The organism is Streptomyces xanthophaeus (genome assembly GCF_000725805.1).
GTDB classification, from domain to species: Bacteria; Actinomycetota; Actinomycetes; order Streptomycetales; family Streptomycetaceae; genus Streptomyces; species Streptomyces xanthophaeus.
In genome coordinates this window covers 1-106,976 of record NZ_JOFT01000030.1, presented here as the reverse complement: position 1 = coordinate 106,976, position 106,976 = coordinate 1, and the positions used below count along the sequence as shown (strand labels likewise).

Below are 106,976 nucleotides of genomic sequence, written 5' to 3'. Positions count from 1 at the left end.
GTGCATCGCAAGGCGGAGGGCCACGGCTCGTACTGGACGTACTTGCGTGGTCCGACAACGCGGGGAGGTGCCGTGCCGGGCGCCGCGACCCGGTGGACCCTTCCGGTCACAGCACTAGGCGCCGGCCAGCACCTGGCGGGCGGCGGCGCGGCCGGTGGCCACGCAGGCGGCCACGCCCACGCCCTCGTACGCCGCTCCGGCGAGGGCCAGTCCCGGCAGCTTCCCGGCGGCCTCGCGGATGCGGGCGACGCGCTCGCGGTGGCCGACCCCGTACTGCGGCAGGCCGCGGTCCCAGCGGGTGACGCGGGCCGCGAGGGGTTCGCCCATCGGGCCCACCGCCCGGTGGAGTTCGGTGATCGCCGAGCGGACCAGGTGCCGGTCGGGGCGGGCGAGGAGCTCGTCCTCGCCGATCCGGCCGACCGAGGCGCGCAGGACGAAGGTGTCGGGGGCCGCCGCCCGCAGCCACGGCCACTTGTTGGAGAGGAAGGAGGCGGCCTTCAGGGTGTGCCCGTCCACCGGCGGGACCAGGAAGCCGTTGCCCTCCGGCAGGAAGCCGGCCTGCGCCCGGGAGAAGGCCATGGTGATGACGGCCGTCGAGGCGTGCGCGATGCCGGCGAGCTCCGCCTCGGCGAGCGGGGAGTGCGGGCGCAGCAGTTCCGCGGCGGCGAAGGCCGGCAGGGCCAGGACCACCCCGTCCGCCTCCATGGTCAGCGGGCCGTCACCCGTCATGGCCTGGACGCGCCACCGGTCGCCCGGGATGCGGTGGAGGCTGCGGGCGGTGGTCCCGGTGAGGATGCGGGCCCCGCAGGCCTCGGCGACCGCCAGCGGGAAGCGTCCGGCGCCGCCGGCCACGCCTTGGACGGCCACGGCCGCGGAGCGGGGTGCGCCCGCCGCCCGCATCCGGCGCAGCGCGGGCAGCAGCGCCGTGCCCTGCTCCGCCAGGGCGGCGATGCGGGGCATGGCGGCGCGGAGCGAGAGCCGGTCGGCGCGGCCCGCGTACACACCGCCGAGCAGGGGTTCGACGAGCCGGTCGACGGCCTCCTGGCCGAAGCGGTCGCCCAGGTACTGGGCCACCGAGCAGTCCCCGGCCAGCGGGGTCGCGGGGAGGTCCTCCTCGGCGGCGACCCGGGCCACGCCCTCGGGCGTGAGCAGGCCGGTGCCGGTGAGCGCGGCGGGGTCGGTCGGGACGCCCATCACGTGTCCGGGCGGCAGGGCGCGCAGGGCGCCGTGGGTCCAGACGGTGGTCGGGGCCTTGGCCGGGTCGCACAGGGCGTCGCCGAGGCCGACCGCGGCGGCCAGCTCCACGGCCTCCGGCCGCAGGGCCATCAGGGATTCCGCGCCCTCGTCCACGGTGATTCCGGCGATGGTGCCGGTGCGGAGCTTGCCGCCGACCTTGGTGTGGCTCTCCAGCAAGGTGACGTCGGCCAGGCCGCGCAACTGCCACGCGGCGGCCAGGCCGCTGATGCCGCCACCGATGACGATCACTGAACGCATTGTCTCTCCCGCGGCCGATATGTACCCGTACGAAACATATGGGATGCCCGTGTGCTAGCGCGTCATGCTTTCGGTCAGAGCTCGCAGCTCCGCCTGGTACGCGAAGCTGCCCGGCTCGTAAGCGCAGTACGGGTCCGCCTCCAGCACGTCCCCGGTGAAGCCGTACGCCCGTGACCGCGACCCGCCGCACACCGCCTTGAACTCGCACGCCCCGCACTTCCCGCGCAGCAGCTCCGGGTCGCGCAGCGAGGTGAACAGCTCCGAGTCCCGGTAGATCCCGGTCAGGTCCTGCTCCTTCACGTTGCCCGCCGACACTGGCAGGAAGCCGCTCGGGTGGACCTCGCCGGTGTGCGAGACGAAGACGAACCCGCGGCCCGAGGAGACGTCCATCGGCGGCCGGCGCACCGCCCGCCGCTCCCCGTCGAAGAGCCCCAGCTCCGCGGCCCGCCGGCGCAGGCGCCCGTACAGCGGCCCGAGCCCGGGGGCCCGTTCGCCGCGCGCGTCCAGCACGGTGCGCTGGAGCGCCACCCGCCGGAAGTGGTGGCCCTCGGTGGTCTTGGTGGCCATCACCGCACCGCAGTCGTAGAGGAAGTGCAGGACGTCCTCGGTCTCGGCCGGGGTGAGGCCGTCCAGCTGCCCGCCGCGGCCCGTCGGGACCAGGAGGAAGCCCGACCAGAGCATGGCCCCCTCGCGCCGGACCAGCGCCGCGATGTCGGCCAGGTCCTCCAGGCTGTCGCGGGTGACCGTCGTGTTGATCTGCACCTTGAGGCCGAGCTCGCGGGCCGTCCGCCAGCCGTCCAGGGTCCAGTCGTAGACCCCGGGCACACCGCGGAAGGCGTCGTGCCGGGCGGCCGTCGAACCGTCCAGGGACAGGGACACGGCGACCGCGCCCGCGTCCCGCACCGCGGTCAGGTTCTCCCGGGTCAGCGTCGGCGTACCGGAGGGGGAGACGGCGACGCGCAGGCCGAGGGAGGTCCCGTAGGCGATCAGGCCGGTGAGGTCGGCGCGCTGGAAGGGGTCCCCGCCGGTGATCACGAACAGCGGGGCCGGACGCCCGAACGCGGCGGTCCGGTCCATCACGCGGCGGGCGTCGGCCCCGTCCAGCTCCCCGGGGTGCCGGGCGGTCTGCGCCTCGGCCCGGCAGTGCAGACAGGCCAGCGGGCAGGCCCGGGTGGCTTCCCAGATGACGATGAACGGGCGCTCGGAGACGGCGTGCCGGGGCCGGCGCACGACGGTGCGCGCGGGGCGGCCCGTCACGACACGCGCTCCCAGCCCCGCTTCTCCGGCCGGTTCGCCAGCTGCCCGGGATCGCGCCGCCGGTAGACCACGTAGGGGCGGAACAGGTACTTCAGCGGCGCCGAGAACATGTGCACCAGGCGGGAGTACGGGATCAGCGCGAAGAGGGTGAAACCGAAGAGGACGTGCAGCCGGAAGGCGAGCGGGGCCCCGGCCATCAGCCGGTAGTCCGGCTGGAAGGTGAACAGGCTGCGGAACCAGACCGAGATGCCCTCGCGGTAGTTGTACCCGTCCGTCATCCCCGTCGAGTTGAGGACGGTGGCCGTCAGACCGAGGACGATCGCGCCGAGCAGGACCGTGTACATCAGGTGGTCGCTCTTGTGCGTCGCCCTGCGCACGGCGGGGACGGTGAACCGCCGGTGGACCAGGACGGCGATCCCGGCGGCGGCCGCCACGCCCGCCACGGCTCCCGTGGAGACCGCCAGCAGGTGGTACGCGTGGTCGCTCAGGCCCAGCGCATCGGTCCAGCTCATCGGGATCAGCAGCCCCACCACGTGCCCCAGCACCACGAACAGCATGCCGAAGTGGAAGAGCGGCGAGCCGATCCGCAGCAGCCGCGACTCGTGCAGCTGCGAGGAACGGCTGGTCCAGCCGAAGGCGTCGAACCGGGCCCGCCAGGCGGTGCCCGCGATCAGCAGGGCGACCGAGACGTACGGGAGCACGCCCCACAGGAGGAGGTCCATCAGGCGGTCCGCCTTTCGGGTGCGGTGGGCCAGGGGAGGTCGGCCGGCATGTCGATGCCCGGGCCGAAGGGTTCGAGCGGCGAGCCCGCCCCGACCAGCTCCTGCGGGGGCCCGCTGCGCGCCAGGGCCTGCGCCTCGGCCCTGGTCTCGGGGGAGGGTCCGGGCAGGGTGGAGCACACGGCTTCCAGGACCCGGGCGTACGGGGACCCGGACTCGGCCAGGGCCAGGCGCAGCAGCTCCAGTCCGGCCCGGTGCTCCTGGAGCAGCTCGGTGCCGGCCTCCTCCTGCCGGGCGGCGAACTCCAGGGCCACCGGCAGGAAGTCGGGCAGTTCCTCGCCCGCGTACTCCAGCCCGAAGTCCCGGTAGATCCGCTTCAGCCGGACCAGGGACAGCCCGCGGCGGCGGGTGTCCCCGTCCGTCCACCAGGTCAGGTACAGGCAGCGCCGGTTGCGGGTGTCGAAGGTCGAGGTGTACTGGGCGCACAGCTCGACCGGGGACTGCGCCTCGGCCTCGTCGAGGAAGGAGCCGAGCAGTGCGGACGCCTCTGCGGGCGCCGAGGCGAGGGCCGCGCGCAGCCGGGGGAGTTCGTCGTGGAAGTGGTCGCCGGGGTACTGCAGGACACAGCACGCCACCAGTCGTACGTACGCGTCCGGGGTCACGAACGCCTCCTTGTCGGGCTGATGTTGAGCAGGACGGGCGGCTCGCCGACCGCATCCACGGGACAGGCGGCGGCGTCCAGCGGATGGGTGTCCGCGAGGGCCTCGGCCTCGGGGCGCGCGGCGGTCGGCACCACGAAGCGGTCCTCGGCCTTGGCGATCGCGAGGAGGCGGAACATGTCCTCCATCTCCGCACCGGTCAGGCCGACCGCGCGGGCGATCGACTCGTCCCGCTCCTCACCGAGGTTGATCTTCCGCATGTAGGCGCGCATGGCCGCCATCCGCCGCAGCACCGCCTCGACCGGGTAGGTGTCGCCCGCCGTGAGGATCGCGGCCAGGTACTCGACGGGGATGCGCAGCGCGTCGATGGCGCCGAAGAGGTTGCCCGCGTCCTCGCCGTCGCTGCCGGTGGCGGCGACCGCCTCGACGACCGGGGACAGCGGCGGGACGTACCAGACCATCGGCATGGTCCGGTACTCCGGGTGGAGGGGGAGGGCGACCTGGTAGGTGGCGATCAGGTCGTGGACGGGGGAGTCGCGCGCCGCCCGGAGCCACTCGTCGGTGATCCCGGAGCGCCGGGCGGCCTCGATCACGGCCGGGTCGTGGGGGTCGAGGAAGCATTCGACCTGGGAGGGGTAGAGGTCGTGCTCGTCCTCCACGGCTGCGGCTTCGGCGACCCTGTCGGCGTCGTAGAGCATCACGCCGAGGTAGCGCATGCGGCCCACGCAGGTCTCCGAGCACACGGTCGGCATGCCGACCTCGATGCGCGGGAAGCAGAAGGTGCACTTCTCGGCCTTGCCGGTCCGGTGGTTGAAGTAGACCTTCTTGTACGGGCAGCCGGTCACGCACATGCGCCAGCCGCGGCAGCGGTCCTGGTCGACGAGGACGATGCCGTCCTCCTCGCGCTTGTACATCGCGCCGGACGGGCAGGAGGAGACGCACGCCGGGTTCAGGCAGTGCTCGCAGATCCGGGGGAGGTAGAACATGAAGCTCTGCTCGAACTCGAAGCGGATCTTCTCGCCCACCTCGTCGCGGATCTTCTCCACGATCGGGTCCTTCGGGGCGTGGGCGGGGGCGCCGCCCAGGTTGTCGTCCCAGTTCGGGCCCCACTCGATCTTGTCGATGGGTTCGCCGGTGACCTGGGAGACGGGCCGGGCGGTCGGCATGTCGTCTCCGGCCGGGGCCTCGGTGAGGTTCTTGTACTCGTAGGTCCAGGGCTGGTAGTAGTCGTCGAGCTGCGGCAGGTGGGGGTTGGCGAAGAGGTTCCCGAGGTTCTTCAGCCGGCCGCCGGCCCGCAGGCGCAGCTTGCCGGAGCGGGTGCGCTCCCAGCCGCCCTTCCACTTCTCCTGGTCCTCCCAGCGGCGCGGGTATCCCTGGCCGGGGAGGGTCTCGACGTTGTTGAACCAGACGTACTCGGTGCCCTGGCGGTTGGTCCACGCCTGCTTGCAGGTGACCGAGCAGGTGTGGCAGCCGATGCACTTGTCGAGGTTCATGACCATCGCGATCTGTGCCATGACGCGCATGCGGATCAGAACTCCACCTTCTGCGAGCGGCGGCGGATGACCGTCACCTCGTCGCGCTGGTTGCCGGTCGGGCCGAGGTAGTTGAAGGCCCAGGTCAGCTGGGCGTAGCCGCCGATGAGGTGGGTGGGCTTGAGCATCACCCGGGTCAGGGAGTTGTGGATGCCGCCGCGGCGGCCCGTCTTCTCCGTCTTGGGGACGCCGACCGTGCGCTCCTGGGCGTGGTTCATGTAGACCGTGCCGGGCGGCATCTTGTGGGAGACGATCGCGCGGGCGGTGACCACGCCGTTGCGGTTGACCGCCTCGATCCAGTCGTTGTCCCGGGCGCCGATCGCCTCGGCGTCCTGCGGGGACATCCACACCGTCTGGCCGCCGCGGCCGAGGGTCATCATGTAGAGGTTGTCCTGGTACTGGCTGTGGATCGCCCACTTGTTGTGCGGGGTCAGGTACCGGACGGCGACGGTCTTCTCGTCGACGACCCCGAGCTCGGGCTCCCCGTACAGGGTGTGCATGTTCAGCGGCGGCTTGTAGACGGGCAGCGACTCCCCGACCTCGTGCAGCCAGTCGTGGTCGATGAAGAAGTGCTGGCGGCCGGTGAGCGTGTGCCAGGGCTTGAGGTGCTCGGTGTTGACGGTGAAGGCGGTGTACCGCCGCCCGCCCGCCTCCGAACCCGACCACTCGGGCGAGGTGATCACCGGGACCGGGCGGGCCTGGGTGTCGGCGAAGGTGATCCGCTTGCCCTCGGCCTCGGCGGCCAGGTGGGCCATGTGCGTGCCGACCTTCTTCTCCAGGGTCTCGAACCCCTGGGTGGCGAGGCGGCCGTTGCTCGTCCCGGACAGGGACAGGATCGCCTCGCAGGCGCGCTGCGCGGTGTCCAGCCGGGGACGTCCGTCGCCCGCCCCGCCGCGCACCAGGCCGTTCTTCTCACCGAGGTACGCGACCTCCTCGGCCACGTCGTAGGTGATCGCCTTGGTGGTCACGCCGAGGGTGTCGACCAGCGGGCCGAGCGCGGAGAACTTCTCGCCGACCGCCCCGTAGTCCCGCTCCACCACGGCCAGGTCGTACATGGTCCGGCCGGGTACGGGCTCGCACTCGCCCTTGGACCAGTCCAGGGCCACCCCGCCGGGCTGGGCCATCTCGCCGCCCGGGGTGTCGTGCTGGAGGGCGGTCGCGACCAGGTCCCTGCGGACGCCGAGGTGGGTCCGGGCGAGCTCGCCGAAGCGCTCGGCGAGGCCGCGGAAGGCGTCGTAGTCCGAGCGGGCCTGCCAGGGCGGGTCCACGGCCGGGGTGAAGGCGTGCAGGAAGGGGTGCATGTCCGTGGAGGACAGGTCGTGCTTCTCGTACCAGGTGGCCGCCGGGAAGACCACGTCCGACAGGAGCGTCGTGGACGTCATCCGGAAGTCCATGGTCGTGAGGAGGTCGAGCTTCCCCTCGACGTCCTCCTCGCGGTACGTGACGTCCCTGGGCGTGCAGCGGGGGCCGTCCTCGGGGAGGTTGGAGTGGGTGCCGAGGAGGTGCTTGAGGAAGTACTCGTTGCCCTTGGAGCTGGAGCCGAGGAGGTTGGCCCGCCACACGTTGAGCACGCGCGGCCAGTTGCGCGGTGCGTCGGGGTCCTCGCCCGCGAAGCCGAGGGTGCCGTCCTTCAGCTGCTGAATCGTTTCGGCGATGGGGTCCTCGGCCTCGCCCAGCTCCAGCGGGTTGCGGTCGAAGGTGGGGTAGGAGGGCATCCAGCCCATCCGGGCGCTCGCGGCCAGGCAGTCGGCGCCCGTCATGCCCTCGAAGGCGCCCGTGCCCAGCGGTGAGGCCAGCGCCTCGGCGGGCAGGGTGTCGTAGCGCCACTGGTCGGTGTGCAGGTAGAACCAGGCCGCGCCGATCATCTGGCGCGGCGGGCGCGACCAGTCCGAGGCCGCCGCGAGGGTGGCCCAGCCGGTGACCGGGCGGCACTTCTCCTGGCCGACGTAGTGCCCCCAGCCGCCGCCGTTGCGGCCCTGGCAGCCCGTGAGCGTCAGGAGGGCGAGGAAGGCTCGGTAGATGGTCTCGGAGTGGAACCAGTGGTTGGTGCCCGCGCCCATCAGGATCATGCAGCGGCCCTGCGACTCCTCGGCGGTGCGCGCGAACTCCCGTGCCACGCGGGCGGCCTGGGCCGCCGGGACGGAGGTCAGCGACTCCTGCCAGCCGGGCGTACCGGGCTGGCCCGCGTCCTCGTAGCCGGTGGGCCACTCGCCGGGCAGGCCCGCGCGGCCGACGCCGTACTGGGCGAGCATCAGGTCGAAGACGGTGGTGACCAGCCGGTCCCCGAGACGGCGCACGGGCACCCCGCGGCGCACCGTGGCGCCCCTGCCGTCCGTCCGCTCGTCGTCCTCGAAGCGGGGCAGGACGATCTCGGCGCTCTCGCCCTCCCCGATGAGGGAGAGGCGGGGCACGGTGTCACCGAGGTCGAGGTTCCACTCGGGCTGCTCGTTCGCACCCCAGCGGTGGCCGAGGGTGCCGTTCGGGACGACCGGCTCGCCGGTGACGTCGTCCACGAGGACGGTCTTCCAGCGGGCGTTCTCGATGTCCTGGCCGAGATCGGCGGCGGTGACGAACTTCCCCGGAACCAGACCCTGTTCCGTTTCCTTCAGCGAGACGAGGAAAGGCAGGTCGGTGTACTGGCGGACGTAGTCCGTGAAGAACGGCGTCTGCTTCTCGACGAAGAATTCCTTCAGGATCACATGGCCCATGGCGAGGGCCAGGGCGCCGTCCGTACCGGGATGCGGATGCATCCATTCGTCGGCGAATTTCGTGTTGTCCGCGAAATCCGGGGAGACGGTCACGACCTTCTGCCCGCGGTAGCGGGCCTCCGCCATCCAGTGCGCGTCGGGGGTACGGGTGACGGGGACGTTGGAGCCCCACATCATCAGATAGGCCGCGTCCCACCAGTCACCCGACTCGGGCACGTCGGTCTGGTCGCCGAACACCTGCGGAGAGGCCACCGGGAGGTCGGCGTACCAGTCGTAGAAGGACAGCATCGGCGCGCCGATGAGGGAGTGGAAGCGGGCGCCCGAGGCGTGCGAGGCCATCGACATCGCGGGGATCGGGGAGAAGCCCGCGACCCGGTCCGGCCCGTGCTCCTTGATGGTGTGCACGTGCGCCGCGGCGACGATCTCGGTCGCCTCCTCCCACGAGGCCCGCACCAGCCCGCCCTTGCCGCGGGCCCGCTGGTAGCGGCGGCGGCGCTCCGGATCGCCCTGGACGTCCGCCCAGGCCTCGACGGGGTCGCCGAGGCGGGCCTTGGCCTCGCGGTACATCTCCAGCAGGGCGCCGCGCACGTACGGGTAGCGCACCCGGGTCGGGGAGTAGGAGTACCAGGAGAAGGAGGCGCCGCGCGGGCAGCCGCGGGGCTCGTACTCGGGGCGGTCCGGGCCGACGGAGGGGTAGTCGGTGGCCTGGGTCTCCCAGGTGATGATCCCGTCCTTGACGTACACCTTCCACCGGCACGAGCCCGTGCAGTTCACCCCGTGGGTCGAGTACACGACCTTGTCGTGGCTCCACCGGTCCCGGTAGAAGGCCTCGGCGGCCCGCCCGCCCGTACGGTGGACCGTGCGCAGGTCCTCGGACACCTCGGCGCGGGTGAAGAACCCGCCCGCCCGCACGAGCGGGTCGACCCCGTCGTGACGGCCTCGAGGTCCCCGGGGTCCTTGACGCCCCTGACGTCCCTGACGCTCCTGCACAGCGATCCTCCAGGCCGAAAACAATGGTGCGTATCGACGCTACGCCCGCGCAAAAGGCGAATCCGGTGACAAAGGTCCCGTAGGGCGGTGACCTCCTTCCGCTCTTTTGCGGGCCGGTCGTCTGTCAGGCTGGAAGAACGCCAACTCCGCGGAGGCGGGGGGAAATAGCGCGACGGAATTCCTATGTGGGGAAAGGGGCTGCGGAGCCGTGGCCGACACCAGCAGACGCAAGGGCCGCACCTGGATACCGGACCAGCACGGAGCCTGGGCGATGCTCACGGTCCCCTTCCTCGTGGGCACCTTCCTCGGCCCCCGGCCGGGATGGACGCACGCGGCGCTGCTCGCCGCCTGGCTGCTCGGCTACGCCGCGGCCTTCCACGCCCAGCAGTGGCTGCGGCTGCACGCGCGCGGCCTGCGCTCGGCCCGGCGCCACGGCCGGCCCGCGGTGGTCTTCGCGGCCGCCTTCGCCGTGGCGGGCGTACCGCTGGCGGTGCTGCACCCCTGGCTGCTGCCCGCCTGCGCCGCGGCGGCGCCGTTCGTGGCCGTGAACACGTACTACGCGTGGCGCGGCCGGGAACGGGCCCTGGCCAACGGCCTGGCCGCGGTGGTCCCCGCCTGCGGGATGCTGCTGGTGGCCGCGCACCTCGGCGGCGCCGACCCGTCCGCCGCCTGGGCGCCGGCCACCGCCTGCCTGCTGTACTTCGGGGGCACGGTGCCGTACGTGAAGACGATGATCCGGGAACGGAACTCGCGCGCCTACTACCGCGGTTCGGTGTCCTTCCACGCGGCGGCCCTGGCCGTGGCCGCCGTCCTCTCGCCCTGGCTGGCGCTGCCCTTCACGGCCTACCTCGCCCGCGCCGCAGCCCTCCCCGGCCGCGGCCTGCGCGTCCCCCTGGTCGGCGCCGCCGAACTCGCGGCCTCGCTGGCCCTCCTGGTGACGCTGCTCCTGGCCTTCTAGATCGCTTAGATCGCTTCCTTGCGGGTCAGGAAGTTGAACGAGATCCACCCCGGCAGCACCGGCAGCCAGAACGTCATCAGGCGGAACAGCAGGACCGCCGAGATGGCGACCTCCTTCTCCAGCCCGGCCGCGACCAGGCCCAGCGTCAGCGTGGCCTCCACCGCGCCCATGCCGCCCGGCGTCGGCGCGGCCGACCCCAGCGCGTTGCCCGCCAGGAACACCACCGCGATGCTCGCGTAGCTGATGGCCTGGCCGCCCCCGAACGCCCGGATCGAGGCGTCGAGGCACATCACGAAGCAGCCGGTCAGCAGCAGCATCCCGCCGATGCCCGTCACCAGCTTCTGCGGCCGCTGGAGCACGTCCAGCATGCGCGGCACCACGCCCGCGAACAGCGCCCGGACCCGGGTCACCACGAACTTCCGCATGAACGGCACCGCCGTCACCACCAGCACCAGGACCGCCACCGTCAGCAGACCCGCGATGACCGTCCGGGACGGGGTCATCTCCGGGGTCTTCTCGGTCCCGGTCAGATAGCCGAAGGCGAGCAGCAGCAGGATGTGACTGGCCAGCCCGAAGAGCTGGGAGGCGCCCACGCTCGCCACCGCGAGCCCCGGCCGGATCCCCGCCCGCTGGAGGAACCGGGTGTTCAGCGCGACACCGCCGACAGCCGCGGGGGCGACCAGCTTCACGAAGGACCCGGCCACCTGGGCGACCACGGTCCGCAGGAACGACACCCGCTCGGGCACGAAGCCCAGCAGGCTCATCGCCGCCGCGACGTAGCTCAGCGCCGAGAAGGCGAGGGCCGCCCCGACCCAGCCCCACTGGGCCTCCCCGACGGTCTCCGCCAGGGGCACGTGGGCGAGCTGCGTGAGGAGGAAGTACGCGCCGAACGCGCCCGCGATGAAGGAGACCAGGGTGCGCGGCCGGATCCGCTCCAGCCGGGCCGGCTCCACCGGCGCCTGCGGGCGGATCAGCAGCACCTGCTGGCGGATCTGGCTGAGCAGGTCCTCCTCGCGGGCCCCGTCGAGCGCGTCGTCCAGGGCCTTCTTCTCGGCCTTCCTGTCGGAGACGGAAGCGGAGACGGAAGCAGAGGCGGGGACGGAGGCGGGGACGGCACCCGCCGCGGCGCCGTCTGCCGGATCCGGGGCATCGGCCTCCCGCGCCGCCTTCGCGGCCCGCGAGGACTCCAGTACGGCCTCCCGCTGCCGGTCCGCCCGCTCCCTGGCCAGCTTGCGCAGCGTGGCCCGCGTGGAACGGCTCAGCGCGATCGGCTGGAGCAGCGGCAGGCAGTCCGCCACCGCGTCCGGGCCGAGCACCGACAGCGCCGAGGCCACCGACCGCTGCGCGCCGACCCGCAGGCCGAGCGTGACCAGCAGCTGCGCGATGTCCATCCGCAGGACCAGGTCGCCCGCCGCGATCTCGCCGCCCCGCAGGTCGGTGAGGGTGACGCTGCCGGAACGATCCACCACCAGGGCGTCCCCGGTGAGCCGCCGGTGCGCGATCCGCCGCGACTGCAGGGCCCGTACCTGCTCCCACGCGTTGCGGCTCAGGTCGTCGGTGATCTCCTCGTCGGCGAGGGAGTCCAGGGTCCGGCCGCCCAGGTGCTCGTACACGAGCATCACGGCGTCCGGGCCGAGCTCGGAGGTGGCGATCAGCTTGGGCGCGTTGGCCCCGGCCGCGATGGCCGCGTACGCGAGGAGCGCCTCCTGCTCCAGCGCCTGGCGCAGGGACTGGAGGCTGCGCCGCGTGGTGATCCCGCGCAGGGTGAGGCGGCGCCAGACCCGGTAGAAGAAGCCCTGGGCCTGCTGTTCGCGGTCGACGACGGTGACGTCGAGCGGAGGGCCGTCCTCCAGGGTGACGTGGTAGCGCCGGCCGCGGTCGCTGACCTCGGTGGCCTCGGGGCCGTCGGGGGCCTCGGCGCGCATCGCGCTGACCGGGCGGAAACCGACCCGGCGCAGTCCGGCGAGCAGGGTCTGCCCGGTCGGGCGCACGTTCGGCGAGCCGACGGCGTAGAGGGTCCCGTAGGCGACGCTCCAGCCGATCAGCACGGTCAGGATGATCGAGAAGGGTGTGGTGTAGCCGCTGACCAGCATCGTGAACGCGTCGAGCAGCAGCACCACCCACAGGGCGACCCGCCAGCGCGGTCTGCGGGTCATCCCGACGGCGGTCATGTACGCGATCACGGGCGCGAGGTAGCCGTGCACCGGATCGGTGAGGGCCCCGCCGGTACCCGTCTGGCGGGTGAGGGCGTCCTGGATGGTGGCCGAGGCGGCCTGGGAGACCCACAGGTCGGTGGCGAGGGTGACCCCGTGCGCGAGGACCGCGGCGAGCACGCCGTCGGCGATGCGCAGGCCGTCGCGCTTGATCAGACGTTCGATGGCGAAGGCGACGGGGAGCAGCAGCACCGCGATGCTCGACACCAGCGCGGCGACCTTGATGAGCAGGTCCGGCGCCTGACCGGTGCCCTTGTTGATGTCCTCTTCCAGGCCGACGGTCGTGCCGTGGGCGAAGGCGGCGATCCCGAGGACGACGGCGATGCCGAGGACGCCGACGAGCAGGCGTACGAGGTCGGAGGGGCGGTGCACGCGGGCGGCGAGCAGTGGTTCGTCGACCTCGACCTGGTCGGCGGCCGTCGGAGCGTGGCCGTGCGGCCCCTCCGGATCGTCCGGGCCGTCCGGGCCGTCCGCGGCCGACCGGGGGAGCGGGTCCGGCCGGGATCCGGAGGCCGGGCCGGAAGGCAGGTCGGAGGGCAGGTCGGAGGGCAGGTCGGAGGGCAGGTCGGGGCGCGGGCCGGGGCGGTCTCCCGGGCCTGCGCCCTCGTCCCTCGCCGCACCGTCCGGAGGGCTCACACCCTGCTCCTTCGTCGTCACTTCCGTCTCTTCTTGATCACGTATCACCAGTCACCGCCCGGAAGATGGTGGCACGGACCGGCAGGCGATCGGGGCAGCAGGGTGCGCGCCGGTACGGAACCGAGGCCTCCACGTGACCCGGCCCACGGTGCTGCACCATGGGCCGGATGAGCGAGGAGCTGCCCGCGTACGCGGAACACGTGCTGGAGCTGGCCGAGCGGATTCCGCCCGGCCGGGTGATGACGTACGGAGACGTGGCCGAATGGCTCGGCGCCGGCGGACCGCGCCAAGTCGGGCGCGTGATGGCCCTGTACGGAGGAGCCGTGCCCTGGTGGCGGGTGGTCCGGGCCGACGGCCTGCCGCTCCCCGGCAGCGAACTGCGGGCCCTGGAGCACTACCGGGCCGAGGCCACGCCGCTGCGCCTGACCGCCGCCGGGGAGCCGCGGCTGGACATGCGCCGGGCGCGCTGGGACGGCCGTGGAGCGGAGGACGGGCGCGACGAGGCTCACACCTGACAGCTTCGGCCATGGGCGGCCCGGGCGGGCGGTCGAGCGCCCGTGCGAAGGCCCGTACGGGGGACGCGGGCGAACTGCGCGGGGCCGGCCGGTTGCCGTAGCGTTGCCTCTTCGGCTCCGGCCGCGGCGCGCGCCGCGGCCGACGCGCGGACGCCCGAAGACCCCGCAGGACCCGTAGCCCCCGCAGCACTCGTAGACCCACCAGGACCGGCAGCTCACGTGATCACCTCTTCTTCCGACCGCTCCGCGGCGCGGCGTACGCGGACCCCGGATGCGTACCGCCTCGTGCGCACCGGGCCGGAACGGGTGGATCCCCCTGTTCTGGACGCAGCGCAGCGCGCGGTGGTTGATCACACCGCCGGACCTCTCCTGGTCCTCGCCGGGCCCGGCACCGGGAAGACGACCACGCTGGTCGAGGCCGTGGCCGCCCGGGTGGAAGCGGGCACCGACCCCGCACGGATCCTCATCCTCACCTTCAGCCGCAAGGCGGCCGTGGAACTGCGCGACCGCGCCGCCCTGCGGCTGGGCGGAGCGCGGGCCCCGCAGGCCACCACGTTCCACTCCTTCTGCTACGGCCTGGTCCGCGCCCACCAGGACACCGACCTGTTCGCGGACCCGCTGCGGCTGCTGTCCGGCCCCGAGCAGGACGTGATGGTCCGCACCCTGCTGGAGGGCCAGCGCCGGATCCGCTCCATCCGCTGGCCGGACGACCTGCGCGCGGCGCTGACCACCCGCGGGTTCGCGGACGAGGTCCGGGCGGTGCTCGCCCGCGCCCGCGAGCTGGGTCTGGGTCCGGCGGCGCTCGACTCCTTCGCCACGCGCCTCGGGCGCCCGGACTGGAAGGCCGCGGCGGCCTTCCTCTCCGAGTACCTGGACGTCCTGGACATGCAGGGCACGCTGGACTACGCCGAACTCGTCCACCGTGCGGTCCTGCTGGCGGAGCGCACCCCGGAGCTGACCACCGCCTACGACGCGATCTTCGTGGACGAGTACCAGGACACCGACGCCTCCCAGCTGCGGCTGCTGCGCGCCCTGACCGGACAGGGAGGCACGCTGGTCGCCTTCGGAGACCCGGACCAGTCGATCTACGCCTTCCGCGGCGCCGACATAAACAACGTCCTGGACTTCGAGACCTCCTTCCCCGGCGCGCGGATCAAGGCGCTGACCGTGGGCCGCCGCTCGGGAGCGGAGCTGCTCGCCGCCACCCGCCTCCTGACGGCCCGCATGCCGGTGCCGCGGCTGCCGTCCGCCGCCGTACGGGCCCACCGGGCCCTGGAGGCCGTCCGCGAGGGCGGCCGCGTGGAGGTGTTCACGTACCCGACGGCCGGAGCCGAGCTCGACAACATCGCCGACGTGCTGCGGCGGGCGCACCTGGAGGACGGGGTGCCCTGGCAGGACATGGCCGTCCTGGTCCGCTCGGGCGGACGCACCCTGCCGGCGATGCGGCGCGCGCTCGTCGCGGCGGGCGTCCCGGCCGGAACGGACGGCACGGACACCCCCCTGCGCCACGAACCGGCCGTCGCCCCCCTCCTGACGGCCCTGCGCATCACAGCCCTGGCCGCCGCCGACCGGCCCGCGGCCCCCGCCGGGGCTGCCGCCACCGAGCCCGCGGCCGACTCCGTCCGGACCGGGGCGGCCCCCGCCGATCCCGCCGCAGGCGAGCCTGTCGCACCGGTCGCGGCAGCCGGTACCGGCCAGGCCGGCGACGCGGCCCCCGCGGAGGCCGCCCCGGAGCCCGCCGCAGGCGGCCCCGGCGCGTCCGCGGTCACCGGCCCGGCCGGGGACGTGGCTCCGGCCGGGGCCGGCGATGTGCCCGCCGCGGGCGGCCCCGGCGCGCTGGGAACCGGGCCCGCCGCGGGCGGCCCCGCAGAGCCTGCGGCCGACGCCGTCCAGGCCGGGGCGGACATCGCCGAGCCCGCCGCAGGCGAGTCGGTCGAGCCCGCCGCAGGCGACGGGTGGATCGGCGTCGACGCGTGTCTGGAGCTGCTCGCCTCGCCGCTCGGCGGGATGGACGCCGCCGACCTGCGCCGCCTCGGCCGGGCCCTGCGCGACGAGGAGCGCGCCGCAGGCGTCAAGGTGCCCGCGCCCTCCGACGTCCTGCTCGCCCGCGCCCTCGCCGAGCCGGAACGGCTCACCGCGCACGACCCCGCCTATGCCCGCGGGGCGCAGCGCCTCGGCCTGCTCCTGCGCAAGGCGCGGGAACTGCTCCAGGGCGGCGGCACCGCCGAAGAGGCCCTGTGGGCCCTGTGGGACGGCACCCCCTGGCCCCAGCGCCTGGAACGCGGCGCCCGCCGCGGCGGCGCGGCCGGCCGCAACGCCGACCGCGACCTCGACGCCGTCTGCGCCCTCTTCGACACCGCCGCCCGCGCGGAGGACCGTACCGGCGGCCGCGGCGCGCTCAACTTCCTGGAACAGCTGGACGCGGAGGACATCGCCGCCGACACCCTGACCGCCCGGGCCACCCGCCCCGACGCCGTCCGGCTCATGACCGCCCACCGCTCCAAGGGCCTGGAATGGTCCCTCGTCGTCGTCGCCGGGGTCCAGGAAGGGCTCTGGCCCGACCTGCGCCGCCGCGGGTCCCTCCTGGAGGCCGACCGCATCGGCCGCGACGGCCTCGCCGAACCCCTCACCCCCGGCGCGCTCCTCGCCGAGGAACGCCGCCTCTTCTACGTCGCGGCCACCCGCGCCCGCGACCGCCTCGTCGTCACCGCCGTCAAGGCCCCCGCCGAGGACGGCGACCAGCCCTCCCGCTTCCTCACCGAGCTCGGCGTCCCCCCGCGCGACGTCACCGGCCGCCCCCGCCGCCCCCTCGCCGTCCCGGCGCTCGTCGCCGAACTGCGCGCCACCACCGTCGACCCCGACGCCTCGCCCGCCCTGCGCGACGCCGCCGCCCGCCGCCTGGCCCGCCTCGCCGCGCTCACCGACGACGAGGACCGCCCCATGGTCCCCGCCGCGCACCCGCAGCGCTGGTGGGGCCTGTACGAGCCCACGCGCAGCAGCGTCCCGCTGCGCGACCGGGACCGGCCCGTGGCCCTGTCCGGCAGCGCCCTGGACCAGCTGGCCAACACCTGCTCCCTCCAGTGGTTCCTCGGCCGCGAGGTCAAGGCCGACGCCCCCTCCACCGCCGCCCAGGGCTTCGGCAACGTCGTGCACGTGCTCGCCGACGAGGTCGCCTCCGGACGCACCCCCGCCGACCTGGCCGTCCTCATGGAACGCCTCGACTCCGTGTGGGACGCCCTCGCCTTCGACGCGCCCTGGAAATCGGCCCAGGAGAAGGAGAACGCCCGCGCCGCCCTGGAACGCTTCCTGCGCTGGCACACCACCGACCGCGGCGGCCGGGAGGCCGTGGCCACGGAGCACGAGTTCGACGTCACCCTCGAAGCCGGTGACGTCGCCGTCCGCATCCGGGGCTCCATGGACCGGGTCGAGGCGGACCCGCAGGGGCGCGCGTACGTCGTCGACTTCAAGACCGGCAAGGGCGCGCCCACCAAGGACGAGGTCGCCCGCCACCCCCAGCTGGCCGTCTACCAGCTCGCCGTGCGCGAAGGCGCCGTGGACGAGGTCTTCGACGGCCTGCGCCCGCAGCCCGGCGGCGCCGAACTCGTCCAGCTCCGCCAGGGCGCCGCCCAGCGCGACGGCGGCGACACCGTCCCCAAGATCCAGGCCCAGCAGCCGCTCGACGGGGAGTGGGTCGGCGACCTGCTCGCCACCGCCGCCGGCCGCGTCCTGGACGAACGCTTCGCGCCCGCCGCGGGCAAGCACTGCGACCACTGCTCCTTCCGCAGCTCGTGCAGTGCCCGCCCCGAGGGCCGCCAGACCGTGGAATGAGACGCCGGCCGGGACTGTCGGTCGGTGCGGCTAGCCTCTTGAAGGTGTCCGCGCGTCCGTCCGTCCTCACCGACCCCGAGCAGCTCAAGGAGCTCCTCGGCATCCCCTTCACGCCCGAACAGACGGACTGCATCACGGCCCCGCCCGCCCCGCAGGTCATCGTCGCCGGTGCCGGCTCGGGCAAGACCACCGTCATGGCCGCCCGGGTGGTCTGGCTGGTGGGCACCGGCGTGGTCGCGCCCGAGCAGGTCCTCGGCCTGACCTTCACCAACAAGGCCGCCGGGGAGCTCGCCGAGCGCGTCCGCAAGGCCCTCGCGCGGGCCGGCATCACCGACCCGGACCCCTCCCCGGCCGAGGCCGACGCGGCCGGCGGCGAGCCGCGGATCTCCACCTACCACGCCTTCGCCGGACAGCTCCTGAAGGACCACGGCCTGCGCATCGGACTGGAGCCCAGCGCCCGCCTCCTCGCCGACGCCACCCGCTTCCAGCTCGCCGCGAAGGTGCTCCGCGAGGCCCCCGGCCCCTACCCGTCGCTCACCAGGTCCGTCCCCGACCTGGTCAGCGACCTGCTCGCGCTCGATGCGGAGCTCTCCGAGCACCTCGTCGAGCCGGCCGGCCTGCGCGCGTACGACACCGAGCTGCTGCACACCCTGTCCGGGACCAAGCTGACCAACGAGGACCTGCGCAAGGTCCCCGAGGCCGTGCGCGGCCGGCTCGAACTGCTGGAGCTCGTCGGCCGCTACCGCGCCGCCAAACGCTCCCGCGACCTCCTCGACTTCAGCGACCAGATAGCCCTCTCCGCGCAGCTCGCCACCACCCGGCCCGAGGTGGGGGCGCTGCTGCGCGAAGAGTTCAAGGTGGTCCTGCTCGACGAGTACCAGGACACCTCCGTCGCGCAGCGGCTGCTGCTGTCCGGCCTCTTCGGCGCGGGCAGCGGGCACGCCGTGACCGCCGTCGGCGACCCCTGCCAGGCCATCTACGGCTGGCGCGGGGCCTCCGTGGCCAACCTCGACGACTTCCCCGAGCACTTCCCGCACGCCGACGGCACCCCGGCCACGCGCCAGTCCCTCAGCGAGAACCGGCGCAGCGGCGGCCGCCTCCTGGACCTGGCCAACGGTCTCGCCGCCCCGCTGCGGTCCCTGCACGAAGGGGTCGAGGCGCTGCGCCCCGCCCCCGGGGCGGAGGGGGCCGGTTCCGTCCGGTGCGCCCTGCTGGAGACGCACGCCGAGGAGCTGGAGTGGCTCGCCGACTCCGTCGCCCACCTGGTCCGCACCGGGACGGAGCCGCGCGAGATCGCCGTCCTGTGCCGGTCCGCCGGGGACTTCGCGCGGATCCAGGCCGTGCTGGTGGCCCGGGACGTGCCGGTGGAGGTCGTCGGCCTGTCCGGGCTGCTCCACCTGCCCGAGGTCGCGGACCTCGTCGCCGTCTGCGAGGTCCTCCAGGACCCCGGGGCCAACGCCTCCCTGGTCCGGCTGCTCATCGGCCCGCGCTGGCGGATCGGCGCGCGCGACCTGGCGCTCCTGGGTCGCCGGGCCCGGCTGCTGGTCGGCCGTTCCGCGGGCGACGCCGCGGACGCCGACGAACGGCTCGCCGCAGCCGTCGAAGGCGTGGACCCGGCCGAGATCGTGTCCCTGGCCGACGCCCTGGAGACCTTCCTCGACGGCGGCGGCCAGGCCCCGGACGACCTGCCCTTCTCCTCGGAGGCCCGGGTCCGCTTCGCCCACCTCGCCCAGGAGCTGCGCGACCTGCGCCGTTCGCTGGCCGATCCGCTGATGGACGTCCTGCACCGGGTGCTGTCCGCCACCGGCCTGGAAGTGGAACTGTCCGCCTCCCCGCACGCACTGGCCGCCCGGCGCCGGGAGACCCTGTCGAACTTCATGGACGTGGCCGCCGGTTTCGCCGCGCTGGACGGCGAGGCCTCGCTGCTGGCGTTCCTGGCCTTCCTGCGCACGGCCGCCCAGTACGAGAAGGGGCTGGACCACGCCCTGCCCGGCGGGGAGAACACGGTCAAGGTCCTGACGGCCCACAAGTCCAAGGGCCTGGAGTGGGACGTGGTCGTCGTCCCCGACCTGTGCGCGGGCGCTTTCCCCAAGGAGAAGGCGCCCGAGGCCTGGACCTCGTACGCGAAGGTGCTCCCGTACGCCCTGCGCGGCGACGCGGCCACCCTGCCCGGGGATCCGGCCTGGACCTCGGCCGGCCTGAAGTCCTTCAAGGCATCCCTGAAGGAGCACAAGGCGACGGAGGAGCTCCGCCTCGGGTACGTGACGTTCACCCGGCCGCGGTCCCTGCTGCTGGCCTCCGGCCACTGGTGGGGCCCGACCCAGAAGAAGCGCCGCGGCCCGTCCGCCTTCCTGACCGAGCTGTACGGGCACTGCGCGGCCGGGGCGGGCGAGATCGAGGTCTGGGCCGAGGAACCCGCACCGGACGCGGAGAACCCGGCCCTGTCCGAGGACGCCGCCGCCGACCACTCCTGGCCGCTGCCCCTGGACCCGGGCTCGCTCGCCCTGCGCCGCACCGCCGCGGCCCTGGTGGAGTCCTACCTGGCGGCCCCGCCGCCCGCGGAGGAGTCCGCTGCCGGGGACTACCTGTGGCCCCCGGACTGCGAGGACCCGTCCTACGAGGACGAACCCTGGCCGGACGAGGAAGCCGGGCCGGACGCGTACGCCGGGCCGGACGAAGACCCCACCCCCGCCCCGGCCCCCGTCCCCGCTCCCCGCCCCGAGGCCGCAACCCCGCCCCGGAGCACCGCCGTGCCCGCGTCCGACGCCGACGCCGACGCCGACGCCGACCCGTGGGCGGGCGAGCCCTGGGCGCAGCCGGCCCGGCGGCCCGGGCTCCCGCACCAGGGCCGGGGCACCGTCGTGCCCGCGTCCGGCGGCGGCGCCGACCCCGACGCCGACCCGTGGGCGGCCGAGCCCTGGGCGCAGCCGGCTCCGCCGCGTGCCCGTGCCGCCGCCGGGCCGGACCCGCTCACCCCCGAGGAGGCGCGGGCGATCGCCTCCTGGGACCGGGACCTCGAAGCCCTGGAGGGCGAGCTGCGCCGGGCCCGCGCGGCCGTGCGCGACGTGGAGCTGCCCGCCGCCCTCTCCGCCAGCCAGCTGCTCCGGCTCGCCGCCGACGAGCAGGGCTTCGCCCGCGACCTCGCCCGCCCCATGCCCCGGCCCCCGCAGCCCGCGGCCCGCCAGGGCACGCGCTTCCACGCCTGGGTCGAGTCCCGCTTCGACGAGCTGCCCCTGCCGCTCCTCGACGTCCTGGACCCCGCCACCGAGCTCCCCGGCTCCGACCAGGAGATCGTCGACGAGGCCGACCTGGACTCCCTCAAGGCCGCCTTCGAGCGCAGCCCGTACGCCGAGCGGACCCCGTACCGGATGGAGGCCCCCGTCCAGCTGACCCTCGCCGGACGCGTCGTCCGCGGCCGGATCGACGCGGTGTACAAGAACCCGGACGGCTCGTACGAGATCGTCGACTGGAAGACCGGCCGCACCACCGAGGCCGACCCCCTCCAGCTCGCCGTGTACCGGCTGGCCTGGTCGGAGGCCACCGGCACCCCCCTGGAGCAGGTCGGGGCCGTCTTCCTGCACGTGCGCAGCGGCCGCGTCATCCGCCCCCGCGACCTGCCCGACCGCACCCGCCTTGAGCGGATCCTCCAAGGCAAATCGGGCACCGGCCGGGCCCCCCGGACGGAAGGCTAGGCTCGTGGGCATGAGCGACACCCCGCCGGACAGCGCCGTCCGCACGTACATCGACACCCACCGGGCCGCCTTCCTGGAGGACCTCGCCGAGTGGCTCCGCATCCCCTCCGTCTCGGCCCAGCCCGAGCACGCGGGTGACGTACGCCGCAGCGCCGAATGGCTCGCCGCGAAGCTCAAGGAGACCGGCTTCCCGGTCACCGAGGTCTGGGAGACCCCCGGCGCCCCCGCGGTCTTCGCGCACTGGCCGAGCGGCGACCCGGATGCCCCCACCGTCCTCGTGTACGGGCACCACGACGTGCAGCCCGCCGCGCTCGCCGACGGCTGGCACACCGAGCCGTTCGAGCCGGTCGTCAAGGACGGCCGGATGTACGCGCGCGGCGCAGCCGACGACAAGGGCCAGGTGTTCTTCCACACCCTCGGCGTGCGCGCCCACCTCGCCGCCACCGGCGCGGACGCCCCCGCCGTGAACCTCAAGCTGATCGTGGAGGGCGAGGAGGAGTCCGGTTCCCCGCACTTCCGCGCCCTCGTCGAGGACCGAGCGGCCGAGCTCGCCGCCGACGTCGTGATCGTCTCCGACACCGGCATGTGGTCCGAGACCACTCCCACCGTCTGCACCGGCATGCGCGGGGTCGCCGACTGCGAGATCGACTTCCACGGACCGGACCAGGACATCCACTCCGGCGCGTTCGGCGGGGCCGTGCCCAATCCGGCCACCGTCGCCGCCCGCCTGGTCGCGGCCCTGCACGACGAGGACGGCCGGGTCACCCTCCCGGGCTTCTACGACGGCATCGCCGAACTCACCGACGCCGAGCGCGCCCTCATCGCCGAGCTCCCCTTCGACGAGTCCGAGTGGCTCCGTACGGCCAAGTCCCACGCGGCCGCCGGCGAGGCCGGGTACTCCACCCTGGAGCGCGTCTGGGCCCGCCCGACCGCCGAGGTCAACGGCATCGGCGGCGGCTACCAGGGGCCCGGCGGCAAGACCATCGTGCCCGCCTCCGCCCACCTGAAGCTGTCGTTCCGCCTGGTGTCCGGGCAGGACCCGTACGAGGTCGAGGCCGTCGTCAAGGACTGGGTCGCGGCCCGCGTCCCGGCCGGGATCCGGCACACCATCACCTTCGGCGCACCCACCCGCCCGTGCCTGACCCCGCTGGACCACCCGGCCCTGCAGTCCGTCGTCCGGGCCATGGGCCGCGCCTTCGGCCAGAAGGTCCGCTTCACCCGCGAGGGCGGATCGGGACCCGCGGCGGACCTCCAGGACGTCCTCGGCGCGCCCGTCCTCTTCCTCGGCATCTCCGTCCCCTCCGACGGCTGGCACTCGCCGAACGAGAAGGTCGAGCTCGACCTCCTGCTCAAGGGCGTCGAGACGGCCGCCTACCTCTGGGGGGACCTCGCCGCCCACCGCCCCGCCACCACCTGACGCACCCGCCCTGCCCAGCCTGCCTGTCCCACCACCGGGGGAGTTGGAAGTACCTGTGAGCACCGAAACCGAGCGGCCCCTGTCGCTCGCCGCGCCCAGCGGAATCGACCGCGCCGCGCACCACCGCCTCGACGAGGCGTGGCTCGCCGCCGCCTGGAGCCACCCGACGACCCGCGTCTTCGTCGTCTCCGGCGGCCAGGTGCTGATCGACGACACCCCCGACGGCGGCACCGCCATCGTGATGACCCCGGCCTTCGAGGCCCCCGTCACCGAGACGCACCGCTACTTCCTGGGCACCGACGAGGACGGGGTCCGCTACTTCGCGCTCCAGAAGGACTCGCTGCCGGGCCGGATGGACCAGTCGGCCCGCCCGGCCGGCCTGCGCGAGGCCGGGCTGCTGCTGCCCCCGCGCGACGCCGGGCTGATGGTGCACGCCGTGGCGCTGGAGAACTGGCAGCGGATGCACCGCTTCTGCTCCCGCTGCGGCGAGCGCACCGTGGTCGCCGCCGCCGGGCACATCCGCCGCTGCCCGGGCTGCGGCGCCGAGCACTACCCGCGCACCGACCCGGCCGTGATCATGCTGGTCACCGACGAGCAGGACCGCGCGCTGCTGGGCCGCCAGGTGCACTGGCCCGAGGGCCGCTTCTCGACGCTGGCCGGGTTCGTCGAGCCCGGCGAGTCGATCGAGCAGTCCGTGATCCGCGAGGTCTGGGAGGAGGCCGGCGTCAAGGTCGGCGAGGTCGCGTACGTGGCCAGCCAGCCGTGGCCCTTCCCGTACAGCCTGATGCTGGGCTTCACCGCCCGCGCCACCAGCTCGGAGATCACGGTGGACGGCGAGGAGATCCAGGAGGCCCGCTGGTTCTCCCGCGACGACCTGCGCGCGGCGATCGAGTCGGGCGAGGTGCTCCCGCCCTCGGGCATCTCCATCGCGGCCCGCCTGGTCGAGCTCTGGTACGGCAAGCCGCTGCCGCGGCCGACGGCGTAATCCTCGTCACACCGGACCGGCACAGCAGAGGGCCCCCGCCGCGGCGGGGGCCCTCTGCTGTGCGCGGACGGACCGCGCGGGAGGCGCTCAGACCGCGAGGGCCTGCTTGACCTGGGCCAGGCTCGGGTTGGTCATGACCGACTCGCCGCCCGTGGGGGACACCACGAGGACGGTGGGAACCGTCTGGTTGCCGCCGTTGGCCTTCTCGACGAACGCCGCGGACTCGGGGTCCAGCTCGATGTTGATCTCGTTGTAGGCGATGCCTTCCCGGTCCAGCTGGGACTTCAGCCGGCGGCAGTAGCCGCACCAGGTCGTGCTGTACATCGTCACGGAACCCGTGTCCTGCATGCTGCGCTCTCCTCTGTGGGGTCTCGGTGGTCCGAGTACTCGAACGTACGGGACCGCGCCGCCATTCCCCCAGAAAGGGGAGGGAGACCGTCCACCGGCCCCGGTGTGACAAGTGCGACGGATCGCTCCGGCCTGTGGACGACTTTCCCGCCCGCCACCGCAGACCTGGCAGCATGGCGGGGTGACAGCAGCAACGCACTCCTCATCCTTCCCGGCCGCCCCCGACTCCGCCGACTCGGCCGACGCGGTGCTCCTGGGCCTGGACCCGGAGCAGCGTGAGGTCGCCACGACCCTGCGGGGCCCGGTGTGCGTGCTCGCCGGCGCCGGCACGGGCAAGACCCGTGCCATCACCCACCGCATCGCCTACGGGGTGCGTTCCGGCCAGCTGATGCCGGCCAGCGTGCTCGCCGTCACCTTCACCAACCGCGCCGCCGGAGAGATGCGCGGCCGCCTGCGCACCCTCGGCGCGGGCGGGGTCCAGGCCCGGACCTTCCACTCCGCGGCCCTGCGCCAGCTCCAGTACTTCTGGCCCAAGGCGGTCGGCGGGGACGTGCCCCGGCTGCTGGAACGCAAGATCCAGCTCGTCGCCGAGGCCGGAGCCCGCTGCCGCGTCCGCCTCGACCGCAACGAGCTGCGCGATGTCACCGGCGAGATCGAGTGGGCCAAGGTCACCCAGACCGTGCCCGCCGACTATCCGGTGGCGGCGCTGAAAACCGGCCGCGAAGCCCCCCGCGACATGGCCGAGATCGCCCAGATCTACGGCACGTACGAGCAGCTCAAGCGCGACCGCGGCATGATCGACTTCGAGGACGTGCTGCTCCTCACCGTCGGCATCCTCCAGGACCGCCACGACATCGCCGAGCAGATCCGCAGCCAGTACCAGCACTTCGTGGTCGACGAGTACCAGGACGTCAGCCCCCTCCAGCAGCGGCTGCTCGACCTGTGGCTCGGCGAGCGCGACAGCCTCTGCGTCGTCGGCGACGCCAGCCAGACCATCTACTCCTTCACCGGCGCCACCCCCGACCACCTGCTGAACTTCCGCACCCGCTACCCGCAGGCCACCGTGGTCAAGCTGGTCCGCGACTACCGCTCCACCCCCCAGGTGGTCCACCTGGCCAACGGCCTGCTGAATCAGGCCAAGGGCCGCGCCGCCGAGCACCGCCTGGAGCTGGTCTCCCAGCGCGAGACCGGCCCCGACCCCGTCTATGCCGAGTACCCCGACGAGCCCGCCGAGGCCGAGGGCGTCGCCGGCCGGATCCGGGACCTCATCGCGGCCGGGGTCCCGGCGGGCGAGATCGCCGTGCTCTACCGGATCAACGCCCAGTCCGAGGTGTACGAACAGGCCCTCGCCGATGCCGGGGTCCCCTACCAGCTGCGCGGAGCCGAGCGCTTCTTCGAACGCCAGGAGGTCCAGAAGGCCCTCCTCGCGCTGCGCGGAGCCTCCCGCTCCGGGGGCAACGACCCGCTGCTCGAAGATGTCGTCGAGCTCGGTTCCCAGGTCCGGGCCGTCCTGAGCTCCACCGGCTGGACCGCCGAGCCGCCCGCGGGCTCGGGCGCCGTGCGCGACCAGTGGGAATCGCTGGCCGCGCTGGTCCGCCTCGCCGAGGACTTCGCCCGGAGCCGGCCCGGAGTCACCCTGGCGGACCTGACGATCGAGCTGGAGGAGCGCAAGGCAGCCCAGCACGCCCCGACCGTCCAGGGCGTCACCCTCGCCTCCCTGCACGCGGCGAAGGGCCTGGAGTGGGATGCCGTCTTCCTCGTCGGCCTCACCGACGGCATGATGCCGATCACGTACGCGAAGACCGACGAGCAGGTCGAGGAGGAGCGCCGGCTGCTCTACGTCGGCGTCACCCGGGCAAGGCTGCACCTGACGCTGTCCTGGGCCCTCTCGCGCGCGCCGGGCGGCCGGGCCTCCCGGCGGCCCAGCCGCTTCCTGAACGGCCTGCGTCCGGGCTCCGTGGCCCCCGGCAGCCCCCCGGCGGCCGGGCGCGCGGCTCGGGGGCGCGGCCGCCGGGGGCCGGTGCTGTGCCGGGTCTGCGGCAAGACCCTGACCGAGGCCGGCGAGCTGAAGCTGATGCGCTGCGAGGACTGCCCGTCCGACATGGACGAAGGCCTCTACGAGCGGCTCCGGGACTGGCGCGCGGTCCAGTCGAAGGAGCAGGGGATGCCCGCGTACTGCGTCTTCACGGACAAGACGCTCATGGCGATCGCGGAGGCAGCCCCCGCCGAGGGCGGGGAGCTCTCGATGATCTCCGGCGTGGGTGCACGCAAGCTTGAGCGGTACGGAGCGGACGTGCTGGCCATCTGTGCAGGTCAAGAGCCTGCGGGCGCGGATGCTGACGACGCGTAGAAACTCGTCGGAAAAATAGTTTGCACATGCCCAGCGAATCCCCATAGGTTCTTAGCAACGGAAACGGTGGCTTCTCCGAAGCCCTGGATCCGTGCTGTACTTATCCGAATACGTATGGGACAGGCCTCCGGGCCGAGTCCCCGAGACGCCGAGAGGAGGCGAGACCAGTGGCCAGCTTCATGACCTTCACCAAAATGACCGATCGCTCGGTCGACGCTTCCTGCCTGCTCGGTTCCGTCTCCCTCCTGGGTACCGGTGTGTCCGCGATTTCCGCTGACCGCCCCGCCCTGCTGGCGACCCTTCCGGTCAGCGAGCGCAATGAGCGACCGACCCTGGCACCGGTGGCAGTACTGGCAGCAGAAGCGAAGGCGCATGGCGCCTATGTCTTCGCCGCCGCAGCCGGTGCCGGAGCCAAGACGAAGCAGACGAAGCAGCAGCACCACCTGATGTGGGCCTTCCGCGGGCTCGAACCCTGGAGTGATCCAGCCTGATCGCATGATCAGGCCGGCGCCTTCAGGGCCGCGGAACCCCACCCGGGATCCGCGGCCCTTCTGTTTGTCCCCGAACGGGGACGACGGAGCGAAGGGGCCTCGGGACTGGCAGAACCAGGTACCACCAGCCGCGACCGGCCGACCGGCCGGAACGACTAGCCGCACAAGACGAGGAAGAAACCACCGTGCAACTCGAAGCGCACGCCCCGTCCGTACCGCAGACCCAAACGATCTCCCCGCCCGCAGTCCCGGAGGACCACACCTTGACCCCGCTCACCGCGCTCACCGCGCTCGACGACGCCATCGAGAACCTCGGCGTACCGGTTCCCTGCCGTACCTTCGACCCCGAGGTCTTCTTCGCCGAGTCCCCGGCCGACGTCGAGTACGCCAAGTCCCTCTGCCGCACCTGCCCGCTGGTCGAGGCCTGCCTCGCCGGTGCCGTCGAGCGCCGCGAGCCCTGGGGCGTCTGGGGCGGCGAGCTCTTCGTCCAGGGTGTCGTCGTAGCCCGCAAGCGTCCGCGTGGCCGTCCGCGCAAGAACCCGGTCGCGGCATGAACGCCGCGGGAACCATCGACCGCCCCCTGACGCACGACCCCCTGAAGCAGGCCCTCATGACCACCGACACCACCACGAGCGAGCAGCCGCACGGCGCCGCCCACGCAGACTTCATCACCGCAGGCGCGATCACCTCGCGTCAGAACAGGACCCGCGAAATGCAACTCATCCCAGAAGCCCTGGCCCGTGCCCATATGGACGACCGCATGCGCGAGGTGGACGCCGAGCGTCACGCCATGCGCCTGGTCGCCGCGCGCCGCATGCAGCGGCGTGCCGAGCGCGTCTCGCTGCGCGCCCGGCGCGCGCTGGCCATGGCCGTCATGCAGTAAGAGCAGTAAGAGCTGAGAACAGCCACCCGGGGGGACCGGTCCGAACGGACCGGTCCCCCCGGTGCGTTGCGGACCACTGACACCCCCGGCGGGGATATCGTCTGGAGGTGGACCAGCCGACTCCCCACCCCGCCCAGCCGGGACCCGAGGCCCAGCCCGTCGTCTGCGCGCGCTGCGGCACACAGGCCCCCGACGGCGCCCCGCCCACCTGGACCTGTTCGGTGGAGAACGGGACCAGAGAGTACTTCTGCGTCGTCTGCGCGCGCGCCAACCTCCGGGCGATCGAGAGCCGTCTCGATTCGTCCTGGTGGTGAGGCGCGCCCGCCCTCACTCCTCGGGCAGGAACCCCGGCAGCCAGGACTCCAGTTCCTCCCGCAGCCGTACCGTCGCACCCAGCTGGCACAGCACCCCGATGGTGCTCAGCGTCACCCGGTGGATCAGCACGTACGAAGGCGGCAGGTTGATCTGGCGGCCCAACTGGTGTGCGGGGGAGCGGGGATCGGCGATCCGCGCCGCCTGGCCGCGCAGCCACGGCCGGGTGAAGGTGAACTCCTCGGCGGCGGCGGGCTCGATGATCGGCTCCAGGTAGTCCAGCACCGCGTCGGGGTCGAGCTCGATGGACTTCTTCACGAACCCCTCGGCGCACAGGTGCCCGTAGACCCCCTCGGCGTCACCGTCCAGCGTCATCCGCAGTGACCTGCCGATGGGCCGGGGCCAGCCGCCCGGCAGCCGGTCGACCGTGCCGAAGTCCAGCACACCCAGCCGCGTCCGGCCGTCAGCCCCCGAGACCAGCCGGAAGTTGCCCGGATGCGGGTCCGCGTGCAGCAGCCCGGTGCGCGCGGGACCGGAGAAGAGGAACCGGGCCAGCAACTGCCCGGCGCGGTCGCGCTCCTCCTGGGTGCCGTCGGCTATCACCTCCGACAGGGGGGTCCCCTCCAGCCATTCGGTCACCAGTACCTGGTCACCCTGGTGCACGACGTCCGGCACGACCACGTCCTCGTCGCCGTCGAAGGCGTCCGCATGCGACCGCTGGGCCTCGGCCTCCAGCTCGTAGTCGAGCTCCTCGGTGACCCGTTCGCGCAGCTCCGTGATCACCGGCTTGATGTCCATGCCGGGCATCAGCGGCCCCAGCAGCCCGGCGAACCTGCTCAGCTGCTTGAGGTCCGACAGCAGGGCCTCGCCGGCCCCCGGGTACTGGACCTTGACCGCGACCTGCCGCCCGTCGTGCCACACGGCCCGGTGCACCTGGCCGATCGAGGCCGCCGCGGCCGGCTTGTCCTCGAACTCCTCGAAGAGGTCGCGCCAGTCCTCTCCCAGCCGTTCGGCCAGCACCTTGTGGACGGTGGCGGCGGGCAGCGGCGGGGCCGCCTCCTGAAGCTTGGTCAGCGCCGCCCGGTACGGTCCGGCCAGTTCCTCGGGCAGGGCCGACTCGAAGACCGACAGGGCCTGGCCGAACTTCATGGCCCCGCCCTTCAACTCGCCCAGCGTGCGGAAGAGCTGATCGGCCGTGCGCTGCTGGAGCTCCCGCGCCACGATCTCCGCGGACTTGCCGCCGATCCGCTTGCCCAGCCCCCAAGTGGCCCGGCCCGCTATGCCGAGCGGCAGCGCGGCGAGCTTGACGGTACGCGTGACCGCCTTCCGGGGAAGATCAGACATACGCCCCTCCGTTTCCCAGACAGCTGTGCCGCAAGCGGCGGTTCGGGTGGCCCGTCGGACACAGGCATCCTGTCATGGCCCTTCTCCGGGGCCGGAGGCCGATCCTGCTCCCGCCCGCTCCGCCATCCGGCCGGCGGCCGCGCCGCAGGGACAGCCGGGATGGGGACCGACCGCCTGCCGCTCCCAGTGCAGGCCCGGGAGGGCCGCCTCCCAGCGGGATGCGGTGGAAGCGGGCAGCTCCCCGTCCAGGAAGGACAGGGCATGCGCTGCGGCCAGCCCGGCCACCGCGGTGGACAGCCCCAGGTCACAGGCGCCGGCCGCGCGGCGCCGGTGGGCCGACCGCCACTGCACCAGCATCCGGGGCCAGGCCGGGTCCCGGTCCACCCGGTCCCGCTCCATGCAGCCCGCGCAGGCCGTGGCCCCCGGCAGCACCAGCGGCCCCACCAGCCCTGTGCCCTCCAGCACCCCCGCGTACAGGTGCGGGGTGCCGGTGGCGACCCAGTCGGCCGCCGCGTCCGGATCCGGGGCCCACGCCTGCAGCCCGTCCCGGGGCGCGACCACCACCAGGGCCAGCCCCGGCTCCGGCCCCTCCTCCTCCCCGGCCCGCGGAGCACGCCCCGGGGCCGCTTCGCGGACCAGCCGCCCCGCTGCCCCGGCCCGCAGCCGGCCCACGCTCCCGGGCCCCAGCCCGCCCGGCGCCACGTCCGCCGCCTCCACCCGGCCCCCGTCCAGCACCTCGACCCGGCCCACCCCGGCTCCGGCCAGGACGGCGGCGACCAGCGCGCCGACCCGGCCGCTCCCGCGCACCTGGACCCGTATCGCCCGGCGGGCGGCGACGCCCCGCAAGTCCCCGCCCGGTTCACGGTTGACCAGGGAGAGGGAACCCAGATCGGGCCCCAGCCGCTCCAGGGCCTCCGGCCGTCGGCGCACCGCCTGGGCCCGCGGCCCGCCCGCGGTCGCGTCGTCGATCAGACCGGCCCCCGCCAGCCGACGGACCAGTGCATCGGCCTGACCCTCCGGCAGTCCCATCCCGGCGGCCTCGGACCTCAGCAGCTCCATCCCCCGGGTCCCGTCGATCCTGTCGATGAGCGAACCCGTCGCGGTGTCCACCGGGCCGAGCACCACCGCGTGGGCGGGAGTCACCCCGAACTGCACCGTCTCCCGGTCCCGCCAGGCCCGCGCCAGCGCGGGCTTCACCTTCGGATACATCGCCGTCCCCCGATTCGTCCGCGCGGTCTCCCGCGCGGCACGTCTGCTTTCTCTTCTTCCCGTTCCCGCAACATTGCCCGTCCGCCGGATTCGGTGCGGGAATTTGTCCACAGGCAAGGGGTATTAGGCATATGAGATGAAGAAAGTGGAATTCTTGGGCGCCGGGTGTGAATCGATCATGTTCGAAGACCGGAGGGGCGCGACTTCCGCCGCGGCTTGCGGGTACCGTCGTGGCGTGTCCGCCGACCCCCCGCAGCGCGCCGTCGAAGTCCGCCGGAGCGCGCGCCGCCGCAGGACCGTATCCGCCTATCGCGAGGGTGACCGTACGGTCGTCCTCATCCCTGCCCGCATGTCCGAGGCGGAGGAGCAGCGCTGGGTGGGCGTCATGCTCGACAAGCTGGCCGCCCAGGAGAGCAAACGCACCCTCGGGGACGCGGAACTCACCGAACGCGCCGAGCGTCTGTCCGAGCAGTACTTCGGCGGCCGCGCCCGCCCCCGGTCGGTCCGCTGGGTGACCAACCAGAACACCCGCTGGGGCTCCTGCACCCCCGCCGAGGGCAGCATCCGCCTCTCGCACCGCCTCCAGGGCATGCCCGAGTACGTCGTCGACTACGTGCTCCTGCACGAGCTCGCCCACCTGCTCGTACCCGGCCACGGACCCCGTTTCTGGGCGCTTCTGGAGTCCTACCCGCGGACCGAGCGGGCCCGCGGGTACCTCGAGGGAGTGGTCGCTGCCGAGCGTCTGCCCAAGGTGCCGACGGCCCAGGACGAATGACCGTGATGTCACGCTCCGTGATATGTACCGGGTCGGTACCGACTTGGCCGGATGTCGGCCGTTGCCGTTAGCCTGAGCGGCACGCATTCACATTCGGGATGGGGGACGGTCGTTACGTATGGCCAGGGAATTCCAACGCGGCCACAAGGCCAAGATCAGTGATCTGACGGCGGGTACCGATCTGTACGTGGGCGTACAGATCGCCGGGCCCGGACTCGCCTTCGACATCAGCTGCTTCGGTCTCGACGCGAACGAGCAGCTGTCCGACGACCGTTACTTCGTCTTCTTCAATCAGCCGAAGACGCCGGAGGAATCCGTCCAGCTGCTCGGTGCGCAGTCCGGGGACACCGAATCCTTCCGGGTGACGCTGGACCGCATTCCGGCGTCCATCCACAAGCTGTCCTTCACCGCCACCATCGACGGCGCCGGCCAGATGTCGCAGGTCGGACCGGGCTACATCCGGATCGTCGCGGGCGGCGAGGAGGTCGTGCGCTACGCCTTCACCGGCTCGGAGTTCACCACCGAGCGCGCGGTGATGCTCGGCGACTTCTACCTCAAGGACGTGTGGCGCTTCGCCGCCGTCGGCCAGGGCTTCGACGGCGGTCTCGACGCGCTGCTGAGGAACTTCGGCGGCGAGGTCGCCGAGGAGGCACAGCCGGAACAGCAGGTACCGGCCCAGTCCGGCGCCGCCCCCGGTTTCGCCCCGCCGCCGCAGGCCGCGGCCCCCGCGCCCTCCTTCGGCGCCCCCGCGGCCGCCCCCCAGGCCCCGGCGCCCGCGCCGTCCTTCGGCGCGCCCGCTCCGGCCCCGCAGCCGCAGGCGTACCAGCAGCCCGCGGCCCCCGCGCCCGCTCCGGTGCACGCGGCCCCCACCATGGCCGCCCCGCTCGCCCCGCCGGCGCCCGCGCCGTACGGCCAGCCGCCGCAGCAGCCCTCGTACGGAGGCCAGGCGCCGGGCCAGTACCCGGGCCAGGTGCCCCCGCCCGCCCCGGCCCCCTACGGCCAGCAGCCGGGCCAGCAGCCCGGCTACGGCCAGGTGCCCGGCCAGGTACCGGGCCAGTTCCCCGGCCAGCAGCCCGGGTACGCCCCCCAGGCGGCCCCCGCCGCGGCCGGCCTCGCGGCAGCGCTCCAGCCGTACAAGGAAGCCCCCACCGGCACCCGCTGGACCCCGCAGAACCAGCAGCTCATGCGGGTCGACCTCTCCATGGGAGGCCAGGGCGTCCTCGCCCGCCAGGGCAGCATGGTGCTGTACCAGGGCAAGGTCGACTTCAGTTACAAGGGCGCGGGCTTCGCCGGCCGCATCGTCGGCAACGCCACCGGCCAGGAGATGCAGCTCATGCGCTGCACCGGCCGCGGCCAGGTCTTCCTCGCGGAGACCGGCGCACACCTGCACGCCATCGAGCTCCAGGGCGACGCCATCTGCGTCTCCGCCGAGAACGTCCTCGCCTTCGACGAGTCCCTCCAGCACGAGGTCCGTCGCATCGAGGGCCACGGCATCCCCGGCGGCGCCCTGTTCACCATGCAGTTCCAGGGCTCCGGCACGGTGATCGTCAAGACGCACGGTGTCCCGGTCGTCCTGCCCGTCACCCCGACCACCTTCGCGGACAGCAACGCCATCGTCGCGTGGTCGGCCGCCTCGCAGGTGATCATCTCCAGCCAGGTCCGGCTCCGGCGCAACGCCTACCCCGGCCACAGCGGGGAGACCGTGAACCTCCAGTTCCGCGGTGCTCCCGGCAACTTCATCGTCGTCCAGCCGTACGAGGTCTGAGGGAGCCCGAAATGAACGCAATGAACCAGCAGCTCGCGGGCTACGCCCCGGCTCCCGTCACGGCCCGCATGGAGAACCACGGCCGGTCCATGCTCAGGGTCGCCATGCAGAGCGGCCAGGACCTCTTCGCCCGCACCGGCTCGATGGTCGCCTACGAGGGCTTCGTCCAGTACGAGCCCAACCCGCCGGCCGTCCGCCAGATGGCCTCGCAGTGGCTCACCGGCGAGGGCGCCCCGCTGATGAAGTGCACCGGCGACGGCCTGCTCTACCTCGCCGACTACGGCGCCGACGTCGTCGTCGTCAATCTCAACAACGACGCGCTCTCCGTCAACGGGACCAACCTGCTCGCCTTCGACGCCCACCTCCAGTGGGGCGTCGAGCGGGTCAAGGGCATGGCCAAGTTCGCCGGCCAGGGCCTGTTCAACGTGCAGGTCGCCGGCACCGGATGGGTCGCGATCACCTCCCGCGGCACGCCGATCGTGGTCGACTGCGGCCGCGGCGAGGACGAGACGTACGTCGACCCGGACGCGCTCGTCGCCTGGTCCCCGAACCTCAAGGTCAAGGGGAAGCGCAGCTTCAAGGCCTCGTCGATGATCGGCCGGGGCAGCGGGGAGGCCTACCAGATGGCCTTCTCCGGCCAGGGCATCGTCGTCGTACAGCCGAGCGAGGACAGCACCGACCGGCTCCGGGCCCGGGGCTGAGGGGGAGCGGACACATCATGCAGAGCGCACTTTTCGGCTACGCGGAAGCGCAGTCCCAGGACCGGTACACCGTCCAGAACCCCCAGCTGCTGCGGGTCACCCTGGCGGGCACCGACGACGTGCTCGCCCGCAAGGGCGCGATGGTCGCCTACCAGGGCATCATCGACTTCGACGGCGAGTACCAGAGCGCCAACCAGCGCGGCGCCCGCCGTCGCACCGGCGAGGGCCTCGACCTCATGCGCTGCTCCGGGCAGGGCACGGTCTACCTGGCCAACCTGGCCCAGTACGTGCACGTCGTGGACGTGGACCAGGACGGCCTCACGGTCGACAGCAGCTACGTGCTCGCCCTGGACTCCACCCTGCACACCGAGGTCATCGCGGTGGACAGCCAGTACGGGATCTCCGGCTCGGGCAAGTACCAGCTCAACATCAGCGGCCGCGGAAAGGTCGCCCTGATGACCTCCGGGCAGCCACTGATGATGCAGGTCACCCCGGACAAGTACGTCAACGCCGACGCGGACGCCATCGTGGCCTGGTCCACCTCGCTGCGCGTGCAGATGCAGGCCCAGACGCACTCCACCGGGGTCTGGCGGCGCCGCGGCAACACCGGTGAGGGCTGGGAGCTGAGCTTCCTCGGCACCGGCTACGCGCTGGTGCAGCCCAGCGAGGTGCTGCCGCCGCAGAACGCCCAGCTCGGACAGGGCGCCGCGGCGCAGTTCGGGATGGGCCAGCACGGCTCCCACGCACAGAACCAGAACAACGCCTGGAACTGATCGCGCCGGACCCGGCGTGATCGCGCCGGACACGACGTACGACGTAGGGGCGGTCCCGCCAGGGACCGCCCCTACGTCACTTCACGGCCACTTCACGGCCCTGAGTCGCGGCTCAGGCGCCGAGTCGCGCCAGGGTCGCCTCCAGCAGCCGCACCACCGAGGCGTCGGCCACCGCCGCCACCTCCGCGTACGGGTACCAGCGCAGGTCGACCGACTCCTCGCTGATCTCCGCCACCGCACCGGCAGGGGCCAGCACCGCGTACTGGACGTCCAGGTGCCAGTTGCAGGGCGCCGGGATCGGATGCCGGTCCAGGCGCACCGGGCCGCCGGGCACCAGGGCCAGGCCCGAGGTGATGCCCGACTCCTCGACGGCCTCCCGCAGCGCCGCACCGGCGAGCGTGTCGTCCTCGGGCTCGCAGTGCCCGCCCATCTGCAGCCACATGCCGAGCTTCTTGTGCAGGGTCAGCAGCACCCGCCCGTGCTCCGGGTCGATCACCAGGCCGCTGGCCGTGACGTGCCCGGCCGTACAGGGCTTGTACACCCCGTCCGGATGCGCGGCCAGGTGCTCCAGGTAGAGGTCGCGCAGCTCGCTCTGGTCCTCGTACCCCTTCAGGACGAGGACCGCGTCGTCGTGCAGGCTCACTTCTTGTCTTCGCCGTTCTCGTCGTTCGCGTCGTCCCGCTTGCGGGCGGCCTCGCCGAGCATCTTGTCGATCTCGGAGAAGTCCAGCTGCTCCCGGTGCACGAAGCCGTCCGGGTCGTCCAGGTCGGAGGCCGTCGGCAGCATGTCCGGGTGCTCCCACAGGCCGTCACGGCCGTCCACACCGCGCGCGTCGGTGAGCGAGGCCCACAGGCGCGAGGCGTCGCGCAGCCGGCGCGGGCGCAGCTCCAGGCCGATCAGCGTCGCGAAGGTCTGCTCCGCCGGACCGCCCGAGGCACGCCGCCTGCGCATGGTCTCGCGCATCGCGTCGGCCGAGGTCAGCCGGGGCTTGGCCGCGGCGTGCACCACCGCGTCGACCCAGCCCTCGACGAGCGCGAGCGCCGTCTCCAGGCGGGCCAGGGCGGCCTTCTGCTCGGGGGTGTCCTGGGGCTGGAACATGCCGCCCTGGAGCGCCTCCTGGAGCTGCTCCGGATTGGACGGGTCCAGCTGGCCGACGACGTCCTCCAGCTTCGAGGTGTCGACCTTGATGCCGCGGGCGTAGCCCTCGACCGCACCGAACAGGTGCGAGCGCAGCCACGGCACGTGTGCGAAGAGCCGGGCGTGGGCGGCCTCGCGCAGGGCCAGGTACAGCCGCACCTCGTCCGAGGGGACGCCCAGGTCCTTGCCGAAGCCCTCGATGTTCAGCGGCAGCAGCGCGGCCTTGCCGGCCGGGCCCAGCGGCAGGCCGATGTCGGTCGAGCCGACGACCTCGCCCGCGAGGACGCCCACGGCCTGGCCGATCTGCTGGCCGAACATGGCGCCGCCCATGGAGCGCATCATGCCGAGCAGCGGGCCCGCCATGGCCTGCATCTCCTCGGGCAGGACGCTGCCCATGGCCGCCCCGACGCGCTCGGCGACCGGGTCCACGAGCTCCTTCCACACCGGCAGGGTCGCCTCGACCCATTCGGCGCGGCTCCAGGCCACCGCCGTGGTGGCGCCGGACGGCAGCGAGGTCACGTCGTCCAGCCACAGGTCGGCGAGGCGCACGGCCTCCTCGACGGCCGACTTCTGGGCGATGCCGACGCTGGTGTCCTTCACGCCGTCCGAGGTGCCCTGCGCGACGGTCTGCCGGGCGATGTCCTTGGCCATGTCCCAGTTCACGGGACCGCCCTCGTAGCTGAGCATCTGGCCGAGCTGCTGGAAGGCCGCACCGAGATCGTTCGGGTTCATGGAACCGAACATCGCGGCGAACGGGTTGTCCGCGCCGCCCGGGCCTCCGGCGCCGCCCGGCAGGCCCATGCCCGGGAACCCGAACGGATTGGCGGGGCCGCCCTGACCGCCCTGATCGCCCTTCCTCTTGCCCTCGTCGCCGTTCTCCGGCTCCTCCGGCGGAAGGCCGAATCCGAATGGGGTGTCGCTCACGGGTTTCCTCGGCTCGTAGGGCCGCCGGCGGGTGCCGACGGGCAATGGTCCGACAACACCACCCAGCGTAGACACCAGACCCGCTTCCGGGCTCGGTGCTCCGCCGACTCCTGGGCTGCGGCAGGATGGACATCACCTGGTGGGTACGCGTCACGGCGCGTCCCTACTGAAGACAACCGCTGGAGACGCCTGGTGAGTTCCCCAGATCCGCAGTTTTCGGATAAGCACAGCCGCGCGCCGCACGACGCCGAAAACCGCCCAGATTACGGTGACAGCGCTCACGGCGTTCGCCAGCCGCGTAACCCGGACGGCTCCCGGCGGCACGCCCCCGTGATCGCCGTGACCGGCGCCGCGTCGGGCGTCGGCGCGGCCCTGGTGGCCTCTCTGGCGGCCTCCGACGAGGTCAAGCAGGTCGTGGCCATCGACGAGCGGCGCGGCGACTGTGCGGCCGCACAGTGGCACGTCCTGGACGTCCGGGACCCCGCGATCGCCGAGAAGCTGCGCGGCGCGGACGTCGTGGTCCACCTGGCACTGGACCTGGACCTGGAGACGGACCCGGCCGCCCGGACCGCGTACAACGTGCGCGGGACCCAGACCGTGCTGACGGCCGCCGCGGCGGCCGGGGTGCACCGCGTCGTGCTGTGCACCTCGGCGATGGTCTACGGAGCGCTGCCGGACAACGACATCCCGCTGTCGGAGGACTCCGAGCTGCGGGCCACCGCCGAGGCGACCGGCGTCGGCGACCTGCTGGAGATCGAGCGGCTGGGCCGCCGGGCCCCGCGGGCCCACCCGGGCCTGAACGTGACGGTGGTCCGCCCGGCGGTCCTCGTCGGCGGCACGGACACCGCGCTCACCCGGTACTTCGAGTCCCCGCGCCTGCTGGTGGTGGCCGGGTCCCGGCCGACCTGGCAGTTCTGCCACGTGGAGGACCTGGTCAGCGCTCTGGAGTACGCGGCCCTGGAGAAGGTCGAGGGCGAGCTCGCCGTGGGCTGCGAGGGCTGGCTGGAGCAGGAGGAGGTCGAGGAGCTGAGCGGCATCCGCCGCATGGAGCTCCCCTCCGCGGTCGCGCTGGGCGCGGCGGCGCGGCTGCACCGGATCGGCCTGACCCCGTCCCCGGCCGGTGACCTCGCCTACACGATGCACCCGTGGGTGGTCAGCGTCAGCGGGCTGCACGCGGCGGGCTGGCGCCCCCGCTGGACCAACGAGGAGGTGCTCGCCGAGCTCCTCCAGGAGGTCGCCGGACGCCACACGGTCGCCGGCCGCCGACTGGGCCGCAAGGACGCCGCCACGGCCGCCGGCGCCGCCGGTGCGACGGTGGCCCTGCTGGGCGCGGCCGCCGCGGTCCGCCGGGCGCGCCGCCGCCGCGGCATCTGAGCGGCGGCCCCGCCCGGCCCCGCCCGGGGCCGGGCCGGTCTTTTCCGGCCGCCGCGGGGGCGGCGGAACCCGCCACCACCAGCCGTTTGCTGTAGGAGGCTCCCAATGAGGGCGGCGCCGGCCGGGTGATCACGCTATTCCGCGGGACCGGCGGCTAGGGCACGATGGACGCTATGGCACCGCACTTCGACCACCCCGGCGAGCAGGCCGCTCCGGACCCGATCCGGCTGCTCGAGATCCGTGACACCCCGCTCTCGATCGACGAGGTCTTCCAGGCCGTCGGCGACGACGCGACCGGCGGTACGACGCTCTTCGTCGGCACGGTGCGCGACCACGACGGCGGGGCGGACGTCGAGTCCCTCGGCTACTCCTGCCACCCGACGGCCCAGGCGGAGATGCGCCGCGTGGCCGAGCGCGTCGTGGCGAAGTACCCCGTCCGTGCGCTGGCCGCCGTCCACCGCGTGGGCGACCTGGCCGTGGGCGACCTGGCCGTCGTCGTCGCCGTCTCCTGCCCGCACCGGGGCGAGGCCTTCGAGGCCTGCCGGATGCTGATCGACGACCTGAAGCACGAGGTCCCGATCTGGAAGCACCAGACCTTCGCGGACGGTACCGAGGAGTGGGTCGGCGCCTGCTGACCCGCTTCCGCGCCTGCTGAACCCCCGCGTGCGAGTCACCCCCCGGAAGGGGGTAACCTCGCACCCGTTCGGCCGCGCAACACGCCCTCGATTTGCGTAACCCCTTTCCGGGCACGAGCGTTGAAGCCACCAACGACACGTACTTTCGGGGCAGGGAGGCACGCCCATGGCGTCACTGGCGTGGTTGCTGATTCCGCTGTTCGCGGCGGTCGGAGCGGCGATATGGGGCAGCTGGGCGGCACGCGACCGCACCCAGGGGGACATATCCGAGCTCGCGGGCTACGCAAGGTTCCGCGAAGCGATGGACAGGGCCGATCAGGGCAGGGCGAAGGCAGAGGCCCACTCCGGTTCCGACGCCGTCTGAGGCGTCCCGTGAGACGTCCCCCGGAGCACCGGGGGCGATGAGCCCGCCGGGTACGGCCCCCGTACGGACCGGCCCCAGGGGCCGCCCCACAAGGCCGTCCCGTACTGTCGGATCCATGCCACGCCGCACTGCGACGATGCTCGCTTCCACCCTGATGCTGTTCGCGCTGCTCTGCGCAGGGGTGTTCCTGAAGGTCCCGTATTCCGAGATGAGCCCGGGTCCGACCGTGAACACGCTCGGCGACTCGCACGGCGAGCCGGTACTGAACATCGCGGGGCGCAAGACGTACCCGACCAGCGGTCACCTGAACATGACGACGGTCCGCGTCACGGGCGCGGACTACGACATGAACCTGCTGGAAGCGGTGTACGGGTGGCTGGCCGGCGACAACATCGTCGTGCCGCACGAGAACCTCTACCCGGACGGCAAGACGGAAGAGCAGTCGACCCAGGAGAACGCCGAGGAGTTCAGCCAGTCGCAGCAGAGCGCCAAGGTGGCGGCCCTGCGGCAGCTCGGCATCCCGGTCACCGCGCGCGTGATCGTCGCCTCGGTGGTCAAGGCGGGCCCGGCCGACGGCCGGCTGCACGCCGGTGACGTGGTCCTGGCCGTGGACGGCACCCCGGTCACCGGCCCCGGGGACGTGGCCAAGCTCGTCACCAAGCACCAGCCCGGCGAGCCGGTCGAGTTCACCGTCGTCCCCGCCGCGGAGGCGGCCGAGGCGGCGAAGGCCCAGCGGGAGCCCACCGGATCCACCAAGGTCGTCGTCACGGCGGGCAAGGCGGAGGACGACGGTCACGCCATCGTCGGCATCCGGGCGGGCAACGACCACACCTTCCCGTTCACGATCGACATCAAGCTCGCCGACGTCGGCGGCCCGAGCGCCGGCCTGATGTTCGCCCTCGGCATCGTCGACAAGCTCACCCCCGAGGACCTGACCGGCGGCAAGTTCGTCGCGGGGACCGGAACCATCGACGACAAGGGCAAGGTCGGCCCGATCGGCGGCATCCAGATGAAGACCATCGGCGCCCGCCAGGCCGGCGCCGAGTACTTCCTGACGCCCGCCGAGAACTGCGCCGCCGCGGCCGCCGACGTGCCCGACGGCCTGACCCTGGTGAAGGTCTCCACCATCGAGGACGCGACGAAGGCGCTCGAAAAGATCGGCAAGGGGGACAAGGCCGGGCTGCCGCAGTGCAGCAGCAAGTCCTGACCTGCCGCCCCGCCCGCCCGCGCCCTGCCCCCGTCCAGCCCTACGAGAAGGTCGCGGCCAGTGCCTCGGCCAGCCCGGGCACCAGGCCGCCGCCGGTGAGGACCTCGGTCGAGGAGTCCTTCTCCCGCAGCCGTACGGCCGACTCCCGCGACCCGTCGCGCAGCACGGCCACCGTGAGGCGGACCTCCTGGCGCTCGGGGTGTGCGGCGACCCACTTGGCCAGCTGCTTGTCGGACAGGCCCTCCGGTACGGAGGCCTCCGCGGACGGCGGCAGCATCAGCCGCTCCACCGTCAGCGCGCAGCCGACGACCGCGTCGGGCCAGGCGATGGTGCCGAGGAACTTGTCGAGGGGGGTCCCGGCCGGGACCTCGTCCTGCTCGATCGGGGTGAGGGAGGACTTGCCGGCGTCGTCCTGGTCGAGGCCGAGCTGGCCCGCCAGCCGCGGCTCCTGCTTCTTGAGCCGGGCGGTGTCGACGAGGGCGAACAGCCGGGCGGGCTTGTCCCAGCCGAGGCCGGCCGCGTACTCGTCGATCTCGAGACAGGCACGGGTCAGCGGGCTGGCCGCCATCGGCGTGCCGGGGGAAGGCGAAAGGTTGGACATGGACAACATCCTGCCTCCTTTCCGCCGGATACCGGGAACTGACTAAAGCCTCAGTAAGTTGCATGAGTGGGCTCTACGATCGGGGGCCCGTTCATTACCAGACAGCGACTTTCGAGGTGCGCACCTTGGCTTTCCAGATGCCGGACCGCGGCGGAGGCCCTTCCGGGCCACGGATGAGAGTCGGCCGCCCGTCCCGGCGTGCCCGCACTCTCCTCATGACCTTGGGCGTGCTGGCCGTCCTGGCCATGCTCTTCATCATGTTCGCGGGCTTCTGGACCGACTGGCTCTGGTTCCGTTCCGTGAAGTACTCCTCCGTCTTCACCACCACCCTGTGGACCAAGATCGGGCTCTTCTCCGTCTTCGGCCTGCTGATGGCCGGAGCGGTCGGGCTGAACATCTGGCTGGCGCACCGGCTGCGGCCGCCGCTCAGCGCGATGTCGATGGAGCAGCAGAGCCTCGACCGGTACCGGATGAGCATCGCCCCGTACAAGAAGTGGCTGCTGCTGGGCATCGCCGTGCTGGTCGGCCTGATCGCGGGCGCCTCGGCGGCCGGTCAGTGGAAGACCTGGCTGCTGTACGTGAACGGGGTGGCCTTCGGGCAGAAGGACCCCCAGTTCCACATGGACGTGTCCTTCTACACCTTCGACCTGCCCTGGTACCGCTTCCTGCTCGGCTTCGGCTTCGCCGCGGTCGTGCTGTCGGTGATCGCCGCGGCCGTCGTGCACTACCTGTACGGCGGACTGCGCGTGACCAGCCCGGGCGCCCGGGCCACCGCCGCGGCGACCGGACACCTGTCGGTCCTGCTCGGCCTCTTCGTCACGCTCAAGGCGGTCGCCTACTGGCTCGACCGCTACGGCCTCGCGGTGAAGTCCAGCGACTTCAAGGCGGCGGACAACTGGACCGGCCTGCGCTACGTGGACGCGAACGCGTACCTGCCGGCCAAGACGATCCTCGTCGCGATCGCCGCGATCTGCGCCGTGCTGTTCTTCGCGACGCTGTGGCGCCGCACCTGGCAGCTGCCGGTGATCGGCTTCGGCCTGATGGTGCTCTCGGCGATCCTGATCGGCGGGCTGTACCCGGCGATCGTGCAGAAGTTCCAGGTCCAGCCGAACGAGCAGGCCAAGGAGTCCCCGTACGTCGACAAGAACATCAAGGCGACGCGTGACGCCTACGGGATCGCGGACACCAAGGTCGACGACTACGCGGGCGCCGCACCGGCGAACGCGGACAAGAACAAGCTGCGGGCCGATGCCAACAGCACGGCGAGCATCCGCCTCCTCGACCCGAACATCGTCTCCCCGGCCTTCCAGCAGCTCCAGCAGAACAAGGGCTACTACGGCTTCCCGCCCACCCTGGCGGTGGACCGGTACAACGGTCAGGACACGGTCATCGGTCTGCGCGAGCTGAACCTCGCGGGCATCCCGAAGAACAACTGGATCAACGACCACTTCCGCTACACGCACGGTTACGGCGTGGTCGCGGCCAAGGGCACCGAGGTCACCAAGGCCGGCGACCCGGTCTTCATCGAGTCGGACCTGCCGTCGAAGGGCGAGCTCGGCAAGTTCGAGCAGCAGATCTACTACGGCGAGCAGACGAAGCAGTACTCGATCGTCGGCGGTCCGCAGAAGGAGCTCGACTACTCCGACGACAAGGGCGAGAAGGAGACGAGCTACCAGGGCGGCTCCGGCGTCAGCCTGGACAACCCGGTCAACCGGGCGGCCTACGCGCTCACCTTCAGCGAGCCGCAGATCCTCTACTCCGGCGCCATCGGCGAGGGCTCGCGGATCCTGTACAACCGCACGCCCAAGGAGCGCGTCGAGGCCGTCGCCCCGTGGCTGACCATCGACGGGGCCCCGTACCCGGCGGTCGTGGACGGCCGGATCCAGTGGATCGTCGATGCCTACACGACCACGAACGGCTACCCGTACGCCTCGCGCACCACGCTCGGTGACACCACCGCGGACTCGCTGACCAACAGCCAGCGCGCGGTCGTGGCGCAGGAGAACCAGGTCAACTACATCCGCAACTCGGTGAAGGCCACCGTCGACGCATACGACGGCACGGTCAAGCTGTACCAGTGGGACACCGAGGACCCGGTCCTGAAGACCTGGATGAAGGCGTTCCCGGGCACGGTGAAGCCCAAGAGCGACATCTCCAAGCCGCTCATGGACCACCTCCGCTACCCGCAGGACCTCTTCAAGGTCCAGCGCGAGCTGCTGACCCGGTACCACGTCACGGACGCGCAGACCTTCCTCAGCGGCAGCGAGGCGTGGTCCGTCCCGGACGACCCGACCACCAAGGCGGGCAACGCGGTTCCCCCGTACTACCTGTCGATGAAGATGCCGGACCAGAAGGAGAAGGACCAGGTCTTCTCCCTGACCACCACCTTCACTCCGAACGGCCGCGACAACCTGAGCGCCTTCATGGCGGTCAACGCGGACCCGGGCACGGCGGACTACGGGAAGATCCGCGTCCTGAAGCTGCCGACGAGCAATCCGGTCGACGGTCCCAAGCTGGTCCAGAGCAAGTTCAACTCCAAGCCGGAGATCGCCCAGGAGATCAACATCCTGAGCCGGGGCGATTCCCAGGTCGAGTACGGCAACCTGCTCACGATCCCCCTCGACGGCGGCATGCTCAACGTCGAGCCGGTGTACGTGCGCGGCGGCGGCGTGAAGTACCCGCTGCTGCGCAAGGTGCTGGTGACCTACGGCGGCCAGGTGGCCTTCGAGGACACCCTGGAGAAGGCGCTGGACGTGGTCTTCGGAGCCTCGGCCCCGAGCACCCCGCCGCCGACGACGACCCCGCCGGGCGAGGGCACCACCACGCCCCCGCCGTCCAGCACCGACCCGACGGTCAAGGCGGCCCTCGGTGACGCGCAGAAGGCCGTCGAGGAGGCCGAGAAGGCCCGGCAGGCCGGAGACTGGGCGGCCTTCGGCAAGGCTCAGGAGGACATCAAGGCGGCGCTGAAGCGGGCGATCGACGCGGAGGCGAAGCTGACGCCGACGCCCAGCCCGGGCGGCTAGCGGCCCGTCGGCACCATCGGTAAGGGCTCCCTCTCGCGTCGTGATACTGTGGTTTCACCGACGCGGGGTGGAGCAGCTCGGTAGCTCGCTGGGCTCATAACCCAGAGGTCGCAGGTTCAAATCCTGTCCCCGCTACTGAAGATGAAGGCCCGGATCCATGGGATCCGGGCCTTCGTCATGTCCGGAGCGGACACGCGGTAGCTAGGGAGGGTGAGTTGGGGTAGGAGCGTGTTTGACTTGTCTCTCTGTGGGCATGTCGACAAAACGCTGTAGTGACCTCACTGACTGCGACATACCAGGTGTACGCGGGTAGCAGGTGATGCGACGATGGGATTTATGGGGGACAGGTCAACTCTGCTGGAGACAGGGCGGTTTGTGAGGGCGGAGGCGGAGCCGGGTACGGGCGCCGATGAGACGGCTCCCGTTGTCAACGCGCAGACCGTGCTGACCGATGCGGATTTCGCGCAGGAGATGTTCGCCGAGACCGATACGGCGAGCGATGCCGAGCTGGAGGCGCGCCACCGGGTGGCCGCCGACAAGGGCGACCCCGGTGCCATGAGCGTGCTCGGCGCGCTGCTGCTGCGTCGCGGCGACCTGGCCGGGGCCGAGCCCTACCTGCGCGGGGCCACCGGCGAAGGGGACCGTGCCGCCGCGAACAACCTCGGCGTGCTGCTGCACCAGCGGGGCTACCCCGACGAGGCCGCCGGCTGGTGGCGGGTCGCCGCCGTGGCCGGGTCCGCACCGGCCGCGCACGCCCTGGGCCGCCACTTCCGCGAGCGCGGGGACGAGCCCGCCGCCGAGTACTGGCTCCGCCAGGCGGCGGAATCCGGCCATGCGCTGGGTGCGTACGGGCTGGCCGACCTGCTGGAACACCGGGGTGACAAGGGCGTCGAGCGGTGGTTCCGCGCCGCCGCGGAGCAGGGGCACCGCGAAGCCGCGTACCGGCTGGCGCGGCACCTGCGCAAGGGCGACCCCGTCGAGGCCGAGCAGTGGTACCGGCAGGCCGCCGCCCGCGGGCACCGCCGGGCCGCGCTGCACCTGGGCGCCCTGCTGGAGGCGCGCGGGGAGCTCAAGGAGGCCGGACGCTGGTACCTGACCTCGGCCAAGCAGGGGGAGGCCCGCGCCGCGTGCGCGCTGGGCTTCCTGCTGCGCGACGCCGGGGACGAGGACAACGCGGCCGCGTGGTGGCACCGGGCCGCCCAGGACGGTGACGCGAACGCGGCCAACGCCCTGGGCGCGCTGCACGCCGCCCGCGGGGAGACCCAGACCGCCGAGCGCTGGTACCGCGCCGCTATGGACGCGGGCGACCAGAACGGGGCGTACAACCTTGCTCTGCTGTGCGTCGCACAGGAGCGGACCGCGCAGGCCGAGCAGTGGTACCGGCGCGCGGCCTATGCCGGGCACCGCGAGGCGGCCAACGCGCTCGCGATCCTGCTCCTCCAGGGCGGGGACGCGGCCGGCGCGGAGCCGTGGTTCTCCAAGGCCGCCGAGGCGGGCAGCGTGGACGCCGCCTTCAACCTCGGGATCCTCTTCGCCAGCCGCGACGAGGACCGGACGGCGCTGAAGTGGTACGAGCGGGCCGCATCGGCCGGCCACACGGACGCGGCGCTCCAGGTCGGGATCGCGCTCGTGCGCGACGGCGAGGAGCGGGCCGCCGAACGGCACCTGAGGTGCGCGGCGGGCGGCGGGAGCGCGGAGGCCGCGTTCCGCCTCGCCTCGCTGCTGGAGTCGCTGGCCCCGCCCGCGGAGCCGGTGGCGCTGGGCGAGCCGGTGGGCGGTGCCCCGCGGACCGAGAGCGAGGAGTGGTACGAGCGGGCGGCCGAGCTGGGACACCGGCGCGCGCAGGTCCGCGTCGGCATGCTGGCCGCCGCCCGGGGCGATCTGGCCCTCGCCGCGCGCTGGTACCGGGAGGCCGCGGAGGCCGGGTCCCGCAACGGCGCCTTCAACCTCGGGCTGCTGCTGGCCCGCGAGGGGAGCGAGCCCGAGGCGGCCCTGTGGTGGACCCGCGCGGCCGTGGCCGGTCACGGGCGGGCGGCCCTGCGGCTGGGACTGCTCGCGGCGCGCCACGGCGACCTCGCGGAGGGCCAGAAGTGGTGCGTGCGGGCCATGGAGCTCGGCCCGGCGGAGGTCTCCGAGCGAGCGGCCCGGCTGCGCGAGGCCCTGGCCGAGGAACTGTCGGCCTGATCCCGGCGCAGGGCCGCCGGGACCTGGCCGTTAACCGATTTGCATCTGCCGCGGACCCTCACGTACAGTCGGGTTTACCGACGCGGGGTGGAGCAGCTCGGTAGCTCGCTGGGCTCATAACCCAGAGGTCGCAGGTTCAAATCCTGTCCCCGCTACTGAAGGCCCGAGGCCCGGATCCCATGGATCCGGGCCTCGAGTCGTTTGCAGTGCCGAAACGGTGAAGTGCCGGGACGGGGCGGAAGAAGACGGAAGAAGGCCGGGAGCCATGGCTCCCGGCCTTCTCTGTATGTCTCAGGGTGCCTCAGGCGGCTGCGCAGTTCGGGCAGACCCCGCGGTAGGTCACCTCGACCGCCGAGACCACGAAGCCGAAGCGTTCGGTGTCGGGCAGGTCGGCCAGCGGGTTGCCCGCCGGGTGGACGTCGCGGATCGCGCCGCACTGGGCGCACACCAGGTGCTGGTGGGGCCTGTGGGCGTTCGGGTCGTACCGCTTGGCGCGGCGGTCCGTGGACACCTCCAGGACCTCGCCGAGGGTGACGAGCTCGCCCAGGGTGTTGTAGACGGTCGCGCGGGAGATCTCCGGCAGTTTGGCCACAGCGCGCGCGTGCACCTCGTCTGCCGTCAGGTGAACGTGGTCACCGTCGAGCACCTCGGCCACGACACGCCGCTGTGCGGTCATGCGCCATCCGCGTCCGCGAAGTCGTTCCAGCAGGTCACTCATGGACGCCAGCCTAACAGCGTGGGGACTCGGTGTAACTCCCGAACCGGTGTCGAATTGGATGACCACTTGACTTAGACAAAGTCCATCGTAGGATCGGATACGGCACTGGCCAAGGACAGGACATGCAGGAATGACGCAGGAGGCGCACGTGACGCAGGGACCGCTCACCACGGAGGCCGGAGCTCCGGTCGCTGACAACCAGAACAGCGAGACCGCCGGCCTCGGCGGCCCGGTTCTGGTCCAGGACCAGCTCCTCCTCGAGAAGCTCGCCCACTTCAACCGTGAGCGCATCCCGGAGCGCGTGGTGCACGCCCGTGGCGCCGGCGCCTACGGCACGTTCACGCTGACGCGCGACGTCTCGCAGTGGACGCGCGCCGCGTTCCTGTCCGAGGTCGGCAAGCAGACCGAAACGTTCCTGCGCTTCTCCACCGTTGCGGGCAACCTCGGCAGCGCCGACGCGGTCCGCGACCCCCGCGGCTGGGCCCTGAAGTTCTACACCGAAGAGGGCAACTACGACCTCGTCGGCAACAACACCCCGGTGTTCTTCATCAAGGACGCCATCAAGTTCCCGGACTTCATCCACACCCAGAAGCGCGACCCGTACACGGGCTCGCAGGAAGCCGACAACGTGTGGGACTTCTGGGGCCTGAGCCCCGAGTCGACCCACCAGGTGACCTGGCTCTTCGGTGACCGCGGCATCCCGGCGACCTACCGCCACATGAACGGCTACGGCTCGCACACGTTCCAGTGGAACAACGAGGCCGGCGAGGTCTTCTGGGTCAAGTACCACTTCAAGACCGACCAGGGCATCAAGAACCTCACCCAGGCCGAGGCCAACCAGCTCGCCGGTGAGGACCCCGACTCCCACCAGCGCGACCTGCGCGAGTCCATCGAGCGCGGCGAGTTCCCGAGCTGGACCGTGCAGGTGCAGATCATGCCGGCGGCCGAGGCGGCCGAGTACCGCTTCAACCCGTTCGACCTCACCAAGGTGTGGCCGCACGAGGACTACCCGCCGATCGAGATCGGCAAGCTGGAGCTCAACCGGAACCCGGAGAACGTCTTCGCCGAGGTCGAGCAGAGCATCTTCAGCCCCGCGCACTTCGTCCCCGGCATCGGTCCGTCCCCGGACAAGATGCTCCAGGGCCGTCTCTTCGGCTACGGCGACGCCCACCGCTACCGCGTCGGCATCAACGCCGACCACCTGCCGGTGAACCGTCCGCACGCCACCGAGGCGCGCACCAACTCCCGCGACGGCTACCTGTACGACGGGCGCCACAAGGGTGCGAAGAACTACGAGCCGAACAGCTTCGGCGGCCCGCACCAGACGGACCGCCCGCTGTGGGTCTCCACCCCGGTGACCGGCGGCACCGGCAACCACGCCGCGCCGGTCCACAGCGAGGACAACGACTTCGTCCAGGCGGGCAACCTCTACCGCCTGTACTCCGAGGACGAGAAGTCCCGTCTGATCGAGAACCTGTCCGGCTTCATCGCCAAGGTCTCCCGTGACGACATAGTCGAGCGCGCGATCAACAACTTCCGCCAGGCGGACGGTGACTTCGGCAAGCGGCTGGAGGCCGCGGTCCAGGCCCTCCGCGGCTGATCCGGACTGCTTGCCGTAGCAGGACGACGGGCCGCAACCCTCCTCGGAGGGTTGCGGCCCGTCGTCGTGCGCGCCCTGCGCCCGGGGCTCAGGCCGATACGGTGCGCCGTGCCGGGACCCAGCAGCGGATGATGTCGCGTACGGAGACGATGCCCACCGGGCCCCCGTGCTCCAGCACGATCAGATGCCGGAAACCGCCGTGGGCCATGGCCTCGGCGGCGTCCTGCAAGGTGGCGTCCGGCGTGCAGAACACCACGTTGTTGGTCGTGTGCGCGCCCACGGACTCCCGGTCCGGGTCGTGGCCCGCGCCGATCGAGTTGAGGATGTCGCGCTCGGTCAGGATGCCGATCCCGCTGTGGTCGGGGTCGAGGACGACGGCTGCGCCGACGCGCCGGCCGGACATCAGGCAGGCCGCCTGCCGGAGGGTGTGCGCGGGTCCGAGGGTGAGGATCACGGTGCTCATGGCGTCACGGACGAGCATGAAGAGAGCCACCTCCTGGGTGAGTCCCGCCGCTTGGGTGGGTGCACTTGAGAAGACGTTCACAAGCGCACAAGCGGGGGGATCCTCAGATTCCCACGGACGCGGGGGGCCAGCAAGGAGCGCGTAAGGGGGCGCATCCGCCGCACCGGGCACGGCAGCGCACCCCGGCCACCGTCAGGCGCGCGGGCGCAGGTGCTCCAGCATCTCCTCGTGCAGCAGCCCGTTCGACGCCGCCGCGTTCCCGCCGTGCACCCCGTCCACCCCGTCCAGGCTGGTGAAACGGCCGCCCGCCTCCTGCACCACGACCGCGATGGCAGCCATGTCCCACAGGTTCAGCTCCGGCTCGGCGCACAGGTCCAGGGAGCCCTCCGCCACCATCATGTACGGCCAGAAGTCGCCGTAGCCGCGGGTGCGCCAGCACGCACGGGTCAGGTCCAGGAAGCCGGCCAGCCGGCCCTGCTCCTCCCAGCCGCCCAGCGAGGAATAGGCGAACGAGGCGTCTCCCAGCCCCGCCACCTTGGACACGCCGATCTCCGTGGTCGCACCGAGCGCCCCGCCCGCGTACGCGCCCCCGCCCCGGGTGGCCCACCAGCGGCGGCCGAGGGCCGGCGCCGACACCACACCGACGACGGGCTCGAAGACCCCGTCCGGGCCCTCGGCCATCAGGGAGATGAGCGTCGCCCAGACGGGGACCCCGCGCACGTAGTTCTTCGTGCCGTCGATCGGGTCCACCACCCAGCGGCGCGGACCGCTGCCCTTGAGCCCGTACTCCTCGCCCAGGATCGCGTCACCGGGGCGCGCGGCCTCGATCCCGGCGCGGACCGCCTCCTCGGCGGCCTTGTCCGCCTCGCTCACCGGAGTCATGTCCGGCTTCGTCTCGACCACCAGGTCGAGGGCGCGGAACCGCTGCATCGTGACGGCGTCGGCCGCGTCGGCGAGTTCGAGGGCAAGGCGCAGATCATCGTCATATGCGGGCATAGCCGAACACTATCGAGACTCCCGCACCCCCTACCAGTGCGGTCCACAGTGCGGCCGGAACGCGCCCCTCACCGACGGATGCGCCCTTGACAGGATCTGGCGCCCCGTCAACTCTGGCGGGAGGAGCCCAGCGGCCAGGCCAGTGGGGAGGCGACGATGCCGGAAGCCCGGGAGTCCTTGCTGGAAGCGGCCGCAGCCGCGCTGACCGCCCGCCCCTGGCCCGCGGTGCGGATGGTCGAGGTCGCGGCGGCCGCCGGGGTGTCCCGCCAGACCCTCTACAACGAGTTCGGCGGCAAGGCGGGCCTCGGCCGGGCCCTGGTCCGGCGCGAGGCCGACCGGTACCTCGACGGGGTGGACCGCGCCCTGGGCAGCCCGGCCACGACCGCCGAGCGGCTCCTGGCCGTCGCCGAATGGACCGTACGCGCGGCCCGCGCGCAGCCCCTCGTACGGGCCCTGCTCACCGGGGCCTGGAACACCGCCCTGCCCGCCCCGGGCCCGTCCGCGCGGCCGGGCGGCGGCCCGCAGGGGCCCGGGCAGCTGGCCCGCGAGGTACGGGACCGGGCGGCCGCGGCCCTGACGCCGGGGGAGGGGCCGCAGCGGTGCGAACTCGCCGTCCGGCTCGCGCTCTCCTACGTGATAGCCCCGCCGGAGGGCCCCGCCGGGCCCGCGCTCGCCGAGCTGCTGCGGCCGTTCAGTGCGCGGAGCCGGACAGCTGGAGCCCGATGACCCCCAGGATGACCAGCGAGATGGACACGAGCTTGAGGGTGGAGACGAGGTCCCCGAGGAAGACCATGCCGTAGATCGCCGTCCCGGCCGCCCCGATGCCCGTCCACACTGCGTACGCGGGACCCACGTCCAGCTTCTTGAGCGCCAGGGTCAGCAGGCCGAAGCTGCCGAGGGCGAAGCACGCGAAGGCGATGGTCGGCCACAGCCGGGTGAAGCCGTGGGACAGCTTGAGGCAGACCGCGAAGCCGGTCTCCAGGATTCCCGCGACCACGACGAGCAGCCACGCCATGTCGAATGCCTCCCCGCGTCACGTGACACGGTCTGGGCCCGACGTCCGGCCTGAACCTGCGCGCCACTTGGTGCGACTATCCATTTACCAGCCGCGGCCCTCCGCAAACCCCGCGGTGCGGCGCCGGACGGGTCAGTCGCCCTCGCGGCGTTCGCGCGTCTGGAGCAGCCGCCGCAGCGAGTACAGCCGCGCCGGGTCCGCGTGGCCGTCCTCCACCCACGCGTCGAGCGCACAGTCCGTCTCGTCGTGGCTGCACGCGCGCGGGCAGCCCTCCGTGCCCGGCACCAGGTCGGGGAAGGCCAGGATCACCCGGGAGGGATCCACGTGGTGCAGCCCGAAGGAGCGCACGCCCGGGGTGTCGATGACCCAGCCGTCGCCGCCCGGCAGCGGCAGGGCCAGCGCCGAGGTGGTGGTGTGCCGGCCGCGGCCGGTCACCGCGTTGACGTGACCGGTGGCGCGCTGGCGGCCCTCGGCGACCAGCGAGTTGACCAGGGTGGTCTTGCCCACGCCCGAGTGGCCCACGAAGGCGGTGATCCGGCCGTTCAGCCGCTCCCGCACCCGGTCGGCGGCGTCGCCCGTCGCGAGTTCCTCGCGGTTGGTGACGACGTAGTTCAGGCCGAAGGTGGAGTAGATCTCCAGGATCTTGTCGGCGGAGGTCAGATCGGACTTGGTGAGCACCAGCAGCGGCTCCAGCCCGGCGTCGTACGCCGCCACCAGGCAGCGGTCGATCATCCGGGGCCGGGGCTCCGGGTCCGCCAGGGCCGTGACGATGGCCAGCTGGTCGGCGTTGGCGACGACCACGCGCTCGTACGGGTCGTCGTCGTCGGCGGTGCGCCGCAGGACGGACTTGCGCTCCTCGATCCGTACGATCCGGGCCAGGGTGTCCTTCTTGCCGGAGAGGTCGCCGACGATCCAGACCTGGTCACCGACCACCGCCGCCTTGCGGCCCAGCTCCCTGGACTTCATGGCGTGCACCGTGCGGTCCCCGACCAGGCAGGTCAGCCGGCCCCGGTCGACGGTGAGGACGAAGCCCTCGGAGGCGTCCTCGTGCTTGGGCCGGATGTTCGTCCGCGGCCGGTTGCCCTTGGGGTTGGGCCGCTGGCGGATGTCGTCCTCGTCGGTGTGCTTGCCGTACCTGCGCATGACGGGCCCTACGCTCCCGCACCCGCTACGGGGGCCGCCGCGGGCCCGCCGTCCCCGGCGAGCATGTCCGTCCACATCGCCGGGAAGTCCGGGAGGGTCTTCGCGGTGGTCGCCACGTTCTCGATCATCACGTCCTGCACCGCCAGGCCGATCACCGCGCCCGCGGTGGCCATCCGGTGGTCGTCGTACGTGTGGAAGGTGCCGCCGTGCAGCGGGCGCGGCCGGATGTGCAGACCGTCCGCGGTCTCGGTGACGTCGCCGCCGAGCGCGTTGATCTCCCGGGTCAGGGCGGCCAGCCGGTCCGTCTCGTGCAGCCGCAGGTGCGCGACCCCGCGCAGGACGGACTCCGAATCGGCCAGCGCCGCGACCGCGGCGATGCCCGGGGTGAGCTCGCCGACCTCGCTCAGGTCCACGTCGATGCCGTGGATCTTGCCGGTGCCGGTGAAGACCAGGCCGTCGTCGGTCAGCTCGCAGGAGCCGCCCATCTCGGTGAAGATCCGGCGCAGCGCGTCACCGGGCTGGGTGGTGCGGCGCGGCCAGTCCGGGATGGTGACCGTACCGCCGGTGATCAGGGCGGCGGCCATGAAGGGCTGGGCGTTGGAGAGATCCGGCTCCACCACCATGTCGCGGCCCAGCAGCGCGCCGGGGGCGACCCGCCACACGTCCTTCTCGCCGCCCGCCTCGGGGGTGTCCACCTGGGCGCCCGCCGCGCGCAGCATCTCCACCGTCATCCGGATGTGCGGCATCGAGGGCAGGTTGCCGCCCACGTGCCGGACCTCGACGCCCTGGTTGAAGCGCGGGGCGGAGAGCAGCAGCGCGGAGACGAACTGCGAGGAGTTGGAGGCGTCGATCTCGACCGTGCCGCCCTCCAGGGCCCCGCCGCCCTGGACGGTCAGCGGCAGCGCGCCGCGGCCGTCGTCGTCGATCCGGGCGCCGAGGGTGCGCAGCGCGGTGATGACCTGGCCCAGCGGGCGCTCGTAGGACCGCGGGTCGCCGTCGAAGCGGATGTCGCCGTCGGCGAGGGTGGCGACGGGCGGCAGGAAGCGCATGACCGTGCCCGCGTTGCCGACGTCCACGGTCGTCGGGCCGTGCAGGGCGGCGGGGATGACCCGCCAGGCCTCACCGCTCGCGCCCTCGCCCGCGGAGCTGGAGGAGACGGTCTCCTCGATGCCCACGCCCATCGCGCGCAGCGCGTCCGACATCAGCTGGGAGTCGCGCGAGCGCAGCGGACGGCGCACCCAGCCCGGCTCCGAGGCCAGGGCGGCCAGGACGAGCGCGCGGTTGGTGACCGACTTGGAACCCGGCACGGTGACGGTGGCGTGGACGGCGGTGTCGGCGGTCGGGGCGGGCCAGAGGACGGGGAGCGCGGGGGTCTCGGTCATGGCCCCCACTTTAGTGGCTTCCCATGGCCACAGATCTTGATCGCGGCCCCGTCTCAGAAGCCGAGCAGCCAGCGCCCGCCGCCGATCAGGGAGCACAGTGCGACGACGTGGAAGAGGATCAGCCACACCACCGGGTGGACGTGCGTGAGACGTCCCAGCTGGTCGGCGTCGGAATCAGGAGCCCCGCCGTGCCGCCGCTTGGCCTGGAGCTCGAAGACCGGCCGGACCCCGCCGAGCAGCAGGAACCACACCACCGCGTACGCGAACACGGCCTGTACCTCGGCCGGCGCCAGCCAGGAGACCAGCAGGAAGGTTCCGCCGGTCAGGACCACGGTGAGGGCGCCGTAGGCGTTGCGGATCATCACCAGCATCACCAGCAGCAGGGCGGTCGCCGCCCACAGGAGCAGGGTGATCCGGTGCGCCGACAGCAGCGCCGCCCCGCCCAGCCCCAGCAGCGAGGGCGCGGTGTACCCGGCGGCGGCGGTCAGGATCATCCCGGGCCCGGTGGGGCGTCCGCGGCTGACGGTGACCCCGCTGGTGTCGGAGTGCAGCCGTATCCCGTCCAGGCGCCGGCCGGTCAGCAGCGCCAGCAGACCGTGCCCGCCCTCGTGCGCGATGGTCACGGCGTTGCGCGAGATCCGCCACAGCGGGCGGGGCCCCACGGCAGCCAGCGCGACCAGCGCGGTCGCGATCACCAGCCACTGCTCGGGGGCCGTCTGTATGCCCGTGAGCCGGTCCCACAGGCCGGCCGTCGTGCTGTCCATGAAGTGGCGGACTCCTTGCGGTGGTGGTCGGGTGCCATGGCAGTGTGGCAGTCATGTGCGGAAGGTATGCGGCGAGCCGTAAGCCCGAGGACCTGGTGGAGGCCTTCGGCATCGAGCGGTGGGAGCCTGAGGAGTCCCTGGCCCCCGACTGGAACGTGGCGCCGACGAAAGAGGTCCACGTCGTCCTCGACCGTCCCTTGAAGGACGCCCGGGACCCGCGTCCGGTTCGCCAGTTGCGCGTCCTGCGGTGGGGGCTCGTGCCCTCCTGGGCGCAGAACCCCGACGGCGCCGCCCGGATGATCAACGCCCGGTCCGAGACCCTCGCGGAGAAGCCCTCCTTCCGCCGGCCCTTCGCGCAGCGCCGCTGCATCGTCCCCGCCGACGGCTACTACGAGTGGGTCACCGCCCACGACGAGCGGCAGCTGGAGGTCGAGGGGAAGAAGAAGCGGGCCCGCAAGCAGCCGTACTTCGTGCTCCCCTCGGACGGCTCCGTCTTCGCGATGGCCGGGATATACGAGTTCTGGCGCGACCGGACCCTGCCCGACGCGCACCCGCTCGCCTGGCGGGTCACCTGCTCGGTGATCACCACCGAGGCCGAGACCGGGCCGCTGGGCGTGGCCCCCGCCGAGGGCCCGCGCTCGCTCTCCGAGATCCACCCCCGGATGCCCCTGATGCTCACCCCGGACCGCTGGGACGCCTGGCTGGATCCGGCGGACACCGACACCGAGGGCTCGCTGCGGGACCTGCTGGCGCCGCCGCCGGGCGGGCTGATGCGCGCCTACCCGGTGTCCACCGCGGTGAGCAGCGTGCGCAACAACGGGCCGGAGCTGCTGGAGGAACTCGCCGCGCCGGAGGAGGGCACCCTCTTCTGACCGGCAGGGACGGCACGATGGGGGGCATGACCACGCGTACCGAGAGCGTCGACACCCCGGCGGGCGAGGCCCGCATCACCTGGCACCCGGCCCCCGGGGCCCGCCTCGTCCTCGCCGTGAGCCACGGCGCCGGCGGCGGCATCGAGGCACGTGACCTGACGGCCCTGGCGGCGGCCCTGCCGCCCCTGGGGATCACCGTGGCCCTGGTGGAGCAGCCCTGGCGGGTGGCGGGAAAGAAGGTCGCCGCCGCGCCCAAGGTGCTGGACGAGGGCTGGCGCGGGCTGTGGCCGGCGCTGGTGGAGCCCGGGCTGCCGGTGGTCGCGGGCGGGCGCAGCGCCGGGGCCCGGGTGGCCTGCCGGACCGCCGTCGAGCTGGACGCGGCCGGGGTACTGGCGCTGGCCTTCCCCCTGCACCCGCCGGGCCGGCCGGAGAGCTCCCGGGCGGGCGAGCTGACCGGGGCCGGGCGGCCCACCCTCGTGGTCCAGGGCGGACGGGACCCCTTCGGGCGTCCGGAGGAGTTCCCCGAGGGCGCGCACACGCTGGTGGAGATCCCCTTCGGGGACCACGGCTTCGCGTTGCCGAAGCGGGCGGACCTGACCCAGGAGGAGGCCCTCGACATGATCACCGCGGCGGTCGGCGGCTGGCTCACGGGCCTGGCGGCCTGACGCCCGGCGCCCGCCACCGCACGGGGCCGCCACCGCACGGGGCCGCCACCGCACGGGGCCGGGACGAGGTCCGCATGACGGCCGCATGAAGGACGCATGAAGCCGCACGGGTCAGCAGCCGCCGTGCACCCCGCCCGCCGAGGCTTCCCGCCCCGGGCGGGCGTACGCGGCCCGGGCGGGCGTACGCGGCCCGGCGGGAGCCGGGAACCCGTCCCCCACACGGGAATGTGCCGCGCGGCCCTTCTGTTGTCCCGGATGTCGGTACGTACGGGAAATCGTCGGAGGAGAGGGAGCGCATGACCCAGGTCATCAGCCACAACCGTCCGCAGGCCGCTGACCTGGACTGGACAGTGCTGCCCGGGCCCAAGCGCAGCTCGCTTCGGGCGGCGGAGGTCCGGGAAGGTCGACTATTCTCCGATTCGAGCGGGTCCGCTTTCGGAGTCGCCACGCAGTCGGAGGAGGTGGGTCCTGTCGCTGGGACCGACGAAGGCCACGCGGAGGAGACGACCCCGGAGCGCAATGCGCGCTTCGAGAGGGATGCCCTCGGCTACCTCGACCAGATGTACTCGGCCGCCCTGCGTATGACGCGCAATCCGGCCGACGCCGAGGACCTGGTCCAGGAGACGTACGCGAAGGCATACGCGTCCTTCCACCAGTTCCGCGAGGGCACCAACCTGAAGGCGTGGCTGTACCGCATCCTGACCAACACCTTCATCAACTCCTACCGCAAGAAGCAGCGCGAACCGCAGCGCAGCGCCGCGGAGGAGATCGAGGACTGGCAGCTCGCGCGCGCCGAGTCGCACATGTCGACCGGTCTGCGCTCGGCCGAGTCGCAGGCGCTCGACCACCTGCCCGATTCGGATGTGAAGGAAGCCCTGCAGGCCATTCCGGAGGAGTTCCGCATCGCGGTCTATCTTGCCGACGTAGAGGGCTTTGCGTACAAGGAGATCGCGGACATCATGGGTACACCCATCGGTACGGTCATGTCGCGACTGCACCGTGGCCGCCGTCAACTCCGCGGAATGCTGGAGGACTATGCCCGTGAACGCGGGCTCGTCCCCGCGGGCGCCGGAGAGTCGAACGACCGGAAAGGCTCGGGCTCATGAGTTGCGGAGAGCCGCACGAGACGGAGTGCTCTGAGGTCCTGGATCACCTTTATGAGTTCCTCGACCATGAGATGCCTGACAGTGACTGCACGAAGTTCGAGACCCACTTCGGCGAGTGCAACCCCTGTCTGGAGAAGTACGGCCTCGAACAGGCCGTGAAGAAGCTGGTGAAGCGCTGCTGCGGGTCGGACGACGTGCCGACGGACCTGCGGTCGAAGGTGATGGGCCGGATCGAACTGATCAGGTCCGGGCAGGCCGTGCCCGATCACGACGTCACGGCCGACGCCCCGGTCACCGCCGACAACCCGGCGCCCGGCTGACCCTTCCCCGGACGTTTCCCCGGCCGTTCCGCCGGACGTTGAACAGCCGCCCCCGGACGGGCACTTCGTTCACTCGAAGGTGCTAATCCGGGGGCGTCCGCATACCGCAATGTGAAAATGTGGTCCGCTTGCTGCGGGGCCCCACTTATTCTCCCCAATCGGTACCGGTTCGATTCGGTGCCCGGTGCGCACGGCCCAGGGGAGGAGAGCGCCATGCGGGTACTTCCGCCGGGGGCGCGCGCATACATCCTGTGCGCCGTCCTCGCGGCATTCGCGTGCATCACCCCGGCCGTCTGTGCCCCCGGCACGCCCTGGGGGTCCGTGGCCCTGCTGGCCGTGCTGTACCTCGGCTGCGAACTCGTCAGGGTCTGCCCGCTGCTGGGCAGCCGGATGCCCGAGGGCATCGGCGCCTTCTTCCCCGTCCTGATGGCCGCCGTGTTCCTGCTGCCGCCCTCCGCCGCCGCGCTCGTGGCGCTGCCCGGGGGCCTCGCCGGCCTCGTGGTGGAGCGGCCCGCCTGGGTGCGCCGCATGTGGCACGCGGCCCAGCAGGCGATCGCCGCATGGGCCGCGGGGCAGGCCTTCGCCCTGCTGCACGGCCCGGCCGCGCTCGGCGGGGGCACCTCCGCAGGGCCCGGGCCGTCCGGCGCGACGGCCGACTTCCCGTACGCGATGCTCCCCGCGGCGGTCGCCGCCGTCACCTTCTGCCTGGTGCTCACCGCCCTCGACGGGGGCGTCCTGGTCACCGCCGAACGCCGGTCCGCCGCCACCGCCTGGCGCGGCCTGCTCACCCGGTCCCTGGCCCCGCACTGCCTGCACGGGCTCGCCGGGCTGATGATGGCCGTGATGTGGCGCAGCCCTTACGGGCTCCCGGCCGCACTGCTCGTCCTGCTGCCGATGTACATCTCCTGCTGGGTCTTCGCCCAGTACCACCGCGAGCGCGCCGCCCACCGGGCCACCATCCGGGCCCTCGTCCAGGCGGTGGACATCAAGGACCGCTACACGCGGGGCCACAGCGAACGCGTCGGCCAGGCCTCCGCGATGATCGCCCGCGAACTCGGGATGGCCGAGGACCGCCTGGAGGTCGTGCGCATCGCCGGGATCCTGCACGACGTCGGCAAACTCGGCGTCCCCACCCGGCTCCTGCGCAAGGACGGCCCGCTCACCCCCGAGGAGCGCCGGATCATCGAGCTGCACCCGGAGTACGGGCACGAGATGGTGCGCGGGATCGGCTTCCTGCGGGAGGCCCGGTCCGCGATCCTGCACCACCACGAGCGGGTCGACGGATCCGGCTACCCGTACGGGCTGACCGGCGAGCAGATCCCGGTGCTGGCCCGGGTCGTGGCGGTGGCCGACGCCTTCGACGCGATGACCTCGACCCGCTCGTACAGCCGGGCCCGCCCGGTGCCGACGGCCCTCGCCGAGCTGGAGCGGTGCGCGGGGGCGCAGTTCGATCCGGCGATGGTGCGGGCCCTGTCGGGGGCGATCGGCCGCCACGGCTGGCACCCCGTGGTGACCTCCGACGACGACCTCCAGGTGATCAGCAGCGGTGCCCCGGCGCCGGGGGCGGACCCGGCCGCCCGTCCCGACCGGGAGCCCGACCGGGAGCCGGACGGGAACCCGGACCGGGACCCGGACCGCGACCCGGACGGGGCGCTGGCCGCCGCCCCGCCTCCCCGCCACCGGACCGGAGGCGGGGCGTGAGGTCCGTCACCGCCTGGGCCGTCCGCGGCGCGGCCGCCCTGCTGACCGCGGTCGCCCTCGGACACACCCTTTGGTCGGGCCTGGCCGAACCCGGTGTGGCCCTGGCCTTCGGAGCCCTCGTCGCCGTCGGCGAGCTCGCCCGCCGTGACCGCCGCGATGCGGCAGGTCACGTGCCGGCCGAGGACCGCAGGCCCGCGCCGCTCGGCTCCGCCGGAGCCCTCGCCTACGCCCTGCTCGGCCAGAACGCCGGCCAGCCCACCCAGCACGGGGTGCTCCAGACCCTCGCGGTCGTCGTCGCCGCCGCGCTCATCGGGATCGTCCCGCACATCGCGCGCGGCCGGGGCCCGGACCTCGACCACGTGGCCCGCCGGGTCCTCACCGTGGCCTTCGCCGCCGCCTGCTTCCAGCCGCTGTACAACTCCGGGCGGCTGGAGGACCGGCTCGGCCAGGGCCCGTACCTGGTGCTCTTCCTGGTCCTCCTGCTCGGACTCAGCGCCCTGTGCGACGCCGTGCTCGCCGCCGCGCTGGCCGGGGCCCGCACCGGCTGGCCGTACGGCCCCCTGCTGCGCGACGAGCTGCGCGCCCAGCTCGGCGTCGGCTCGGCGATCTGCGCCACCGGGGTGGTGATGGCCCTGGGGGTGGCCGTCGCCGGGCTCTGGGCCCTGTCCGTCTTCAGCGTGCCCCTGCTGCTGACCCAGATGTCCTTCCACCGGATCACCGCCGTCCGCACCACCTACCGCCAGACCATCACCTCCCTGGCCCGGGCCACCGAGATCGCCGGCTGCACCCCGCCCGGGCACTCCCGCCGGGTCGCCGCGCTCAGCTGCGCGGTCGGGCGGGAGCTGGGCCTGTCGGAGCGCGAGCTCACGGTCCTCGAGTACGCGGCCCTGATGCACGACATCGGCCAGCTCTCCCTCGTCGACCCGGTCGCGGACGGGGCCACCGCCGAGCTGCCCGCCGACGAGGCCCGCAGGATCGCCGTGCTCGGCGGGGAGGTGGCCCGACAGACCGGGGTGCCCGCCGAGGTCGCCGTGGTGGTGGAGCGGCAGGCCGATCCCTACCGGCAGCAGCCCGTGGCCGCCCGGATCGTGCGCGTGGTGAACGCCTACGACGACCTGGCGGGCGGGAGCCGTCACCCGGGCGGCTCACTGGCCGCTCTGGAGCACCTGCGCCTGGGCACCGGCCACGACTACCAGCCGGAGGTCGTGGAGTGTCTGGCGAGGGTTCTGGCCAGGGGCGGACGTGACAGAGTTGTTCCCGTTCCCAGTGGGTAACCCATGGGTAATGAGCGGCCGTCGGAGTGGGCATGGTTGGATGCCAGTAAGAGGGACCGTGAGAGTGTCCGCAAGGCTGCACCGTAGCCCCCAGCCACCGCTGGGAGGTGCCCCCAGGCAGGCGGGAATCGTGAGGATCTTCGGGAAGGTACGGCATCGGCCCTCCGCCTCGTGGCGGCAGGCCACCGACCGCGCGTTCACGCTGATCGGCGACGGTCGGTACGAGGACGCGGGGGCACTGCTGACCAGAGCCGCCGACCTGGAGCCCTGGCTGTCGGAGTCCTGGTTCAATCTGGCGCTGCTGCACAAGTTCCGGCACGACTGGGAGCAGGCGCGGGCGGCCGGGCTGCGCGCCGTGGCCCTGCTGGACCGCGAGACGGGCGCCCCGGACTGGTGGAACGTGGGCATCGCCGCGACCGCGCTCCAGGACTGGCCGCTGGCCCGCCGGGCCTGGCAGGCGTACGGGCTGAAGGTGCCCGGGGACCCGCACGGCGCCGGCAGCGGCAAGCACGGCGGCGAACCGGTCGGCATGGAGCTCGGCAGCGCGGCCGTGCGGCTGTCGCCCGAGGGCGAGGCCGAGGTGGTCTGGGGCCGCCGGCTGGACCCGGCCCGCATGGAGGTCCTGTCGATCCCGCTGCCCTCCTCAGGGCGTCGCTGGGGCGAGGTCGTCCTGCACGACGGGGTGCCGCACGGCGAGCGGGTCACCGCGGCCGGGCCCTCGTACCCGGTCTTCGACGAGATCGAGCTGTGGGCCCCGTCGCCCGTACCCACCTGGGTGGTGCTGCTGGAGGCTGCCACCGAGGACGACCGCGACGCGCTGGAGCAGCTGGCCGCGGACGCCGGCTTCGCCGCGGAGGACTGGTCCTCGTCGGTGCGGCTGCTGTGCCGGACCTGCTCGGAGAGCGAGATGCCCAGCGACGAGGGCGACGGCGAGCACCTCGACCCGCACGACCACAGCGAACCGGGCCATCCCGGGCCGCTGGGGCACCGTACGGCCGGTTCCGGTTCGCTGTGGGTGCCCGAGCGGGAATGCGGCATCGCGGCCCCGGCCGGGCTGGTGCGCGGGCTCCTCGACGGCTGGGTCGCGGACAGCCCGGACAGCCGGGAGTGGCGCGATCTCGAAGAAGTCTGCTGAGCCGGGGCCTTAGGCTGTACGGGCACATCGGTGGCCATCGGCGACACGGTGACTTGTTGACTTACGGAAGGCGTACGGCGGACATGGCTCAGCAGGAGAACGAGGTTGTCGGGTCCGAGGTGAACGACGGGTACGTCGTGGACACCGAGGACTGTGCGGAGCGCGAGCTCGCCCACCGCGAGCGCGGCACCGCCCGCCCCATCACGGTGGTCGGCAACCCGGTCCTGCACCGGGAGTGCAAGGACGTCACCGAGTTCGGCGCCGAGCTGGCCCAGCTCATCGACGACATGTTCGCCAGCCAGAAGGCCGCCGAGGGCGTGGGCCTGGCCGCGAACCAGATCGGCGTGGACGCCAAGGTCTTCGTCTACGACTGCCCGGACGACGACGGCAACCGGCACACCGGTGTCGTGGTCAACCCCAAGCTCGTGGAGCTGCCCGCGGGCGCACGGGTGCTGGACGACTCGAACGAGGGCTGCCTGTCGGTCCCGACCGCCTACGCCTCCCTCGCCCGCCCGGACTACGCCGAGGTCGAGGGCCAGGACGCGCAGGGCAACCCGATCAAGGTGCGCGGCACCGGCTACTTCGCGCGCTGCCTCCAGCACGAGACCGACCACCTGTACGGGTACCTGTACATCGACCGGCTCTCGAAGCGGGACCGCAAGGACGCCCTGCGCCAGATGGAAGAGGGCACCCCGCGCTACGAGACGGTCCCCAACGCCTGACCGGTCCTCCCGGCCGCCGGCACCGACGCGTAGGCCCCGCTCCCGGACCGGGAGCGGGGCCTACGCGTCGGTCGCCCGGGGCGGACTCAGCGCGGGACGCAGGTCCAGCCGCTGTCCCCGGAGGCGGTGACGGTGACGGTGACGGTGCGAGACATGAAGGCCCCCAAAGCGGTGTGCTCGATACGAGACCGGAGCGCTGCGCGGATGCGAACCGGCCATTCCTCTTCACCGTACGTCAGCATCCGGCTACGCATGGGGCTGGATCGGGTCAAGTGACCTGTGGTTCTCGGCCAATGCCCGTGGGGTGCTCACGCCACGGCGGCGCGCGGCCCGCGGAAGGCGCGCCGGAACGCGTTCGGGGTCGTTCCCAGGGTCCGCAGGAAATGGTGGCGCAGGGCGGCCGCGTTGCCGAAGCCGCAGCGCCCCGCGATCGCGTCGACCGTCTCGTCGGTGGACTCCAGCAGCTCCTGGGCCAGGAGCACCCGCTGCCGCAGGACCCACTGGTAGGGGGTCGTGCCCGTCTCCTGGAGGAAGCGGCGGGCGAAGGTCCGCGGTGACATGTGCGCCCGCTCCGCGAGCTGCTCGACGGTGATCTCCTCCTCCAGGTGCCGGGCCATCCAGCCGATGACCCCGCCGACCGTGTCGCAGGCGGTCCGGGGCAGCGGCCGCTGCACGAACTGGGCCTGGCCGCCGTCGCGGTGGGGCGGTACGACCATCCGCCGGGCGATGGCGTTGGCCACCTCGGCCCCGTGCTCCTTGCGGACCACGTGCAGGCAGGCGTCGATGCCGGAGGCGGTGCCGGCCGAGGTGATCACCGGGCCCTCGTCCACGTAGAGCACGTCGGGGTCGACCAGCGCCTTCGGGTAGCGGCGCGCCAGGGCCTCCGCGTGCATCCAGTGGGTGGTGCAGCGCCGCCCGTCGAGCAGTCCGGCGGCGCCCAGGACGAAGGCGCCGCTGCACACGCTGAGCACCCGGGCGCCCCGGTCCACGGCCCGGCGCAGCGCGTCGAGGAAGGGCTCGGAGTACTCCCGTACGGGCGCCTGCCGGTCGGCGGGCAGACAGATCAGGTCGGCCTGCTCCAGCCGCTCCAGACCGTGCGCGGGGGTGATGGCGAAGCCCACGTCGGCCATGGTGAGCGGGCCCTCCTCGGCCGCGCACACCGCGAAGTCGTACACCGGCAGCCCCTGCGCGCTCCGGTCCAGCCCGAACACCTCGCAGAAGATCCCGAACTCGAAGGGCGCCACTCCGTCGACGAGGGCCACGGCCACGTTCTTCAGCATGACCCCAGTGTGGCAGTAATTCGCAGTTTCATGACAGTCCTGCCACTGTCGGCTTTCCGGCGACGGAGCGACCGTAGACCCATGAGCACCTTCCTCGACTACCTCACCGTCCTCGCCGTCGCCGCCCTCCTCTTCGCCCCCGCCCTCCACGGCGCCGCCCGGGAGCGCCTGACCGACCGACAGCTGCGCGCCGCGCAGCGTCTACGCGCCGCCCAACAGGAGCCGCAGGTCGTCCGGGACGGTCATCGGCGTGAAGAGGCCCGCCCGCGTACGCCCCGTGTTGCCGTGCGGCACGCGCCCGGTCGCTGACCCGACCCCCGCGACCAGCAGCCGCACCACCTGCCCCGCGGCCTCGGACCGGTCCCGGCAGCGCACGGCCAGCCGGAACATGTGCCAGTGCGCCCGGGTGTGCGGCCAGGGCCAGGCCTGCGAAATGATGTGGGCCCGCTCCAGGGCGGTCCACATCGCGGCGGTGTCGGGCGAAGCCGCTGCGGCCAGGGCCAGTTCGGCCTCGAAGGCGCTGCGTACACGAGGGGGCATCGGATCGCGTCTCATGCCCCCACCCTGCGGCCGGACGCCCCCACGCGCTTGGACGAACCTGCTACCGCCAGCGGATCCGGCGGGTGAAGTCCGAGGGCGCGATCCCGAACATCCGGCGGCACGCCCGGCTGAAGTGCGCGCTGTCGCAGAAGCCCGCCCCGTGCGCGGCATCGGTCAGGGACAGCCCCTGCGAGGCCAGTTCGGCCGCCCGCATGAGCCGCAGCCACAGGACGTACGGGCGAAACGGCAGCCCCAGCTCGTCCCGGAAGAGGTGCGCCAGCCGACTCTCCGACAGCCCCGCCACCTCGGCCGCCTCCGCCAGCCGCACCCGGTCGCGCCCGGGCAGCCAGGCCAGTACCCGCGCGAGCCCCGGATGCCGCCGGGCGGCCGGCAGCCACGCGTCCAGGAGTACGGAGTCCAGCGCGCACGCCGCCTCGAAGGGGTCCTCGGGCAGCCCGGCCGGCAGCAGCCCCTCGGCGGCCCCCGGGGACTGCGCGAGCCGGCGCCCCGCGGCCGACGCCGGGTCGTAGTGCAGCACCAGCCCGCGCTCGGCCCCGCGCAGCACGCGGTGGCGCACCCCGGCCGGGACCACGAACGCCCGGCAGGCGAAGGGCTCGTCCTCGGGCCCCGCCAGCAGCAGTTCGGCCCCGCCGAGCGCGGCGATGACCTGGACGGAGTGGTGCGCGTGCGCGGTGGCCACCCCGACGGCGCCGCCGTACACCAGCCCTCCCGGCCGCAGCCGGGCGCTCCCGGCCCAGTTCCCGCCGCTCACAGCAGTGCGTCCCCGCCCGTGGATCTCCCCATGGGCGGGGACGCTATCAAGCCGTCGTCGGACGCCGGTGCTAGAAGTCCTCGTCCAGGTCGACCGTGCCCTCGACCGCGACCTGGTAGGCCGACGGGCGGCGCTCGAAGAAGTTCGTCAGCTCCTGGACGCCCTGGAGCTCCATGAAGGAGAACGGGTTCTGCGAGCCGTAGACCGGCGGGAAGCCGAGCCGGACCAGACGCTGGTCCGCGACGCACTCCAGGTACTCGCGCATCGACTCGGTGTTCATGCCCGGCAGGCCGTCACCGCACAGGTCGCGGCCGAACTGCAGCTCCGCCTCGACGGCTTCCTTCAGCATGTCGGTGACCTGCTGCTGGAGGGCGTCGTCGAAGAGCTCCGGCTCCTCCTTGCGGACCGTGTCCACGACCTCGAAGGCGAAGTTCATGTGCATGGTCTCGTCCCGGAAGACCCAGTTGGTGCCCGTCGCCAGGCCGTGCAGCAGACCGCGGGAGCGGAACCAGTACACGTAGGCGAAGGCGCCGTAGAAGAACAGGCCCTCGATGCAGGCCGCGAAGCAGATCAGGTTCAGCAGGAAGCGGCGGCGGTCCGCAGCCGTCTCCAGACGGTCGATCTTCTCGACCGAGTCCATCCAGCGGAAGCAGAACTGGGCCTTCTCGCGGATCGAGGGGATCTCCTCGACCGCGTCGAAGGCGGCCGCGCGGTCGTCCGGGTCGGGCAGGTAGGTGTCGAGCAGCGTCAGGTAGAACTGGACGTGCACGGCCTCCTCGAACAGCTGGCGCGACAGGTACAGGCGCGCCTCCGGGGAGTTGATGTGCTTGTAGAGGGTCAGCACCAGGTTGTTCGAGACGATCGAGTCGCCCGTCGCGAAGAACGCGACCAGACGGCCGATCATGTGCTGCTCGCTGGGCGTCAGCTTCGCGAGGTCGGCGACGTCCGAGTGGAGGTCGACCTCCTCCACCGTCCACGTGTTCTTGATCGCGTCCCGGTAGCGCTCGTAGAAGTCCGGGTAGCGCATCGGGCGGAGCGTGAGCTCGAAGCCCGGGTCCAGGAGGTTCTTCGTTTCGTTGGAGCTCATCACTGGCAGGCCTCGCAGGACTCGGGGTTCTCAAGGGAGCAGGCCAGTGCGTCGGCGTCGACGGCCTGCGGAAGGGGAGCGGCGCTCGCCGGGACGGCGCTGCCGGAAGCGGCGCGGGCGATCTTGGTCGCCGGGCGGGAGCGCAGGTAGTAGGTGGTCTTCAGACCCTGCTTCCAGGCGTACGCGTACATCGAGCTGAGCTTGCCGATGGTGGGCGTCTCCAGGAACAGGTTCAGCGACTGCGACTGGTCGAGGTACGGGGTGCGCGCCGCGGCCATGTCGATCAGACCGCGCTGGGGGATCTCCCACGCCGTGCGGTACAGCTCGCGGACCTCGGCGGGGATCCAGCCGAAGCCCTGGACCGAACCGCTGGACTCGCGCAGCGCCTCGCGGGTCTGGGCGTCCCACACGCCGAGCCGCTTCAGCTCCTCCACCAGGTAGCCGTTGACCTGGAGGAACTCACCGCTGAGCGTCTCGCGCTTGAAGAGGTTGGAGACCTGCGGCTCGATGCACTCGTAGACGCCCGCGATCGAGGCGATCGTCGCCGTCGGGGCGATGGCCAGCAGCAGGGAGTTGCGCATGCCGGACTTCGCGACCCGGGCGCGCAGCGCGTCCCAGCGCTCGGGCCAGTTCAGCTGCACGTCGTAGTGGTCCGGGTGCAGGACGCCGCGGGCGGTACGGGTCTGCTCCCAGGCCGGCAGCGGGCCGCTGCGCTCGGCGAGGTCGCAGGAGGCCTCGTAGGCGGCCAGCATGATGCGCTCGGAGAGCTTGGTGGACAGGGCCTTCGCCTCGGCGGAGTCGAAGGGCAGCTTCAGCTTGAAGAAGACGTCCTGGAGGCCCATCGCGCCCAGACCCACCGGACGCCAGCGGGCGTTGGAGCGCCCGGCCTGCTCGGTCGGGTAGAAGTTGATGTCCACCACGCGGTCGAGGAAGGTCACCGCGGTGCGGACGGTCTCGTCCAGGCGCTCCCAGTCGATCTCCCCGCCGTCGGCTCCCTCCACGACGAACGCGCCGAGGTTGACCGAACCGAGGTTGCAGACGGCCGTCTCGCCGTCGTTGGTGACCTCGATGATCTCGGTGCACAGGTTCGAGGAGTGCACGACCGTGCCCGGCTCGGCGGTCTGGTTCGCCGTGCGGTTGGAGGCGTCCTTGAAGGTCATCCAGCCCTGGCCGGTCTGCGCGAGGGTGCGCATCATCCGGCCGTACAGGTCCCGGGCGGGCATGGTCTTGCGGGCCAGGCCCTGCGCCTCGGCCTTGCGGTAGGCGGCGTCGAACTCGTCGCCCCACAGGTCGACCAGCTCGGGCACGTCGGCCGGGGAGAACAGCGACCAGTCGGCGTCGGAGTTCACGCGGCGCATGAACTCGTCCGGCACCCAGTGGGCGAGGTTCAGGTTGTGCGTACGGCGCTGGTCCTCACCGGTGTTGTCGCGCAGCTCCAGGAACTCCTCGATGTCCGCGTGCCAGGTCTCCAGGTAGACGGCGGCGGCGCCCTTGCGGCGCCCGCCCTGGTTCACGGCGGCGACGGAGGCGTCGAGGGTCTTCAGGAACGGCACGATGCCGTTGGAGTGGCCGTTGGTGCCGCGGATCAGGGAGCCGCGGGCGCGGATGCGGGAGTACGACAGACCGATGCCGCCGGCGTGCTTGGAGAGGCGGGCGACCTGGTGGTAGCGGTCGTAGATGGAGTCGAGCTCGTCCAGCGGGGAGTCCAGCAGGTAGCAGGAGGACATCTGCGGGTGCCGGGTGCCGGAGTTGAAGAGGGTGGGGGAGGAGGGCAGGTAGTCGAGGCGGCTCATCAGCCGGTACAGCGAGGCGACTTCCTCGACGGCCTGGACGCTGTCGTCCTCGGCGAGGCCGCAGGCCACGCGCAGCATGAAGTACTGCGGGGTCTCGATGACCTGGCGGGTGATGGGGTGGCGCAGCAGGTAGCGGCTGTGCAGGGTGCGCAGGCCGAAGAAGCCGAAGCGGTCGTCGGCGCCCTCGGCGAGGCTGTGCTCGACCAGCGCGTCCAGCCGGGCCGCGTGCTTCGTCACGAAGTCGGCGGTGCGGTCGGCGATGAGCCCCTCGCGGTGGCCGACCGCGACGGACGCGGAGAAGGAGGTGGCGCCCTGGCCCGAGGCCTCGTCGCGGACGGCCAGCGTCAGCAGCCGGGCGGCGAGCCGGGAGTAGGCGGGGTCCTCGGAGATCAGTCCGGCGGCGGCCTCGGTGGCCAGCCCCCGCAGTTCGGCCTCGTCGGCGGCGGAGCTGCGGCCGCGCAGCGCGGAGGCGGCGACCCGGCCGGGGTCCGTGTCGGGGAGGTCGGCCGTCAGCTCGGTGAGGGTACGCAGCAGCGTGGCCCCCGGGCCCTCGGTGTTGTCGCCAGAAGTGGACTCGGCGCGCGGTGCGGAAGGCGCGATGGTCACGGCGGGAGCTCTCCCTCGCTCGGCCGGCCGTAGGCGGGGCGCGGGCGGGCGCATGCGGGCGTGGCAGGAACGCGTACACCGCATGGCGTCCACCGGCCCAACCGCGAGGCCCGGACGTGTCGGCACCCGGTTCGGTCGAGCCGGGCGCGCTGTCGGCAGGTCCTCGGACTTGCGTGTGCCCCAATGGGTGCACTTCATACCGTTGCGGGACAGTTCCGGATTCGCACCGGATTCCCCTGCGGCGACAGCAGCCATGAGCATACATGTGGGGGCGCCCCCGTGCGGTAGCCCCCACATGTTGTGTCGGCGTGGCTACAGGCTGAGGCGGTAGGTGAGCAGGGTCAGGCCCGGGACGGGCGCCCAGTCGCGCTCGGGAGTGCGTACGAATCCCAGTCGCGCGTAGATCCGCTGGGCCCCCGTCATGCCGGTCTGGGTGGACAGCACCAGGTGCGTGACGCCCTCCAGTTCCCGGGCCCGGGCCACGCAGGCGCGCACCAGGGCCTCGCCCGCGCCGCGGCCGCGCGCCGCGCGGGAGACGGCCAGCATCCGGAATTCGGCCTCGCCGGGCCCGGCGATGTCGGCGAGCGGACTTCCGGGCGGGGCGAAGGTCACCCCGCCGAGGACGAGGTCCTCGTGGACGGCGACGAGCACCTCCCCGTCGGCGGCCCGGCCCGCGACGTCGCGCAGCACCTCCGCGTAGAACGACTCGCCGGAGCCGAGGAGTCCGTCCCCCACGTAGGCCTGCGCGGTGATCTCGCCCAGCTGTCCGTACTCGGCGGGCAGTGCCGCCCTGATCACGATGTCCATGCGTTCGAGTGTGCGGCACGGGCCCGGCGGCCCGGGCCCGCGGCCGGGAACGGGCGAAGGCCCCGCCGCGGAGTGCGGAGGGGCCTTCGGCGAGCGGGGGGTCAGCAGCAGCGGAAGCCCTCGCGAGGGTCGGCCTCGCGGGAGTCCGTACGGGCGCGTTCGAAGGCGCGGCGGGTCATGACCGGCGCGTCCGCGTCGTGCGAGCGGGCGTGGGCGACGTACCGGTCGTACGCCGCCTCGCCCGAGAACTCCCGCAGGTAGAACCAGGCCTTCGCCAGCGCGCCGCGGACGCCGCTCATGAGGACACCGGCTCCTTCACGGCGCCGCCGCCCGAGTCGAGCCCGGCCGCGGCGAGCTCGGCGCGCTCCTCGGGGGTCGGGATCAGCCCGGCCGGGGCGACGATCTTCGACTCGGTCCAGGGGACCTCGGACAGCTTCACGGATTCCGGGCTGCTGATGGCCTTGAAGCAGGTCCGGGCCGCGTCCACCAGCACGATGATGATCAGGACCGCGAAGAGTACGGACAGGACGCCGTCCACCGTGGCGTTGGTGACCACGGTGTGCATCTCGCCCATGGTCTTCGCCGGGGGCAGGACCTTGTCGGCGTCGATGCCGGCCTGGTACTTGTCGCGCTGGGCGAAGAAGCCGACCTTCACGTCCTCGGAGAAGATCTTCTGGTAGCTCGCGGTGAGCGTGACCGCCACGTCCCAGGCCAGCGGGACGCCCGTGACCCAGGCCCACTTGAGCCGGCCGGACTTGATGAGCAGCGTGGTGCAGACGGCCAGGGCGACCGCGGCGAGGAGCTGGTTCGCGATACCGAACAGCGGGAAGAGCTGGTTGATGCCGCCCAGCGGGTCCTTGATGCCCACCCACAGGAAGTAGCCCCAGCCGCCGACGACGACCGCGCTCGCGAACCAGACGCCCGGCTTCCAGCTGACGTCCCGGAAGGACTTGTGCACGTTGCCCAGGGTGTCCTGGAGCATGAACCGTCCGACGCGGGTGCCAGCGTCCACCGTCGTCAGGATGAACAGGGCCTCGAACATGATGGCGAAGTGGTACCAGAAGGCCTTCATCCCGGCGCCGCCGATGACGGCCGAGAAGATGTCCGCCATTCCGAGTGCGAACGTGGGGGCGCCGCCGGTACGGGAGAGCAGGCTGGCCTCCTCCACGTCCTTCGCGGCCTGGGTGAGGGCCTCGGGGGAGATGGCGAAGCCGAAGTTGGTCACTGCCGCCGAGGCGGATTCGACCGTGGTGCCGATGACCCCGCCGGGGGAGTTCACGGCGAAGAACAGGCCCGGCTCGATGATGGAGGCCGCGATCATCGCCATGATGGCGACGAAGGACTCGGTCAGCATCGCGCCGTAGCCGATCACCCGGACCTGGGTCTCCTTCTGGATCATCTTCGGGGTGGTGCCCGAGGAGACCAGGGAGTGGAAGCCGGACAGTGCCCCGCAGGCGATGGTGATGAAGACGAAGGGGAACATCGACCCGGCGAACACCGGGCCGTCGCCGCGCGCCGCGAAGTCGGTGACCGCGGGCATCTTCAGGGTGGGCATCGCGATGACCACGCCCAGCGCGAGCAGTGCGATGGTGCCGACCTTCATGAAGGTGGACAGGTAGTCGCGCGGGGCGAGCAGCATCCACACCGGCAGGACCGAGGCGACGAAGCCGTACCCGATCATCCAGACGACCAGCGTCTCCTTCTCCAGGGTGAAGGTGTCGGCCAGCGAGGACTCGGCGACCCAGCCGCCCGCGACGATGGCGAGCAGGAGCAGCGCGACGCCGATGGCGGAGACCTCGGTGACCCGCCCCGGCCGCAGCACGCGCAGGTAGAAGCCCATGAAGAGGGCGATCGGGATGGTCATGCCGATGGAGAAGACGCCCCAGGGCGAGTGCGCCAGCGCGTTGACGATGACGAGGGCCAGCACCGCCAGCAGGATGATCATGATCGAGAACACGGCCACGAGGGCGGCGGCCCCGCCGACGGGGCCGATCTCGTCCCGGGCCATCTGGCCGAGGGAGCGTCCGTCGCGGCGGGTGGAGAAGAACAGCGTGACCATGTCCTGGACGGCGCCCGCGAAGATGACGCCCGCGACGATCCAGATGGTGCCGGGGAGGTATCCCATCTGGGCGGCGAGCACGGGTCCGACGAGCGGCCCGGCGCCGGCGACGGCGGCGAAGTGGTGGCCGAAGAGCACGCGCCGGTCGGTCGGATGGAAGTCGACACCGTTGTCAAGGCGTTCCGCGGGGGTGGCCCGCGTCTTGTCCACCTTCAGGATGCGGTGCGCGATGAAGCGCGCGTAGAAGCGGTAGCCGATGGCGTAGGAACCCAGTGCTGCGGCGAGCAGCCAGGCGGCCGAGATCTCCTCGCCCCGCGAGAGTGCCAGTACGCCCCAGCCGATGGCTCCGATGAGCCCGACGAGCACCCAGGTGGCGATGGACCTCGCAGAGGGCGAGTCCGGCGTGGTGCCCGGACTCGCCGCGTCCCGTTCTGTCCCTGTTGCTTCCGGTTCCGGCATGGCTCTCGTCCCCTCGTCGATCATCTGCGTGGAGCGCAGGAATCTACGGGGGGTTACCCGCTGAACGTAAGACCCCGTCCGTATACCGGTATCCGGGCGGAGGTCAGACGGCGGGCCGCTTGAGCCGGGCGACGAACTTGTACCGGTCCCCGCGGTACACCGAACGCACCCATTCGACCGGTTCGCCGTCGGCGTCCAGCGAGTGGCGGGAGAGCATCAGCATCGGCAGCCCGACGTCGGTGCCCAGCAGCCCGGCCTCGCGCGGGGTGGCCAGCGAGGTCTCGATGGTCTCCTCGGCCTCGGCGAGGCGGACGTCGTACACCTCGGCGAGGGCGGTGTAGAGAGAGGTGTACTTGACGAGGGAACGGCGCAGCGCGGGGAAGCGCTTGGCCGACAGGTGGGTGGTCTCGATGGCCATCGGCTCGCCGCTGGCCAGGCGCAGCCGCTCGATGCGCAGCACCCGGCCGCCGGTGGCGATCTTGAGCAGTCCGGCGAGGGTGTCGTCGGCGGTCACGTAGCCGATGTCCAGGAGCTGGGAGGTCGGTTCCAGGCCCTGGGCGCGCATGTCCTCCGTGTAGGAGGAGAGTTGCAGCGGCTGGGAGACCTTGGGCTTGGCGACGAAGGTGCCCTTGCCCTGGATCCGTTCCAGCCGTCCTTCGACGACGAGCTCCTGGAGCGCCTGGCGGACGGTGGTCCGCGAGGTGTCGAATTCGGCCGCGAGCGTGCGCTCCGGCGGTACGGGTGTCCCGGGCGGCAGTGTCTCGGTCATGTCGAGCAAGTGCCGCTTGAGTCGGTAGTACTTGGGTACGCGTGCCGTGCGAGTGGCTGCCCCGCTTTCCGGCTCTGTGATCGCCCCTTCGGTGGCCATCGCCGCCCGCCTTCCCGACTCCAGTTTCGCTGCCGTCACCGGCTCCTCCGATATGTGCGGTCACATCGTGACACGTGCGGGGGGACAGGCCTTCTCTCTCCCCAGGTGTCGGTCCGATAACGGACCGAGCACCCGATCATTAGACCCTTGACACCCCTAAAGGTCTAGGCCAAGCTCCGGTTACTGGTCTAAACCAATATGGATCAGATCCCGGCCCCACGGCAGTACTTCGCGTATGTCACCGCGGCGGGCAAGGGAAGTGCAGGCAGGCATCCCTGAGGAGGGTGGCGTGAAGCGCAAGCTCATCGCGGCGGTTGGAGTCGCGGGCATGGTTATCGGCCTCGCGGCGTGTGGGGACTCCGAGGACGGCAAGGCGAAGGCCGATGCCGGACCCAAGGAGATCACCGTCTGGGTGATGGACGGTTCCGCGCCGAAGGCCTGGATCGACGAGGTCAACAAGGAGTTCTCGGCCAAGCACCCCGGTGTCACGGTCAAGGTCGAAGAGCAGAAGTGGACCGGCATCCAGGAGAAGGTCACCACCGCCCTCTCCGAGAACTCCCCTCCGGACGTTCTTGAGCTCGGCAACACCCAGACCGCCGGTTACGCGGTCACCGGCGGTCTCGCCGATCTGACGAAGGACAAGGCCAAGCTCGGCGCCGACGCCTGGCAGAAGAGCATGCTCGCCTCGGCCGAGGTCGACGGCAAGCTCTACTCCGCGCCGTGGTACGCCGCCAACCGCGTCGTCATCTACGACAAGAAGGCCTTCGAGAAGGCCGGCGTCACCCCGCCGAAGACCCGCGACGAGTGGGTCGCCGGACTGGAGAAGCTGAAGGCGGCCGACCCGGCCTCGCAGCCGATCTACCTGCCCGGCCAGAGCTGGTACATCCTCGCCGGTCTCATCTGGGACGAGGGCGGCGAGCTCGCCACGAAGGACGGCGACAAGTGGAAGGGCGGACTGGCCACCCCGCAGGCCGCCTCCGCGATGGAGTTCTACAAGAAGCTCCAGTCCTTCTCCACCGCCCCCAAGGACAAGGACGAGGCGACCCCGCAGCAGTCCGTCGACATCGTTCCCAAGGGCGGCGTCTCGTCCTGGATCGGTCTCGGCTGGGAGGCCGGCGGTGCCGAGAAGGCGCTGAAGGAAGCGGGCAAGGAAGCCGACTTCGGTTACTTCCCGATCCCGGGCAAGACCGCCGACAAGTCCGGCACGGTCTTCCTCGGCGGCTCGAACCTCGCCGTCGCCGAGCGCTCCAAGAACAAGGAGCTCGCCAAGGAGTGGCTGGCCCTCGCCGCAGGCAAGGACCAGATGACCAAGTACGCCGTCGAGACCAAGGGCGCGCTGCTCCCGAACCAGGCGGGCGCCAACTTCGCCGCCCCGGCGGGCTCCTTCGCCGAGGCCATGGCCAAGGCCGGCCTCAACGGCAAGATCACCCCGGTCACCGCGGGCTGGGCGAACGTCGAGACCGAGCCGAACCCCATCAAGGAGTTCATGACCAAGGTCCTGAACGGTGAGGACCCGGCCAAGGCCGGTGCGGCAGCGGACGCGGAGATCGCGAAGCGCATCAACAAGTAGTCCCGCCCCGCAGCACCCGCACGACCCAGCAGTGTGAACGCACCGGGGGGTGCGGCAGGCGCCCGGTCGCCTGCCGCGCCCCCGGTCGCGCATTTGACTCCACAGTCAACCGCGAGGAAGCCACGCCATGACCGTGCACTCCCAGGGAGCGACGACCAGCGCTCCACAGGACGCACCACTGAAGTCCGCCGGAAAGCCCGCGGTGCCCGCCACCGCCACCGCTGCCGGCCCCAGCCCAACGTCTCCTCGCGGGGGACGGAAGCCACTCCCCTCGGGGTGGCTGCCCTACCTGCTCGTCGGGCCCGCGGTGCTCGCCCTCGCGACGTTGCTGCTGTACCCGCTGATCAAGAACGTGATCCTGTCCTTCCAGGACATCAACAAGATCGAGTTCATCCAGCGGAAGTACCCCTTCGCGGGCTTCAGCAACTACACCGAGCTGCTCACCGACTCGAACTTCTGGACCGTCGTGGTCCGGAGCTTCGCGTTCACCCTGGCCAACGTCATCCTGATCATGGTGATCGGCAGCCTCATCGGGATCCTGCTGAACCGGCTCGGCAAGAAGATGCGCCTGGTCCTCTCGATGGCCCTGGTGATGGCCTGGGCCATGCCGATCGTCGCCTCCGTGCAGGTCTTCCAGTGGCTGTTCGACGAGCAGTTCGGCGTCATGAACTGGGTCATGCGCACGGCCGGCTTCTCCGGCTACGACCAGCACAACTGGATGGCGAGCGGCCTCTCCACCCTGACGATCATCACGATCCTGGTCGTCTGGGGCTCCGTCCCCTTCGTCGCCCTCAACATGTACGCCGGTCTGACCACGGTCGGTGCCGAGCTGTACGAGGCCGCCCGGATGGACGGCGCCAACGGCTGGCAGACCTTCTGGAAGATCGTCTTCCCGAACCTCAAGCCCTTCTTCCTCATCACGACGTTCCTCGAAGTGATCTGGGTCTTCAAGGCGTTCACGCAGGTCTACGCCATGAAGAAGGGCGGCCCCGACCGCGCTTCCGAGATCCTGCCGGTCTTCGCCTACGTCGAGGGCCAGAGCCAGGCCCACTACGGCCTCGCCGCCGCGATCTCCGTCCTGACGATCCTCATCCTCGTGATCGTCATGTCCTTCTACTTCCGCCTGATCCTGAAGCAGGAGGAGGAGCAGTGAGCACGAGCACCGCCCCGAAGCCCGCGTCGCCGTCCGCAACCCCGGCCACGCCCGCGCAACGGCTCCGCACCCGCCCGCCGGTCCGCCCCGCAGGCATCGCCAAGAACATCGGCGCCCTGCTGCTGGCCGTCCTGTTCGTCTTCCCCGTGTACTGGATGTTCTCCTCGGCCCTCAAGCCGTCGAGCGAGATCCTCACCAAGGACCCGGTCTTCGTCTTCACCCCGACGCTGGACAACTTCACCAAGGCCACCGGGGTCGACCAGTTCTGGACGTACGTGACCAACAGCATCCTGGTCACCGTCGGAGCCGTGGTGCTGTCCCTGCTCGTCGCCCTCGCCGCGAGCTTCGCCATCGCCCGGCTGAAGTTCAAGGGCCGCAAGGGCCTGGTCCTCGCCGTGATGATGGCGCAGATGGCCCCCTGGGAGGTCATGGTCATCGCGATGTACCTGATCGCCCGCGACTCCGAGATCCTCAACAGCCTCCCGCTACTCACGGCGATCTACTTCGTGATGATCCTCCCCTTCACCATCTGGACCCTGCGCGGCTTCATCGCCGCCGTCCCGGTGACCCTGGAGGAGGCCGCCCAGATCGACGGCTGCACCCGCGGCCAGGCCTTCCGCAAGGTGATCTTCCCGTTGCTGGCCCCCGGCCTGATGTCCACCTCGCTCTTCGGGTTCATCACGGCCTGGAACGAGTTCGCCATGGTCCTGATCCTGAACAAGGACAAGTCCGCGCAGACCCTGCCGCTCTGGCTCACCGAGTTCCAGGGCGCCTTCGGCAACGACTGGGGCGCCACCATGGCCGCGTCCTCGCTCTTCGCGGTCCCGGTCCTGCTGATCTTTGTCTTCCTCCAGCGCAAGGCCGTCGGCGGCATGACCGCCGGCGCCGTGAAGGGATAACGGCCCATGACTGTCCTTGCGCACCGCTCAGACACCGTGACCCGCGACGCGCTCGCCGTCCTGCAGCCCGGCTTCGAGGGCACCACCGCCCCGGCCTGGGTGCTCCGCCTCGTCGGCGAGGGCCTCACCGCCGTCGGCCTCTTCGGCCGCAACATCGCCTCGCCCGAGCAGCTCGCCGCGCTGACCGCGCAGCTGCGGGGCGAGCGGGACGACCTCCTGGTCGCCATCGACGAGGAGGGCGGGGACGTCACCCGCCTGGAGGTCCGCACCGGCTCGTCCTTCCCGGGCAACCTGGCCCTCGGCGCCGTCGACGACACCGCCCTGACCCGCGAGGTGGCCCGCGAGCTGGGCCGCCGCCTGGCCGAGTGCGGGGTCAACCTCAACTGGGCCCCGTCCGCGGACGTCAACTCCAATCCGGACAACCCGGTCATCGGCGTACGGTCCTTCGGCGCCGACACCCGGCTCGCCGCCCGGCACACCGCCGCGTACGTCGAGGGCCTCCAGGCCTCCGGCGTCGCCGCGTGCACCAAGCACTTCCCGGGACACGGCGACACCAACGTCGACTCGCACGAGGCGCTGCCCCGCATCGACGTGGACCTGGACACCCTCCAGGCCCGCGAGCTCATCCCCTTCAAGGCGGCCATCGAGGCCGGCACCAAGGCCGTGATGAGCGCGCACATCCTGGTGCCCTCCCTCGACCCGACCCGCCCGGCCACGCTCAGCCCGCAGATCCTCACCGGCCTGCTGCGCAAGGAGCTCGGCTACGAGGGCCTGATCGTCACCGACGGCATGGAGATGAACGCCATCGCCGGGACGTACGGCATCGAGCGCGGCTCCGTCCTGGCCATCGCGGCGGGAGCCGACGCGATCTGCGTGGGCGGCGGGCTCGCCGACGAGGGCACCGTCCTGCAGCTGCGCGACGCGCTGGTCGCGGCCGTGCGCGAGGGCACGCTCCCCGAGGAGCGGCTGGCCGACGCGGCGGCCCGGGTCCGCGCCCTGGCCGAGTGGACCCGCCGGGTCCGGCCGGACGCGGGCCTGCGGGGCGCCGGGTCCGACATCGGTCTGACGGCGGCCCGCCGGGCCCTGGTGATCACCGGTCGGGCGGCCCGGACCGAGGCCCCGTACGTGGCCACCTTCAGCCCCGTCGCGAACTTCGCGGTGGGCGACGAGACCCCGTGGGGCGTGGCCGGCGAACTGACCGCGCTGCTGCCGGACACCGCCTCGGGCGTCTACCCCGAGGGCACCTCGGCCGCCGAGGTCCTGGCGGCCGCGGGGGAGCGTACCGTCGTCGCGGTGGTCCGCGACGCGCACCGGCACCCGTGGATGGCCGAGGCCCTGGACGCGCTGGTCGCGGCCCGCCCGGACACCGTCGTGGTCGAGATGGGCCTGCCGCGCGCCGAGCCGCGCGGTGCCCTGCACATCGCGACGCACGGCGCGGCACCGGTCTGCGGCCGCGCCGCAGCCGAGGTCATCGCGGGCGCGTAGGCGTCCGGCGTACGGCGAGAGGGCCGGGCTCCCCAGGGGAGCCCGGCCCTCTCTCGTGTCCGGCGCCGGTACGGCTACAGGCCCTGCCAGGCGGGCTTGTCGGCGTACGTCTGGCGGAAGTAGTCCGCCAGCTTCAGCTTCGAGGCGGCCGCCTCGTCCACGACGACGGTCGCGTGGCGGTGCAGCTGGAGCGCGGAGGCCGGGACCAGTGCGGAGAGCGGGCCCTCCACGGTCTGTGCCACGGCCTCGGCCTTGCCCTCGCCCGTGGCCAGCAGGACCAGGTGGCGGGCGTCGAGGATGGTGCCGATGCCCTGGGTGATGACGTGGTGCGGCACCTGCTCCAGGTCGTTGTCGAAGAAGCGCGCGTTGTCCACGCGGGTCTGCTCCGTCAGCGTCTTGATGCGGGTGCGGGAGGCCAGGGAGGAGCACGGCTCGTTGAAGCCGATGTGCCCGTCCGTGCCGATGCCCAGCAGCTGGAGGTCCACGCCGCCGGCCTCGGCGAGGGCGCGGTCGTACGCGTCGCAGGCGCCGACGATGTCCTCGGCGGAGCCGTCCGGGCCCATGAAGGCGGCCTCGGACAGGCCGAGGGGCTCGACGACCTCGCGCAGCACCACGGCGCGGTAGGACTCGGGGTGCCCGGCCGGCAGGCCGACGTACTCGTCGAGCTGGCAGATCCGGGCCTTGGAGACGTCCACCCGGCCTTCGGCGACCTGGGCGGCCAGGGCCTCGTAGATGGGCAGCGGGGTAGAGCCGGTCGCCACGCCGAGCAGGGCCTCGGGCTTGCGGCGGACCAGGGCGGCCATGGCCTCCGCGATGAGCTCGCCGCCTGCCTTGGCGTCCGGGACGATGACAACTTCCACGCGGGGCCTGCCGATCTGGAGTGGTGATGTGGTATAGACCAATCTAGCAGAGCTCGCCGCCTCACGGAGGGCTCCCGCCGCTTTCCATCCTGATCCCGTTCCCCTGCCCCGGCCTCCCGGCGGGCCCCGCGTGCGGGGCCGTCAGGCGAGCGCCAGCTGCAGGCCTCCGGTGGCGTCGAGGTGCTGGCCCGTGACCCAGCGGGAGTCGGGGGAGGCCAGGAAGGCGACCACGTCCGCGACCTCCCCGGCCGTGCCCACGCGGTGGAAGACGGACCGGGAGGCAAGGTGGGCCCGGGTCGCCGGATCGGCGAGCAGGGCGGCGTTCAGATCGGTCGCGGTGATGCCCGGGCCCACCGAGTTCACGGTGATCCCGCGCGGGGCGAGCTCGGCGGCGAGCGAGGTGCTCAGCGCGTTCACCGCGCCCTTGGCCATGACGGTGGCCAGGATCGCGGGCAGGGCGATGTGCGGGGTGCCGGTCACGTTCACGATCCGGCCGCCGTCGCGCAGCCGGGCCAGCCCGTGCCGGATCACGAAGAACGGCGCCTTGGCGTTCAGGGCGTGCGCCCGGTCGTAGGCCTCCTCGTCGGTGTCCTCGATCCCGGCGAAGGTCGCCGCCCCCGCGTTGTTGACCAGGATGTCCACGCCTTCGGTACGGGCCGGGTGCGCCGCGTAGGCGGCCCAGAGGGCCTGTGCGCCGCCCGGGACGGCGAGATCGGCCCCGAGGGCGAAGGCCCGGCCACCGGCCTCCTCGATCGCCGACACCGTCTCCGCGGCCGCCGCCGCGTCCCGGCCGTAGTGCACGGCGACCAGCGCGCCGTCCCGCGCCAGCCGCTCTGCCACGGCCCGCCCGATGCCCCGGCTGCCGCCCGTGACCAGTGCCGTACGTCCTTCGAGCACGCCCATGGCGCACCTCCCCTTCGAAATGACTAGTGACCGCTACAGAAAGGGACCGTACCAGATTCGCTAGCGGTCGATATAGAATTCGCGCATGGTGACAGGACAGCGCGGCAGGCCCCGCTCCTTCGACCGTGACGCCGCCCTCGACAAGGCGATGCTCACCTTCTGGGAGCACGGCTACGAGGCGACCTCCATCGCCGAGCTGACCGCCGCCCTGGGGATCGGGGCGCCCAGCCTCTACGCGGCCTTCGGTGACAAGCGCAAGCTCTTCGACGAGGTCGTCGTGGTCTACGGAGGCCGGTACGCGCACTTCGCGACCGTGGCGCTCGCCGAGGAGCCGACCGCCCGCGCTGCGGTGGAGCGGGTGCTGCGCGAGGCGGCGGAGATCTACACCGACCCGGCCCACCCGCGGGGCTGCATGGTGATCAACGCGGCGGTGAACACGACCTCGCGGGAGGTGGCCGAGGCCCTGCGCGAGCGGCGCGAGGCCACCATGGCGATGTTCGAGACCCGGATCGCGGCGGACGTGGCCGCCGGGGTGCTGCCCGCGGACACCGGCGTACGGGCGCTGGCGCGCTACACCGCGGCCGTGCTGCAGGGGATGTCCCAGCAGTCGCGGGACGGGGCGAGCCGGGAGGAGTTGGAGGCACTCGCACGGCGGGCCGTGCTGGCCTGGCCGCAGTGAGGGCGGGAGCGCGGACCGGCTCCGGGGATTCCTCTGGGCCACGGTGCAAGGCGGGACCCTCAGCCCGCCCGGCACCGTAGCCCGGAGTACTTCCGGCCGTCGGGTGTGCGGTGCCCGGCGGCCGTTTGGGAGGTGCCTGCGCGGTCAGGGCAGAGCGCGCGGCTTACCTCGATCCGTCCTCCTGTGCGGGGAGGGCGGAAGCTTTACTCAATTGTGGACTAGACCAATCTGTTCTGTCTATCCAATGACCGGGCCCGTACTCCCGTCACTTCCTCCAACAGTACGCGGCCCGTGGGCTTCCTGGATACTCCTGGGTATTCCCGTGGGGAAAGTCATGCGCCGTACCCGGGGTACGCTCGCAACGTGCCCTCCATGAACGACCTCGTCCGCCAGCACACCGCTCTCAGTGAAACCGAACTGGAGTGGCTCCACCTGCTGGTCTCGGAGTGGCAGCTGCTCTCCGACCTCTCCTTCGCCGACCTCGTGCTGTGGGTGCCCACCCTCGACGGCACGCGGTACGTCTCGGTCGCGCAGATGCGCCCGAACACCGGCCCCACCTCGTACCAGGACGACATGGTCGGCCACCTGGTGCCGCGCGGCCGCCGCCCGCTGCTCGACGCCGCCCTCGACGAGGGCCGGATCGTGCGCGAGGGCGACCCGGAATGGCGCGAGGAGGTGCCCGTGCGCGTCGAGTCGATCCCCGTGCGCCGCGAGGGCCGGGTACTGGGCGTGATCGCACGCAACACCAACCTGCTCACTGTGCGTACACCGAGCCGGCTGGAGCTGACCTACCTCCAGTCCGCCTCCGACCTGGCCCAGATGATCGCGGCGGGTTCCTTCCCCTTCCCCGGCCAGCAGGTCGACATGGACGCCTCCCCGCGCGTCGGGGACGGACTGATCCGCCTCGACGCCGACGGCGTGGTCACCTACGCCTCGCCGAACGCGCTCTCCGCCTACCACCGCCTCGGCCTCGCCTCCGACCTGGTGGGCCAGCACCTCGGCGACACCACCACGGAACTCGCCCCGTCCCGGGGCCCGGTGGACGAGGCCCTGGTCAAGCTGGCCAGCGGCTGGGCCCCGCGGGAGACCGAGGTCGAGGGCAACGGCGGGGTCATCCAGCTGCGCGCCATCCCGCTGAAGCCGAAGGGGATCCGGATCGGATCCCTGGTGCTGTGCCGCGACGTCACGGAACTGCGCCGTCGCGAACGCGAATTGATCACCAAGGACGCGACCATCCGGGAGATCCACCACCGGGTGAAGAACAACCTCCAGACGGTGGCGGCCCTCCTGCGGCTCCAGGCCCGGCGGATGGATTCGGAGAACGGCCGCGAGGCGCTCAATGAAGCCGTGCGCCGCGTGGGATCGATCGCGATCGTGCACGAGACGCTCTCTCAGAACCTGGACGAGCGGGTCGAGTTCGACGAGATCGCCGACCGCGTGATCGCGATGGTCGCGGAGATCTCCCCCGGCAAGGTGCAGTGCCGGCGCACCGGACGCTTCGGGATCCTGGACGCGGAGGTCGCCACTCCGCTGTCCATGGTGCTGACCGAGATCCTCCAGAACGCCCTGGAGCACGCCTTCACGGCGGGGGAGGGCGGCACCGTCGAGGTGTCCGCGACCCGCACCGGCACCGGCCGCGCGGACGCCCGGCTGATGATCACGGTGCTGGACGACGGCTGCGGTCTGCCCGAGGGCTTCGACCCGCAGCGGGCCGGCAACCTCGGACTGCAGATCGTCCGCACCCTCGTGGAGGGAGAGCTCGGCGGTACGTTCGACATGGTCCGGGCCCAGCCGCGCGGCACCAAGGTCGTCCTCGACATACCGTCCAGCCCCCAGAAGTAGTCCGCGGAGCAGTCCGGGCGCCCGCCCGGCCGGTCACGCACGGTGACCGAACGGCTTCTCCGCAAGGGTCCGGACAGCACTGAACCCCGGACCGAATGGTTTTCGGTCCGGGGTCCAAGAGCACGTTGCCTAGCGCTTAATGGGGTACTACGCGCTGCGTCGAGGCTCGAAAGTCGTTGTCAGGCGCTGGCGTTGCGCGCCCGGTTGCGAGCGGCGCGGCGCTTCATTGCGCGGCGCTCGTCCTCGCTGAGACCGCCCCAGACACCGGAGTCCTGACCGGACTCGAGCGCCCACTGCAGGCACTGCTCCATGACGGGGCAGCGGCGGCAGACGGCCTTGGCTTCCTCGATCTGCAGCAGCGCAGGACCGGTGTTGCCGATGGGGAAGAAGAGTTCCGGGTCTTCCTCACGACAAACGGCGTTGTGACGCCAGTCCATGGCTGCTCCATCTCCTTGTATTGCGGGCAGGTTGCTTGTGAATGTGAACGCTTTCACGAATCCCCCCGTGAGGGAAGGGCGACCGCCCAGTTTCCTGGTGGAGGTCCGTGATTCGTGGAGGGGTTCTGGCGGTCTGTGTGGGTGCCGGGTGCTGCGGGCTGTCCCGATCGCCATGTAGAGATTCGCAAACCTCGGACGGGGATACAACCCCTTCCGGAAAGTTTTTTTTGATTCGTCGGTGTCGACTAGGTCACAGCCCTACTTCCTGGGGGTGGACCGACGTGTAAACGTTCGAGTGAAAGGACTTTGGGCCCTTCCACTCACACAATCACACGCAGTGCCCGGCGTACGCCTGTGAACCGAACGCTGGTGCGCAGTCCGAGGTGGTCGCCGTCCATCTGGAAGGGAAGGGGAACCTTCGAATGCAAGGTGAAGTCGGTCAAATCGTGCAGAGACACCGCGTGCTTGCCGTGCGGACCGCGCTCAGGAGTGGAGGTCAGGAGCTGTGTCGCGTACCGAGCGACCGCCGGAGTTGACAAACGGTTGAGGGCCAGTACGTCAAGCGCAGTATCGAACGACGCCTCCGGAGAGGCGTAAAGCGGACGATTGCCCAGGAACGTCCACGGCGAGGTGTTGCACACTATCGACAGCACCAGATCCGTCACCGGATCCGCGCCGGGCCGCTCCAGCGTGACCGTGCCGTGCCGGCGGTTCGGTTCCTCCCAGAACTGCCGCATCAGCTGTCGTACGTACAGTGCGTGCGTCGAACGCTTGCCGCGCTCCCGCTGCTGCTCGACCCGCCCCACCACACCCGCGTCGAAGCCGAAGCCCGCGCAGAAGGTGAACCAGCGCGCCGGGACCGACTCGTCCTCCGTGCCCGGGGTGCCCGCCGCCAGACCCAGGCCGACCGTCCGCTCGCGCTGCTCCCGCAGTGCGTCCAGCAGGGCGCCGGTCGCCTCGACCGCGTCGTTGGGCAGGCCGAGGGCCCGTGCGAACACATTGGTGGAGCCGCCGGGGACCACCGCCAGGCGGGGCAGCCGCTCCGGATCGGGCCCGTTGTGCAGCAGCCCGTTGACCACCTCGTTGACCGTGCCGTCGCCGCCCAGTGCCACGACGAGGTCCAGACCCTCGTGCGCGGCCTTGCGGCCCAGGTCCTTGGCGTGCCCGCGGTACTCGGTGGTGACCGCCTCCAGCTTCATTTCGCTGGCCAGGGCGTGTACGAGGACGTCGCGCGTGCGCGCACTGGTGGTCGTCGCTGCTGGGTTGGCCACGAGAAGTGCACGCATGTGCGCCAGACTACCCACCCCTTCGCGCGGCGACTCTACTGCCCGTCCCCTCCGGGCCGGGGGCGGGCGGCTACGCTGCTCGGGTGAGTGAGAAGCAGCCCCAGAGCGCCCGCGCGAACGCCCCCGCCCCCGACGCCGCCGGGACCGGTGCGCTGCCCGGCCGGCTGACCGCCGCCGCGGTGCTCACCGGCCTCCAGGGCCTGGTGGTGGCGGGTCTCGCCGTCTACATGCTGGTGACCGCCGTCGTGGGCGACCCCGAGTCCGTACAGATGGCCGCGACGGGCGGGGTCACCCTCCTCGCGCTCGCCGCGGTGCCGCTGGTCGCGGCCCGCGGACTGCGGCTGGGCCGCCGCTGGAGCCGCGGGCCGGCCCTGATCACCCAGCTGATGGCGCTGCCGGTGGCCTGGACCCTGTTCGGCAGCGGCGGGCTGATGGCCGTTGCGGGTGCGGCGCTGGCCGTGTCTGCGGTGGCGGTCGCGGCCCTGCTCCTGAACCCGAAGGCGACCGAGGCCCTGGGCGTCGGGGTGTCCGCCTCTTAGTCGTCCGCCTCTTAGTCCGCGCCTTGGTCCGCGCCTTGGTCCGTCCGCCCCGTGTCCGTCTCCGGGGCGCCGGCTCGTGAGGGCGTCGTGAGGGCGTACGTGCTCATGCGGCCCGTCCGCCCCCACTCCCCGAGGCGCCCCGCGGCGCCCCTCGGCTCACTCCTCGACGAGGAGCTTCTCGCGGAGCTGGGCCAGGGTGCGGGCCAGCAGGCGCGAGACGTGCATCTGGGAGATGCCCACCTCCTGCGCGATCTGCGACTGGGTCATGTTGCCGAAGAACCGGAGCAGCAAGATCCGCTTCTCCCGGGGCGGCAGCCCCTCCAGCAGGGGCTTGAGGGACTCGCGGTACTCGACGCCCTCCAGGGCCTCGTCCTCAGCACCCAGGGTGTCCGCCACCGCCGGGGACTCGTCGTCCGTGTCCGGGACGTCCAGCGAGAGCGTGCTGTAGGCATTGGCCGATTCCAGCCCCTCCAGCACCTCCTCCTCGGAGATCCCGAGCCGCTCCGCGAGCTCGTGCACGGTGGGCGAGCGGCCGTGCTGCTGCGACAGCTCCGCGGTGGCCGTCGTCAGCGAGAGCCGCAGCTCCTGCAGACGCCGCGGCACCCGGACCGCCCAGCCCTTGTCCCGGAAGTGCCGTTTGATCTCGCCGACCACCGTCGGGGTGGCGTAGGTGGAGAACTCCACCCCCCGGTCCGGGTCGAACCGGTCCACCGACTTGATCAGGCCGATCGTCGCCACCTGGGTCAGGTCGTCCAGCGGCTCCCCGCGGTTGCGGAACCGCCGGGCCAGGTGCTCGACCAGCGGCAGGTGCATCCGCACCAGGCGGTTGCGCAGCTCCGCCTTCTCCACCGAGCCGTCGGGCAGCGCCCGGAGCTCGATGAACAGGGCCCGCGCGCCGCTCCGGTCGCGCGGATCCGGCAGCGCCGGGGCCGCCTGGAACACCGGCGCCGGCGGGGCCGTGGCAGCGGCCTCCTCGGCAGGTGGTACCGGTGGCTGTGGTTGGTCGTGCTGGTTCTCGCTCATAGGGCCCGCCCGTCGCTCCGCCGAGTCCAAAAAGCCGTCTTCCGCATCCGCGTCAGCCGGGTGCGGCCGGGCGTGCTGCTGCTCCGGGATGCCGCCGTCGACCTCGTGCCGTACCCGGGGCCGATCCCCGCCCCGCACCGGGATCTCCCCGCCGCTCACGCCGGGCCTGGTCCCGCGCCGCGCTGTTTGTAGAGACTGATGCTCACCGTCCGGTCCTCCTCGACCGTCGACTCGACCTTGCCGGCCAGCGCCGACAGGACGGTCCAGGCGAACGTGTCGCGTTCCGGCGCACGGCCGTCCGTGGTCGGCGCCGAGACGGTCACCTCCAGCGAATCGTCCACCAGCCGGAAGACGCAGCTGAGGACGGAGCCCGGCACGGCCTGCTGGAGCAGGATCGCGCAGGCCTCGTCCACCGCGATGCGGAGGTCCTCGATCTCGTCGAGAGTGAAGTCCAAACGTGCTGCAAGACCGGCGGTTGCCGTCCGCAGCACCGACAGGTAGGCACCCGCAGCGGGCAGCCGGACTTCCACGAAGTCCTGGGTCCCGGGCTCGCCTGCGATCTGGGACACCCTCACCTCCAAGGTGGTACGAGCTCTGTTCGCCGGTGACGCTATCGCGATCCGGGCGATCGTGTCGCGGCACCCCTCATGGCACCCGCTTGGAGTGCCCGGACCGGCCGAGTTCCACCCGGTGACTGATGGTAAGCCCACGGGTACGCACAGTGGCTAGAGGTCTGCGGGCCCAAATCGGGGGAACCGGCGGAGGGTTGATCTACCCCGGCTCAGACGATCGAACCGTCGACAAAACACCAGCGCCACGTCTCGCCCGGTTCGAAGCTGCGCATCACCGGATGACCCGTCTCCCGGTGGTGCGCCGTGGCGTGCTTCAGGGGAGAAGAGTCGCAGCACGCCACGTGTCCGCACCAGAGGCAGAGCCGCAACTGCACGGGATGGCTGCCGACTGCGAGACATTCAGGGCAAGTCTGGGCAGCAGGGGCCGGCTCGGGGCGCGGCAGTTCGGCAACGTGCGTGCACTCGCTCATGATGACGAGCGTACGACGCGGGAGCGGGCGCACGACGGAGGAGGATGGCTTCGATGGAGGTATTGACGCTGGTCGCGCTGGTGGCCGGCAGCGCGGCCGTCGCGGGACTGGCCCGCCGGACACCGGTGCCGGCGCCCCTGCTGCTGGTCGCGGCCGGACTGATCGCGGGGTACCTCCCGGGCGTGCCGACGTACGTCCTCGACCCGCACATCGTGCTGCCGCTGCTGCTCCCGCCGCTGCTGCACACGGCCGCCGTGGACAGTTCGTACCTGGACCTGCGGGCGAACATCAGGCCCATCGCGCTGCTGTCGGTGGGCTACGTGCTCTTCGCGACCCTCGCCGTCGGGTACGCGGCGTACCTGCTGGTCCCGGGGCTGTCGCTGCCCGTGGCGCTGGTGCTCGGCGCGGTGGTCGCGCCGCCCGACGCCGTGGCGGCTACCGCGATCGCCCGCAAACTCGGACTGCCCCACCGGATCACGACCATCCTGCAGGGGGAGTCCCTCGTCAACGACGCGACGGCCATCACCGCCTACAAGGTGGCCCTCGCCGCCGCGGTCGGGGTCGGCGCGGGCTGGGCGGGCGGGATCGCGGAGTTCCTGCTGGCCTCGGTGGGCGGGGTCGGGGTGGGCCTGCTGCTGATGGTGCCGATCCACCACCTGCGCACGCGCCTGAAGGAGCCCCTGCTCCAGAACACCCTGTCGCTGCTGATCCCCTTCGTGGCGTACGCGGTGGCCGAGCGGGTGCACGCCTCCGGAGTGCTGGCCGTCGTCGTGGTGGCCCTGTACATCGGGCACCGGAACTGGCAGGTCGACTTCGCCACCCGGCTCCAGGAGGAGGCCGTGTGGCGGATGGTCGCCTTCATCCTGGAATCCGTGGTCTTCGCGCTGATCGGACTCCAGCTGCCGGTGGTCCTCAAGGGGCTGGGGGAGTACGAGGGCGTGGTCGCCGCCTGGTACGCGGTGGCGGTGTTCCTCGCGGTGGTGGTCGCCCGCTACCTGTGGGTGTTCCCCGCGACGTTCCTGCCGCGCTGGCTGTCGCAGCGGGTCCGCAGACGGGAGCCGGAGACCGACTGGCGGGCCCCGGTGATCGTGGGCTGGGCGGGCATGCGCGGGGTGGTCTCGCTGGCCATCGCCTTCTCCGTGCCGATGTCCGTGCCGCACCGGAACCTGATCCTCTTCCTGACCTTCACCACGGTCATCGCCACCCTGGTGGTGCAGGGGCTGACCCTGCCGATGCTGATCAGGGCGCTGAAGCTGCCGCCGCGGGACGTGCAGGCCGAGACCCTCGCCGAGGCGCAGGCGCAGAGCGAGGCCTCGCGGGCGGCGGACGAGCGGCTGACGGAGCTGCTGGAGGAACCGGAGAACAGCCTCCCGCCGCCCCTGACGGACCGGCTCCGGACCGTCATGGAGCGGCGCCGCAACGCGGTGTGGGAGCGCCTGGGCGAGGTCAACCCGGTCACCGGCGAATCGGCGGACGAGGTCTACCGGCGCCTGTCCCGCGAGATGATCGCCGCCGAACGGGAGGTGTTCGTCTCGCTGCGCGACCGCCGCCGCATCGACGACGAGATGCTGCGGGCGCTGCTGCGCAGGCTCGACCTGGAGGAGGCGGCCGCCTACCGCGAGGAGGGCTGACCGCTCCCCGGCCCCCGGCCCTGCTGGGCGGGGGCGGCCGGGTCAGGGGCGGCCCGTGACGACGGCGGCCAGGACGGTGCCGTGCGGGAAGGTGCCGCAGGCGGTGAGCCGGGTCAGCGCCCAGAGCAGCTTGGCCACGTAGATCCGCTCCACCGGGAGGCGGTGACGGTCCTCGAAGTCCGCGGCGAAGGCCTCCAGGGCGGGCGGGACCCGTGCGTAGCCGCCGTGGTGGAAGTCCTCCGCCAGGCTCCACTCACCCGCCGGGCCGCCGAAGGCGAGGGCCTGGAGGGAACGTATCTCCGGGCCGAGGAAACCGCCCGCCAGGACCGGTACGCCCAGCGCCCGCTGCCCGGGGCCGAGCCCGGCCGCCAGGCCCGCCAGGGTGCCGCCGGTGCCGCAGGCCACGGCCGCCACGTTCGCCCGCCCGCGCAGCTCGCGGCCCAGCTCCGCGCACCCCCGCAGGGCGAGCGCGTTGCTGCCGCCCTCGGGGACGACGTACGCGCCGCTCGCGCCCGCCGCGTCGACGAGCTGCGCGAGCACCTGCGGCTCGGCCTTGCGGCGGTAGTCGGACCGGGACACGAAGTGCAGGCGCATGCCGTCCGCCGCGCACCGGGCGAGGGAGTCGTTCAGGGGCCGCCCGGCGAGCTCGTCGCCGCGTACGACGCCCACCGTCCGCAGGCCCAGCAGCCGCCCGGCGGCGGCGGTGGCCCGCAGGTGGTTGGAGTAGGCCCCGCCGAAGGTGACGAGCCCGTCGTGCCCGGCCGCCACCGCGGCCCGCAGGTTCGGCGCGAGCTTGCGCCACTTGTTGCCGGGCAGCTCCGGGTGCACGAGGTCGTCCCGCTTGAGCAGCAGCCGTACGCCGTACCCGTCGAACCGCTCGTCGCGGACCTCCTGGAGCGGCGACGGCGGACGCGGCTGCAACAGCACGTCGGGGTTCGGGGGACGGTTCACCCGTCCATTGTGATCCGCCCCGCCCCCGCCCGCGCCGTCGCACACGGCCCCCCGGGCCCTACGCGCCGCGGGAGACCCGGCCGTGGTCCGTGACAACCCGCCGGAACAGGCCGTGCCCGGTGCGCCCGGCGTGGGCGAGCGCCCAGTCCTGGGCCCCCGCCTGATCGGGATGCGCGCCGGATTCGGCCCCGCAGCCGTAGGCCACGCAGAACGCTTCGAAGATCACCCCACCCTCGGGGGCATGCCGGATCGTGTGGGGCACGTACCGGAACAGGGCACGGGTCATCGGCCTTCCTCCGCGTGCGGATGCCGCCGGATCTCGACGTTGCAGTCCACGACCCCCGAGAGGTCCCCCAGCCGGTAGTGATCCGCCCGCTGCGCGACCAGCGCCCCGCACACGTCGCAGCCCGGGTCCGCCGGGCCGGGGTTGCGCACCGGGAACGGATCACGCTGCTCGACCTGTTGCCACATTCCCCGCACCATGCCGCTCTCCCCTGTCTGCCGCTGTCACTCGGTGCGATGGTCGGCCACCCTTCGGGACGTATCCGCTCCATTGCCGGGACGGCTGAGAAGTCCGTCAGTACGCTGCGAGGAAGCCCAAACGTCCCTGGGGGAGGCCTTGAACACCGCCCTGCGTGCCGCTATGGACGAAGCCCACGTCAATCCCCGGCAGTTGGCGGCCCGGGTGGGTGTGACCGTGAAGAGCGTGGAACGCTGGATCGCGGACGGGGCGCTCACGCCGCACGCGCGAAACCGGCACGACACGTGCCGGGTGTTGGGAGTGGACGAACACATGATCTGGCCGGAGGCCGTCACCACCCGAGTCAAGGTCGGCAGTGACCGTGAGCTGGTGCGCGCGTACCCGTACCGGTCCGCCTGCCCGTCCACCGTGTGGGCCAGGCTGGCGGAGGACTGCACGACGGACATGTTCCTCGCGGGGTACACGAGCTACTTCTTCTGGACCCAGGTCCCCGATTTCGCGGGCATCGTCAGGCGGAAGGCGGTGAACGGCTGCCGCGTGCGGTTCCTCATCGGAGACCCGGGCGGAGAGGTCACCCGGCAGCGCGAGGTGGTCGAGGCGGCCGCCCTCACCGTCTCCACGCGGATCAGGATCACTCTGGAGCACCTGGCGCGGCTCGGCCCGCTCGACCGTCTGGAGGCGCGGTTCAGCGCACCCTCCGACGCCGTGAACCACGTCGGGCTCAGCGTCTTCCGGTTCGACCACGAGGCGCTGGTGACGCCGCACCTGGCCCGGGTCATCGGGCACGACTCCCCGATGCTGCACCTGCGCAGGCAGGGCGACCGAGGGATGTTCGACCGCTTCGCGGAACACGCCGAGGAGCTGTGGGAACGGGCGACCCCCGTCGCCGGAGCGTGACCCCGAGCCCCGTGGCCCGGACCGGGTGCGCGCCGTATCCCGGGTGAGCCGTGTGGCCGTGGGGTCGGCAGGGCCGCGGGGGATGGGGTGGGCCCCCGCGGCCCTGCGGGTCACTTCAGGCGTTCGCCCACGCGGGCGCGCATGGCGTCCATCGTGAAGCCGCGGGGGTCGATCTTGCCGGGCTGCCATTCCAGGTGGCCGATCACGGAGCGGGCCGTCCAGCCGTGGGTCCGGCACAGCGCGGCCGCCGCGCGGGCGATCGCGTCGAGCTGGACCGCCGGCCACGGGTCCTTGCCGTCGCCGAGGTTCTCGCACTCGAAGCCGTAGAAGTGGCGGTTGCCGTCGGTGCCCGCGCGGTCGTCCGGCGGGAGCCGCTTCTCGGCGATCACGGCCCGCAGTACGTCGGCGTCGCCGGAGCCCGCGTGGTTGGCGCGGCCGTAGCCGACCAGGTGGACCCGGCCGTCCTTGGTGATGACGCCGTGGCAGAGCGGCCCGGGCAGGGCGGAGTCGCCGTTGCGGCAGAGCGCCACGGTGGAGGCGGTGCCGCGGGTGACGGTGTGGTGGATCATCACCCCGTGGACCGGGCCCCAGGGGCCCTTGTGGTTGCGGTTGTGGGTGCGCCAGGCACCGACCTCGACGACGGTCAGGCCCTCGTTCCGCAGGGCGTGGATGAAACGGTCCGCGGACATGGGTGCGGCCATGGCCGCCTCCTTCGTTGCGGTGCGCGACGAACACCCTCTGTGTCCGTGTCGTCACACTCCGGTTTAACGGAGGCGGCCCTTCCGGGGCTAGGGCGTTATTCGGCCATGCCTCATGCGGAAGCCAGCCACAGGTCCGGGCCGAACACCTCGTAGTGGATGTCGGCCGCGGACACGCCCTTGGCGAGCAGCTGGGCGCGTACGGCCCGCATGAAGGGGAGCGGCCCGCAGAGGTAGGCCGTGGTGCCCGCGGCGACCGGTACCGGCGTCAGGTCCATGCGGCCGGTGCGGTCGCCGGGTTCGGCCGACTCCTCGTACCAGAAGTCGGCGCGGGCGTCGGCCAGTTTGTGGGTCAGGGCGCGGTGGTCGCTGCGCAGCGGGTGGTCGGCGGGGGAGCGGTCCGCGTGCAGCACGGTCACCGGGGCGGCGTGCCCGGTGTCGGCGAGGTGTTCCAGCATCGAGAGCATGGGCGTGCAGCCGATGCCGGCCGAGGCGAGCAGGACCGGGGCCGCGGTGTCCCGCAGGACCAGGTCGCCGTACGGGGCGGAGACCCGCAGGGTGTCGCCGGGGCGGACGCGGTCGTGGAGGTACCGGGAGACCTCGCCGTCGGGGCCGCCGGCCGCCGGGCCGTGGACCCGCTTGACGGTGATCGCGCGGACCGGGGAGCCGGGGGCGGTGGAGAGGCTGTACTGGCGGATCTGGCGGGCGCCGTCCGCGAGTTCGACCTGGACCGAGACGTACTGGCCGGGCAGGTGCGCGGGGGCCGGGGAGCCGTCCGCCGGGGCCAGCCGGAAGGTGGTGCAGTCGGGCGTCTCCTCGATGCGGTCGGTGACCGTCCAGTCCCGCCAGACGTCGCCGGCCGCGACCTGCTGACCGGCGTAGAGGCGCTCCTCGATGGCGACGAGGGCGTTGGCCATCAGCCAGTAGACCTCGTCCCAGGCCGCGGCGACCTCGGGGGTGACGGCCTCGCCGAGCACCTCGACGATGGCCTCGAAGAGGTGCCGGTGGACGACCTCGTACTGGGCGCGGGTGACGCCGAGCGAGGCGTGCTTGTGGGCGATGCGGTTCAGCATCACGTCCGGCCGGGTGTCCGGGTGCTCGACGAGATGGGTCGCGAAGGCCGCGATGGACCCGGCGAGGGCCTGCTTCTGGAGGCCCGCGTTCTGGTTGCCGCGGTTGAAGAGGTCGCGGATCAGCTCCGGGTGGGCCGCGAAGAGCTTGGTGTAGAAGAGCTCCGTGATGTCGCCGATGGCGGCTCCGACGGCGGGCAGGGTGGCTCGTACGGTCGCCGTCGACGTCTCGGAAAGCATCGGGACTCCTCGCGTTGGGGTTCAGAAGGGTTCGGTCCGAACGGGGCAGAAGTGGTATATGAAATGCGCATTTGAAGGCCGAGAGAAGGCCCGCCACGGTGCGGACATCTGTTCGGGGGGTCCTTCGAGGTCAGCCTAGGTGGGCCGGATGAGGGCGGAAACCGGCCATCGGGCCCGGATGTTCAGGGCCTTTCGGCCCTCGTCGGCGGTCCGGCCGACAGTCCCAGCAGCAGCGGTCCGGTCGGTGCCGCCACCAGGTCGTTCACCGTCAGCGGGTCCAGCGAGGCGAAGAAGGCCTCCTGGGCCCGGCGCAGCGCGCCGCGCAGGACGCAGGCGCCGCGCAGCGGGCAGGGGGTGTTGCCCTCGCACTCCACGACGTCGCCCGCGCCCTCCAGTTCGCGGACCACCCCGCCCACCGAGGCGGCCCGCCCGGTGCTGGTCAGCGCGAGCCCACCGCCGCGGCCGCGCCGCGCCTCGACCAGGCCGAGGTGCTGCAGCCGGGCGACCACCTTGGCCGTGTGGGTGTACGGGACCTCCATGGTCGCCGCGACCTCGCGGGTCGTCGGGAGGTCCGCCTCCTCCACGGCCAGGCGCATCAGGACGCGCAGGGCCAGGTCGGTGAACCGGGTCAGCCTCATGGGCTCACCGTATGAAATTCGCATCTGTCATGCAAATTAAAACCGGGTTCATTCGGGTCATTGTGGAGGGCTGGCCGAAACAGGTGGGGCTCAAGAGGTGCCTGGTGCGCGAGGGGACCCGAAAGGGTGCCCCACCCCCGGACGGAGTAGTCCCACTCTTTTGTGTAATGGTCCCACCACGTTGCGTGCTGGAAGGGTGTATCCCGCAGATCCATGGAGTGATCGAAAGGGAAATACATGTCGGTCCAGGCAGGTTCCGAGTCCGAGGCCCAGACTCCGCAGCGCAGTCTCGGCACATCGGCCGCGCGGAACTTGGCAACCACGACCAAGTCCGCGCCGCAGATGCAGGAGATCACCTCGCGGTGGCTCCTGAAGATGCTCCCGTGGGTCTCGGTCCAGGGCGGCACCTACCGCGTCAACCGCCGGCTGAGCTACTCCGTCGGCGACGGACGCGTCGAGTTCATCAAGACCGGGACCCAGGTCCAGGTGATCCCGGCCGAGCTCGGCGAGCTCCCGCTGCTGCGCGAGTACGAGGACCTGGAGGTGCTCGGCGAACTCGCCCAGCGGTGCCGCCAGATCGACTTCGAGGCGGGCCAGGAGCTGACCTCCTTCGGCAGCCCCTCCGACCAGGTGTTCCTGCTCGCCCACGGCCGCATCGACCAGGTCGGCCCCGGCCCCTACGGCGAGGACGCCGTCCTGAGGACCGTCGCCGACGGCACCTACTTCGGCGAGGACTCCCTCGCCGACGAGGAGTCCATCTGGGAGTACACCGCCCGCGCCGCCACCTCCGGCACCGCGCTCGTCCTGACCCGCCAGGACTTCCAGCTCCTCGCCGACCGGGTCGACTCGCTGCGCGCGCACGTGGAGCGCGTCCGCTCCCAGCCCGCCGCGAACACCAACAAGTACGGCGAAGCCGCCATCGACCTCTCCGCGGGCCACCAGGGCGAGGCCGTCCTGCCCGGCACGTTCGTGGACTACGAGGCCCGCCCGCGCGAGTACGAACTCTCCATCGCACAAACGGTCCTGCGGGTGCACACGCGCGTCGCCGACCTCTACAACCAGCCGATGAACCAGACCGAGCAGCAGTTGCGGCTCACGGTGGAGGCGCTGCGCGAGCGCCAGGAGCACGAGATGCTCAACAACCGCGAGTTCGGCCTGCTCCACAACGCCGACTACGACCAGCGCATCCAGCCCCACGACGGCGCGCCCAGCCCCGACGACATGGACCAGCTGCTCAGCATGCGCCGCGGCTCCAAGTTCTTCCTCGCGCACCCCAAGGCGATCGCCGCCTTCGGCCGCGAGTGCAACCGGCGCGGCCTGTACCCGGAGTCGGTGGACATCGGCGGCAACCGCGTGCCGGCCTGGCGCGGCGTGCCCATCTTCCCGAGCAACAAGATCCCGATCAGCGACGCCCGCACCACGTCCATCCTGTGCATGCGCACGGGCGAGGACGAGCAGGGCGTGATCGGCCTGCACCAGCCGGGCATCCCGGACGAGATCGAGCCGAGCACCTCGGTCCGCTTCATGGGGATCAGCGAGCAGGCGATCATCTCGTACCTGGTCACCGCCTACTTCTCCGCCGCGGTGCTGGTGCCGGACGCGCTCGGTGTCCTGGAGAACGTCGAGATCGGCCGCTGGCGCTGAGGCGGCAGGCCGAGGGGTACCGGGACCACCAGGAGCACGGACACGCCATGGCGACCACCGAGGCGATCACGACCGGCGAGGGCCACGAGGCCGCAGCCCTGCTGGAACGCACCAGAGAAACGGTCAACCCGGAGCTGCGCCGGACCGTGGAGAGCCTGCCCGCCATGATGCGGCGCGTGGCGATGTACCACTTCGGCTGGGAGCACGCGGACGGCTCCCCCGCGGCGGCCCTCGCGGGGAAGGCCGTCCGGCCGGCCCTGGTCCTCGCGGCGGCGCAGGCCGTGCACGGCCCGGCGGGCCGGGGCGAGGACCCCGTACGGGCGGCGGTGGCCGTGGAGCTGACGCACAACTTCACGCTGCTGCACGACGACGTCATCGACAAGGACGTGCAGCGGCGCGGCCGCGCCACGGCCTGGACCGTCTTCGGGATGTCGGACGCGATCATCACCGGTGACGCGATGATGGCGCTCGCGCTGAGCGTCCTCGCCCAGGACGGGCATCCGGCCTCGGCCGAGGCCGCGGCCCGGCTGACGGCCTGTGTCGTCGAACTGTGTGCGGGCCAGCAGGCGGACTGTGCCTTCGAGCAGCGTGCGAACGTCTCGCTCGACGAGTGCCTGACGATGGCCACGGCCAAGACCGGTGCCCTCCTGGGCTGCGCGTGCGCACTGGGCGCGCTGTACGCGGGGGCGGGGCCGGACGAGGTGGACGCGATGGACTCCTTCGGCCGGGAGGCCGGTCTGGCCTTCCAGCTGATCGACGACCTGATCGGGATCTGGGGGGATCCGGGGCACACCGGGAAGCCCGCCGGGGCCGACCTGATCGCCCGCAAGAAGTCCCTCCCGGTCGTGGCGGCCCTCACCTCGGGCACCTCGGCGGGGGAGGAGCTGGCGGCCCTGTACGCGGGGCCGATGTCCGGGGCGGAGGTGTCCGCGGCGGCCGACGCGGTGGACCGGGCCGGCGGCCGGGACTGGGCGCAGGCCCATGCCGCCGACCGGATGGGCCGGGCGGTGCAGCAGCTGTCCCGGGCCGTGCCGGACCTCGGGGCGGCCGGCGGACTGCTGGCCCTGGCCGAGTTCGTGACGCGCCGCACGAGGTGAGCGGGGGCGGGGGTCCCGCACGGCAGGAGCAGGGCCCGTTCCGGCGCCGCACGGTGCCGGAACGGGCCTTACGCCCGTTCCGGCCCAACTCTAGGATCACTCAAGGTTGTTGACACGTGAGTGAAGAGTGAAGGGTGTGACCAGTGGCGCTGGAGATACGTCAGGCGGACCAGTCGGACCGGGACGCGGTGGCGCGCCTGCTCGACGAGGCCTTCCGCACCGATCCGGTGAGCAGCTGGGTCTTCCCGGATCCGGAGCACCGCGCCGCCGTGCACGGCCGGTTCCTGGGCGTCTTCGTGGACGTGGCCCTGGCGGAAGGCCGGATCGACTACGCGGCGGACGGCTCGGCGGCCGCCCTGTGGCTGCGCGTCCCGGCGGCCGACCCGGAGGCCGGGCACGTCGAGGACGAGGTCCCGGCGAAGATGCGGGCGGTGGCCGATCCGGACAACGAGCGGTGCGAGCTGGTGGGGCGGCTCACGGGCGCCGTGCACCCGACCGCGGAGGAGCACGAGTACCTCCTGATGATCGCCGTGGCCCCGGGCCGGCAGGGCGAGGGCCTGGGCACCGAGCTGATCCGGCCGGTGCTGGAGCGCTGTGACGAGGAGGGCCTGCCGGCCTACCTGGAGGCGAGCAGCGAGCGCAGCAAGGCGCTGTACGAACGCCTGGGCTGGGAGTTCACGGGCGAAGCGGTGCGACTCCCGGACGGGCCGCTGATGTGGCCCATGTGGCGCAAGCCGCGGGGCTGACCCACAGGGAATCGGTCTTGGCAAAGTACTTCACCTGAAGTACTTTGTTCGGCGTGCCCCGGTGCGGCGGCACTGTCTGACGGAAGAGAATCGCTTGCGCAAGCTCAGCTACTTCATCGCGACGACCGTCGACGGGTTCATCGGGGCCCCCGACGGCGACGCGGACTTCATCTACGCCTTCCTCGACCCGGAGTTCATCGGCCACCTGACGGCCGAGTACCCGGAGACGATCGCCGGCCCGGGCCGGGCGCAGTTCGGGATCGAGGACCGCGCCCCCAAGCGCTTCGACACGGTCCTCATGGGCCGCGGCACCTACGAGCCCGGCCTCAAGCAGGGCGTGGCCAGCCCCTACGGCCACATGCGCGAGCAGTACGTCGTCTCGCGCTCCCTCACCGAGGCGCCGGACCCCCAGGTCCGCCTGATCGGCGGGGACCTCGTCGCCCGGGTCCGCGAGCTGAAGGCGCAGGACGGACTCGACATCTGGCTGTGCGGCGGCGCGGACCTCGCGGGCCAGCTGGCCGACGAGATCGACGAGTACATCGTCAAGACGTACCCGGTCGTGGTCGGGACCGGCATGCCGATGTCCCGGGCGGGCTTCGGCGTGCGCCCGCTGGAGCTGACCGGCTGCACCGTGCTCGGCGGCGGCCAGGTCATCACCTCGTACGCCGTCAAGCGCTGACCGGGCCGGCCGGGCGGGGGCCCGCCCCCGCCCGCCCCCGCCGAACGCGCGAAACGGGCCTACCGTGGAGGTATGGCCCGTGAAGAGCAGCAGCGCATGCACGAGACGGTCGCCCCGCAGGCCGGGCACGAGCAGCAGACGTGCCCGGCCTGCAAGGGCGCCGTCGACACCGTGGTCAGACGGCACAAGTCCCTCGGGGTCTTCGTGCCGCAATGGGGTCCGGGTCCCTGCCGGAACCCGGACTGCGGGCGGCACGCCCCCGAAGGGACCTGACGGGAGACCTAGCCCTTCGTGCCCAGGCCGGAGGCGACGAGGCCGTTGGCCCACAGCTGGTTGACGCGAGCCCGCTCGGTGCTGTTCGGGGTGGCGTTCTGGCACGAGGTGCCCGGGCCGCCACCCGACATCAGCTCGCTGCACGGACCCGAGTAGTGGTCCGGCAGACCCAGCACGTGGCCGGTCTCGTGCGAGGTCACCCGGGTGGAGTTGTACTGCTGGTTCTGCCGGTAGTCGAGGAAGATGTAACCGCGGCCGTGCCCGTCCGTGCTCGCGTACGAACCGCGTGAGTCGTTGCCCTCGCGGTAGGAGAAGTTGCCGCCGGAGGACACCTCCTGCAGCTTGACGTTGGTCACCGAGCTGTTCCAGATCCGGGTGGAGTTCGCTATCTGGGTGCGGAAGCTCGGCGCGCTGCGGGTGTTGTACGTGACGGTCACCGCCAGGGCGCCCGGGTTCGCGGCGCGCTGCTCGGCGACCGAACGCTGCACGGCGTCGAAGAAGGCGCGGTTGGCGGCCGCGTTCTCCTGCGAGCCCTCGTACGCGGCGTAGCTCGCCGCGTTGCCGTGGACGGGGGCGGTGGCCGCGCTGGCGCTGGGGACGGCGCCGAGCGCAGCGGCCAGACCGAGGCCGATCGAGGCGGCCAGGACGGCCTTACGGGAGTGGCGCATGTGGGGGGCTCCTACTCATCCGGTGCGGGGGGTGGGTCGTTCGGTACCGGAGTCTGCGGGAGCCATCGGGCCGGGCGGATGATGTCAGCCACCGATAACGCCGGGCTATCGGGGAGTTTTCGGATGGCCAACTAGCAAGAGAATGGCGGGATTCGGGGGGCTATAAGTGGCTGGTGCGGTCCGCCCGGCCCGCCCTACCCTCGGGGCATGGAGCTCGAGGTGAGGCACCTGCGCGCACTGTGCGCCATCGCCGACGCCGGCAGCCTGCACAAGGCGGCGCGGCAGCTCGGCGTGAGCCAGCCCTCCCTGACGACACAGCTGCGCCGCATCGAACGGGCCCTGGACGGCGAGCTGTTCCTGCGCGAGCGCACCGGATGCCGCCCCACGCCGTTCGGTCGCACCGTGCTCGGCCGGGCCCGTCCCCTGCTGGCCGACATGGCCGCACTGGTCGCGGAGGCGCGGGCGCTGGCCCGCGGGCCGCGCCTGCGCATCGGGTCGACGGCCAGCCGCGCGTTACCCGGCTGGTTAAGGCGGGTGCACCGGCGTCTCCCGGACACCGAGACCTCTCTGGTGGTGGACGTATCGGCCAACGCCCTGCTGCGGATGGTGGATTCGGGGCAGCTGGACGTGGCCTTCGTGCACGAGGTGGAGGGCAGCCCGCTGCGGGTGCCGGCCGGGCTCCAGCTGCACGTGCTGATGGAGCGGGAGCCGCAGTTCGTGTCGATGGCCCGGGACCATCCGGCGGCCCGGCGACCGGTGGTGGAGCTGCGGGACCTGGCCGCCGACCGGTGGACCGTGGACCCCTCGGTGGACGGCGAATGGGACGGCCTGCGGCGGATCTTCGCCGGGGCGGGCCTCGACCCGCCCGTGCTGCACGCCGATTACCACACCGCGACCTCGCTGATCGTCTCCGGTGAGGCGGTGGCGCCCTGCCAGCCCACCTCCGGGCCGCGGGACGACATGGCGATCCGGCCCCTGTCGGGCGACCCGCTGGCCGTACGGCTGCTGCTGGCGACCCGTCCGGGCGCGCACGCCGAGGTCTACGAGGACCTGCGCGCCGCCTACCGCGAGGCCGCCCTGCGCACGCCCCCGTACCTGGCCTGGCTGCACCGCCACGCCAGTCCGCTGCTGAGCCCCGAGCCGGGGGCCCCGGCGGGGCCGGAGACCGAAGGCCTGGCCGGGGCGCCGGGTGCGGAGGTGGAGGCGGCCTGACGGCCTGCGGCCGGGCTCAGCCGTGCCGGGCCGTTCCCCTGGCGGGGTGCCCGGCCTGTGGCCGTTCCCCCGGCCTGTGGCCGTTCCCCTGGCGGGGTGCCCGGCCTGTGGCCGTTCCCCTGGCGGGGTGCCCGGCCTGTGGCCGTTCCCCTGGCGGGGTGCTCTGGCCGGTGAGCCGTCTGTGGGTCCGTTGTGCGGGGCTCCGCGCCGGACGCCGCGCCTCGAACAGGTGCCGCTCGCCTCGCCGTGGGTGTGCGGGACGGTGTCCCTCCGGAGTGTCTCCTCGGCTCGCGCACCGAGCCCCGGCTGCGTGTGCGGAGCCCGGGTTGCGCGCTCGTCCTGTGGGGACCCTCCTGCTGGCCCCCACCCCGCACACGCCCCGGCCCCGGGAAGCGAGGCCCCGAGCCTGCGGCAGGGCGGGCCGCTTGACTTCCCCCAACCGCGATATATCGTGTTAGTCAGAAGACGCGATATGTTGCGTGCGTCGAGACCCGGTCCGTGAACGCACGAGGAGGATCAGCAGCCATGGCAGAGCAGATGACGTGGTCGGTCGCCGGACCCCAGAAGCTCACCTTCGACGAGCCCGTGACCGAGCTCCACGTCCGCCTGGTGAGCGGCTCGGTCAACGTCGTCGCCGCCGAGGACGGCCCGGCCCGCCTAGAGGTGACCGCGGTCGACGGACCGCCCCTGCACGTGGTGCAGGAGGGCGGCAGCCTCACCGTCTCCTACGAGGACCTGCCCTGGAACGGTTCCCAGGGCCTCAAGAAGTGGTTCGAGGGCAAGCCCTGGAAGGCCTGGTCCGGCTCGGGCTCCGGCCGCAAGGCCTGGGAGCGCAGTGCGTCCGTCACCCTCACCGTCCCCGCCGCCACCCGCGTCCAGGTGGCCGCGGTCGACGCCGCCTCCTTCGTCTCCGGCATCTCCGGCGGCACCGACGTGCACGGGGTCTCCGGCGACTCCACGCTCGTCGCCCTGTCGGGCCGGGTCAAGGCGAACACCGTCTCGGGCAGCGTCGAGGCCCAGTCCGTCACCGGCGACCTCGGCTTCCACTCCGTCTCCGGCGGCCTGACGGTCGTCGACGGCGCGGGCGTGAGCGTACGGGCCGACTCCGTCAGCGGTGACATGCTCATCGACCTGGACCTCGACCCGGCCGCCTCGCGCCCGGTGGACATCGCGCTGAACTCCGTCTCCGGCCAGGTCGCCATCCGGCTCCCGCACCCCGCCGACGCCCGCGTGGAGGCCAACACGGCCACCGGCGGCGTCTCCAACGCCTTCGAGGACCTGCGGGTCTCCGGCCAGCTGGGGGCCAAGCGGATCACCGGCACCCTCGGTTCCGGCACCGGCACCCTGCGGGCCACCACCGTCTCGGGTGCCATCGCGCTGCTGCGCCGCCCGGCCGCGGACACCCCCCTGACGCTCGACAAGAAGGTGATCTGACATGCCGCCCGTCTTCGCCCACGGCCGCCTGCGCCTCTATCTCCTCAAGCTGCTGGACGAGGCCCCGCGGCACGGGTACGAGGTGATCCGTCTGCTGGAGGAGCGCTTCCAGGGCCTGTACGCGCCCTCCGCCGGCACCGTGTACCCGCGGCTGGCCAAGCTGGAGGCCGAAGGCCTGGTCACGCATGCCAGCGAGGGCGGGCGCAAGGTGTACTCCATCACCGACGCGGGCCGGGCCGAACTGGCCGACCGGGGCGGTGAGCTCGCCGACCTGGAACTGGAGATCCGCGACTCGGTCTCCGAGCTGGCGGCCGAGATCCGCGACGACGTCCGCGGAGCCGCGGGGGACCTGCGGCGCGAGATGCGGGCGGCGGCCTCGGCGACGGCCACCCAGGTCGAGGACGAGTCCTGGAAGGCGGCCAAGGAAGAGCTGCGCAAGGCCAGAGCGGAGTGGAAGGACCAGGCGCGCCGGGCGAAGGACGAGAGCCGCCGGGCCCGCGAGGAGGCCCAGCAGGCCCGCCGCCAGGCCAAGGAGGCCCAGGACCGGGCCCGTGAGGAGGTCCAGCGCATCGCGGGCCAGCTGCAGGAGCAGTTCGCGAAGTCGGGCGGCGTCCTCGGCAGCCTCGCCGGAGCCTGGCTCGGCGGGGGACCCGCGACGGCCCCGTCCGCCCCTTCAGCCCCCTCCGCCCCGACGGACCCGGCCGCCGCCGAGGCATCGGCTGCGGCCACGGCTCCGGCCGTGGACTGGGCCCTGGACCTGACGCCCACCGGCGACCCGGCCCGTGACCTGGACCGCCTGCTGGACCGCTTCCGCGACGAGGTGCGGGACGCGGCCCGGGACCACGGCGTCACCCCGGCCGGCCTGGTCGAGGCCCGCTCCGGCCTGGCGACCGCGGCCGCCCGCCTGACGGCGACCCTGCGCAGCGCGTAAGGGGGCCGGTCAGGCGGCCAGGCCCGCCTCGGCCGCGGCGTAGGTGACGCCGTGGTCCGTCAGGACCTCCGCGGCCGGGCCGGGCCGGGAGAGCAGGGCCAGCAGCAGGTGCAGGGTGCCGATGTGGCGCTCGTGACGGCCCAGGGCGATCCGCAGGGACTGCTCCAGCACCTTCTTCGAGCCCTGCGTGAAGGGGACGTGGTGAGCGGTGCCGCGGTCGTCCGGCCCGCCGCGTCCCAGGACCGAGCGGAGCGAGGTGCCCAGGGTGCGCCTGCGCGGGGCCGGCGCCGCCAGGGCCCCTTCGCCGTGGCTCTCCTCGACGCGGGAGACGATCTCCGTGAGGTCGATGCCGAGTCCGGCCAGGGCCTCCTCGTCGGCCCGGGACATGCCGCCCCGGCGGCGTACGGCCGCGAGGTCGGCCGCCACTGAGGCCCGGTCCACTCCCAGCGAGTCCAGGGCGCCCTGGGAGAGCAGGGCGAGCAGCAGGTGTTCCTCGGTGACCGTGGCGGCGCCGGACCGGCGGGCCTCGGTGACCGCGCCCGTCACGGTGGCCCGGGCCTCGCGGGTGAAGCGTTCGAACATCACAGCCTCCCGTACTTCTTGTGCACGGCCTGCCGGCTGACGCCCAGCTCGGCCGCGATCTCCTGCCAGGACCAGCCCTGCGCGCGGGCACTGCGCACCTGTACGGCCTCCAGCTGCTCCAGCAGCCTGCGGAGGGCGACTACGGCGCGCAGGCCCACGCGGGGGTCACGGTCACCGGCCCGTTCGGCGAGATCGGTAGCTTCCGTCATGCATGTCAATGTAGGTTGACACGGGAGGGTTGTCAACCTGCATTGACGAACGGTCCGCCCGGCGGGCGGACCGGGCCACGGGAGCTACGGGGTGAGCACCACCTTGCCGAAGAGGTCGCCCGAGGCGAGCTTCTCGAAGCCCTCGCGCGCCCGGTCCAGCGGCAGGACCTCGTCGATGACCGGCCGCAGGCCCGTGGTCGCACAGAAGGCCAGCAGGTCCTCCAGCTCGTCCTTCGAGCCCATCGTCGAGCCGACCACCTTGAGCTCCAGGAAGAAGATCCGGGTCAGCTCGGCGTGCGCCGGACGGTCGCCGCTCGTCGCACCCGAGATCACCAGGGTGCCGCCGGGGCGCAGCGACTTCACCGAGTGGGACCAGGTGGCCGCGCCGACCGTCTCGATCACCGCGTCCACCCGCTGCGGCAGCCGCGCGCCCGGCTCGAAGGCCTCCGCCGCGCCGAGCTCCACGGCCCTCTTGCGCTTGGCCTCGTCCCGGCTGGTGGCGAAGACCCGCAGGCCGGCCGCCCGGCCGAGGGCGATCGCGGCGGTCGCGACCCCGCCTCCGGCACCCTGTACGAGGACGGAGTCCCCGGGCCGGACCCCGGCGTTGGTGAACAGCATCCGGTACGCGGTCAGCCAGGCGGTGGGCAGGCAGGCGGCCTCCTCGAAGGACAGCTCGGGGGGCTTGCGCAGGACGTTCCAGGCCGGGACGGTCACCTGCTCGGCGAAGGTGCCCTGATAGCGCTCGGTCAGGATCGAGCGCGGCTCGTCCGGGCCCACCCCGTGGCCGCTCTGGCCGATCACGGAGTGCAGGACGACCTCGTTGCCGTCCTGGTCGGTCCCGGCGGCGTCGCAGCCCAGGATCATCGGGAGCTTGTCCTCGGCCAGGCCCACCCCGCGCAGGGACCACAGGTCGTGGTGGTTGAGGGAGGCGGCCTTGACGTTCACGGTCACCCAGCCGGGACGGGCCTGCGGGGCCGGGCGTTCGCCCAGCTCAAGGCCGTTCAGCGGCTGGTCACGGTCGATTCGGGCGGCGTAGGCAGCGAACATGCCGCGACGCTACCGCTCGGTAGGTCCGGGTTCCAGCCCTTGCGGGGACGCCGGGGGTGAGGCCTTCGTCGCATCGGGGCCCGGGAACGGGAAGGGGCCCGGCCGGATCGCTCCGGCCGGGCCCCTTCCCGTTGACGCTCAGCGCAGTGCTCAGGCCAGGCGGGCCACGCCGTCGGCCTTCGCCGCGGCGGCGACCGCCGAGGCGACGGCCTCGGCCACGCGCTCGTCGAAGGGCGACGGGATCACGTAGTCGGCGGCGAGCTCGTCACCGACGACACCGGCGATGGCGTCGGCGGCGGCGATCTTCATGCCCTCGGTGATCCGGGTCGCGCGCACCTTGAGGGCGCCCGCGAAGATGCCCGGGAACGCGAGCACGTTGTTGATCTGGTTCGGGAAGTCCGAACGGCCCGTGGCCACGACCGCCGCGTACTTGTGCGCGACGTCCGGGTGGACCTCCGGGTTCGGGTTGGCCATGGCGAAGACGAAGGCGTCCTTCGCCATCGAGGCCACCGCCGGCTCGGGGACCGTACCGCCGGAGACGCCGATGAAGACGTCCGCGCCGGCCAGCGCCTGCTCCAGGGAGCCTGTCTGCCCGGTCTTGTTCGTCAGGCCCGCGATCTCGGCCTTGACGTCCGTCAGGTCCGAGCGGTCGGCCGAGACGACGCCCTTGCGGTCGGTGACGCAGACGTCGCCGATGCCCGCGTCCACGAGGATCTTGGCGATCGCGATGCCCGCGGCGCCCGCACCCGAGATCACGGCCCGCAGGTCGCCGAGGGTGCGACCCGTGAGCTTCGCCGCGTTGCGCAGCGCGGCCAGCGTCACGATGGCCGTGCCGTGCTGGTCGTCGTGGAAGATCGGGATGTCCAGCGCCTCCTGGAGGCGGCGCTCGATCTCGAAGCAGCGGGGCGCGGAGATGTCCTCCAGGTTCACCCCGCCGAAGGACGGCGCCAGACGGATGACCGTCTCGACGATCTCGTCCGTGTCCTTGGTGGCGAGCGCGATCGGAACCGCGTCCACGCCACCGAACTGCTTGAAGAGGATGGCCTTGCCCTCCATCACGGGGAGGGAGGCTTCGGGACCGATGTCACCGAGTCCGAGCACGGCCGTACCGTCGGTGACGACGGCGACCACGTTGGACTTCCAGGTGTACTCGTTCACCAGCTCCGGCTGCTCGGCGATGGCGCTGCACACCTTCGCCACGCCGGGTGTGTACGCCAGGGACAGGTCGTCCTTGTTGTTGACAGGCACAGTGGCCTGAATGGCCATCTTGCCGCCCCGGTGCAGCGCGAACACCGCGTCCGGGTTGTTGTCCGTCGCACTGTCGCTGCGAGGGTTGACGATCTCCGCTGCCACTTTGTGTGACCCCTTAGGTCCTTTGATCATTGAGGGTGGCCACTCCTGGTTAAGGGGTGGGCGGGCACCGCGTCCGTACTCCGCATCGACGGTTGGCCCGTCTCCGCAGAGGGGAGGTTCGTACGCGCGGGCGCGCCGCACGCGCGCCCTGAGCCCCGGATGAGGGGTGTAAGGATCTGTTCTACCCGAAGAACACTCACCCAGACGAGTCGATTCCTGCTCGACTGTAGGCCGCTTGTCCTGGTTTTGGCTAAAAGTCCAAACCTCTCTGTCCAATGGGCGAGACGCGCCGCAAATCATGCGCCGAAAATGGCTGGTCACAGCGTTTTGTGCGGCTCTGAGGGCCCTTGCCCGCAGTCCTGTTGGGTAGCCGGGGGTGTCCGTTATCTGATTTTGACCTGACGGGCAGCCTGAATGCGCCAGTCCGAATGGCAAGATGCCGTAATCACACAAGGTCGCGACACTCGATGGTGCGTGCCCGACCGTTTTTCGGTGCTTTTCCATCAGCCGGAGGAACCAGCTCATGACCGCAAGCATCACCCGTCGTACGACCGCCGCCCGGTCCCGGATCGCCGCGGTCGGCGCGATCGCGGTCGCCGGCGCCCTGATCCTCACCGGCTGTGGAGACCAGACCGACAAGGCCTCCACTGCCCCCTCGGGTGCGGCCGACAACAGCGCCCCGCTCTTCTCCAAGCTCCCGAAGAAGATCCAGGACGCCGGCGTGATCAAGGTCGGCACGGACGCCACCTACGCGCCGATGGAGTTCACCGAGGGCGGCAAGATCGTCGGTGTCGACCCCGACATCGCCGCGGCCCTGAGCAAGCAGCTCGGCGTGCAGTTCAAGTTCGAGTCCGGCACCTTCGACACGCTGATCGGCAGCATGCAGACGGGTCGCAGCGACCTGGTCATGTCCTCGCTCACCGACACCAAGGCCCGTCAGGAGGGCCTGGACGACAAGGGCGCCAAGACCGGCGCCGGCGTCGACTTCGTCGACTACTTCTCCTCCTCCACCGGCATCCTCGTCAAGAAGGGGAACCCGGAGGGCATCAAGACCCTCGACGACCTGTGCGGCAAGAAGGTCGCCGTCCAGCGCGGCACCACGTACGAGACGTCCGCCAAGGACCAGTCCGAGAAGTGCAAGACGGCCGGCAAGGGCGAGATCGGCATCGAGTCCTTCCCGACCGACGCCGAGGCCCAGACCCGCGTGAAGGCCGGCGGCGCCGTCGCCGACCTGAACGACTCCCCGGTCGCCGCGTACATCGCGCAGACCGCCGGCGGCGGCAACGACTTCGAGGCCATCGCCAACCCGACCGACGCCGGCCTCTTCGGCATCGCGGTGGACAAGAAGAACACCGAGCTGCGCGACGCGCTCAAGGAAGCCCTCGACGCGGTCATCAAGGACGGCACGTACAAGGCCGCCCTGGACAAGTGGAACGCGGGCTCCGGCGCCGTGACCGAGGCCAAGATCAACGCAGGCTCCTGACCTCCGCGCAGACCGCAGCACACTGAAGGGCAGTCACTGTGACTGACAAGCTCGACAAGGCCCCGGACCCGGCGGACACCCCGCCGGGCGGGGCCATCCCCCCCGAGGCGATCCGCGCCATCCCGGTCCGCCACTTCGGCCGCTGGATCAGCGCGGTGGTCGTGATCGGCCTGGTCGTGGCGCTCGCGATCGCCTTCTCGCAGGGCAACGTGCGCTGGGCGACCGTCCCGGAGAAGCTGTTCGATCCGACCATCCTCCGCGGTGTCGGCAACACGATCTGGATCAGCGTCGCCTCGATGGCCCTGGGCCTGGTGCTCGGTGTCCTCTTCGCCGTGATGCGCCTCTCGAAGAACCCGGTGACCAGCACCATCGCCTGGTTCTACATCTGGCTCTTCCGCGGCACCCCGGTGTACGTGCAGCTCCTCATCTGGTTCAACCTCGCCCTGATCTTCCCGGTCCTGAACCTGGGGTTCTACAAGGACGAGATGACCCAGGTCATGACGCCGTTCCTGGCCGCCCTGCTGGGCCTCGGCCTGAACGAGGGCGCGTACATGGCGGAGATCGTCCGGGCCGGCATCCAGTCGGTCGACGAAGGCCAGACCGAGGCCTCGCACGCGCTCGGCATGACCCGGATGCAGACCATGCGCCGCGTCGTGCTGCCGCAGGCCATGCGGGTGATCGTGCCGCCGTCGGGCAACGAGTTCATCAACATGCTCAAGACCTCGTCGCTCGTCGTCGCCGTGCAGTACTTCGACCTGCTGCGTGCGGCCCAGGACATCGCGTCCACGTCGTTCGCGGTGATGGAGATGTTCTTCGTCGCCTCGATCTGGTACCTCGCCCTGACCAGTGTGTTCAGCGTCGGCCAGTACTACCTGGAGCGCCGCTACGCCCGCGGTGCGCTCCGCTCGCTGCCGCCCACGCCGTTGCAGAAGATCAAGGCGAAACTGTCCAGCTTCTCTGACCGCAAGGCGGTGGCCTGATGACGACTGCCATGGTGAAGGCCGAGGGCGTCCACAAGTCCTACGGGGCGGCGCACATCCTCAAGGGCATCGACCTGGAGGTCGCCCCGCGTGAGGTCTTCTGCCTGGTCGGCCCGTCCGGCTCCGGCAAGTCGACCTTCCTGCGGTGCATCAACCACCTGGAG

The 106,976-nt window shown here is 72.2% G+C and carries 98 protein-coding genes, 2 tRNA genes and 1 riboswitch; of the genes, 53 read left to right on the top strand and 47 right to left on the bottom strand.

Annotated features, from left to right (window positions below):
* Positions 1 to 114: 114 nt before the first annotated feature.
* Genes hemG through IO30_RS0120180 form a run of 6 tightly spaced genes read right to left on the bottom strand, consistent with a single transcriptional unit; the run spans position 115 to position 9,281 of the window.
* Positions 115 to 1,494 carry a protoporphyrinogen oxidase gene (gene hemG / locus IO30_RS0120205; protein ID WP_237403414.1) on the bottom strand — a complete coding sequence of 460 codons (1,380 nt, stop codon included), beginning with the start codon at positions 1,492 to 1,494 and terminating at the stop codon, positions 115 to 117.
* Positions 1,495 to 1,548: 54 nt separating this feature from the next.
* Positions 1,549 to 2,751: a TIGR04053 family radical SAM/SPASM domain-containing protein gene (locus IO30_RS0120200; protein WP_037894629.1), complete on the bottom strand. Its 1,203-nt coding sequence runs from the start codon at positions 2,749 to 2,751 to the stop codon at positions 1,549 to 1,551.
* On the bottom strand, positions 2,748 to 3,473 hold the full coding sequence (gene narI, locus IO30_RS0120195; RefSeq protein ID WP_031144929.1) for a respiratory nitrate reductase subunit gamma: 726 nt from the start codon (positions 3,471 to 3,473) through the stop codon (positions 2,748 to 2,750). The genes IO30_RS0120200 and narI overlap by 4 nt, the downstream gene beginning before the upstream one ends.
* The gene (gene narJ / locus IO30_RS0120190; RefSeq protein WP_031152331.1) at positions 3,473 to 4,132 is read right to left on the bottom strand and encodes a nitrate reductase molybdenum cofactor assembly chaperone; all 660 of its coding nucleotides are present in this window, start codon (positions 4,130 to 4,132) and stop codon (positions 3,473 to 3,475) included. Before narJ ends, narI begins: the two co-directional genes overlap by 1 nt.
* Positions 4,129 to 5,652: a nitrate reductase subunit beta gene (narH, locus tag IO30_RS0120185; protein ID WP_031144926.1), complete on the bottom strand. Its 1,524-nt coding sequence runs from the start codon at positions 5,650 to 5,652 to the stop codon at positions 4,129 to 4,131. Before narH ends, narJ begins: the two co-directional genes overlap by 4 nt.
* Before the next feature lie 5 nt (positions 5,653 to 5,657).
* On the bottom strand, positions 5,658 to 9,281 hold the full coding sequence (locus tag IO30_RS0120180; RefSeq protein ID WP_031144924.1) for a nitrate reductase subunit alpha: 3,624 nt from the start codon (positions 9,279 to 9,281) through the stop codon (positions 5,658 to 5,660).
* 286 nt (positions 9,282 to 9,567) lie between these two features.
* Between IO30_RS0120180 and IO30_RS0120175 the strand changes: the two genes are divergently transcribed.
* Positions 9,568 to 10,317, top strand: a complete 750-nt coding sequence (locus IO30_RS0120175) for a YwiC-like family protein (protein ID WP_031144923.1) — start codon at positions 9,568 to 9,570, stop codon at positions 10,315 to 10,317.
* A 5-nt stretch (positions 10,318 to 10,322) separates the two neighbouring features.
* Here the strand turns inward: IO30_RS0120175 and IO30_RS0120170 are convergent, their stop codons facing one another.
* Positions 10,323 to 13,058: a flippase-like domain-containing protein gene (locus IO30_RS0120170; RefSeq protein WP_373316532.1), complete on the bottom strand. Its 2,736-nt coding sequence runs from the start codon at positions 13,056 to 13,058 to the stop codon at positions 10,323 to 10,325.
* 266 nt (positions 13,059 to 13,324) lie between these two features.
* On the opposite strand from IO30_RS0120170, the gene IO30_RS0120165 reads away from it, so the two are divergent.
* From IO30_RS0120165 to nudC, 5 genes are all read left to right on the top strand, one after another.
* Positions 13,325 to 13,681: an MGMT family protein gene (locus IO30_RS0120165; protein ID WP_031144921.1), complete on the top strand. Its 357-nt coding sequence runs from the start codon at positions 13,325 to 13,327 to the stop codon at positions 13,679 to 13,681.
* 219 nt (positions 13,682 to 13,900) lie between these two features.
* Positions 13,901 to 17,509, top strand: a complete 3,609-nt coding sequence (locus tag IO30_RS0120160) for an ATP-dependent helicase (protein ID WP_063768458.1) — start codon at positions 13,901 to 13,903, stop codon at positions 17,507 to 17,509.
* Positions 17,506 to 21,201, top strand: a complete 3,696-nt coding sequence (locus IO30_RS0120155) for an ATP-dependent helicase (protein ID WP_051902429.1) — start codon at positions 17,506 to 17,508, stop codon at positions 21,199 to 21,201. Before IO30_RS0120160 ends, IO30_RS0120155 begins: the two co-directional genes overlap by 4 nt.
* Positions 21,202 to 21,211: 10 nt before the next feature.
* The gene (locus IO30_RS0120150; RefSeq protein ID WP_031144918.1) at positions 21,212 to 22,618 is read left to right on the top strand and encodes a dipeptidase; all 1,407 of its coding nucleotides are present in this window, start codon (positions 21,212 to 21,214) and stop codon (positions 22,616 to 22,618) included.
* A 43-nt stretch (positions 22,619 to 22,661) separates the two neighbouring features.
* The gene (gene nudC, locus IO30_RS0120145; RefSeq protein WP_031144917.1) at positions 22,662 to 23,603 is read left to right on the top strand and encodes an NAD(+) diphosphatase; all 942 of its coding nucleotides are present in this window, start codon (positions 22,662 to 22,664) and stop codon (positions 23,601 to 23,603) included.
* An 87-nt stretch (positions 23,604 to 23,690) separates the two neighbouring features.
* On the opposite strand, the gene IO30_RS0120140 is transcribed toward nudC, so the two are convergent.
* Positions 23,691 to 23,951, bottom strand: a complete 261-nt coding sequence (locus IO30_RS0120140) for a mycoredoxin (protein ID WP_031144916.1) — start codon at positions 23,949 to 23,951, stop codon at positions 23,691 to 23,693.
* Positions 23,952 to 24,132: 181 nt separating this feature from the next.
* On the opposite strand from IO30_RS0120140, the gene IO30_RS0120135 reads away from it, so the two are divergent.
* The 5 genes from IO30_RS0120135 to IO30_RS43655 all read left to right on the top strand — a co-directional run bounded on the left by IO30_RS0120135 (position 24,133) and on the right by IO30_RS43655 (position 27,989).
* A complete protein-coding gene (locus IO30_RS0120135; RefSeq protein WP_237403413.1) occupies positions 24,133 to 26,301 on the top strand; it encodes an ATP-dependent DNA helicase UvrD2 in 2,169 nt (722 codons plus the stop codon).
* A gap of 167 nt (positions 26,302 to 26,468) precedes the next feature.
* Complete coding sequence (locus IO30_RS0120130; RefSeq protein ID WP_373316465.1) at positions 26,469 to 26,792, top strand: hypothetical protein; 324 nt, start codon at positions 26,469 to 26,471, stop codon at positions 26,790 to 26,792.
* Between the two features lie 185 nt (positions 26,793 to 26,977).
* A complete protein-coding gene (locus IO30_RS0120125; RefSeq protein WP_031144913.1) occupies positions 26,978 to 27,346 on the top strand; it encodes a WhiB family transcriptional regulator in 369 nt (122 codons plus the stop codon).
* Positions 27,343 to 27,675 carry a hypothetical protein gene (locus tag IO30_RS0120120; protein ID WP_031144912.1) on the top strand — a complete coding sequence of 111 codons (333 nt, stop codon included), beginning with the start codon at positions 27,343 to 27,345 and terminating at the stop codon, positions 27,673 to 27,675. The genes IO30_RS0120125 and IO30_RS0120120 overlap by 4 nt, the downstream gene beginning before the upstream one ends.
* A 107-nt stretch (positions 27,676 to 27,782) precedes the next feature.
* A complete protein-coding gene (locus tag IO30_RS43655; protein ID WP_078903702.1) occupies positions 27,783 to 27,989 on the top strand; it encodes a hypothetical protein in 207 nt (68 codons plus the stop codon).
* 13 nt (positions 27,990 to 28,002) lie between these two features.
* Here IO30_RS43655 and IO30_RS0120115 read toward each other — a convergent pair whose 3' ends face one another.
* Positions 28,003 to 29,331, bottom strand: coding sequence for an ABC1 kinase family protein (locus IO30_RS0120115; protein WP_031144911.1), 1,329 nt, complete (start codon positions 29,329 to 29,331; stop codon positions 28,003 to 28,005).
* A gap of 72 nt (positions 29,332 to 29,403) precedes the next feature.
* Positions 29,404 to 30,540: a ThiF family adenylyltransferase gene (locus tag IO30_RS0120110; protein ID WP_031144910.1), complete on the bottom strand. Its 1,137-nt coding sequence runs from the start codon at positions 30,538 to 30,540 to the stop codon at positions 29,404 to 29,406.
* 178 nt (positions 30,541 to 30,718) lie between these two features.
* Between IO30_RS0120110 and IO30_RS0120105 the strand changes: the two genes are divergently transcribed.
* The 4 genes from IO30_RS0120105 to IO30_RS0120090 all read left to right on the top strand — a co-directional run bounded on the left by IO30_RS0120105 (position 30,719) and on the right by IO30_RS0120090 (position 34,554).
* Positions 30,719 to 31,315, top strand: a complete 597-nt coding sequence (locus IO30_RS0120105; protein ID WP_167347272.1) for a M48 metallopeptidase family protein — start codon at positions 30,719 to 30,721, stop codon at positions 31,313 to 31,315.
* Positions 31,316 to 31,433: 118 nt separating this feature from the next.
* Entirely contained in the window at positions 31,434 to 33,080 is a 1,647-nt protein-coding gene (locus tag IO30_RS0120100; RefSeq protein ID WP_031144907.1) for a TerD family protein, read from the top strand.
* A 20-nt stretch (positions 33,081 to 33,100) separates the two neighbouring features.
* Positions 33,101 to 33,781 carry an AIM24 family protein gene (locus IO30_RS0120095; protein WP_031144906.1) on the top strand — a complete coding sequence of 227 codons (681 nt, stop codon included), beginning with the start codon at positions 33,101 to 33,103 and terminating at the stop codon, positions 33,779 to 33,781.
* A 17-nt stretch (positions 33,782 to 33,798) separates the two neighbouring features.
* A complete protein-coding gene (locus IO30_RS0120090) occupies positions 33,799 to 34,554 on the top strand; it encodes an AIM24 family protein (protein ID WP_031144905.1) in 756 nt (251 codons plus the stop codon).
* A 112-nt stretch (positions 34,555 to 34,666) separates the two neighbouring features.
* Here the strand turns inward: IO30_RS0120090 and IO30_RS0120085 are convergent, their stop codons facing one another.
* Both IO30_RS0120085 and IO30_RS0120080 read right to left on the bottom strand, forming a co-directional pair.
* Positions 34,667 to 35,197: an NUDIX hydrolase gene (locus tag IO30_RS0120085; protein WP_031144903.1), complete on the bottom strand. Its 531-nt coding sequence runs from the start codon at positions 35,195 to 35,197 to the stop codon at positions 34,667 to 34,669.
* The gene (locus IO30_RS0120080; RefSeq protein ID WP_031144902.1) at positions 35,194 to 36,615 is read right to left on the bottom strand and encodes a zinc-dependent metalloprotease; all 1,422 of its coding nucleotides are present in this window, start codon (positions 36,613 to 36,615) and stop codon (positions 35,194 to 35,196) included. Before IO30_RS0120080 ends, IO30_RS0120085 begins: the two co-directional genes overlap by 4 nt.
* Positions 36,616 to 36,807: 192 nt before the next feature.
* Between IO30_RS0120080 and IO30_RS0120075 the strand changes: the two genes are divergently transcribed.
* The 4 genes from IO30_RS0120075 (at position 36,808) to IO30_RS0120060 (ending at position 40,195) form a co-directional block, all read left to right on the top strand.
* Complete coding sequence (locus tag IO30_RS0120075) at positions 36,808 to 37,989, top strand: SDR family oxidoreductase (protein ID WP_031144901.1); 1,182 nt, start codon at positions 36,808 to 36,810, stop codon at positions 37,987 to 37,989.
* Between the two features lie 173 nt (positions 37,990 to 38,162).
* Positions 38,163 to 38,624: a molybdenum cofactor biosynthesis protein MoaE gene (locus IO30_RS0120070; protein ID WP_031144900.1), complete on the top strand. Its 462-nt coding sequence runs from the start codon at positions 38,163 to 38,165 to the stop codon at positions 38,622 to 38,624.
* 166 nt (positions 38,625 to 38,790) lie between these two features.
* Positions 38,791 to 38,988, top strand: coding sequence for a hypothetical protein (locus IO30_RS0120065; RefSeq protein ID WP_031144898.1), 198 nt, complete (start codon positions 38,791 to 38,793; stop codon positions 38,986 to 38,988).
* A gap of 115 nt (positions 38,989 to 39,103) precedes the next feature.
* The gene (locus IO30_RS0120060; RefSeq protein WP_031144897.1) at positions 39,104 to 40,195 is read left to right on the top strand and encodes a YlbL family protein; all 1,092 of its coding nucleotides are present in this window, start codon (positions 39,104 to 39,106) and stop codon (positions 40,193 to 40,195) included.
* A 40-nt stretch (positions 40,196 to 40,235) separates the two neighbouring features.
* Here IO30_RS0120060 and IO30_RS0120055 read toward each other — a convergent pair whose 3' ends face one another.
* Entirely contained in the window at positions 40,236 to 40,805 is a 570-nt protein-coding gene (locus tag IO30_RS0120055) for a PPA1309 family protein (RefSeq protein ID WP_199920969.1), read from the bottom strand.
* Positions 40,806 to 40,933: 128 nt separating this feature from the next.
* On the opposite strand from IO30_RS0120055, the gene IO30_RS0120050 reads away from it, so the two are divergent.
* The 4 genes from IO30_RS0120050 (at position 40,934) to IO30_RS0120035 (ending at position 46,158) form a co-directional block, all read left to right on the top strand.
* Positions 40,934 to 43,819 carry a UPF0182 family membrane protein gene (locus tag IO30_RS0120050; protein ID WP_078903703.1) on the top strand — a complete coding sequence of 962 codons (2,886 nt, stop codon included), beginning with the start codon at positions 40,934 to 40,936 and terminating at the stop codon, positions 43,817 to 43,819.
* 61 nt (positions 43,820 to 43,880) lie between these two features.
* Positions 43,881 to 43,954 (top strand) — tRNA-Met (locus IO30_RS0120045).
* 201 nt (positions 43,955 to 44,155) lie between these two features.
* A complete protein-coding gene (locus IO30_RS0120040) occupies positions 44,156 to 46,003 on the top strand; it encodes a tetratricopeptide repeat protein (RefSeq protein ID WP_031144893.1) in 1,848 nt (615 codons plus the stop codon).
* Positions 46,004 to 46,084: 81 nt separating this feature from the next.
* Positions 46,085 to 46,158, top strand: a tRNA-Met gene (locus tag IO30_RS0120035).
* Between the two features lie 146 nt (positions 46,159 to 46,304).
* Here the strand turns inward: IO30_RS0120035 and IO30_RS0120030 are convergent.
* Positions 46,305 to 46,721, bottom strand: a complete 417-nt coding sequence (locus IO30_RS0120030) for a Fur family transcriptional regulator (protein WP_031144892.1) — start codon at positions 46,719 to 46,721, stop codon at positions 46,305 to 46,307.
* Positions 46,722 to 46,851: 130 nt separating this feature from the next.
* Between IO30_RS0120030 and IO30_RS0120025 the strand changes: the two genes are divergently transcribed.
* Positions 46,852 to 48,321, top strand: a complete 1,470-nt coding sequence (locus tag IO30_RS0120025; RefSeq protein ID WP_031144891.1) for a catalase — start codon at positions 46,852 to 46,854, stop codon at positions 48,319 to 48,321.
* Between the two features lie 88 nt (positions 48,322 to 48,409).
* Here IO30_RS0120025 and IO30_RS0120020 read toward each other — a convergent pair whose 3' ends face one another.
* Positions 48,410 to 48,802 (bottom strand): CBS domain-containing protein, encoded by a 393-nt coding sequence (locus tag IO30_RS0120020; protein WP_031144889.1) that lies wholly within the window; start codon positions 48,800 to 48,802, stop codon positions 48,410 to 48,412.
* A gap of 174 nt (positions 48,803 to 48,976) precedes the next feature.
* The gene (gene hisN, locus IO30_RS0120015; RefSeq protein WP_031144888.1) at positions 48,977 to 49,780 is read right to left on the bottom strand and encodes a histidinol-phosphatase; all 804 of its coding nucleotides are present in this window, start codon (positions 49,778 to 49,780) and stop codon (positions 48,977 to 48,979) included.
* Positions 49,781 to 49,936: 156 nt separating this feature from the next.
* Here hisN and IO30_RS0120010 point away from each other — a divergent pair, with 156 nt between their 5' ends.
* Positions 49,937 to 50,506: a TetR/AcrR family transcriptional regulator gene (locus tag IO30_RS0120010; RefSeq protein WP_031144887.1), complete on the top strand. Its 570-nt coding sequence runs from the start codon at positions 49,937 to 49,939 to the stop codon at positions 50,504 to 50,506.
* Here the strand turns inward: IO30_RS0120010 and IO30_RS0120005 are convergent.
* The 4 genes from IO30_RS0120005 to IO30_RS0119990 form a co-directional block, all read right to left on the bottom strand.
* Complete coding sequence (locus IO30_RS0120005) at positions 50,472 to 50,795, bottom strand: DMT family transporter (protein ID WP_030225858.1); 324 nt, start codon at positions 50,793 to 50,795, stop codon at positions 50,472 to 50,474. The two genes, IO30_RS0120010 and IO30_RS0120005, sit on opposite strands and share 35 nt — an antisense overlap.
* Positions 50,796 to 50,927: 132 nt before the next feature.
* Positions 50,928 to 51,938, bottom strand: a complete 1,011-nt coding sequence (rsgA, locus tag IO30_RS0120000; protein ID WP_031144886.1) for a ribosome small subunit-dependent GTPase A — start codon at positions 51,936 to 51,938, stop codon at positions 50,928 to 50,930.
* 8 nt (positions 51,939 to 51,946) lie between these two features.
* Positions 51,947 to 53,320 carry a 3-phosphoshikimate 1-carboxyvinyltransferase gene (aroA, locus tag IO30_RS0119995; RefSeq protein ID WP_031152346.1) on the bottom strand — a complete coding sequence of 458 codons (1,374 nt, stop codon included), beginning with the start codon at positions 53,318 to 53,320 and terminating at the stop codon, positions 51,947 to 51,949.
* Positions 53,321 to 53,373: 53 nt separating this feature from the next.
* Positions 53,374 to 54,084 (bottom strand): M50 family metallopeptidase, encoded by a 711-nt coding sequence (locus IO30_RS0119990; protein ID WP_031144883.1) that lies wholly within the window; start codon positions 54,082 to 54,084, stop codon positions 53,374 to 53,376.
* Between the two features lie 53 nt (positions 54,085 to 54,137).
* Between IO30_RS0119990 and IO30_RS0119985 the strand changes: the two genes are divergently transcribed.
* The 8 genes from IO30_RS0119985 (at position 54,138) to def (ending at position 61,879) form a co-directional block, all read left to right on the top strand.
* Entirely contained in the window at positions 54,138 to 54,956 is an 819-nt protein-coding gene (locus IO30_RS0119985; RefSeq protein ID WP_031144881.1) for an SOS response-associated peptidase, read from the top strand.
* Between the two features lie 26 nt (positions 54,957 to 54,982).
* A complete protein-coding gene (locus IO30_RS0119980; protein WP_031144880.1) occupies positions 54,983 to 55,621 on the top strand; it encodes an alpha/beta hydrolase family protein in 639 nt (212 codons plus the stop codon).
* A gap of 461 nt (positions 55,622 to 56,082) precedes the next feature.
* Complete coding sequence (locus tag IO30_RS0119975; RefSeq protein ID WP_030709911.1) at positions 56,083 to 56,727, top strand: sigma-70 family RNA polymerase sigma factor; 645 nt, start codon at positions 56,083 to 56,085, stop codon at positions 56,725 to 56,727.
* Positions 56,724 to 57,047 carry a mycothiol system anti-sigma-R factor gene (gene rsrA, locus IO30_RS0119970; protein WP_031144878.1) on the top strand — a complete coding sequence of 108 codons (324 nt, stop codon included), beginning with the start codon at positions 56,724 to 56,726 and terminating at the stop codon, positions 57,045 to 57,047. Before IO30_RS0119975 ends, rsrA begins: the two co-directional genes overlap by 4 nt.
* A gap of 213 nt (positions 57,048 to 57,260) precedes the next feature.
* Positions 57,261 to 58,748, top strand: coding sequence for an HD-GYP domain-containing protein (locus tag IO30_RS0119965; RefSeq protein WP_107064992.1), 1,488 nt, complete (start codon positions 57,261 to 57,263; stop codon positions 58,746 to 58,748).
* Positions 58,745 to 60,022, top strand: a complete 1,278-nt coding sequence (locus tag IO30_RS0119960) for an HD-GYP domain-containing protein (protein WP_031144875.1) — start codon at positions 58,745 to 58,747, stop codon at positions 60,020 to 60,022. Before IO30_RS0119965 ends, IO30_RS0119960 begins: the two co-directional genes overlap by 4 nt.
* Before the next feature lie 130 nt (positions 60,023 to 60,152).
* Positions 60,153 to 61,157: a tetratricopeptide repeat protein gene (locus IO30_RS0119955; RefSeq protein ID WP_031144873.1), complete on the top strand. Its 1,005-nt coding sequence runs from the start codon at positions 60,153 to 60,155 to the stop codon at positions 61,155 to 61,157.
* 83 nt (positions 61,158 to 61,240) lie between these two features.
* On the top strand, positions 61,241 to 61,879 hold the full coding sequence (gene def, locus IO30_RS0119950; RefSeq protein WP_031144872.1) for a peptide deformylase: 639 nt from the start codon (positions 61,241 to 61,243) through the stop codon (positions 61,877 to 61,879).
* 308 nt (positions 61,880 to 62,187) lie between these two features.
* Here def and IO30_RS0119940 read toward each other — a convergent pair whose 3' ends face one another.
* The 9 genes from IO30_RS0119940 to IO30_RS0119900 all read right to left on the bottom strand — a co-directional run bounded on the left by IO30_RS0119940 (position 62,188) and on the right by IO30_RS0119900 (position 72,150).
* The gene (locus IO30_RS0119940; RefSeq protein WP_031144871.1) at positions 62,188 to 63,159 is read right to left on the bottom strand and encodes a helix-turn-helix domain-containing protein; all 972 of its coding nucleotides are present in this window, start codon (positions 63,157 to 63,159) and stop codon (positions 62,188 to 62,190) included.
* A 201-nt stretch (positions 63,160 to 63,360) separates the two neighbouring features.
* Positions 63,361 to 63,714, bottom strand: coding sequence for a DUF3703 domain-containing protein (locus tag IO30_RS0119935; protein ID WP_037894613.1), 354 nt, complete (start codon positions 63,712 to 63,714; stop codon positions 63,361 to 63,363).
* A 46-nt stretch (positions 63,715 to 63,760) separates the two neighbouring features.
* The gene (locus IO30_RS0119930) at positions 63,761 to 64,471 is read right to left on the bottom strand and encodes a helix-turn-helix domain-containing protein (RefSeq protein ID WP_031144868.1); all 711 of its coding nucleotides are present in this window, start codon (positions 64,469 to 64,471) and stop codon (positions 63,761 to 63,763) included.
* A 70-nt stretch (positions 64,472 to 64,541) separates the two neighbouring features.
* On the bottom strand, positions 64,542 to 65,558 hold the full coding sequence (locus IO30_RS0119925) for a ribonucleotide-diphosphate reductase subunit beta (protein WP_031144867.1): 1,017 nt from the start codon (positions 65,556 to 65,558) through the stop codon (positions 64,542 to 64,544).
* The gene (locus tag IO30_RS0119920) at positions 65,558 to 67,957 is read right to left on the bottom strand and encodes a ribonucleoside-diphosphate reductase subunit alpha (RefSeq protein ID WP_031144865.1); all 2,400 of its coding nucleotides are present in this window, start codon (positions 67,955 to 67,957) and stop codon (positions 65,558 to 65,560) included. The genes IO30_RS0119925 and IO30_RS0119920 overlap by 1 nt, the downstream gene beginning before the upstream one ends.
* Before the next feature lie 137 nt (positions 67,958 to 68,094).
* Positions 68,095 to 68,228: riboswitch (cobalamin riboswitch) on the bottom strand.
* A 41-nt stretch (positions 68,229 to 68,269) separates the two neighbouring features.
* Entirely contained in the window at positions 68,270 to 68,764 is a 495-nt protein-coding gene (locus IO30_RS0119915) for a GNAT family N-acetyltransferase (protein WP_031144864.1), read from the bottom strand.
* A 101-nt stretch (positions 68,765 to 68,865) separates the two neighbouring features.
* Positions 68,866 to 69,063 (bottom strand): CstA-like transporter-associated (seleno)protein, encoded by a 198-nt coding sequence (locus tag IO30_RS0119910; RefSeq protein WP_031144863.1) that lies wholly within the window; start codon positions 69,061 to 69,063, stop codon positions 68,866 to 68,868.
* On the bottom strand, positions 69,060 to 71,282 hold the full coding sequence (locus IO30_RS0119905) for a carbon starvation CstA family protein (RefSeq protein WP_234321500.1): 2,223 nt from the start codon (positions 71,280 to 71,282) through the stop codon (positions 69,060 to 69,062). The genes IO30_RS0119910 and IO30_RS0119905 overlap by 4 nt, the downstream gene beginning before the upstream one ends.
* Before the next feature lie 103 nt (positions 71,283 to 71,385).
* Positions 71,386 to 72,150, bottom strand: coding sequence for a GntR family transcriptional regulator (locus IO30_RS0119900; RefSeq protein ID WP_031144861.1), 765 nt, complete (start codon positions 72,148 to 72,150; stop codon positions 71,386 to 71,388).
* A gap of 289 nt (positions 72,151 to 72,439) precedes the next feature.
* On the opposite strand from IO30_RS0119900, the gene IO30_RS0119895 reads away from it, so the two are divergent.
* The 4 genes from IO30_RS0119895 (at position 72,440) to IO30_RS0119880 (ending at position 77,257) form a co-directional block, all read left to right on the top strand.
* A complete protein-coding gene (locus IO30_RS0119895; protein WP_031144859.1) occupies positions 72,440 to 73,720 on the top strand; it encodes an extracellular solute-binding protein in 1,281 nt (426 codons plus the stop codon).
* Positions 73,721 to 73,847: 127 nt separating this feature from the next.
* The gene (locus IO30_RS0119890) at positions 73,848 to 74,873 is read left to right on the top strand and encodes a carbohydrate ABC transporter permease (RefSeq protein ID WP_031144858.1); all 1,026 of its coding nucleotides are present in this window, start codon (positions 73,848 to 73,850) and stop codon (positions 74,871 to 74,873) included.
* Between the two features lie 95 nt (positions 74,874 to 74,968).
* Positions 74,969 to 75,772 (top strand): carbohydrate ABC transporter permease, encoded by an 804-nt coding sequence (locus IO30_RS0119885; RefSeq protein ID WP_031144857.1) that lies wholly within the window; start codon positions 74,969 to 74,971, stop codon positions 75,770 to 75,772.
* 6 nt (positions 75,773 to 75,778) lie between these two features.
* Positions 75,779 to 77,257, top strand: coding sequence for a glycoside hydrolase family 3 protein (locus tag IO30_RS0119880; RefSeq protein WP_031144855.1), 1,479 nt, complete (start codon positions 75,779 to 75,781; stop codon positions 77,255 to 77,257).
* A gap of 74 nt (positions 77,258 to 77,331) precedes the next feature.
* On the opposite strand, the gene nagB is transcribed toward IO30_RS0119880, so the two are convergent.
* On the bottom strand, positions 77,332 to 78,117 hold the full coding sequence (gene nagB, locus IO30_RS0119875; protein WP_031144854.1) for a glucosamine-6-phosphate deaminase: 786 nt from the start codon (positions 78,115 to 78,117) through the stop codon (positions 77,332 to 77,334).
* 141 nt (positions 78,118 to 78,258) lie between these two features.
* Positions 78,259 to 79,020 (bottom strand): SDR family oxidoreductase, encoded by a 762-nt coding sequence (locus IO30_RS0119870; protein WP_031144852.1) that lies wholly within the window; start codon positions 79,018 to 79,020, stop codon positions 78,259 to 78,261.
* An 85-nt stretch (positions 79,021 to 79,105) separates the two neighbouring features.
* Here IO30_RS0119870 and IO30_RS0119865 point away from each other — a divergent pair, with 85 nt between their 5' ends.
* Both IO30_RS0119865 and IO30_RS0119860 read left to right on the top strand, forming a co-directional pair.
* Positions 79,106 to 79,699, top strand: a complete 594-nt coding sequence (locus IO30_RS0119865; RefSeq protein ID WP_031144851.1) for a TetR/AcrR family transcriptional regulator — start codon at positions 79,106 to 79,108, stop codon at positions 79,697 to 79,699.
* 372 nt (positions 79,700 to 80,071) lie between these two features.
* Complete coding sequence (locus IO30_RS0119860) at positions 80,072 to 81,541, top strand: sensor histidine kinase (RefSeq protein ID WP_031144850.1); 1,470 nt, start codon at positions 80,072 to 80,074, stop codon at positions 81,539 to 81,541.
* A 179-nt stretch (positions 81,542 to 81,720) separates the two neighbouring features.
* Here IO30_RS0119860 and IO30_RS0119855 read toward each other — a convergent pair whose 3' ends face one another.
* Positions 81,721 to 81,978: a WhiB family transcriptional regulator gene (locus IO30_RS0119855; RefSeq protein ID WP_003953983.1), complete on the bottom strand. Its 258-nt coding sequence runs from the start codon at positions 81,976 to 81,978 to the stop codon at positions 81,721 to 81,723.
* 320 nt (positions 81,979 to 82,298) lie between these two features.
* Positions 82,299 to 83,264: a diacylglycerol/lipid kinase family protein gene (locus tag IO30_RS0119850; protein WP_031144849.1), complete on the bottom strand. Its 966-nt coding sequence runs from the start codon at positions 83,262 to 83,264 to the stop codon at positions 82,299 to 82,301.
* Positions 83,265 to 83,347: 83 nt separating this feature from the next.
* On the opposite strand from IO30_RS0119850, the gene IO30_RS0119845 reads away from it, so the two are divergent.
* A complete protein-coding gene (locus IO30_RS0119845; protein ID WP_031144848.1) occupies positions 83,348 to 83,803 on the top strand; it encodes a hypothetical protein in 456 nt (151 codons plus the stop codon).
* Positions 83,804 to 83,959: 156 nt separating this feature from the next.
* Here IO30_RS0119845 and IO30_RS0119840 read toward each other — a convergent pair whose 3' ends face one another.
* The 3 genes from IO30_RS0119840 to IO30_RS43650 all read right to left on the bottom strand — a co-directional run bounded on the left by IO30_RS0119840 (position 83,960) and on the right by IO30_RS43650 (position 85,868).
* Complete coding sequence (locus tag IO30_RS0119840; protein WP_078903720.1) at positions 83,960 to 84,964, bottom strand: RNA polymerase sigma factor SigF; 1,005 nt, start codon at positions 84,962 to 84,964, stop codon at positions 83,960 to 83,962.
* A 17-nt stretch (positions 84,965 to 84,981) separates the two neighbouring features.
* Positions 84,982 to 85,395, bottom strand: coding sequence for an ATP-binding protein (locus IO30_RS0119835; RefSeq protein ID WP_030153599.1), 414 nt, complete (start codon positions 85,393 to 85,395; stop codon positions 84,982 to 84,984).
* Between the two features lie 212 nt (positions 85,396 to 85,607).
* Positions 85,608 to 85,868 (bottom strand): UBP-type zinc finger domain-containing protein, encoded by a 261-nt coding sequence (locus IO30_RS43650; RefSeq protein ID WP_078903721.1) that lies wholly within the window; start codon positions 85,866 to 85,868, stop codon positions 85,608 to 85,610.
* Positions 85,869 to 85,921: 53 nt separating this feature from the next.
* On the opposite strand from IO30_RS43650, the gene IO30_RS0119830 reads away from it, so the two are divergent.
* Positions 85,922 to 87,499: a Na+/H+ antiporter gene (locus IO30_RS0119830; RefSeq protein WP_031144845.1), complete on the top strand. Its 1,578-nt coding sequence runs from the start codon at positions 85,922 to 85,924 to the stop codon at positions 87,497 to 87,499.
* 42 nt (positions 87,500 to 87,541) lie between these two features.
* Here IO30_RS0119830 and IO30_RS0119825 read toward each other — a convergent pair whose 3' ends face one another.
* The 3 genes from IO30_RS0119825 to IO30_RS0119815 are packed head-to-tail and all read right to left on the bottom strand — an operon-like array spanning position 87,542 to position 88,933.
* Positions 87,542 to 88,450 carry a 1-aminocyclopropane-1-carboxylate deaminase/D-cysteine desulfhydrase gene (locus IO30_RS0119825; RefSeq protein WP_031144844.1) on the bottom strand — a complete coding sequence of 303 codons (909 nt, stop codon included), beginning with the start codon at positions 88,448 to 88,450 and terminating at the stop codon, positions 87,542 to 87,544.
* 58 nt (positions 88,451 to 88,508) lie between these two features.
* The gene (locus IO30_RS0119820) at positions 88,509 to 88,736 is read right to left on the bottom strand and encodes a DUF7848 domain-containing protein (RefSeq protein WP_031144843.1); all 228 of its coding nucleotides are present in this window, start codon (positions 88,734 to 88,736) and stop codon (positions 88,509 to 88,511) included.
* Entirely contained in the window at positions 88,733 to 88,933 is a 201-nt protein-coding gene (locus IO30_RS0119815; RefSeq protein ID WP_051902427.1) for a hypothetical protein, read from the bottom strand. The genes IO30_RS0119820 and IO30_RS0119815 overlap by 4 nt, the downstream gene beginning before the upstream one ends.
* Before the next feature lie 160 nt (positions 88,934 to 89,093).
* Between IO30_RS0119815 and IO30_RS0119810 the strand changes: the two genes are divergently transcribed.
* Complete coding sequence (locus tag IO30_RS0119810) at positions 89,094 to 89,828, top strand: hypothetical protein (protein WP_037894608.1); 735 nt, start codon at positions 89,094 to 89,096, stop codon at positions 89,826 to 89,828.
* 110 nt (positions 89,829 to 89,938) lie between these two features.
* Here the strand turns inward: IO30_RS0119810 and IO30_RS0119805 are convergent, their stop codons facing one another.
* The 3 genes from IO30_RS0119805 to IO30_RS0119795 form a co-directional block, all read right to left on the bottom strand.
* Entirely contained in the window at positions 89,939 to 90,529 is a 591-nt protein-coding gene (locus IO30_RS0119805; protein WP_031144839.1) for an N-acetylmuramoyl-L-alanine amidase, read from the bottom strand.
* 110 nt (positions 90,530 to 90,639) lie between these two features.
* The gene (locus IO30_RS0119800) at positions 90,640 to 91,836 is read right to left on the bottom strand and encodes a globin domain-containing protein (RefSeq protein ID WP_031144838.1); all 1,197 of its coding nucleotides are present in this window, start codon (positions 91,834 to 91,836) and stop codon (positions 90,640 to 90,642) included.
* 182 nt (positions 91,837 to 92,018) lie between these two features.
* A complete protein-coding gene (locus IO30_RS0119795; protein WP_031144837.1) occupies positions 92,019 to 92,474 on the bottom strand; it encodes an RrF2 family transcriptional regulator in 456 nt (151 codons plus the stop codon).
* A gap of 237 nt (positions 92,475 to 92,711) precedes the next feature.
* Here IO30_RS0119795 and IO30_RS0119790 point away from each other — a divergent pair, with 237 nt between their 5' ends.
* From IO30_RS0119790 to IO30_RS40685, 5 genes are all read left to right on the top strand, one after another.
* Positions 92,712 to 94,118, top strand: a complete 1,407-nt coding sequence (locus tag IO30_RS0119790) for a family 2B encapsulin nanocompartment shell protein (RefSeq protein ID WP_031144836.1) — start codon at positions 92,712 to 92,714, stop codon at positions 94,116 to 94,118.
* Positions 94,119 to 94,165: 47 nt separating this feature from the next.
* Positions 94,166 to 95,215 (top strand): family 2 encapsulin nanocompartment cargo protein polyprenyl transferase, encoded by a 1,050-nt coding sequence (locus IO30_RS0119785; protein WP_031144835.1) that lies wholly within the window; start codon positions 94,166 to 94,168, stop codon positions 95,213 to 95,215.
* A 143-nt stretch (positions 95,216 to 95,358) separates the two neighbouring features.
* Complete coding sequence (locus IO30_RS0119780) at positions 95,359 to 95,961, top strand: GNAT family N-acetyltransferase (RefSeq protein WP_031144834.1); 603 nt, start codon at positions 95,359 to 95,361, stop codon at positions 95,959 to 95,961.
* Between the two features lie 94 nt (positions 95,962 to 96,055).
* Positions 96,056 to 96,640: a dihydrofolate reductase family protein gene (locus IO30_RS0119775; RefSeq protein WP_031144833.1), complete on the top strand. Its 585-nt coding sequence runs from the start codon at positions 96,056 to 96,058 to the stop codon at positions 96,638 to 96,640.
* Positions 96,641 to 96,712: 72 nt separating this feature from the next.
* Complete coding sequence (locus IO30_RS40685) at positions 96,713 to 96,913, top strand: hypothetical protein (RefSeq protein WP_031152368.1); 201 nt, start codon at positions 96,713 to 96,715, stop codon at positions 96,911 to 96,913.
* Between the two features lie 8 nt (positions 96,914 to 96,921).
* Here the strand turns inward: IO30_RS40685 and snpA are convergent, their stop codons facing one another.
* Positions 96,922 to 97,581, bottom strand: a complete 660-nt coding sequence (gene snpA, locus IO30_RS0119765) for a snapalysin (RefSeq protein ID WP_031144832.1) — start codon at positions 97,579 to 97,581, stop codon at positions 96,922 to 96,924.
* 207 nt (positions 97,582 to 97,788) lie between these two features.
* On the opposite strand from snpA, the gene IO30_RS0119760 reads away from it, so the two are divergent.
* The 3 genes from IO30_RS0119760 to IO30_RS0119750 all read left to right on the top strand — a co-directional run bounded on the left by IO30_RS0119760 (position 97,789) and on the right by IO30_RS0119750 (position 101,158).
* The gene (locus IO30_RS0119760) at positions 97,789 to 98,793 is read left to right on the top strand and encodes a LysR family transcriptional regulator (RefSeq protein WP_234321501.1); all 1,005 of its coding nucleotides are present in this window, start codon (positions 97,789 to 97,791) and stop codon (positions 98,791 to 98,793) included.
* A gap of 525 nt (positions 98,794 to 99,318) precedes the next feature.
* Positions 99,319 to 100,227, top strand: a complete 909-nt coding sequence (locus IO30_RS0119755) for a DUF4097 family beta strand repeat-containing protein (RefSeq protein ID WP_031144830.1) — start codon at positions 99,319 to 99,321, stop codon at positions 100,225 to 100,227.
* A gap of 1 nt (position 100,228) precedes the next feature.
* The gene (locus IO30_RS0119750) at positions 100,229 to 101,158 is read left to right on the top strand and encodes a PadR family transcriptional regulator (RefSeq protein WP_031144828.1); all 930 of its coding nucleotides are present in this window, start codon (positions 100,229 to 100,231) and stop codon (positions 101,156 to 101,158) included.
* Between the two features lie 9 nt (positions 101,159 to 101,167).
* Here IO30_RS0119750 and IO30_RS0119745 read toward each other — a convergent pair whose 3' ends face one another.
* The 4 genes from IO30_RS0119745 to IO30_RS0119730 all read right to left on the bottom strand — a co-directional run bounded on the left by IO30_RS0119745 (position 101,168) and on the right by IO30_RS0119730 (position 104,349).
* Complete coding sequence (locus IO30_RS0119745) at positions 101,168 to 101,740, bottom strand: Clp protease N-terminal domain-containing protein (protein ID WP_031144827.1); 573 nt, start codon at positions 101,738 to 101,740, stop codon at positions 101,168 to 101,170.
* On the bottom strand, positions 101,740 to 101,949 hold the full coding sequence (locus tag IO30_RS0119740; RefSeq protein ID WP_031144825.1) for a helix-turn-helix domain-containing protein: 210 nt from the start codon (positions 101,947 to 101,949) through the stop codon (positions 101,740 to 101,742). The genes IO30_RS0119745 and IO30_RS0119740 overlap by 1 nt, the downstream gene beginning before the upstream one ends.
* An 84-nt stretch (positions 101,950 to 102,033) precedes the next feature.
* Positions 102,034 to 102,996, bottom strand: a complete 963-nt coding sequence (locus IO30_RS0119735) for a zinc-binding dehydrogenase (protein WP_031144824.1) — start codon at positions 102,994 to 102,996, stop codon at positions 102,034 to 102,036.
* A gap of 150 nt (positions 102,997 to 103,146) precedes the next feature.
* A complete protein-coding gene (locus IO30_RS0119730) occupies positions 103,147 to 104,349 on the bottom strand; it encodes an NAD(P)-dependent malic enzyme (protein WP_031144823.1) in 1,203 nt (400 codons plus the stop codon).
* A gap of 523 nt (positions 104,350 to 104,872) precedes the next feature.
* On the opposite strand from IO30_RS0119730, the gene IO30_RS0119725 reads away from it, so the two are divergent.
* The 3 genes from IO30_RS0119725 to IO30_RS0119715 form a co-directional block, all read left to right on the top strand.
* A complete protein-coding gene (locus IO30_RS0119725) occupies positions 104,873 to 105,832 on the top strand; it encodes an ABC transporter substrate-binding protein (RefSeq protein WP_031144822.1) in 960 nt (319 codons plus the stop codon).
* Positions 105,833 to 105,870: 38 nt separating this feature from the next.
* On the top strand, positions 105,871 to 106,812 hold the full coding sequence (locus tag IO30_RS0119720) for an ABC transporter permease subunit (protein WP_031144821.1): 942 nt from the start codon (positions 105,871 to 105,873) through the stop codon (positions 106,810 to 106,812).
* On the top strand, positions 106,812 to 106,976 hold a 165-nt coding region (locus IO30_RS0119715), incomplete at its 3' end, for an ATP-binding cassette domain-containing protein (RefSeq protein ID WP_209439897.1). The genes IO30_RS0119720 and IO30_RS0119715, both read left to right, overlap by 1 nt.

Excerpts from the sequence above, each read along its gene's own strand:
- hemG (WP_237403414.1), bottom strand. The coding sequence starts at position 1,494 with ATGCGTTCAGTGATCGTCATCGGTGGCGGCATCAGCGGCCTGGCCGCC.
- narI (WP_031144929.1), bottom strand. The coding sequence starts at position 3,473 with ATGGACCTCCTCCTGTGGGGCGTGCTCCCGTACGTCTCGGTCGCCCTG.
- narH (WP_031144926.1), bottom strand. The coding sequence starts at position 5,652 with ATGCGCGTCATGGCACAGATCGCGATGGTCATGAACCTCGACAAGTGC.
- IO30_RS0120165 (WP_031144921.1), top strand. The coding sequence starts at position 13,325 with ATGGGCCGGATGAGCGAGGAGCTGCCCGCGTACGCGGAACACGTGCTG.
- IO30_RS0120155 (WP_051902429.1), top strand. The coding sequence starts at position 17,506 with ATGAGACGCCGGCCGGGACTGTCGGTCGGTGCGGCTAGCCTCTTGAAG.
- IO30_RS0120150 (WP_031144918.1), top strand. The coding sequence starts at position 21,212 with ATGAGCGACACCCCGCCGGACAGCGCCGTCCGCACGTACATCGACACC.
- IO30_RS0120140 (WP_031144916.1), bottom strand. The coding sequence starts at position 23,951 with ATGCAGGACACGGGTTCCGTGACGATGTACAGCACGACCTGGTGCGGC.
- IO30_RS0120120 (WP_031144912.1), top strand. The coding sequence starts at position 27,343 with ATGAACGCCGCGGGAACCATCGACCGCCCCCTGACGCACGACCCCCTG.
- IO30_RS0120115 (WP_031144911.1), bottom strand. The coding sequence starts at position 29,331 with ATGTCTGATCTTCCCCGGAAGGCGGTCACGCGTACCGTCAAGCTCGCC.
- IO30_RS0120110 (WP_031144910.1), bottom strand. The coding sequence starts at position 30,540 with ATGTATCCGAAGGTGAAGCCCGCGCTGGCGCGGGCCTGGCGGGACCGG.
- IO30_RS0120105 (WP_167347272.1), top strand. The coding sequence starts at position 30,719 with ATGTTCGAAGACCGGAGGGGCGCGACTTCCGCCGCGGCTTGCGGGTAC.
- IO30_RS0120100 (WP_031144907.1), top strand. The coding sequence starts at position 31,434 with ATGGCCAGGGAATTCCAACGCGGCCACAAGGCCAAGATCAGTGATCTG.
- IO30_RS0120095 (WP_031144906.1), top strand. The coding sequence starts at position 33,101 with ATGAACCAGCAGCTCGCGGGCTACGCCCCGGCTCCCGTCACGGCCCGC.
- IO30_RS0120090 (WP_031144905.1), top strand. The coding sequence starts at position 33,799 with ATGCAGAGCGCACTTTTCGGCTACGCGGAAGCGCAGTCCCAGGACCGG.
- IO30_RS0120070 (WP_031144900.1), top strand. The coding sequence starts at position 38,163 with ATGGCACCGCACTTCGACCACCCCGGCGAGCAGGCCGCTCCGGACCCG.
- IO30_RS0120065 (WP_031144898.1), top strand. The coding sequence starts at position 38,791 with ATGGCGTCACTGGCGTGGTTGCTGATTCCGCTGTTCGCGGCGGTCGGA.
- IO30_RS0120060 (WP_031144897.1), top strand. The coding sequence starts at position 39,104 with ATGCCACGCCGCACTGCGACGATGCTCGCTTCCACCCTGATGCTGTTC.
- IO30_RS0120055 (WP_199920969.1), bottom strand. The coding sequence starts at position 40,805 with ATGTTGTCCATGTCCAACCTTTCGCCTTCCCCCGGCACGCCGATGGCG.
- IO30_RS0120050 (WP_078903703.1), top strand. The coding sequence starts at position 40,934 with ATGCCGGACCGCGGCGGAGGCCCTTCCGGGCCACGGATGAGAGTCGGC.
- IO30_RS0120040 (WP_031144893.1), top strand. The coding sequence starts at position 44,156 with ATGGGGGACAGGTCAACTCTGCTGGAGACAGGGCGGTTTGTGAGGGCG.
- IO30_RS0120030 (WP_031144892.1), bottom strand. The coding sequence starts at position 46,721 with ATGAGTGACCTGCTGGAACGACTTCGCGGACGCGGATGGCGCATGACC.
- IO30_RS0120025 (WP_031144891.1), top strand. The coding sequence starts at position 46,852 with ATGACGCAGGAGGCGCACGTGACGCAGGGACCGCTCACCACGGAGGCC.
- IO30_RS0120020 (WP_031144889.1), bottom strand. The coding sequence starts at position 48,802 with ATGCTCGTCCGTGACGCCATGAGCACCGTGATCCTCACCCTCGGACCC.
- hisN (WP_031144888.1), bottom strand. The coding sequence starts at position 49,780 with ATGCCCGCATATGACGATGATCTGCGCCTTGCCCTCGAACTCGCCGAC.
- IO30_RS0120010 (WP_031144887.1), top strand. The coding sequence starts at position 49,937 with ATGCCGGAAGCCCGGGAGTCCTTGCTGGAAGCGGCCGCAGCCGCGCTG.
- IO30_RS0120005 (WP_030225858.1), bottom strand. The coding sequence starts at position 50,795 with ATGGCGTGGCTGCTCGTCGTGGTCGCGGGAATCCTGGAGACCGGCTTC.
- rsgA (WP_031144886.1), bottom strand. The coding sequence starts at position 51,938 with ATGCGCAGGTACGGCAAGCACACCGACGAGGACGACATCCGCCAGCGG.
- aroA (WP_031152346.1), bottom strand. The coding sequence starts at position 53,320 with ATGACCGAGACCCCCGCGCTCCCCGTCCTCTGGCCCGCCCCGACCGCC.
- IO30_RS0119990 (WP_031144883.1), bottom strand. The coding sequence starts at position 54,084 with ATGGACAGCACGACGGCCGGCCTGTGGGACCGGCTCACGGGCATACAG.
- IO30_RS0119985 (WP_031144881.1), top strand. The coding sequence starts at position 54,138 with ATGTGCGGAAGGTATGCGGCGAGCCGTAAGCCCGAGGACCTGGTGGAG.
- IO30_RS0119980 (WP_031144880.1), top strand. The coding sequence starts at position 54,983 with ATGACCACGCGTACCGAGAGCGTCGACACCCCGGCGGGCGAGGCCCGC.
- rsrA (WP_031144878.1), top strand. The coding sequence starts at position 56,724 with ATGAGTTGCGGAGAGCCGCACGAGACGGAGTGCTCTGAGGTCCTGGAT.
- IO30_RS0119965 (WP_107064992.1), top strand. The coding sequence starts at position 57,261 with ATGCGGGTACTTCCGCCGGGGGCGCGCGCATACATCCTGTGCGCCGTC.
- def (WP_031144872.1), top strand. The coding sequence starts at position 61,241 with ATGGCTCAGCAGGAGAACGAGGTTGTCGGGTCCGAGGTGAACGACGGG.
- IO30_RS0119940 (WP_031144871.1), bottom strand. The coding sequence starts at position 63,159 with ATGCTGAAGAACGTGGCCGTGGCCCTCGTCGACGGAGTGGCGCCCTTC.
- IO30_RS0119935 (WP_037894613.1), bottom strand. The coding sequence starts at position 63,714 with ATGAGACGCGATCCGATGCCCCCTCGTGTACGCAGCGCCTTCGAGGCC.
- IO30_RS0119925 (WP_031144867.1), bottom strand. The coding sequence starts at position 65,558 with ATGAGCTCCAACGAAACGAAGAACCTCCTGGACCCGGGCTTCGAGCTC.
- IO30_RS0119915 (WP_031144864.1), bottom strand. The coding sequence starts at position 68,764 with ATGGACATCGTGATCAGGGCGGCACTGCCCGCCGAGTACGGACAGCTG.
- IO30_RS0119910 (WP_031144863.1), bottom strand. The coding sequence starts at position 69,063 with ATGAGCGGCGTCCGCGGCGCGCTGGCGAAGGCCTGGTTCTACCTGCGG.
- IO30_RS0119905 (WP_234321500.1), bottom strand. The coding sequence starts at position 71,282 with ATGCCGGAACCGGAAGCAACAGGGACAGAACGGGACGCGGCGAGTCCG.
- IO30_RS0119900 (WP_031144861.1), bottom strand. The coding sequence starts at position 72,150 with ATGGCCACCGAAGGGGCGATCACAGAGCCGGAAAGCGGGGCAGCCACT.
- IO30_RS0119890 (WP_031144858.1), top strand. The coding sequence starts at position 73,848 with ATGACCGTGCACTCCCAGGGAGCGACGACCAGCGCTCCACAGGACGCA.
- IO30_RS0119880 (WP_031144855.1), top strand. The coding sequence starts at position 75,779 with ATGACTGTCCTTGCGCACCGCTCAGACACCGTGACCCGCGACGCGCTC.
- IO30_RS0119870 (WP_031144852.1), bottom strand. The coding sequence starts at position 79,020 with ATGGGCGTGCTCGAAGGACGTACGGCACTGGTCACGGGCGGCAGCCGG.
- IO30_RS0119865 (WP_031144851.1), top strand. The coding sequence starts at position 79,106 with ATGGTGACAGGACAGCGCGGCAGGCCCCGCTCCTTCGACCGTGACGCC.
- IO30_RS0119860 (WP_031144850.1), top strand. The coding sequence starts at position 80,072 with ATGAACGACCTCGTCCGCCAGCACACCGCTCTCAGTGAAACCGAACTG.
- IO30_RS0119855 (WP_003953983.1), bottom strand. The coding sequence starts at position 81,978 with ATGGACTGGCGTCACAACGCCGTTTGTCGTGAGGAAGACCCGGAACTC.
- IO30_RS0119850 (WP_031144849.1), bottom strand. The coding sequence starts at position 83,264 with ATGCGTGCACTTCTCGTGGCCAACCCAGCAGCGACGACCACCAGTGCG.
- IO30_RS43650 (WP_078903721.1), bottom strand. The coding sequence starts at position 85,868 with ATGAGCGAGTGCACGCACGTTGCCGAACTGCCGCGCCCCGAGCCGGCC.
- IO30_RS0119830 (WP_031144845.1), top strand. The coding sequence starts at position 85,922 with ATGGAGGTATTGACGCTGGTCGCGCTGGTGGCCGGCAGCGCGGCCGTC.
- IO30_RS0119820 (WP_031144843.1), bottom strand. The coding sequence starts at position 88,736 with ATGACCCGTGCCCTGTTCCGGTACGTGCCCCACACGATCCGGCATGCC.
- IO30_RS0119815 (WP_051902427.1), bottom strand. The coding sequence starts at position 88,933 with ATGGTGCGGGGAATGTGGCAACAGGTCGAGCAGCGTGATCCGTTCCCG.
- IO30_RS0119810 (WP_037894608.1), top strand. The coding sequence starts at position 89,094 with ATGGACGAAGCCCACGTCAATCCCCGGCAGTTGGCGGCCCGGGTGGGT.
- IO30_RS0119805 (WP_031144839.1), bottom strand. The coding sequence starts at position 90,529 with ATGGCCGCACCCATGTCCGCGGACCGTTTCATCCACGCCCTGCGGAAC.
- IO30_RS0119800 (WP_031144838.1), bottom strand. The coding sequence starts at position 91,836 with ATGCTTTCCGAGACGTCGACGGCGACCGTACGAGCCACCCTGCCCGCC.
- IO30_RS0119795 (WP_031144837.1), bottom strand. The coding sequence starts at position 92,474 with ATGAGGCTGACCCGGTTCACCGACCTGGCCCTGCGCGTCCTGATGCGC.
- IO30_RS0119790 (WP_031144836.1), top strand. The coding sequence starts at position 92,712 with ATGTCGGTCCAGGCAGGTTCCGAGTCCGAGGCCCAGACTCCGCAGCGC.
- IO30_RS0119785 (WP_031144835.1), top strand. The coding sequence starts at position 94,166 with ATGGCGACCACCGAGGCGATCACGACCGGCGAGGGCCACGAGGCCGCA.
- IO30_RS40685 (WP_031152368.1), top strand. The coding sequence starts at position 96,713 with ATGGCCCGTGAAGAGCAGCAGCGCATGCACGAGACGGTCGCCCCGCAG.
- snpA (WP_031144832.1), bottom strand. The coding sequence starts at position 97,581 with ATGCGCCACTCCCGTAAGGCCGTCCTGGCCGCCTCGATCGGCCTCGGT.
- IO30_RS0119760 (WP_234321501.1), top strand. The coding sequence starts at position 97,789 with ATGGAGCTCGAGGTGAGGCACCTGCGCGCACTGTGCGCCATCGCCGAC.
- IO30_RS0119755 (WP_031144830.1), top strand. The coding sequence starts at position 99,319 with ATGGCAGAGCAGATGACGTGGTCGGTCGCCGGACCCCAGAAGCTCACC.
- IO30_RS0119750 (WP_031144828.1), top strand. The coding sequence starts at position 100,229 with ATGCCGCCCGTCTTCGCCCACGGCCGCCTGCGCCTCTATCTCCTCAAG.
- IO30_RS0119745 (WP_031144827.1), bottom strand. The coding sequence starts at position 101,740 with ATGTTCGAACGCTTCACCCGCGAGGCCCGGGCCACCGTGACGGGCGCG.
- IO30_RS0119740 (WP_031144825.1), bottom strand. The coding sequence starts at position 101,949 with ATGACGGAAGCTACCGATCTCGCCGAACGGGCCGGTGACCGTGACCCC.
- IO30_RS0119735 (WP_031144824.1), bottom strand. The coding sequence starts at position 102,996 with ATGTTCGCTGCCTACGCCGCCCGAATCGACCGTGACCAGCCGCTGAAC.
- IO30_RS0119725 (WP_031144822.1), top strand. The coding sequence starts at position 104,873 with ATGACCGCAAGCATCACCCGTCGTACGACCGCCGCCCGGTCCCGGATC.